This is a genomic window from Thermoflavimicrobium dichotomicum (assembly GCF_900114055.1).
Lineage (GTDB): Bacteria > Bacillota > Bacilli > Thermoactinomycetales > Thermoactinomycetaceae > Thermoflavimicrobium > Thermoflavimicrobium dichotomicum.
Genome location: NZ_FORR01000002.1, coordinates 1 through 115,343 on the forward strand (window position 1 = coordinate 1; position 115,343 = coordinate 115,343).

The following is a 115,343-nucleotide window of genomic DNA, read 5'->3' on the forward strand; positions in this document are numbered from 1 at the left end:
CAGGCGATCACTTCACCGACATTGGCCTGTACCCCACGGAACTGGTCGGTACCTGACGCCCGGATGGCTTTCAGCAACAGACCGATGATAAAGTCCAGCTTCACTGCCAGGCGGGTCATGCCGTGGAAGGTAAAACGGTTCAGGAAACCGCTGACCGGGAAGAAACCGTTGGCCTTGTCCAGATCGCGATAGATCAGGACGTTTTCCCAGGGGATCAAGGCTTTGTCAAAGATCAGTACCGTATCGTTTTCGTCAAAACGACTGCTCAAGGGGTAATCGAAGGGGCTGCCCATCACCGATGCATTGTACTCATAGGACGGTCGGCAGATCAGCTTCACTCCCGGCGTATCCATCGGTGCGATAAAGACCAGGGCAAACTCCTCTTTCTGCACCGGAGAAGGACCGTAATGAGCCACGAAGTTGTAGTGGCAGCAGGCCGACCCGGTGGCCACCATCTTCGCACCGCTCACGATAATTCCGGCATCGGTCTCCTTTTCCACATGAACGAAGACGTCGGATACTTCGTGCACCGGCCTGTTCCGGTCCACCGGCGGGTTGATGATGGCATGGTTGAAAAACCAGACCTTCTCCTGAGCTTCCTTGTACCAACGGCGGGCATTTTCATCAAATGGAGCATAGTACTCCGGATTGCCCCCCAGGGTACCCAGAAAGGAGGCCTTGTAATCCGGTGAGCGGCCCATCTGGCCGTAAGTGAGGCGGGCCCAGGTAGCGATCGCATCACGGGCTTCCAGCAGCTCTTGAGCACTTTTGCTGGCACGGAAAAATTTGTGGGTGTAGCTGCCGGAACCGGTATCCGTCTCCGTCGTCAGAACATCCTTGTATTTGGGATCGTGCAGGGAGTCATACAGGCGAGCGATGGAGCGTGCCGAGTTGCGAAAGGCCGGATGTTCGACGGGATTCTTCACTTTCTCCCCGTACAGCCAGAGCTCGCGGCCGTCTTTAATACTCTCCAAAAATTCCTCTCCCGTTAGTGGTTTTCTGGTTAGTTTCTCCTGTTTGGTCGTCATATGAAACCTCCTTTAAATGAAATGGTTACTCTACTAAAAACCCAAGTACATGAAATTTGTTTGAGGTCTATCACCCCCTCAAATGGATGAAGTAGTCTAAAATTCGATCCAGTATTCAACCCTAATCATCGTAATTAACCGAATATTATAAATTGTAACCGTTTACAAAAAAGGCTTTTGGCCTAACAGGTTGAGTGTAAAGTATATCTGTACAGCCAATTGGAATTTAAACAAAATAGCACTATCTTTCAAATCAATCCCACATAACTCCTCTATTCTGTTCAACCGGTATCGCAATCCGGAGATGGAAAGATGCAGTTTTTGTGCTGTTTTATACAGGTTGCCGTTCAGGTCCAGGTACGTTTTCAACGTAAGAAGAAAGTTGGCTTGTTGTTCCTGATCGTATTCGATCAATTTGCCGATGGTTTTTTTACAGAAAAAGATCAGTTCTTCCTGGTCGGTACACTTCAGAAAAAGCGTAATCGGTTCAAGCTGTTCAAAAGTCGCCACAGCACTGTAACTGGGATAGGCCAGTTGCAAAAACCTTGTAATCTGAAGGGCATCCTGGTAACTTTTCCCCAGTTCAGTCAAGGATTGAACCGCTCTCCCGGAGCTAATATATACTTTGAGAGTTTTGAATTTTTCTTCGATCAATCCCTTTAAATCAACCAGGAATTCATATACACTCGGTTCATCTTTTTCTACTTCATACAGGATCAGCACAATGGAATCTCTTTTTAAAAAGGCGTTGATATGGGGATATTTTAAAACAATAAAGCTCAAAACGTTCTCCAGTTCCTCTTTTAGCGACACCTGAATAACCGATATCCTGGAATGCCCGCCAATGCGAATATCGAGGTCATGGGCTCGTCTTCTCAGGAGATCTTCGTTGTATGTTCCTTCCAGTATATCCTCCAAAAAGTCCTCTTTCTTCTTCCAGATGGACTGTGCAATGGCTCGCTGATGAAACAACTGGATAATACATACATTGATCGCTCGCTCGATAATCATATGTTGATGTTTTTCCAGTTTATCGTTGCCGATGACGACCATTTTGCCCAGCAAAAAACCATTGGCCATCAGTTCAAAGGTATCCAAATTCACATCCCGGCGTATTGATTTTGACAATTTCCACTTTTTATAATATTTTTCGTGAGTATCATCTTTGAAGCAGGCCTCCAGAATTTCCCCCAGGCTACCTTTTTCGATGACCACGCTCCGGTCAAGGACATCGGCGAGGAAACCCAAGATGAAAGACAGGCTTTTTCCTTCCAGCATAAAGTTGGTTAATTTTTTGTCGATCTCTTCAGCATGAAGAATCATTTGATTCAACTTTTCGATCTCGTTATACACCCGATCCAGCTCAGAGACCAGGTTCTCTGCCTGGTAATACCGGATGTCTTCCCGCTCCTCTTCCTTCCACTGATCGATCGTCTTGGCCACATAATAGCAGTAGTCATCTTTTTTTCCTGCACAATGCTTTTCCCTTACCAGCACTTGCTTCCCGAATACCTTGGTCAGAAAGCCACTGGCGTAACCTACAAGGGTCCAACACACTGGGGTATTGCATGTACCAAAATGGCGAATATGTTCCTCAACTTCATAGGAATTCAACCAATAACCTGTAAAATACAATTTTTCATCGTCAAATTCCAATATATCCGGTTCAACTGTAACGATTCCCTCTAACGTGTGTAGAAATGGACCCGAAAATAACAATTCTTTTTTCGAATCCCAGTCAAACATCTTCTGGATCGCTTCCCCGTCATGATAGCCGCATGCCCAACCGTACCGCATCAAAAATCCTTTAGCCCGTTCCATACCGAGGGTGCTGACCAGGTCCCTACGCAAGATTCCCATAGCTTCCGTTGACACGAGTGCCATCCTTAAGGAATGCAACTTGATGATCCCTGTGCGCGGATTAATGTCAATCACGTTTTGAAATAACAGTTGATGCGCTTTCACGGTCTCCTCACAGCTCCTATCTGGGATTCGATCCTATTCAGATGTTGACTTGAGGCTCGGTACTGTGAAGAATTTACCTTTGTAAAACCCTAGGGCATCCCCTTCCACATACCAATAGTTCTTCACTTCACCTAAATACAGGACATGATCACCTCCGTCATAGGCTCTCCATGGTACACATTCGATGGTGGCAAGGGAATTGGCAAGATACGGCGCGAACTCTCCTTCCTCCCACTGAAGATCAAGTTGCTCTTGGGGCCGTCCGGCAAAATGGAGAGCCACCTTTTCCTGATCACCGCGCAATATATTTACCGCAAACGAATTGTCCTTCATGTAGCTGCAGGCTTTTATTTTCCGGTCTACCGATACCAGGATCAGAGGTGGGTCCAACGAAACAGAAGTGAAGGAATTTGCGGTAAACCCACGTGTTCCAATATCTGTTTTACAGGTGACCACCGTTACACCCGTTGCAAAAGAACCAAGGCAATTCCGGAAATCACGTGTATCCATTGATATCTCCCTCCATGTTTTTATACTAACAAATTTACATAAGTTTATTAACCGCAAAAATATACAGTATATACATACTATATCTAATATTATTGTTTAGTAGCAACATATTTTTTTGTGGTAACTTGATTGAATCCCAAAAAATAGCCCGTATCACAATCAAAGTGGTACGGGATCGTCATTTTTATGCTCATCTTCTGGTCAAAGTGGAGCTAGTATGGTGATTGGAAATTTTGTAGAGTGCTTTCGTAAGACCCCTGAAAAATCTGCAAAAAGGCTCACCTACATCCACTTCCAACTATTACTACTTAATAGACTCGCAATTTATGTTATCCTCTAATAGAGTAGAGCTCATCGAAATGATTGAGCCAAACTACAATAGGAGGTTTTTTCTATGAAAAATCGTCGCTTTTTAACTTCATTGGCAATTGCGGGAGCGCTGATGGTCACAAGCCCGCTTAGCATATTTGCTGCAGGTAAGCAGGATCTAGGTACGGAAAATCAATCAGACTCGACAGTCCGTATTCATTATATACAGTCAACTCTGAATAATTTTGATATTGAGGAAATTTTGAGACAAATTGGCTTCATTGGCTGCCAAATGCCAACCCAACAACAGCCCGATCAATCGAAACCGGCACCTGCAAAAGAACAGGCACAACAATCCCAGTCCAAAAAAGAGCAAGCACCAAACCAAACCGCGAAGCCAGCACCTTCCCAGTCGGATGCTTCCGAACAACAACAAACCAGCTACACGCTCAGTGAATTTGAAAAACAAGTGGTGGACCTTACCAATCAAGAGCGGGCCAAATATGGATTGCCTGCCCTTAAAGTAGACCCGAAACTGAGCCAAATGGCGCGTGACAAAGCAAAGGATATGCATGATAATAACTATTTCGACCACATCAGCCCAACCTACGGTTCCCCATTTGACATGATGAAACAGTATGGCATCCAGTTCAATGCTGCAGGTGAAAATATTGCGATGGGACAACTCACCCCGCAAGAAGTGGTGAATGGCTGGATGAACAGTGAAGGACACCGTAAAAATATCCTGAATAAAGATTTCAATTATATCGGTGTGGGTTATGTCAAAGACGGAAACTACTGGGTACAGGAATTTATCGGGAAATAAGGCCCCTGTCGATTTGAATCAAAAAGGATCGTTACCCCTGAATTTTTCAGGGGTAACGATCTATATCCGTTAAACGTTTGTCGAAGATGGGACGGACATAGGATCATGCCGTTTACTGTTCCAATTTCTCAATGCGACCAAATCTATGTATATTTTCTTCCGAGATCTTGGAGAGTTGGTCGAGAAAAGCAATCTGAAAGCTTCCCGGCCCTTTATGCACTGTATCTTTCGCAGCCATTTCTGCTGCAATGCCATAGATAGTCACGCCGGAGACAGATGCAAGCAAGTGATTTTCTTCTACCGCCACGAAGGCTCCTAGCACAGAAGACAACAAACAGCCAGTCCCGGTCACTTTGGTCAGGATCGGATGACCATTATGGATTACATAGGTATCTGTTCCATCTGTCACTACATCATCTTTACCAGTCATAACCACAATGGTTTGAAATTGATTGGCTACGGACTTGGCCAGTAACATATCATCTTCTGCTTTGGAAGCTACGGAATCCACTCCCTTGGTCATTCCTTTTTTCCCACCAAGACTGGCAATCTCACCCGCATTTCCCCTAATAACGGATACCTTGATTTCGCTTAGAATCCGCTCAGCCATTTCCAATCGGTATGATGTGCTCCCTACCCCAACCGGGTCAAAAATAACTGGAACTCCATGTTTATTGGCCGATTTTCCAGCTATAATCATGGCATCTACCACATCTGTGGTCAATGTTCCAATATTTAAAACCAGAGCCCCAGCCAGTTTGACCATCATGGCTACTTCTTCGGGTGCATACGCCATGACGGGAGAAGCACCCAGGGCAAGCAATCCATTTGCTGTGAAATTCGTGACGACTGCATTGGTAATGTTATGGACAAGCGGATTTTCAGTACGAACCCGATTTAACACTGTGGCGATTTCTTGCTTCATTTTCCTCTGTCCTTTCCTTCTCTATGAATACCTGTATATCTTACATAGTAAATTATATTAGCTTGTTGACAAAGTATCCGTTATATGCCAGTTTTCCTTTACCGTTTCACTCCCGCTCTATAAAAATGAGCAATAAGTCGTTCAACTGGAAAAGGAAAACCGGGTTTGTAACGACCCAAGAATCGCACGGCTTCAGCCGTGTAGAATGTCAAACATTTCCAATCGATTTCTGAATCGTTTGGATCACTGATCTTAAATCCTCAATGGGAATTTGCCCTGGAGCAGAGCTTTTCTCTCCAATAGCAAATGTGATATTGGAACCAAAAACCCAACCAAACATGCGAGTAATGGCTCCCAATCTTCCCATCGACATGGTCACCATAGGAATCTTCAATCGTTTTTGGGCTTCCTGAGTCGCTTTTAATAAAACCAGGACATCTTCTTGAGAAGTGGGCATCACCGCAATTTTGGCAATATCGGCACCATAAGATTCCGCTTGCAGCAATTTTTCAACCAACGACGAATCATCTGGAGTGGAATAAAAATTATGGTATGACAGAATCAGGGAAACTCCATATTCTCTTGATACCTGGCGAAGAACATGGATATTTTCCGGTTCATTGTCCATTTCATAGTCGATAAGGTCGACCTGGTTGCTTTTACACACATCCGAAATCAATCGAATTTTGTCCTTCTCCTCTAAAGCGATGGGTTGTCCTCCTTCTTTTTGCGAGCGAATCGTAAAAAGAATCGGAATCTGGCCAACAAGCTCCCGGATTTTGGATGCAGTTTCAATCACCTTCTGAGAATCATCAAGATCGCTAAAAAAATCAGCGCGCCATTCAATGATGTCAGGTTCTTTTCGGCGTATTTTCTCCAGCTCCGCCATAATTTGATCGACATCGCTGCCAACCAGTGGGGTACAAATCAGGGGCTGATTGCCTCCAATCACCTTTCCTCTGACTAAAACAACCTTTTTTGATGAATCCATGAATAGCCTCCTTATTGATATCTCGAAAATTTCATCACAATCATTTTCGTTTCTGTCATATCCTCAATGGCATAGCGTGGACCTTCACGCCCGATTCCACTCTGTTTTACTCCACCATAAGGCCAATGATCCAGTCGGAAGTTAGAGGTTCCATTGATCAAGACCCCACCCACTTCAAGTTTGTGAGCGACTTTGTATGCCAGGTCCATTCGATTGGTAAATCCTTTATCCAGGGATACAGATGTAGGCTGTATGGTCAAGAGCAAGACGCTAGCATCATTCAGCCTTTTTGCTTCTTCTCCCGACCCTGAGTAAGGATTTACAATGGGGACAACTTCCCGGTCTGAACTAACCCATTTTCTATCAATATACAATTCTGCTCTTAAATTCATTGATCTTCACCTACTTCTCAATATGGCGCATGGAAGATCCATTGTATTGAACCAGATCTTCTCTATTGGGACATGGTCCTTTGATCCGAACGCCATTCATGAACTCCCAAATGCATGCGCTACGATTCCCGATATCCCAGTTTTTGCGAAATTTCCATTGCATTTACTTTTACCAATTCCTTCAATTGATTGATAATTTCAGGTGTGAAGCGATTGGTTGGGCCTGAAACTGATAAGGAAGCGGTTACTTCATGATTGATATTAAAAACGGGTGCGGCAACAGCTGCGGATCCAACCTCCCGTTCATCGATACTTGAAGCACATTGTTGCAATCGAATCTCAGGCAGTTCCTTTTGCAAGGTTTCCAGTCTTTCTTTGGAAGGAACCTGTTTAAAAATCTGCTGTTGAAACGCTTCAGATTGGTATGCTAAAAGCACTTTTCCACCTGCACCTGCCCACAGTGGCAATTTTTCTCCAATTTTCACCAAGTGTCGAATGGATTGCAAACCTTCACACTGTTCGATACAAACCCGCGATTCCTTGTCCAAAATATACAGGTTAACGGTTTCACGAGTTTCATCCCGTAAACGTTCCATAATCGGCTTTGCGATCTCCCTGATTTTAATGGACTTTCCTGCAATGTATCCCAGATAGTACAATCCTTGACCAAGCCGATATTTCAATGTATTGGGATCCTTCAGAATGAAATCATTCTGCTCTAGCGTTGCAAGTAACCGAGTGGTTGTTGATTTAGCCAGATTGATTTTATTTGCGATTTCTGTAAGGGTAAGTTCCTGTTCTTCCACCGTAAAACAGTAAAGGATGTCCAAAGCCCGTTGTACGGTTCGTAATCCTGATTCTGTTTTTTCATTGGGTTTGATCGGATTTGACATTGAATACCACTTCCCAGAAGTTCTTTTCTATTCCAATGTACGGAATTCAATTACACTCATCGGAACTTTTGATTTCATTTTACATTGGTAATTTTCTTTTTTCAAGTGCATTTCGACATTTAATAAGATTTTTTCTGTATCGACATCGGTCGCACTACTTTCTTCCATCTCTTTGGCACTGGTATTGATCTCTTGCAGTTTAGCAACGGTAATGTACAGCCCATATAATGTATCGGTCTCTCTTCTTTCCAATGAAATCAAGATGAATCCCTTATCGTATAACAGGAATATAGGCTTTGCATTGTGTTACATGTCTCCAGGCATTCTCACTGCGTATTTGATATCCATATTCTCGTAGCCTTTGCTATGTATGATTAAGCTTGATATTATAAATCTAAAACAGTTTTTTGCATATGTTTTTTAAGAAGAGAGTGGATGCAAAAAATGATGAATCATACAGAAATCCCCATCCGGGAGAAAAATATCGTATTGATTGGATTTATGGGAGTAGGTAAAACCACCATTGGCAGACTCGTTGCCAAGAAACTTTATCGGGATTTTATTGATATTGATGAGGAAATAGAAAAAACATACAACATGCCAGTAACGCAAATTTTCAAGGAATTGGGCGAGAAAAAGTTTCGCCAAATGGAAAGAGAGATCATCACAAAAATCTGTTCCAATACCCGCTTAAAGATTATCGCTTTGGGAGGAGGAGCTTACTTACAGGAGGAAGTTAGAAAGGTTTGTTTGTCCAAATGTATTGTCTATTTCCTTGATTTGTCCTGGGATTCCTGGAAGGAACGGCTTCCATTAATCATTAATAGTCGCCCTGTTCTTCAAAATAAAACGTTGGATGAGATTGAGGCGTTGTTTTTTAAGAGAAGGGCTGCCTATTCACTCCATAATTCAAAAGTTTCCACCAATGACCTAGACCCTGAGACTGCAGCCAATTATATTGTTGACTCTCTGATAACAGCCTGGGATCTTTATCAACCACTTAGTATAGTAAATAACGAATAACTCCATTAGAAATCATTTCAGCTTGTTGACAAAGTATCTTTTATATGCCGGTTTACCTTTTCCGTTTCACTCCCGTTGCTTAATTACGAGCAAGAAGTCGTTCAACTGGAAAAGGTAAACCGGGGTTGTCAACGGTCTCGAATAACTTCATTAGAAATCATTTCAAAAGTTCCTGGAGTTACAAGTTGATTTAACACTCCGCTCCTTTTTTCCAACTATTCCGACAGTTCCTCTTAGGGCCTACAATCTTTCAATTCTATCTGCCCTCCTATCCAGAAGTTGTATCCATAAAAGCACCTCGTTTTCCATCTAACGAGGTGCTTGATCAAATCCAAGGTTAGGATAGCGACTCAATCATTTTTAACTTGATGTTGAAAAAATTTCTGCAAATCATGTTGCAATACCTAAAACGAAGTATTATAATGAAAGAACGATTATTTATCGAAATTAAATTCACATGCTATCACGGGCGATACTTGTAACGTGTAGCTCGTGATAACATGTGAATTTTTTTTTCGATAATGATCTATTACATATTTTGGAGGTATTTAGACATGAGCAAGGTTACAGGTACAGTCAAGTGGTTTAATGCAGAGAAAGGGTTCGGGTTTATCGAAGTTCCAGGCAGTGATGATGTATTCGTACATTTTTCCGCAATTACCGGGGATGGATTTAAATCGCTGGATGAAGGTCAACGTGTAAGTTTTGAGGTCGTCCGAGGTAACCGTGGGATTCAGGCTGCAAACGTTACGAAATTATAAGTTCAGAAAAAAACAAGCTGTCGGCAATAAGCTGACAGCTTTTTTGCTGTTTGTTTTCAGAAACACTCATGCAGGCTCTCAAAGAACTGGTCAAAGCCAAAATCCATAATAAGGAAATCATATATTTGTCTCCCGGCTTACAATATGTTATACTTGCGCAAAGAGTATTAATTTCATTTATTTTCTTGAAGAAAAGGGGAAATTATGTTAACAAACGATTTGGATTTTCGTTTAGAACCACGTCTGAAAGAATTGTACGAACAACATAAAGAGCGAGCCAAAAAGATCGACTGGAGCTATCACGAGTTTTTGCCCTGGGACAAGGGGATGGATTTCAAACGTGTTCCGTGGGACGAAAGCCAGGTTACGTTGCCTTCCGGCATTATCACGGCTGTGGAAACTGCACTGTTGACCGAAGTCAATTTACCCTGGTTTACCACTTACCTTTCTGAAACGTTTAAGGGATCTCTCTCTGTAATCACGGATTTTATTCATACATGGACATCAGAAGAGGATCAACACTCCAATTTATTGGAAACCTATCTTTTACTGACTCGCAATGTAGACCCTCATCGATTGCACGAATTAAGAAAACAGGTAGTCGAAGGCGGGTTTGAACCTGATTTCCATACACCGATCGAAGCAATGGCGTATACGACTTTGCAGGAGCTCGCAACCATGGTTTTTTACAACAATGTTGCCAAAATAGCGGGCAATCACGATCGGGAGCTTGCTACTTTATTGCGTCGCCTCGCCAAAGATGAGATACTTCATTACGCCTTTTACAGAGACGTCATTCGTGCACATCTTGAACTGGAACCGAATTATTGCTACCACATCGCCAATGTCATCATCAATTTTAAAATGCCAGGTGCTGTCATGCCCGATTTCAAAAGCCGGATGGGGATTATTGCAAGGGAAGCCAATTATGGGCCGCTTCAATATTTTGACCAGGTTCTCGATGTGGTTGTTGATTACTGGGGACTGCGTGATTTGCGTCCGACTGCACCACAGGCCGAAAAGGCAAGAATACAGATTCTGGAATACCACGCAAAGCTGAAAAGAGTCCGTAACCGTTATGTAAGGTAAATAACAAGCCCCAACCATCATGGCTGGGGCTTGTCCTGTTTTTTGTGAAGGTAATCCGCTTTGCACGTTACGGTCTCAAACTCCTGAATAAGCCATGAATCCCCCATCTACCGGAATGGTGACACCTGTGATGAAACCAGACATGTTTTCATCGATTAACCACAACAATGTCCCTAAAAGATCTTCAGGTTTACCAAATCTGCGCATCGGCGTATGTTCAATGATTTTATGCGCCCTGTCCGTCCAAGTCCCATCCTCATGGGTTAGCAGCCTGCGGTTTTGCTCTGTCAAGAAAAATCCCGGCGCGATGGCATTGACACGAATACCCGCTTCCGCCAGATGGACAGCCAACCACTGGGTGAAGTTATTGACGGCTGCTTTGGCGGCGCTATAGGCAGGCACTTTGGTCATTGGGCATGCTGCGCTCATGGATGAAATGTTAATGACGGTCGCCCCTTTTCTGTTGACCATGTACCTGGTAAACACTTGCGTTGGGATGAATGTTCCCAGAAAATTCAGGTCCAGCACTGATTCAAACCCTGCTTTGCTCAGGTCAAAAAAGCTGGTTACGGCTTCATTCTCCACATCTTCCAGTTTGAACGTTTCATGGGTTGTGGTTCCGCTGGGGTGGTTTCCACCTGCCCCATTGATCAGAATGTCGCAAATGCCCAGCTCTTTTCTCACCAATTCTTCTGCCCGCTTCACGCTTTCCACATCCAGCACATCGCACGAAATGGCAATAGCGACACCGCCCGCTTCGGTGATGGCATCAGCCACTTTTTCCGCTTTCTCCAGCGTCCGGTTCAAAATAGCGACTTTAACCCCGTGTCTGGCGAGCTCTTTTGCCATAGCACTGCACAGGACACCGCCGCCGCCTGTAATGACCGCTACTCTCCCCTTAATGTTTTCATTGATCACGATCATTTCCGTTTCGCCTCTTTCCCCTTTCCAGTGAGTCCCATATTCCCCATAAGTACATGATTCCAAGGGCCCGGTCGTACAGCCCGTATCCTGGCCGGCTCACTTCTCCCCAGATATGCCTGCCATGATCTGGGCGGCAGTATCCGGTAAAACCATTCTCATGAAATGCTTTTACCACATCGCATATATCGACAGATCCATCTTGCGCCCGATGAGAGGTTTCAATAAAATCACCATTTTCATAAACGCGGACGTTTCTGATATGGGCAAACGGAATCCTGTTGGCAAATTCTCTCACCATCGCGGCTACATCGTTCTCTGGATTGGCACCCAGCGAGCCGCTGCACAGCGTTATACAATTATTGGGATGATCAACCAGATTCAAAAATCGGCGAATATTTTCCTGATTGGTTATGATCCTTGGCAATCCGAAAACAGACCATGGTGGATCATCGGGATGGATTGCCATCTTGATACCATTTGCTTCTGCAACTGGAATCACTTGTTCCAAAAAGTATTTCAGATTGTCCCACAGCTGCTCTTCTGTGACATCTTTATACGCCTCTAACATCGTGGACAGATATTGCAGACGCTCCGGTTCCCATCCTGGAAGGGTCAGTTCAGGATTTTCATTCATCCGCCTGACCAGTTCCGCCGGATTCATGTTGGCGATTTTTGCATGTTCATAAAACATGGCGGTTGAGCCATCTTCCAGCTCTTTAAACAAATCGGTGCGAATCCAATCGAAGACGGGCATGAAGTTGTAGCAGATGACTTTCACTCCCACTTTACCCAGTTTTTCGATGGTTCTCTTGTAATTTTCTATATATTTGTCTCTTCCAGGACGGCCCAGCTTAATCTCTTCATGCACATTGACACTTTCCACTACATCAATGTTCAGACCATGTCGATCAGCCAGCTCTTTTACCTCTAGAATTCGTTCCATCGGCCACTCTTCGCCTGCTGGCAGATCATGAAGCGCCCACACAATTCCCTCGACTCCAGGGATTTGTTTGATCTGTTCAAGGGTTACTGTGTCATTTCCTTCACCAAACCATCGAAACACCATTCTCATCCTGTTGTTCCCTCCAAACTTGATTCATTTCTCATATGTTCATGAACGTGCCTGGTAGGTTAACACGATTTTCACCACTTTATCGGGATGATTTTTTGCCTTTTTCAATGCACTCTCTATGTGTTGAAACGGCATTACTTCAGTTATAAAGGACTCGGCCAATTCCCTGTTTTGACTGAGAAAGCGAAGGACTTCCGGGAATTGGTTCACACTGTGCCTTGTGCCAAATAACTCGATATTTTTTTTGGTTAGAAGTTGCCCTGGGAAGGTTACATCTTTTCCGGTTAAGCCGACGATTACGATCCGTCCACCCGGACTGACCAGATGAATCGTCTGCTCAATCGTCAAGGGCAATCCTGCCGCTTCGATGACAATGTTAGAACCTTCGCCACCAGTCAGGCGATCCATTTCCGCAAGGAGGTTCACATCCTTGGCATTGATCAGGACATCCGCCCCCAAACGGCGGGATATCTCCAGCCTTTCCGGTACGACATCGACCGCAAACACATTTACATCATGTTCCTGTTTGAGCTGGGCCAAAATGGTCAATCCAATCGGCCCCATCCCCAGAATCGTAACCGTCTGCCCCGGCTGAATATCTGCCCGCTGGATCGCCTGTCTGCCGATGGTAAATGGTTCGCACAAAGCCCCGATTTCAAAGCTCATCTCATCCGGCATCACATGCACATGCGCTTCCGGAACCAGGAGAAATTCGGCAAATCCCCCGGGCCTCACAGAGCCGATCATGTCAATATTTCCACACGCATTGGGCTTGCCCACCCGACAAGGATAACACCTGCCGCAAGGGATGGCTGGTTCAACCACCACCCGTTCCCCCACTTTCCTCTCTTTCACTTGTGAACCCACTTCTTCAATGATTCCCGACAATTCATGACCAAAAATCTGCGGATAATTGGCATATGGATTGGAACCATCATAGAAATGAACATCACTCCCGCAAATGCCAGCCGCCTTTATTCGTACCAATACATCATGCGGCCCCACCTGCGGACGGGCAACCTCTTTAAAGTGAATACTGAAAGGCTTTTCCATGACAGCGGCTAACATACTCTCTCCCCTTTTTTCAGCGTTTATAAAATTCATGTGTGCTTCACCCTGTTCCCATCAAGTAGAGGAATTTGCTCGCACTTTGGAGTCCATCGACGGTTTAAGCGGTTTCACAAACAATACCACAGCGATCGAAGCAACGATTCCCAACGCACCTGCCAGCATGAATGCACCTGTGAACTGTCCGGTGATCTTTACCATGTATCCGGTGATAAATGGCGCGATAATACCAGAGATATTCGCAAGCAAATGAACGAATCCACTAACGCCGCCGACGCTTTTGCTGTTCACATTATCCTGAATAATTGCCCAATAGGTTGAACCTGTCAGATACAGGAAGCAGATCCCCAGGGACATCAAAACGACTGCACTTACAGCTGTTTGGGCCATGCCAGTCAAACCGACAGTCACTGCTGCTCCCAGCAAACCACCTACCAGGACCAATTTACGTGAAAATAGCAACTTGCCTGTTTTTTTATAGATGAAGTCTGTCAACCATCCGCCACTAACCAATCCAACAGAACCAATAAACCATGGAATGATGGTTGCGACACTCATTTCGGAAATACTCAAATTTTTGGCTGTAGTGAGATAACTCGGGAACCAGGTCAAGAAAAAGTAGAGAATATAGTTATATGCGAAAAATGAAAGTGCTGTAAACAGGACAGTCGGTTGCAACAGATAATACCCCAACGGGCGAGCCTCAGACTGGTCTTTTAAATCCGTTTGATCTCCTTCGATCAGCGCCACTTCTTCTTTGGACACCTTCGGATGCTGATGCGGATGGTCTCGCACGACTTTTAACCAAAAAGCGATCCAGACAAATCCGATGACCGTGAGCACAATAAATGCGATTCTCCAGCCAAATTGCAGTGCAACAAACCCTACGATCGGACTGGCTATTGCTCCGCCCAAAGGAGTTCCCGCAAACGAAATCCCCACTGCGCGTGCTCTCTCTTTTGTCGGGAACCAGTTATTGATCGTTTTGTTTACGCCAGAACCGATGGGTCCCTCTCCGACGCCAAACAGGATCCGCGTGACCAGGAGCGATGCAAAGTTCCATGCGAGTGCAGTCGCTCCGCAGAAAACAGACCAAAATCCCATGGCATAAGCGAAAACTTTTCTCGGCCCATACAAATCTGCCAGATATCCGCCTATAAAATTGAACAAAGCATAACCAACGAAGAAGATACTGAAAATAATGCCCATTTCCGCTGCATCCAGCTGAAATTCCTTGCTGATTATCGGAGCCGCAACAGATAGTGCCGCACGGTCCATATAATTGATCACGCCTGCCAAAAACAGCATCAACACAATATTTTTTCTGTAATTTTTCATGATCCGCCCTTCCCCCTTTATTGCACCAGATTTACGGTTACGATTTATCCCCTCAGTGTCCCATGAGCCAGAGATCCCAACCAAACAATGGTCTTTTCAGCAAGTAACCGCTTTCAAACCAGCCTCTCATTTGTATTGATAATCGCTACAATGAATGCGCTTTCATTTTTTCGAAAAATCCTCTTCATACCAATGAATGTCCCAGCTTTTCCGCCTGAACATCCCACCTTTCCAGTCTGCAGCCTCTTATTTGAAATAATTGGGATACATCTGCTTCAATTTTTCTTTTTCAAAAATGGCCAATGTCAAATGTTCTTGCATCACTTTCTCAGCCACTTCCGGCTGCTTGTCCCTGATCGCCTCCATCATTTTAACGTGTTGCGTATAGATTACATCCCAGTTCAGATCGGTGGCCAAACGCAACAGCCGGCTTCTCTTGAAATGCAGATTTAACGGCTGCATTGCCTCCCATATACCGCTTTTGTTGCAACCGGCAAAAATCGTTTCATGAAATGTTTCATCCAAGTGAAACAGCTTTTCATAATCTTTCTCTTCCATACAGATCGCCTGCATCTTGAGATTGTTTTCCAAATCCAACAATTTCTCGCGAGGAAAGTCTTTGCAAGCCTCCCTCACAACCGCCTTCTCCAAATGTTCACGCATAAATCTCGCTTCTTCCATCAGAGCCAAATCAATGAGAGAAACCACGGTTCCTTTCTGCGGATAGATATCCAACAGCCCTTCTTGTGACAAACGTAAAAACGCTTCCCTCACTGGCGTACGACTCACATTGAACTGATCGGAGATTTCTTTCTCGGAAATACTTTGCCCCGGTACAAGACGAAAACTCATAATCTCATCTTTTAACGATTCATAAATATAATCTCTCGTTGACATCAGGTTTCGTTTACTTTTCATCACTGATCCTCCTCATCCACCATTCTACCATACTACCATACTTGTATGGTAGTCTTTTTTTTCAGAATCTACTACTTATATTGTTGGACGGGATGAATGAATGCGGCGAATCGAAAGAACCACATAAAAAACCCCTGCCATCTTTTCAAACTACCGGCAGGGCACACGTGCACACTATATTTTCAACTCGCCCATTCTCACCAGCTCCACCACTGCTTGCGATCTTCCCTTGACGTTCAGCTTCTGGATCACATTGGAAATATGATTACGGACCGTTTTTTCACTAATAAACAGCTGTTTGGCTATTTCCTTCGTGGTTTTGTCCTGAACCAACAACTCAAAAACTTCCCTCTCCCGATTCGTCAACAAAGGCTTTCCCTTCTGATTACTCAAAATACTGCCACCCTTCCTTGCTTGAGCACTTAGAACATGGTGGGTCAGGGATTCAGTCAACTTATTGTATGAAACATCGCGTCATCGGGTGAAACATTCAAAACAATTTAGGCTCTCATGTTCTAGGTCGATTCCATATCCATTTTATGTTCTTGCGTTGGTTTGGGTTCCGCTATTTTTATTCGTTGGGATAGAAAATTGCTTGGATTCTACATGAGAAGCCCTTGAAACAAACCGGGCTATATTCCCATCATTATCCTGTTTCTATAAGCCTTGAAATGAATAGGTAAGTCGACGAGGGAGAATTAATTCTTTCGCAAGTTCGTTATTATTCATTGTCAAAAAATTAACATAACATTACAATAAACTTGTTACTCAGGATTCATTAAAAAATTTTCAGCCAGAGGAGAACATCATAATGATTACCTATCGATCTTTAAGTGACTGCACCTGGAAAGAGGCTGTTCACATTTGGAACCTATGCTTTGAAGGGTATATTGTAAATGTCCATTTTGATGAAAAAAGGTTTATCGCTCGTTTGGCCAAAGAAGAATTATCTCCTGAATATTCATTGGTTGCCTTTTATGGGGAACAACCTGTCGGCATTGTGTTGAATGGGTTCCGTCAGATTGAAGGAAAAAAGGTAGCGTGGAATGGTGGAACTGGGGTTGCAAAAGCATTCCGTGGCCAAGGGATCGGTAAAATGCTGATCGAAAAATGTTTGGAAATATATCGAGAACAGCAAGTGGATATCGCTACATTGGAAGCCATTGAAACCAATCAGGCAGCGATCGCCCTTTATCAAAAGATGGGTTATGTGATTAAAGATACCCTTCATTTTTATTCGCTTTCACAAACCCATCTGAACCATTATGCTCCTGTGGATCTTCCTTACCGGATTCAAAAGGGACTGGGTAAAGAGATCGCTCGACTTCCATTGTGGAACAAATGGACACCATGGCAAACACAATTAGACAGTCTGCCTGAAGCGGAGTCTGTCATTGTTTGGAATGGGCAAAATCAACCGATCGGGTATGCACTGTTTAAAGAAGTTACAGATGAGAATGGAAAGAGGGTCCGAACGATTCTCTACCAATGTGAGATTGCCCCAGATGTACCTGATAAAAAGCAACTCATCAGGTATTTATTGTCTCAGGTATTTAACTTCCATATATATAGTCAATATCCACTAAAGCCTTTCTCCTGCTCAACCTTTAATCTGACCACAGATGCCGATGTACTGGAAGTTCTTCAAGAATGGGGATTCCAAAGAGAAATGGGGCAGGTTTGGATGGAGCGTTTATTGTAGTGGGAGGTTTTTAAAACCAGTCACATGATTGCTTATCCAGCATATTAAAAAGAAATGCATTTTTTTTGCCTAACTGTGCAAATTAAATTTATCATTCTACTGAGAAGAAGGTGAAATCCCTATTATATACTCCATTCCGCCGCAACTGTATCATTGGTTCATTCGTCCCAAACGTTTGACCAAAAAATATATTCATGATCATTTGAACCATCACTTTCATTTTGATGGACGACGTATTCTCGATTTTGGTTCAGGAACAGGAGCCAACTGTTCGATTTTTTCTCCTGAAAACTATATTGGGGTCGATCCTGATGCCAGGCGGATTCGTTATGCCAAAAGGTTGTATCCGGGATACAACTTTCTCCCTCTGGAAGGGCATCAGTTACCTGTCGAGAACCAGAGCATTGATTACATTTTGATCATTGCCGTTTTACACCATATTTCTTCTGAAGAATTGACTGATTACTTCCGCGAGTTTGAGCGCGTTCTAAAGCCAACTGGAACCATTATTGTGATGGAACCTTATTTAGAAGCGGCTCGTCCCTTCAGCAATCGTTTCATGCAATGGTTTGATAAAGGCAATTACATTCGCGCAGAAAACCATTATCTCTCTCTCTTCCAAGAGCAAAATTATGATTGTAATATACTCAAAAAGTTTCGCAAATGCTTTTTGTACAATGAACTCTTTTTTTGTGCCTGTCCAAAAAAAGCGGTCCGTATCCAGTAATTTTGGTACGGACCCTCTTTATTCTTCCATCTTCTCTACAGTTTTTAACCAGCCACTTTTCATTCGTGGCAAAGTTTCCACTATATGCCCGGTTTTGTCTCCTTATGCATTTTGAAAAATTCGATACCCAAAAAGACGATCCGTACCGGATACTGTACGGATCTCATTCAATGTATTCGTTATATGACGGTTTTCCTTTTCCGTTTCACTCCTGGATCATGATAAACGTGTTTATTAAACTTCAATCTTTCCTCTCTTTTCATGAACAGGTAACACAAAAGCAAACAGGGGATACAGATCAAAGCCATTCCCAGGAATGGAAGACGGATCGAATACTGGGACAACCAGCCGCCAACTGCACCCAACATGCCCACACTCAGGCTCATGACAAGGGCCGAATAACTGCCAAAAGCAGATGGAATATACTCATTCGGAACCTGTTCATGGTAAACCTGACAAAAGCATAGTGCGTGAGGGCAAACGTAATGGCATGTAACAGCTGTGTGAAGATGAAAATAAATAGATCCTGAAAGAAAAACACGAACGACCATCGGACAATGGAAAAAATAATGGAAATCCCCAACATTTTGTAAACAGGCATCCGACCGAGTAGTCGATCAGAGATATAAAAGAACAAAATTTCAACCGGGATTTGCAAGGCCAACAGGAGAGAAATCCATGTATCGCCGATTCCCAAGTCCTTCAAATAGAGAACGCCATAGTTATAGTAGGCGGCATGAGCTCCTTGCGTAAGAAAACAAATGAAAAAACATAAAGCAAATCCTGGCAGTTTGAACAAGGACAGCAAAGACAAGCGAACAGAGTCATTCCTGACTTTTGCCTCTTCGGGAATGCCAATAAAGGTGCCGAGAAGCAGTAACAGGCAGCCTACGACCATGACATCAATCACAGCTTGATCACCGATCCTGGAGATGGCCCATCCGATGATTAGGACGGCAACAACGTAACCAATGGATCCCCAGGATCTGCTTTTTCCGTAATCAAGCTTTCCTTTTTTCATGAATGCATTGGCAAACGATTCATTCAATGCCAGATGAATGGGGTAAATGAGATTAAATAAGATCATAAAAATCAACGCGATATAAAACTCTTCAAAAGGAATAATAAAAAAACTGGCAAATATCACGGACAAACAGGCGATCCATTTGGCCAAATCTGGTAATAACAAATGCTTACATAATCTTGGGAATATAAACATCGTCGAAAAAGCACGCGCAACCAAGCCGATGGAAAAGAGCATGCTGGCATCGGCAATAGAAAAACCTCGACTTGTAAGCCAAGGCACCCAATAAGGAATATATATGCCCCATGTAAAGAAAAAAGCAAAAAACTGCATGGACATCCACGTCTGCGGCTTAAATGAGAAGCCTTTGCTTAGCTTGTGTATATATGGTTTGCCCAATCCATTCCCTCCTCTATGTGATTTCCAAGCTCTACTCATTTTCATTTCAATATATAAGAAAAAGGCAGGGATTTGTCCGGAAAGCCCTACCTACTCACATTGAAACATTATAAGCTTGTTTATAATTCTTTGACAAATTACAAATCCAAGCGAATGATCTCTTCTGAAGCAAATGTAATCGCTTCCAGGCCGTTTTTCGTCACAAGATAAGTGTTTTCGATCCCGACCACTCCACGCTGAGGGAAAGTGAACTTCGGTTCGATCGCAATCACCATTCCTTCTTCCAATGGTTGATCAAATCCTTTCGCCAAAACAGGCAGTTCATCCAGCTCCAGGCCCACTCCATGTCCCAAGAAACGTGCCTGATCAGCGCAATATCCCATGAAATGCTTTTCCAACCCCTCTTCTTTCACCATCTCACAGGCACGTAAGTAGAGATCCTGCCATGCAACGCCTGGTTTTCCCATTTGCTCAACCTCTTTCAGGATCTGACGGGCCACTTGATAGGCCTGTTCCAGATCTTTTTCCAAGTCACCAATAACAACCAGTCTTGTTTGGTCAACGATATACCCTTCCCATACCGAACTGATATCGACAAGAATCGGCTCACCCACTGCAAGAATCTTCCGGCTCGCTCCCTGGGGATGCGCTGTGGACAGACCCAGTCCCCCAGCTGGTCCATCAAAATAGGTAGGCGTTGCCGCTGCCGCCCCTGAGGCAACCATTCCCAACACCAATTCCTGATTATAAGCTCGCATTCGATAAAGCCCATAATTCCCCATCTTGCGAAGTTGGTATTCGATGTTGGCTGCCAGTTCCAATTCACTCACACCTGGACGAATCATTTTCGGCAAAGATTCAATGACCTGGTGGACCATCTTCGCTGCTTCTTTTAACTGCTCGATTTCATAGGAAGATTTCACAGCTCGTTGCTGACGCAAGGAAAAGGAAATATCTACAGGTTCCGCTTCTGGGAAGAAACGAAGATAACGCATGGCCAAACCATAAGGCAATACATCCATTTCGATCCCCAAACGCTTTCCATTCCTGAAACGTGCCTTTAATTTCTCACCCAATTCTTTGAAACGTCCCATTTCTTCAACAGCAACAGATGCTTCAAATTTGGCCCGTTCTACGCTCTTTTTTACATAAAGACAAGGTTCTCCACTACTCGGAACAAATAATACACCATTTTGCATCGTGCCTGTTAAATAATAAAGATCGATATTTTGTGTAATCAATGCTCCGTCAATACCTGCCTGTTGCAAAAAATCCTGAAAACGGCCAAGCCGTGATTCTATTTCTTCTTTGGGTATTTTGGGCAATGGATGCATTCCCCTGTCATTCCTTTCTCCATTTGTTATCAATCTATCAATACTTTCTCTTTCAAAAAGGATAAATCCTTTCATGTGCATAAAAGAAGCCGACTCGTGTTAGCCTAGATAAAAACGCAATGAGGTCTTGATCATGTACAACATTTTGTTTTTCCTTATCTGGATCATTGTATTGGGAAGTACCATTCTCTATCATTTAAACAAAAGAAAATACGCACAACTTCCAACCATTCCTCCACTGAAACCACAGCATCGTCCAATCATCATGATTATTATCGACTCACTCATGGATCAACCACTGCAAAAGGCGATTCGTTCAGGCCAAGCTCCAGCCCTTCAATTTTTGCTGGAAAACGGACATTATTCTCCCAAAATGGTTACCTCTTTTCCAACGATGTCCGTCTGTATTGACTCTACCTTGTTAACAGGCGCCTTTCCCAATCAGCATCAAATCTTTGGTTTATCTTATTTTCACCAAAAAAGAAAGCGCATGGTCAATTTTGGTACAGGTCCGCGCGAATCGTTTGCTTTTGGTCTGAAACGTGTATTCAAGGATAGTTTGGAACATTTAAACCAGCACTTTCTAAGCAAAGAGGTCAAAACCATTCATGAAGAGTTGGACGAACCCACTGCTTCGATCAATGGTTTGATCTATCGGGGAAAAACAAAACACATCTTGAGACCGCCTTTATTGGCGACTCTGTCTGGAATCTTGCCATTCAAGATTCCAACACAAGGCCCAGCTATCTTTTCCTATGGCTCTCTGGCCAAAATCGATCCAGATTCCTACTATGATCAGCTGATTTTACGCTGTGGATTCAATAGCCGATTTGCCCGAATGGAATTGGTATCCCTGATCAAAAACCAGCGGTTACCTGTTTTTACTTTTGCTTATTTGTCCGATAATGACGAAATTGTGCATCGCAAAGGCCCCTCTACCACGAAAGGCATTCGTAAGGTAGACAAAGAACTGGCTAAAATTCTGGATGCTTTTCCTTCCTGGGAAGAAGCGTTGAAACAAGTCACCTGGATTATCATCGGTGACAGTGGACAAACAGCGATGACATCGGATCGCAGTCAAATGTATGTCGATCTTCGTCAACTTCTCCAGCGTTATACCATCATGCCACTGAAAAGATCTCAACCTTTACCCGAAGACCAATTGGTCTTGTGTGTAAATGAGCGCATGGCTTATGTGTATATCATGGATCGACAGATCACCAAACAAGAACTCGTTCATACCCTCAAACAGGAAAAACGACTGGATATCATTGCCTGGAAAGAGGATAGCTGGATCCACGTCGAAAGCGGACAGCAGAATGGGCGTTTATCCTACCGAGCCGGAGGAGACCATGAGGATATTTATCAACAAAGTTGGACCCTTCGAGGTGATCCAGCACTGCTGGACATCCGTGTTTCTGGCCAAAAACGGATTGAGTATGGAGATTATCCAGATGTCCTCGCTCGTTTAAACGGCGTAATGGAAGCAGCTGATGATGTCATTGTATTGACGGTTTTACCCGGTTACGAAATGATTGCCGAAAGCTCTCCCAAACACAAAGGAGCATGCCATGGTTCTCTTCATGCTGCCGATTCCCTGGTACCCATGATTGTTTGTGGCCCTAAGGAAAAACCGGAATGTCTTCGTCAGATTGACTTGAAAGAATGGATCTTGCAACAGATCAAACAGGCGTAGTTATATGTTGAGCAATACCCTGAAAATATGGATACATTTCTCCCGCGCTCCAGGATGGGTTCCTTCCTCCGTGACAACTTCTGTATCATCACAGTCACTCCGTAAGGAACCCATCCCTCCGCTTTTTAGAAAACAGAACACCTTTTTCATCCCTCTTATGTTTTGCTCGTAAACATCTTCACAGATATAGTTATATGCCTGTTTTTTTCTGTCATGGGCCAAGCATATAAATTCATACCTTCTAAATGATTACCCCTTTATATACAGAAATGAGGAGAGACCATGAAACCAATTCAGCCTATTTATCCACGTGATCATCTCAAGAAAAAGTTGAATTCCTTGACTTTTTGGAAAATCTGGCCCTATTTATCTCCTGAAACCCTTGCCTTTCTTGAATTGGAACAGGATGAATTTTATTCTTTTATCCCTCCGGAACAAATTTTTAAGTTTATTCAAGAAGCGATAGAGTATGGAAAAGAAGTGGCGAGTAAATATCCTCCTTATCACGAATTAAAGGAACTGTGCAATCTTTTGCTGCAAGAGGGGGTGCGCGTTCGCTTTCTGGATAAGCACCCCTCCAGCGAATGGATTCGTGCCCAATATCACCAACAGTCATCGACCATTGAAGTGTATCGCTCATCCATTAATCAACTGCAACAATTTTTTCACCAACGGTGTAAAGAATCCATTGGTGTCGAAGAACTGATTGCTTTGCATTTATATCACGAATGGTTTCATTATTTAGAGGAGAAAAAATACGGACGAACGGATCTCCATTTGCCCAAAATAAAAATAAAGCAATGGGGACCTATTTCATTGAAAAGATCGATTTATCGCACACGGGAAATTGCGGCCCATACTTTCACACAAGTTTCGATGGAATTGCCCTGGTCTCCACTCTTATTGGACCATCTGCTACTTTCGCTTCATCAAGGCTTGGGACGCGGGCAAATTCGCGAAAACTTCCAACGAATTCGCAAACGATTTGAAGCGCTGAAGTCCATCGCAAACCATGAACCTCTGAATTCTGATCATGAAGAAAAAACCTAGGAGTATTCCCAGGTTAAGGATATCCTGAAAATATGGATACATTTCTCCCGCGCTTCGGGATGGGTTCCTTACGGAGTGACTATGATGATACAGAAGTTGTCACGGAGGAAGGAACCCATCCCTCCGCTTTTAGAAAACAGATCACCTTTTTCTCAAAATCCCTATCCAGATCCCATAGCTGCTATGGATCATGATTTGGCTGGCGCGTGCCGTGGCTTGGGTGCCGGCTTAGGCTCAGGCTTTGGCCAGTGGCGCAATAATATCGTTTCCATCTCTTCCTTTTGAAAGGAAGGGTAATACATTTGCGAAATCAGAGGAGTTACTTTTTCGATTGTTTGCATCGTGACTGGAGCAAACAATGGTTGTTGCTCAGCCTGCTCACGCAATTGCATCGCTAGCAAAATTCCACTTAAATATTCCAGGGAGGGATTCGGTTCCAAACCGATCCAGGCACTGACAGCCCAATCTGCTCCCCGATAGGTCTCAGGACGTGGAATAAACTGCATCATTTCTACAAGATCCCACCAGTGCTGGTGCCAATCCTGGTCTTCCTGACTGTAAAAATCACGTTCAAAGGTTGCCACCGCCAAGTGATAACGCAGTTTCATCAAATGGGCGAACTGGGCCTGTTTTAACAATGCCTCATCGGTTACTGGTTCCAAATCCTCATCTGAAACCTGAGCCACTTCCTTGAGCCAATGCCGTTGATAGACAAGTTGTTCCAGGCAAATGCCCCATGCATGATGAATGGGTAAATCCCTTATTTTACCCATCAGCGACAATGGTTGCAGTTGTGCATATACATAATTGCGCCCGATATCATAAAGGAGGCGTCCCAATGATTCAGGGGTTGACTCCTTCTGCCCCAACACGACACATTCTTCAGCTCCTGAAATCCTCTGCTCGAAAGGATGGAAATGAACCATTTTTTCTTTTGTACCTGTCAGCCGAAAGTGCTGGATCGTTTTCTGAAGCAAGGGAATGATATGATCTTCCTGCAAAAAGCGATATAAGGAATGATCCACATAAGTGGGAGGGGCTGAGTAACCCAGCAGGTCATCCAAGTGCCAAAAGCGAATACCTTCTGGCCGAAGATCAAACTGTTTCCCCAATTGTTTGTCCAGTTCACTTTTCAAGTTGGAATAGTGCGGATCGGTTACCTGTTTCAATTGTTGCAAATATAATGCGACTTCTTCCTCTTTCAATCCCAGATAAGCTAAACTCCATGCAGAATAGTGGTCAAAACCTTGCCTGGCTACGGTCTGATTTCTTAATGCCTTCAAACGAAGTAAAATCGGAGCAATGGCCTCCCCTGCTTCCTTGCTTTCCTTCCACCATGCCTTTCGCTGATATGTATTGGTTTCACCCATTAATTGCTGCCTGATTGTTTGATTTTTCTCTTGAGCTGCCAGATACATGCGAAGGAGCTGAGCCTCCAAATTCAAGAGCTCTTCCAGTTCTTCTGAATTTATCTGAAAACAGGCCATTCGAATATATAAAGCCCGAAGCTCCTCAGAATCACTCTCAGCCAGCTGGGCAAACCGTTTCGAATCCGCTAACCAGCGATAGAACTGCCTGGTTTTTTCCATCCACTCTTTTTCTTTTTTAATATTTCTGGCTGACAGATAAGCGTCATATGCAGTTGACCATTCGTGATAAAGCGAAACGTATTCGGTTAGATATAAAGTTGTGGCTTCCACATTGCAGCCTCCTCTTGTTCTTTCTGGATGATTAGTTTTCTTCTCTATTTTTAGACAAATTCCTGTTTAAAATTATCGTATACATGTTTGAAATAAGGAACAGGTTATCTTAAGAGGAGTAACTTTCAATGAGGAGGTATGGTCCAGTGGATCTTTCTGTTCCCTATCTATGTCCGGCATGCGGAACCAACCGCAGTCGCTTCAATCTGATCAAGCAAGTGGTACAAGCAGTCAAAAAAGATCCCCATACAGGTGAAATTATGGAATATATAAATGAAAACGATCCTCTTCAATACACCTATCGTGGCGAAAACTATCGGGTACAGTGTGGGGTTTGTGGAATGATTGAAGCCGAGGAGCTATTTATTCGAAATGCACAAAGACAGCAACATGGATGAAAAGGAACCCCTTTGCCAAACACATTCTCCAGTTGTCAAACCAATGTATCATACTGCTTGTTGACATAGTTCCCATTATATACCGGTTTTCCTTTTCCGTTTCACTTTCGCTCAACTGGAAAAGGAAAACCGGATTCATCTAGATGATTTAGCAGATTTGTCCCCCAGTGATTTGGATATCTTCTTCTCTCTCCATACAAGTCTGAATAGCAATCTGCAGTCCTTTCGCAATCGTTTCCAGACTCATGCTCGGTTGATCAGGACGATGTGCAACTTGTTCAGGCAAATAAGGAATATGGATAAATCCACCCCGAACATACGGATATTCGGTTGCGATCAGATGGGCCAAACCATAGAAAAGATGATTACAGACAAACGTACCAGCTGTATGGGAAACACTGGCCGGAATCCCAGCTGATCGAATATTTTCCACCATCGCTTTGATGGGTAGCGTTGACCAATAAGCCACTGGCCCATCCGGAACGATGGGGACATCAATGGGTTGATTTCCTTCATTATCAGGTATGCGGGCATCATCAATATTAATCGCAACCCGCTCTACTGAAATGCCCGTTCTGCCTCCTGCCTGTCCCACACAAACAACAATATCTGGTTTGATCTCTTCCATTTTTTCTGCCAGTACTTCGATGGATCGACGAAATACGGTCGGAATTTGCTCGACATAGACATTGGCATCTTCAATCGAGATGTACTGAAACTGTTTGACAACTTCCCAGGATGGATTGATCTTTTCTCCTCCAAATGGGTCAAATCCGGTCAATAATACTTTTTTCATTACAAATCCTTCCTTTTTCGCTTGATCCATTTAAAAAACCAGGAAGTACATTAAAAACACGTTTACGATTAACAACAAAATGGCAGTGGGAGCCTGTGCTTTGATCACGGCATGTTGATCCTGCAAATCAAGCAGGGCCGCAGGAACGATATTGAAGTTGGCTGCCATGGGAGTCAATAATGTACCACAATAGCCTGAAAACATGCCAATCGCTGCCATGATGGCTGGATCTCCACCATGTTTGATCACAATGAGCGGCAAACCAATGCCTGCAGTCAATACAGGGAACGCAGCAAATGCATTGCCCATAATCATGGTAAAGAGAGCCATTCCCACGGCATAAACAAGGACCACCACAAAGCGATTATCAACGGGAATGACAGAGCTCAACAGTTTCGCAATTACACCACCTACACCTGCTACCGCAAATAATCCACCCAAAGTTGCCAGCATTTGGGGCAACACAGCCGCCCAGCTAATCGCATCAAACAACCGGCGGGATTCCTTGAATGGCTGTGTCCATTTATCTTTTAACATGACCACAGACAAAATCAGGGCAATGACGCAAGCGATACCCAAACTGACCAATGTTGCATTCTTTTCATCCAATAGCACTTGACCATTTATTTTCATATCTTTTATAAATAGCACAAAAATAACGGTGACAAGCGGAATACTGATCGCCGGAATGAATATTTTATTGCCCAACCGTTTGAGGCGACTCTCCCGTTCCTCTATACTGCTTTCCTGATGTTTTCCAGCACGCACACCACCCAAACCTGCGATAAGGGACATTAATATAACCATGATTCCTGCATACATCGGAGGAATGACATCACCCAATAAATATATGAGCGCAAATAATCCCCAAAAGGCTCCTGTCAGCCACCTTTTTGGATTGGATCGATCACGAAAAGAAAGAAACGTCACATATGCCATCAATAGCCCAAACAGGATGTAAATATATTGCACCTTTATCATCGATCATCATTCCTTCCCCGTCACTTCATTTTCTGGAGCCGATTTATTTTCCATCTCGCGCTGGATTTGCCGATCCAATACAAAAAGACGTGTCGCATGAATGATAAATGCGGCAATTGCTGTGGGAATTCCCCATATCGCAATATGTAGTGGTTCTATCTGCATCCCATGCTGTGCAAAAAATCCTACCATTAAGAGAACCGCACCAAAGGCAATGAAAATATCTTCTCCAAAAAACAGTCCCACATTATCTGTCGCTGCTGAATATGATTTAATCTTGTCCCGCAATGATTGTGGCAATTTTCCATATTTATTTTGTGACGCCCCTTCCGCCATGGGAGCTACCAGAGGCCGGACGGTTTGAGCATGCCCAAACATTGAAGTCAAACCGAGCGCCGCTGTCAGTTCACGAATAAACAAATAAATGACAAGGAGACGGCCTGTTGTTGCTGTTTTGATTTTACTGATGAGTTTTTGGGCTTGTTCTTTCAGGCCATGACGTTCCAAAATGCCAATAATCGGGAGTGTCAAAAACACAATCGACAAGGTGCGGTTTTTGACAAACGCTTCTCCGAATGTTGTCAGGATTTTTTCCACAGATAATCCTGCCGCAATGCCAGTGACCACTCCAGCTACAGTTACAACGAGGAGAGGATTAAATCGCAAAGCAAATCCGATAATGACGATCAGAATTCCAATTAAAGTAAACATCTTATCCCCCAATTCATCTGTGATTTTTATCTCATCGATTGGACAGAAATTCCTTCTTCCTTTAAACGCTGGTAAATTTGTTGAGCCATTTCGAGCGCTTTTGGGCCATCACCATGAATGCAAATCGTATCCGCCTGAAGTGGAATATCCTTTCCTGTTACAGCACGAACTTTTCCTTCTTTCACCATGCGAATCACTTGTTGTGCCGCCTGTTCTGCATCGTGGATCAACGCCTTGGAAGAACGACGGGGCGTTAATGTACCATCCTCCTGATAAGTGCGATCTGCAAAGACCTCACTTGCCGTTTGAAGTCCCACTTTTTTCCCGGCTTTAATCAATTCACTGCCGGATAAGCCAAACAGGATTAAAGTAGAATCCACATCGTAAACGGCCTGTGCAATCGCTTCAGCCAAACCAGCATCAGATGCCGCCATGTTATATAAAGCACCATGCGGCTTGACATGTTGCATTTGGCCTCCTTCGGCTTTGACGAAGGCCATTAACGCTCCCACTTGGTAGACCACCAGGTCATATGCTTCCTGAGGGGTAATGGCCATATGACGGCGTCCAAATCCGACCAAATCTGGCAATCCCGGATGGGCTCCTATCGCTGTGTTTTTTTCCATCGCTAAACGCACGGTCCTGCGCATCGTCGTGGGGTCTCCGGCATGAAAACCACAAGCAATATTGGCAGAGGTAACAATCTCCAATATCGCTTCATCGTTTCCCATCCGATAAGCACCAAAGCTTTCCCCCAAATCACTATTCAAGTCAACCGCATACATCTATATCCCTCCCTGGCTCCAATACAGTTGGATTCGAGCTTGCAATAAACGGATATTGGATTCTTGCTCCAAATAAAGCCTTTCTGCTTCAGATATAGTCACTTGAGAAAAGGTGATTTTTTCACCTGGCTTGACTTGAGCGAGAACGGGTAAATCAACGGTAATAACCTGTGCCAATTTCGGATACCCCCCTGTCGTTTGACGATCTGCCATCAAGACAATGGGCTTGCCATCCGCTGGAACCTGAACGGTTCCAAACGTAACCGCTTCCGAAATCATTTCGACTGACTGTTTTAGCGATAAGACAGGTCCTTCCAAACGATAGCCCATGCGATCAGACTGAGGGGTCACCTGGAAAAATGAACGCTCAAATATCTCATGGGCTTCTGGCGTAAATAAATCATATTCTTTGCCAGGAAGAAAACGAATGACCGGATCTTTTTGATAACGTGGAAGAATGTCAGGGCTTACAAAAAAATCGGCCAAAACAAAAGGCTGATCTTTTTTGATCGAAAAACGTTTCACCCGATTACAAATCGGTTGTGACTTCAGTGGCAAGACATCATCCCGTTTCAGCGCTCGCCCATGAAATCCGCCAAACTGTCCACGTAAATAAGTACTGTAACTTCCCAATACAGGAGTAACGTCAATGCCGCCAGCTACTGCCAGGTAAGCCCGACAGCCAGACACACAAGGTCCAAAGCGTAGAATACTTCCTTTTTTCACATAAATGGGACGCCAATTGGGAATGGGTTGATGATTGATACTGGGAGATAAATCTCCACCACAGATCGCAATCACAACGTCTTCCTGAAAGGCTAGTGTTGGCCCCATCAAGGTGATTTCCAAAGCCGCTTCAGTTTCCCTGTTTCCTACCAACAGATTGGCGATTCGATAGGCGAATGAATCCATCGCTCCCCCAACTACCACACCAAACTTTTGAAATCCAAACCGTCCGCCATCTTGAATGGTCGTCAAGAGTCCAGGTTGAATAACATGAATTCCCATTATACTCCTTCTCTCCAAGAATAAAATTCTTCTTCACCCATCGCTCGGAAACGTACCCGATCTCCTGCCTGCAGTAAGCTGGGAGGGTTTCGATCGACATGGAATAACAAAAGCGGAGTGCGACCGATAATTTGCCACCCTCCCGGAGTTGAAATCGGATACACACCGGTTTGTGAACCAGCAATCCCCACTGAACCTGCCGGAATGGAAAGACGTGGTGAGGAACGACGTGGAGTGGCAATTTTAGGAGACATCCCGCCCAGGTAAGGAAAACCAGGTGCAAATCCAATCATGTAAACCAAATAGTCTGTTTCTGTATGAATGCGAATCACTTCTTCGGGTGTCAAACCATGGAATTTGGCCACTTCTTCCAAATCAGGCCCAAACTCTCCACCATAACAAACCGGAATTTCTACCAGGCGTGATGTGGATGAGGCCGAATCGTCGAGATGCTGTATGGCTTGTTCCAGGTATGAACAGACCTGTTGATAAGGAGATTCCTTTTTCTCTTCCCATACTTTCAGCGGGTCATAATAGACCGTTAGAGTCGTAAAAGCAAGGGTCATTTCCTTCATGCCGGGAAAAGGATGTTTTTCCAGTTCATCATGCAATTTTTTCACACGCAGATGAACTTCTTCATTGATCTGCTGTCCTAACTCAATGGTTACAGCACGATCTCCCAAAGGAAAAAGCTTATGGGAAAAAGGACTGTTTTTTTGAACCAGCATTTTTTCTTCTCCCTCCTTTCGCCTATTTTATCCTTTATTATACAGAATGTTATATATTAGGAAAGGAGTTAGAAATAAAATTATACAAATTACAGGGTAAAGAACCGGAATTCCCTAAAAAATTAACTTTATATAGAATTATTTTGAGACTGTTGACAAACCCGGTTTTCCTTTTCCAGTTGAACGACTTCTTGCTCGTATTAAAGCAACGGGAGTGAAACGGAAAAGGAAAACCGGCATATAACGGATACTTTATCAACAAGCTGTATTTTCTTTTCATTTTTAAAATAGGGCAATAAATGGAAAAAGAACCAGCTTGCCTAAATAAATAATCAAATGAGGAAAAATGGCTACACAAAAGACTGGCATGGAAAAATCCAACAATCACAGTCATTGATCGTCAAATCCTGAATGGGAATGGGAAGAATATGATTGTACCGGAAAGCATGATAAACACTCATCGGATCAAAAACAGGAACCACTTCTTGGGCCAACTTCCTGCCATACTCTATTATTCTATCCTTTTCACTTTTTTTAGTATAATAATATGAAGTGAGAGCATTTAAGTAGAAGAGGAGAGCCAAATATGAAAGCTTTTAAAGAATCCATGCTGAAATTGATCACTGAAACATCGACCAATCTGCCACCAGATGTACGGCAAGCGATTCGTGAAGCCAAAGAAAAAGAAGATGCCGGTACACGAGCAAGCCTGGCACTATCGACCATAACCGATAACATTCGCATGGCTGAAGAAAATGTTTCCCCGATTTGCCAAGATACAGGCATGCCTACTTTTATCATCTATACCCCTGTTGGCGCCAACCAAATCGAAATGACCAAACAAATTCGCGAAGCCATCAGAGAGGCAACCAAACAGGGAAAACTGCGTCCCAACTCAGTTGATTCCCTGACTGGAGAAAATAGTGGGGATAACCTGGGCCCTGGTCTCCCTGTCATTCATTATCACCAATGGGAAAAGGATTACATCGAAGTACGCCTCATCCTAAAAGGGGGCGGCTGCGAAAACAAAAACATTCAATATAGCCTCCCCTGTGAGTTGGAAGGATTAGGCCGGGCAGGTCGAGATCTTGATGGAATCCGTAAATGCATCCTGCATGCGGTATACCAGGCACAAGGTCAAGGCTGCAGTGCTGGATTTATCGGTGTCGGTATTGGTGGGGATCGTACCACTGGATACGAATTGGCTAAAATGCAGTTATTCCGCCCAGTATGGGATACCAATCCCAATCCGCAACTGGCCAAATTGGAAGAATACATCATGGAAGCAGCCAATCAGCTAAGCATTGGAACCATGGGCTTTGGTGGAAATGTCACCTTGCTTGGCTGCAAAATCGGTGCCATCAACCGGATTCCCGCCAGCTTCTTTGTCTCTGTAGCTTATAACTGCTGGGCGTTCCGCCGGCAAGGTGTCCATATTGATGCAAACAGTGGGGAAATTATCGATTGGCTATATAAAGAGGTTCCAGAAAAGGAAGAGAACAAAAAAGCGAAATCGCCTGCTGCCGTTGAAGTGAAAAAAGAAGGAGCCCGTGAAATTGTACTCAATACCCCGATTACAGAAGAGCAAATCCGTCAGCTAAAAGTGGGCGACGTTGTGATCTTGAACGGGCTCATCTATACCGGTCGGGATGCTTTGCACAAATATCTGATCGATCATGATGCACCTGTTGATTTGACCAATGGTGTCATTTATCACTGTGGTCCTGTCATGCTCAAGGATCAAGATGGCAACTGGCATGTAAAAGCAGCGGGTCCTACGACCAGTATTCGGGAAGAACCTTACCAGGCTGATATTATCAAGAAGTTTGGCATTCGGGCAGTGATCGGTAAAGGTGGAATGGGAGCCAAAACACTCCAGGCATTAAAAGAACATGGAGCGGTTTATCTCAATGCCATCGGAGGAGCAGCCCAATACTATGCTGATTGTATTACCAAAGTAGAAGGCGTCGACTTCCTCGAGTTCGGTATACCGGAAGCCATGTGGCACCTTCGGGTGAAAGGGTTTGCCGCCATTGTTACCATGGATGCTCACGGCAACAGTTTGCATGCTGATGTGGATAAAACTTCACTGGAGAAATTGGCCCAGTTCAAGGAACCCGTATTCAAGTAATGGAAAAAACGGATTCCCAGCCAAAAGCGCTTGTCTGGCATAAAGCCGGAAGTGCTTTTGGCTTTTTTATAAATGCAAAACGATCCGTCCAGTAATTAGTACCAGGTTCCATCTTTCTACCTATTCACAGAAATTAGTAGAAAAGATACAATGAAAAAGGGGTATATACTGTGATAGGATTTGGTTGTTGCTCTTTTCCATGCGGGTGATGGTGAATACTTCCAGAATACAATGAACGATTCGCCATATGGATCTTCGGGCAACAACCATATAACTTTCACGAACTCAATCCAAGGGGGTTTCATCATGAAACAATGGAAAAAGCTGAGCATGATCGCACTCTCGCTGATCATGGCTCTTGCGTTTCTGCTTCCTGGCTCTGCTTTTGCAGATCAAGCCGAAACTGTTGTGACACTGGGTAAAGATCTGACACAACAACAAAGAGATGCGATCCTGAAAGAAATGAACGTAGATCCCAGCAAAGTACAGGTCATTGACGTAACCAATCAGGAAGAACATCAATATCTCGGCAAATACTTAGATAAACAGACGATTGGGACAAAGGCCATTTCTTCCGCCAAAATCTCTCTTAACAAAAAAGAGGAAGGGATTTTGGTTGAAACCAAAAACATCACCACTGTAACTGAAAGTATGTATGCCAATGCTGCGATTACAGCTGGCATCAAGGATGCGGATATCTACGTCACAGCACCTTTCCCTGTATCGGGAACAGCAGGGCTCACTGGGATCATCAAAGCCTTCGAGCAAGCAACCGGACAAAAGATTGATGAAAATAAAAAGCAGGTAGCCAGTGAAGAAATCGTACGTACGGCGGATCTGGCCAAGGAAATCGGTGACGGTAATAAAGCCGCCCAATTTATCAAGCGCCTGAAAGAGGAAATCGCCAAACAACAGCCACAGACAGCAGAAGAATTCAAGAACATCATTATTAACATCTCTAACGAGTTCAACATTAACCTGAACAATGAAACGATCAACCAGTTAGTCGTTTATGCCCAAAACTTTGCGAACTTAAATATCGACTTTGATCAGCTTTCCGACCAATTATCCAAGCTGCGTGGAGAGATCAGTAATGTCCTTCAATCCAAGGAAGCTCAAGGCATTATTGACTCCATCATTCAGTGGTTCGAAGATCTTTTCAACTCCATCGGGGATTTCTTCTCCAGTAAATAAGTACACAAAACTCTTAAAGAAGAGGTTACTAGGGATCACCTGTTGACCCAGTCTCCTTTTTGGTTCCGGGGCTCTTTTTCCGTTTCTCAACTGAAAAAGGAGCCCCTTTGTTTGTGGTGCTCATTCGATAAAACCACCTTGGAATGGGATCACATTTCCCCGATGGTTAATTTCATGAGGTAAAGCGCTGCTCCCCAAATGATGAGAGCAGAAACCTTGTTGATCAGACGGGAAACTTTCCCCGATTGGTTGATCTTCCCCACGATCCTCCCTGCAAAGGCCAGTCCAAAGAACCATAACCATGATACGAGAATGGTAGCGCAAGTAAACACCGTCTTTTCCATTCCTTGATAATGAAGCGCACTTGTACCAATGACACCGATGGTATCCATGATCGCATGAGGATTCAAGAGGGATACCGAAGCAGCAAACACCATTTGCTTTTTAGGTGAAAAAATCTCCCCTTTCTCATGGTTCCCGTTTACAGGATCGGCTGTCCATGTACTCCAACCCATATAAAGTAAAAAAATAATGCCTATCACCAATAAACCGGTTTTTAGCCAAATGGAAGTGAAAACCATGGCAGATACGCCAAAAACGGCGAACAAAATCAGAATCGTATCACAAAGAGATGCCGTAATAACCGCTGGAAGAACATAGCGAAATTGTTTTTGCAATACCCCTTGATTAAAAATAAATACATTTTGAACTCCTAAAGGTAAAATCAATCCAAAAGCTAATAAAAATCCATGGATAAAAGAATGCATTGGGTTCCTCCCTTTTTTTATCTATCATCTTAATCGGGAAACCCATAAAAGTCTCCAACCAAATGGTTGGAAAACCAACCAACCAAAATTAACATGCTTTTCTGATCAAAATAGCCAGGCGACGTAATCCTGTGATCAATTCCGTTAAGGAGGCGTAACCATACGATATACGCAAAGTGTTACTCTCAAAAGGATCGTAAAGATAACCAGGATTGAGAAGAATGTTCTGCCGCAATGCCTCCTCAAACAATTTCTTCATTGAGATATCGGAAAATAAACGCAACCAAATATAAAATCCTCCCTTCGGTTGATTCCAGATTCCCAAATCAGAAAATTCCTTCTCCAATATTTCCAATGCGATCTCCCTTCTCTTCCTTAATTCGGACCGTACTTCTTCGGTATAGGGTATATGTTCACCGCTTTCCAGCCACTTCGCCACCACCCACTGAGACAGTGAACTTGAGCCATAGTCTACCTGCATCTTGATATCTGCCAAACGTTCAATCACAGCTTCAGGCCCGACGACCCAACCAATACGCAATCCAGGGCTTAATATTTTGGACATGCTACCCAAATAAAGAACCAATCCATTCTTATCATTCGCTTTGATGGGTGGGGGTGCCGACTCATCTAACCACAGCTCACGATAAACGTCATCTTCAACCAGCGGAAGTTGAATCTTTTCACACACTTCGAGTAAATCTCGCCGCCGTTCAGATGACATCAGGATCCCGGTTGGATTGTGAAAGGAAGGAATGGTATATAAGAGAGTCGCATGGTCGTTTCGCTTTAGCTCAGGTAATCCTTTCACGATCACGCCTTCTTCATCCATTGGCAAGCTTCGCAATTTCATCTGAAGCGATTGAAATAGATGAAGAGAATGGAGATAAGAGGGCCTTTCGACTAAAAGAGTGGATCCATGTTTTAACAAGCCCAGGGAAATTAACTGTAAAGCCTGTAAAGCACCGGAAACTATCAATATCGAATGGGGAGAAGCAACAATGCCAAAGGAGCGGAGATATTGGCTAATTTGCTCGCGTAAAAACAGTAACCCTTTTGGTTCTTCGTAACCCCAAGAATCCATCCTTCTCATGAGTTGCTGGAGTATCCGTTCCATCCTTCGCTTTGGAAAGAGTTCAGGTGTCAGTTCACCTGTCCCTAATCGAATGATCTCCCTTTGAAATTCCAGCCGGTTGATCTGTTGGATTGTCCATTGATTGGGGCGATATAAACCGGCTTGTACATAGGAATGCCAATTCGGAGGACGTCTAGAGGAAAGTAAAGACCAGGAATTATTAATGACAAAGGTTCCTTTTCTTCCCTTTCCTTCTAGCAATCCTTCGGCTACCAGCTCATCAATCGCCGTAACAACCGTACTTCGATTCACTCCAAATGCCTTCGCCAATTCACGCTGTGTTGGAATACGACTGCCTACCGTCCACTCTCCATGTTCAATTTTTCGACGAATATACTCTTTGATTTGCATATATACGGGTATGGATGAACGCTTATTGGGTTTCCAATCGGATTGAAACATGGTCGGAATCACCCTTCATCATTTCGATAGATAAAAAGCCTCTCTGTCCGCAGACAGAAAGGCTTTTTAACGGATTAGAACGAAAGCCATTTTTTAAACATATACTTCGTTGCTTCACGGTTCATATTGGCAATCGCAGTAGTCAGCGGAATGCCTTTCGGACAAGCTTGTACACAGTTTTGAGAGTTTCCGCACTCTTGCAGGCCACCATCACTAATCAATGCTTCCAAACGCTCTTCCTTGTTCATTGCACCTGTTGGATGCGTGTTGAACAAATTGACTTGCCCAACGACAAATGGTCCCATAAAGTTCGATTTGTCGTTTACATTTGGACATGCTTCCAGGCAAACCCCACAAGTCATGCACTTGGATAATTCATAACGCCATTGCCGTTCGTTTTCTGGCATGCGTGGCCCAGGCCCCAGGTCGTGTGTTCCATCGATTGGAATCCAAGCTTTTACTTTTTTCAAGGCATCGAACATCCGGCCACGATCCACAGCCAAATCGCGAATCACCGGGAACGTCTTCATCGGTTCCACGCGGATTGGCTGTTCCAATTTATCGATCAAAGCCGTACAAGCCTGGCGTGGACGGCCATTGATGACCATGGAGCAAGCACCGCAAACCTCTTCCAAACAGTTCGATTCCCAAACCACAGGTGCCACTTTTTGGCCTTGTGCATTGACAGGATTGCGCTGAATCTCCATCAATGCCGAGATAATATTCATATTGGGGCGATAAGGGATTTTAAACTCTTCTTGATAGGGTTGACTATCGGGACCGTCCTGGCGAGTAATAATCAGATGAATCGTTTGTTGTTCGCTCATTTTTTCTCACCCGCTTCCTGAATTGCTGTACCCTTCTCCTGCTTATCCTTCTTGACTTCGTCTTTTTTCACATCATAACGACGTGGGCGAGGTTTGATTAAGGAAACATCAACCGGTTCATACTCGAAAGCGGGTCCATCTGGAGTAAATTTCGCTTTCGTTGTTTTCAGCCACTCTTCGTCATTCCGTTCTGGGAATTCTGGTTTGTAGTGTGCACCACGGCTTTCATTCCGGTGATAAGCTCCCAACGTAATCACACGAGCCAGTTGCAACATGTTCCAGAGCTGACGAGTGAATGAAGCAGCCTGGTTACTCCATTTGCTGGTGTCAACCATACTGATCCGTTTATAACGCTCCATCAACTCTTGAATCTTCTCATCGGTTTTAAGCAGACGATCATTATAACGAACCACGGTAACGTTATCCGTCATCCATTCTCCAAGCTCTTTATGCAGGAGATAAGCATTCTCGTCTCCATCCATTTTGAGGATGTTTTCATATTTCTCTTCTTCTTTTTTGCGTTGTGCTTCAAAAATCGTGCTGCTGAGATCATCCGCCGATTTTTCCAGACCACGGACATAACGAATCGCGTTCGGTCCTGCAATCATTCCACCATAAATACAGGACAAGAGCGAGTTTGCACCCAGACGGTTTGCACCATGATATTGATATTCACATTCTCCTGCTGCAAACAATCCAGGAATGTTGGTCATTTGATCATAGTCAACCCAGAGGCCACCCATCGAATAGTGAACAGCCGGGAAAATTTTCATTGGTACTTTACGTGGGTCTTCACCCATGAATTTCTCATAAATCTCGATAATTCCACCTAATTTAATGTCGAGCTCTTTTGGATCTTTATGGGACAAATCAAGATAAACCATGTTTTCCCCATTGATACCGAGCTTCATGTCCACACAGACTTTGAAGATCGCCCGGGTAGCGATATCCCTTGGCACCAGGTTTCCATATGCTGGATACCATTCCTCAAGGAAATACCATGGTTTTCCGTCTTTATATGTCCAAACCCGTCCACCTTCACCCCGAGCAGACTCAGACATCAAACGCAATTTATCGTCTCCAGGAATCGCTGTGGGGTGAACCTGGATAAACTCACCATTGGCATAATAGGCTCCTTGCTGATAGACGGCACTGGCAGCTGTACCAGTATTGATCATGGAGTTGGTGGATTTACCAAAGATAATGCCAGGGCCACCTGTAGCCAGGATCACTGCATCCGCTGGGAATGCTTCAATTTTACCGCTGCGAAGATCCTGGGCCACGATCCCTCGACAGCGTCCTTCATCATCCTGTACGATCGAGAGAAATTCCCAATGCTCAAACTTCGTTACTTTTCCTTCTACCTCATAACGACGAACCTGTTCATCCAACGCATATAGCAATTGCTGACCAGTGGTGGCTCCAGCAAATGCAGTCCGGTGATGTTGCGTTCCACCAAAACGACGGAAATCAATCAATCCTTCTGGTGTCCGGTTAAATGGTACTCCCATCCGATCCAACAAATAAATAATTCCTGGTGCTGCTTCACACATCGCCTTTACTGGTGGTTGGTTTGCCAAAAAGTCTCCCCCGTAGACAGTATCATCAAAATGCTCCCACGGAGAGTCTCCCTCACCTTTGGTGTTAACTGCACCATTAATCCCACCTTGTGCGCAGACAGAGTGTGAGCGCTTCACAGGAACGATTGAAAACAGCTGAATATTTGCACCTGCTTCTGCAGCTTTAATGGTAGCCATCAATCCTGCAAGACCGCCACCAACAATGATTATTTTCTCGTTCATATTGGCAAAAGCTCCCTTCTAATGCTGTGCCAAAGATTTCTATTTTGTCTTCATATACCTTTGAATGCGAGTAACGCACGAATACCTACGTATGAAATCAGAACAAAAGCCCCCATCCAAACATAGGTGGAAACTCTTTGTGCACGCGGTCCAACTGTAATACCCCAGCTCACCAGGAAAGACCACATACCATTACAGAAATGGAAGATAGCTGAAATAATTCCAATGATATAAATGGCTACAAAGAAGTTATTCTGGAAAAGCTGTATGGTTTGATCCGCAAGCTGTGCAGCGGATGCGTCTTGGAACAAGGCAATTTGAATCCGTGTTTGCCATACATGCCAGATAACGAAAATCAATGTAATAACACCGGTAACCCGTTGCAAAACGAACATGTAGTTGCGGAATGTACTGAACTGATTGACATTGTGTTTTGCTTGGAAAGCGATATACAGGCCGTAAACACCATGGTAAAGTAAAGGCAAAAAGATAAAAAAGATTTCCAGGAATGGTAAAAAAGGCAGACTCCAAATCCAATTGACCTGTTCAACAAATGCTTCCTTGCCATACGTCATTTTGTAGTTGCTGATCAAATGCTCGAGCAAAAAAAATCCCACCGGTATAACGCCTAACAAGGAGTGTACCCGACGGTTAAAAAAACTCCGCTGACTACTCATCATGTGCCTCCATTCTATCTATGTTTAAAATGGGAAATTAGCCCTCTTTCCAACAGATAAAGGATGGAAAGAGTTTATAAATATCAATGCCTATTTTACTCCCAATGACTTTCAAGCGTCAAGAAATCGACAACTTTTATTTGAATTTCCTTTTCATACAATGAAATTTTGGTTATATCTTGCATTTTTCACCAATAAAAGCATTTTCATCAGCTTGTTGACAAAATATCTGTTATATGCTGATTTTCCTTTTGCAGATGAAAAAACGAATACCGCAAGGCATGATGACACCTTGCGGTAATAGCCATTAGATCGTTACTGCCTGCTCTTTTTTTACATCCAGCCCAAACGCTGTATGTAATTGTCTGACAGCTTCAAATGCATATTCTTTTTCCACTACACAAGAGATTTTAATTTCGGATGTACTTACCAGTTTAATATGAATTCCTGCTTCACTTAGAGTCTGAAACATTTTGGCAGCGACACCCGGTTGTTTCATCATTCCTACACCAACAGCTGAAACCTTGGCCAAACCTGTTTCACATGAAATGCTTTCATATCCCAGCGTGGATTTGGCTTCCTCCAAAATTTGCAATGCCAATGGACTATCGGCCTCATCGACACTGAAAACCAGATCCAAAGCAGATTCATCTCTTTCACTTTGTACAATCATATCCACATTGATCTGGGCTTTTGCCAATGCCTGAAACAATTGGGGCATGGATTGGTTGTATTTAGGAAGCCCATTTACCTTGATACAGGCAACTTCCAAATCATGAGCGACTCCTCTGACATCCAGTGTTGTTTCCATTCGATTAGCCTCCTTTACCCAAGTACCAGGTTCATCTACAAAACTGGACCGAACAACAAGTGGCATTCTGTGCGCCATTGCACATTCGACGGAACGTGGGTGTAATACACCTGCACCCAAACGTGCCAGCTCGACCATTTCTTCATACGAAATTTCTTCCAATTTTTGCGCTTGTGAGACCACACGAGGATCGGCGGTAAATACTCCCGTTACATCTGTATAAATTTCACAGCAGTCAGCTGACAAGGCAGCTGCCAAAACAACGGCTGAAGTATCCGAGCCACCTCTACCAAGTGTCGTAATCTCTCCTTGTTCAGAAATTCCCTGAAAACCTGCAACGACGACAATTTCACCTTGATCCAGATACTTTTTAATAATGGAAGTATCTACATGCTGAACCAAAGCTTTCCCATGCACAGCATTGGTTTGAATGCCTGCCTGCCAACCCGTCATCGAACGGGCCGCAAGCCCCTGTTCTTGCAGTGCCATCGTCAACAAGGCGATGGAAACCTGCTCTCCTGTAGAAAGAAGCATATCCATTTCCCTAGGCGATGGATGGTCACTGATTTGCTGCGCCAATGAAACCAATTCATCGGTTGTATGTCCCATCGCTGATACCACAACCACACATTGATGCCCGGCTCTTGCCGTTTTCGCTACCTTTTCAGCCACCTTTTTAATTCTCTCGACACTTCCAACCGATGTCCCACCATATTTTTGCACAACCAATCCCATTTATGTTCCCTCCTTGCTGGTCTCGCACGCCGCTACATATAAAAAAAGCAACAGCAGAGAAGCCTGCTGTCGCCGTGTGTACACGACCGTCATGCTCTCCCACTGTAAAGATAGTGCTCCACAAAAGCTAGCGGCTTCTGTGACAGTGCTGCCCCTATTCGAGTACAGCCCCAGCTCTCCCAAGTGATGGGCCTTAGAGAGAACTTCGGCGATCTTTCCCTTTCCCTGCTTTTCATCGACCCCTCATCTCCAAACAAGTACTCTTGAAAGTCGCGCCTCTACTTCACATTGCGAGCAATTATCCATGGATATTGAATTATTTTCAATATAATAACATAATTTATTTGGAAATGGCAAACACCTTTTTTACTTTTTCACCAAGAAATCAGAGATTTTTCTACGAACTGGAACCACCACACCCAGCCCCTCCACAACCAGAACCTCCACAACCGGAACTACTGCAGCCGGAACTGCTGCAACTGGAGCCACCTCCACCAAAGTAGCCCCATCTCTTTTTCTTCCTCTTTTTTCTGGAACCACCTGTACATGCCAAACCGACAATCGCAATCATCACCGTCAAAATCACAAATACAACAATGATGTTCATTCACAAGGTTCCTTTCCATTTCTTTTCTATTATTCTAGCATGCATCAGGCGATTTTTATCTTAAATCTGTATAAATTTTCTCTTAATTATATAGAAAAACTCGCAAAAAATGACTTCCAAGAATATCACCCAATCATCTGATTAAAAGTATTCTGATCCAATTTTTTTACAACTGCTGTCAATAAAGTTGCCGCTTGCTCAAAGTCCTGACGAGACATAATCGTATTGTGGCTATGGGCATACCGGGTCGGAATTGCCAGAAAAATCGTTGGACAACCAATTCCATGAACATGAAATTTCCCGCCATCCGTTCCACCATAAGTAATGGAATCAAACTGTAAGGGAATACCCAGCTCCTTGGCCGTATCTACAATCAGATCACGCAATCCCCTATGCCCAATCATGGTTACATCTTTCATCACCAAAACAGGTCCGTCACCTATGCGACATTTCCCGTCATATCCCCTGAAATTGGGTGTATCGTAGGCATCAATTATATCGACGACCAATGCAATATCCGGATCAACCAGATGAGCGAGAGTAGCAGCTCCACGCAAACCGACTTCTTCCTGGACAGTAGCCCCACTCCATACCACGTTGGGATGCTCTTCTTTCTGCAACCGCCGCAGTGTTTCGATCGCCAACGCACATCCTACCCGATTATCCATGGCCTTTCCGCCCCATATCTCTCCATTTTGCATGGTAAAAAAATCAGAGAGAGGCACTACAGGATCTCCCAAACGAATGCCCATTTCTTTTACTCTCTCTTTACTATTTGCCCCCACATCTATATACATATCCTTGATTTCCATTAACTGATTTGATTTTTTGGATACAGCATAAGTCAACGAATTCCCGCCAATAATCCCCAGATAATCCCCGTGAGTTGATTTCACCTTTACACGTTGATGAAGCAGGTTATGTGTCCACCAAAATCCAATGGGTTGAAACTTTAAAAATCCGTCATCTGTAATATGAGTGACCATAAAACCAATTTCATCCATATGTCCAGCAATCAGGACACGGGGACCATCGGGATGTCCTGTTTTCTTGGCAACAATACTCCCTAAACGATCTTTTACAATTTCTTCGGAATATGGAATCATATATTCTTCCATTTTTTTGGCAACATCTCTTTCAAATCCAGATGTCCCATCTGATTCTATCAAATCTTTCATTAATTTTTCTAAAGAATCCATCAAATCCCTGCTTTCATTTTAAATTAGCATATAACTTATATATTATTCCCTCTATTATTTGTATATAAAACATTCATTTTTCTCTGACTTAACCAATGTAAAGCCAGTGTCCAGCTTTTTTTGCTTCTAGTCGATTTTCAAAACGTCCTCCAAATCCCACCAATGCTCCAAAATCCAACACACTTCTTCAAAAAACCGTTGCGGATTCACACTTCGGTCTTCAATATCGGCTGTAAACCACTTAGGCGACTCTTGACACCATAGTAAACGGAAAGCACGGGCAAGCTGATGTGTAGTCAGTTCCCGGTATTGGCGATATCCTTCTACAAATGCAGTCACTTTTTCCATATTCATGCCACTGCTAGATGAAAATGCCCCAGATAGAAGGACACGGGCAATATCCAAATCTGGATATCCATAGTTCAAGCGATCAAAATCCAGAATGCCAGAAATCAGGTTTCCCTGAAACAGGATATTGTCCATCCATAAATCTTGGTGTGCCCAACCTGTTGGACATTTTTTAAACTCCTGCATATCTATGGACTCAATGATTTCCTTTTGTCTTTTCAAGAGAAAACGCACACGAAGCGATCGTTCCTCTGAACAAGCCCGCTCCCACTCTCCTCTCCATTTTTGCAGTAAATGTAAACGTGTGGGAGCCCAACACAGCTGCCCAGATGGAAAACGGCTTAATATTTGATGCATATATCCCGTTACACGTCCGAGATCATACATTTGCAGCCAATTTGCCTGACCAGGTGAAATGACAGTTCCATCACATACCTCCATGAGACAAAAAGCAAATCCCGAAGGTGTTCTTAAGAGATATTCCTGATCATTTCCATAAAGTTTGGGACAGACAACTCCCTCTTCATATAGCTGCTGTTGCATTTTGAGTGCGATTTGAACCCATCGCAATTTTTCGGGTGGATATCGAACTGGAGAATAACTTTTAATAAACAGTTTCTCTCCCTGATCTGTTACGGCAATCCATTTTTTATTCTGATATCCTTGATCCAATGGTTCCAATTCTTCTATTTGAAACGAAAAGACTGAAAAAATTCGCTCTACTATCTCATTGATCACTACATCGCCTCTCATCTCTCCACCCCTTCCTGAAACTCTCTCACCAACTTGTCCATTACTTAATACCCGACTTGATCCAAACCAAACAATACTGGTAAAAAGTCCAAAAAGAAAGAGCTCTGAACAAAAACAGAGCCCTTCACCCATTTTAGCGATAGGTGATTTGATCAACCGTTTCCCGATTAAGCCGCTTGATTACTTCTGTTAACAAGGTAGCAGCCTGTTCAAAATCACGCCGTGACATGATTGCGTTATGGCTATGTATATACCGAGTGGCAAACCCGATCACAACAGTAGGACATCCGGTTCCACTAATGTGGAATTTTCCTCCATCAGTTCCACCACCCATGAGAACTTCAAGCTGAACCGGAATTTCTTTTTCTTCTGCTACATCCATGACAAGACGGCGCAGTTCGGGATGCCCAATCATCGATGCATCCGCCAATGTGATGACAGGTCCTTCTCCCATATAATTGGGTGATTGATCTTGATCCGAACCTGGTGTATCATTGGCAATTCCTACATCCAATGCAAAAGCAATATCAGGTTGTACCAGGTTCGCTAACGTTTGAGCACCACGCAGGCCAACTTCTTCCTGGACAGTGGCTCCGGCATATACCACATTTGGGTGCTCCTCATTTTGCAGACGATTCAACACTTCGATGGCCAAAGCACAACCAGCCCGATTATCAATGGCTTTTCCTACCCAAAGTTCGTCATTACGCATCGTAAAAAACTCTGAAACCGGAACAATGGGATCGCCCAATCGAATCCCCATTTCTTCAGCATCTTCCCGGCTTTTTGCTCCAACATCAATAAATAAATCTTTCAGTTCCAATACCTTTTTCCGTTCCTCCGCTTTTAACACATGTGGCGGCTTCGAACCAACCAATCCTATGTAATCACCTTTTTTCGTTTTTACCTTTACCCTCTGGGACAAAAGAGTGTGTGTCCACCAGCCACCCAATTGTTGAAAACGCAAATATCCTTTATCCGTAATGTGGGTGACAATAAAGCCAATCTCATCCAAATGGCCCGCCAGCAAGATTCGTGGTCCATCTGGATTTCCCGCTTTCTTTCCAACCACTCCACCTAATTGATCTCTTAGCAACTCATCGGAGAGAGGGGAAAGATACTCCTCCATCACCTTTCTGACTTCATGTTCATAACCGGGAATTCCCTCGGCTTCGGTTAATACTTTCATCATTTGTGTTAATCGATCCATACATTTTCCTCCTCATCTGATTGACTACTCTTAATATGTTTGAATCGATGTCAATTCATCCCAAAGGTGGAGAGTCTATGTTTAAAGTAGCACTATTTTTTTAAAAAATCCATGTTATTTCGGAAACCGTAAAATCGATCGATGGATATTATATATCAAAAAAAGAAACTTAACAGCATCTTAACATGCTTACTCAATTTAAAAGCTAGCCTTCTGCTGCCATTCAAGATATAATAGGTTTTAGGTCACAAGAGGATTCTTGCACAAATAGGATTAGGACGTGATTTTTATGTTTGGGAGCATCGGAGTTTTTGAACTCATTCTCATCCTCGTCATTGTCATCTTGTTATTTGGAGCAAAAAAGCTGCCTGAGCTCGGAAAAGCAACGGGACAGACTTTACGTTTATTCCGTCAGGCCGTTTCGGGTAAAGATAGTGAAGAAAATAAAGAGAAAAAGAAAGAAGAATGAGATAGATTCAGTAGTGATTCATCAAAAAAGGTCGATCAGGCTGGTCCTTCTGATCGACCTTTTTTATTGCCATGATGGCTTTCTATCAGATCCAATCATTTATTTCGAAACCATTTTGTAAAATTGTTACAAAAATGTTCACAACATCAAACGTGCGTTTGGACTATAATTTATAAAAAAATAGAAAACATTACAAAAGAAAAGGAGAAGGATTGTGCAAACTTTTTCATCAATTTTTAAAAGACATGGATTCAAGTTATGGTCGGGTCACTTACTCGGTGGGATATTAGCTGGAATTGTCTTCATTGTTCTGCTCCTTTTTCCCTTATTTTTAAGCGGCTTTTTTGCTGGACTAACTGCTGCTGCTAATAGCGAGCTCGGACTAAAGCAGCAAATGGAGCAAATTTATGCCGGTGTTGGGGTTGGAATCGTCTTCCTAATTGTACTCATTTATGTAAGCATTCCTCTTATTTCAGCTTTTTATCATGCAGGCAGCATCGGCATGGCAGTAGAAGCTGTTTCCACTGACCGTCCGCGTATTGGTCATTTCTTTAATTATGGCTTTCGATACCTGTTTAAAATATTCGCTTACTATTTATTGGTGGGCTTGATGTTTATCGCTTTAGGGATTGTTTTTCTCATTTTCCTTGCTGTGACAGGCGTCATCGATGATACAGCATCCGGGTTCATGATTTTTCTATCCATTCTTTTAGCTATCATCGTTTTCGGTTTCGCGGCCCTGGGCGTATCATATGGTCCCATAATCATGATTACTGAGCAGGCCAAAATTATCCAATCCCTAAAACTCTCGATCCAACTGGCCCGCAAATCGTTTGGCAAGGTCTTTAAAACAGCAATCCTGTTACTTCTCAGCATCATTGCTTATGTGATTTTTCAAGTATTAGCCACTGTATTACCTGCTATGGCTTTGAAAGATACATCTGAAGTTTTAGCTGTACTCTATTTCTTGCTCTTTGGCTATATCATTTTTCCACCATTATATCAAGCCCATTTATCATTGCTCATGGTTTATCGTTACCATAAATATCTGCGTCACCAGATTCGCCCAAATTATTCAGGTGGAGGCCAGGACCGAAATCCATATGTTCATCTCAACCACCAACCCTATCCGAATGTCCAACAACCACCATTTTCTTTTCAACCCAATCAGCCCTTTAACCAGCAGCCCAATGGATTTCCGCCTCCTTCCAATCAGCCGACTTTTGGGCCGAATCCATATCCACCTCAACAACCATTCCCACCTCAGCAACCATTTTCACGCAGATAACAATAAGAAAGCCGTAACCACTAAAGCTTGCATGGATTACGGCTTTCTTTTCATTTAATTTGACTTCTTCTTTTCCCTCTTTAATGCTTCGATAATCGTTCTCGCCAATTGATTGCCAATTCCAGCCTGGCGAAAATCCTCAATCGTTGCTCTTTGCATATTTTCAATGGATCCAAAGTGTCGATACAGGAGTTGTTTCCGTTTTGGGCCCACGCCAGGAATTTGATCCAATACCGATTGAATCATGGTTTTTCCGCGGGTTTGCCGATGGAACTGAATCGCAAATCGGTGCACTTCTTCCTGGATCCGCTGTACCAGATAAAATCCTTGACTCCCCCGAGGTAAAGGAATTTCTGTTGGCGGTTCTCCTGCCAGCAGTTTGGCTGTACGATGCTTTTCGTCTTTAACCATCCCTCCGACAGGAATATAAAGCCCCAGTTCATTTTCCAACACATCAAGTGCAGCGGCTATTTGTCCTTTCCCACCGTCCACCAGGATCAGATCGGGTAATGGCAGCTTTTCCTTCAGTACCCGGGTATATCGTCGGCGAATCACTTCACGCATCGTATCATAATCATCCGGTTTATCGACGGAACGAATTTTATACTTGCGATATTCTTTTTTGGCGGGCTTTCCATCGAGGAAGACCACCATGGCTGAAACCGGATCAGTCCCTTGAATATTGGAATTGTCAAAAGCCTCAATGCGTCTGGGAATCCCCATTCCCAAAGCTTCTCCCAGATCCCGTAATGCCTGCATCGCTTTCTCTTCATCTTTTTCAATCAAGGCAAAGCGCTCCTCTAAAGCAATGCGAGCATTTTTTTCTGCCATCTCCACCAGTTTCCGCTTTACTCCCCGCTGAGGAACATGAACATGTGCATGAGGCACCAACTGCCTGATCATCTCCTGATCGACTCCTTGCGGTAGAATAATCTCTTTCGGCAAAGCAGGTGTGTCATAATAAAATTGAGCCACAAAAGATAATAAATCCTCTTCTGCTTCATGATAATGTGGGAAAATCGACACTTCCCGTTCAATCAGTTTTCCTTGCCGAACAAAAAAAACCTGTACACACATCCAACCTTTATCCGTAACAAATCCAAAGATATCCCGGTCTACCTGATCACTGAAGACAATATGTTGTTTCTCCATCACCGCATCAATGTCCTGAATCAGATCCCTCAGTTCTTTGGCCCGCTCAAACTCCAGTGCCTCGGCTGCTTCCTCCATTTTTTTCTTCAATTCCTGCTGAATTTCCGGGTATCCGCCATTTAAAAAACGGACGATTTTCCGAGTCATTTCCTCATATTGTTCAGGTTGAACTGGGTATTCACAGGGAGCGACACACTGTCCCAAATGATAATAAAGACAGACACGTTTCGGCAATTGACGGCATTTGCGGAGCGGAAACAGACGGTCCAGCAATTTTTTCGTTTGGTTAGCCGCTCCTGCATGCGGATAAGGGCCGAAGTACTTCGAACCATCCTTGATCAGCTTTCTCGTTACTTCCAGGCGCGGATGCCTTTCTTTCGTTAAGCGAATATATGGATAGGACTTGTCATCCTTTAGCATGATGTTATAACGGGGACGATATTTTTTAATTAAATTGCACTCCAGGATCAGCGCCTCCAAGGGGCTGCTGGTTACGATATATTCAAAATCGGCAATATCCATTACCAGCCGTTCCGTTTTCCCATCATGCGCTCCCGTAAAGTATGAGCGAACACGATGACGCAAACTCTTTGCCTTACCTACATAAATCACTTCTTGTTCCTGGTTTTTCATCAAATAACAACCGGGTTGATCAGGCAGGAGAGAGAGCTTTTCTTTTATGAGGTTCATGATTTCACTCTCCTAGAAAAGGCATTTTTATTACAAAACAGGAAATAAGTTCATCCTGCTATACAAAAATGATATAGTATCTTGTAGAAAAAGAGTATACTTTAGGAAGAGGGATGGTAGTGCAAAGTTTTTCTTCCATTTTTACCAAGCATGGTTTCAAGCTATGGCTAGGTAACTTACTTGGTATCATTATCACAAGTATTCTTTCCATCATTGCCTTCTTCATTTTAACCATCATGGCTACCATTTTTGTTGCAACTACCGTTTTGGGTTCTGGTTTACATAATGCCATGCTGGGTTCTGAAGCATTAGAACAGCAAATGATGGAAGCTTTTTCTGATGCCGGGTTTGGGCTGATCATTCTCTGTATCATTGCTGTACTCACATTCTCTCTTATTTTCTCATTCCCAATCGCCGGCAGCATTGGCATGACAGTGGAATCCGTTGAGAGCAATCGTTCACGTGTAAGCAGCTATTTCAAGTATGGATTCAAATTCTTGTTCAAAATGTTTGGATATAGCCTGTTAACTTCATTCATTTTCATCGCAATCGAAATTATATTTATCATGGTTCTTGCAATGATGGGGATTAATGACGCAAGTTCCGGCTCCATGATTCTATCTGTTATCATATTTCTCATTATCTTCTTTTTATTTTCCATATCGATTATGCATGCACCTGTTATCATGATGACAGAAAGAACAGGCGTTTTTAAGTCGATAAGACTTTCCATCAGCCTGTTAAGCCAAGCGTTTGGCAAAGTCTTGGGAACAGCTCTTCTCATGATCCCGGCGGTTATCATCTATTACATCTGTTACGCATTTTTCATGCTTCCTGATGACACAGCTATTGATCCAGTTACCAAAATGCCTGACTTCAATGTTTCGGGAATGCTGTTGATGATTTTCATTATCACACCATTATTTATGACGATTACGATGCTGATCATCGTTTATCGTTACTTTAAACATTTGCGATCGTTTATTCGTCCGATTTATCCGGGTGGGGGTCAAGGTGGAAACCCATATATGCCTAACCTTCAACAACCTTATCCGAACCCACAACAACCACCTTTTACCTTTAATCCAAACCCGATGGGTTCAATTCAACCACCAAATTATCAGCAACCGAACCCATTTCAATCTCCACCAAATTATCAACAGCCAAATCAAAAGCCTTTTCCGTCTAACCCGTTTCCACCTCAGCAACCGCACTAAAGACATGAATCCCAATCCAAAGGAGACGCTCTGTTTTATGCTTCTCCTTTGAATTTTCATGATCATGATCTACACTTCATCAAATGATCGCACGTTGTGCATCGCATGTTTCAGGAGGAATTCCTCATGGATTCTTTTTTTTCTCTTTTAAAACGTCATTTTCTCAAGCTTTGGCTTGTTCATCTATTAGGGATGACATTATTAACCTTGGCAAAAAGTATCTTGACCTTCACAAACTTTTTAGTTGGAGAATACCTTTTTAGCCTGGCGTCTGTTCACAAACTTCAGGCCTTTGATGTATTCCTTTATTTTTTCCATTTGCCCGAAACGAGTGTAGGAAGCATCTTATGCGGAACGGTAAGCGCATCGTTTCTCTGTTTCATCCTTTCTTTCAATATCAGCTCTTCCTATGGGATCTGTATTGATGTAGTTACAGAAAATCGTGCTTCTCTTTATAGCTATTTTTATTATGGTCTCGACTTTATACACAAACTCCCGTTCCCCGTTCGACCGGAGATCCAATCATGAATATTGATACATCTTAAACTGACTGAACGCATAAAGCTGTTTCCCAAATGAGAATGGAAACAGCTTTTATTAGCCAATCAAACTCAAAACAAAAAACTCACTTTGCCATCATCAACAGCAAAGTGAGTAACCAATCAAAGTCTCGCTGGATTCATTTTGTTTACTTAGCTTCATTAATCCATTGAAGCAAAGCTTCTTTCGGCTGATATCCTGTTACTTTGCTAACCATTTTTCCATTCTTGAACAAAATGAGTGTAGGAATTCCCATGACTCCAAAGCGCCCTGGAGTTTCTGGATTTTGGTCTACATTTACTTTTACTATTTTTATCTGATCGCCCAATTCTTGAGCCACTTCATCCAAAACTGGAGCAATCATACGACAAGGTCCGCACCATGGCGCCCAGAAATCGACTACTACTGTACCTGCATCGCTTGCCTCAACTTCTTGGGCAAAGGTTTGATCAGTAATTTCCAAAACGGCCATAAATAAATCCTCCTTATCATTCGCTAAAAAGTCAGACCTGACAGAGGCATCGTTTTCAGTGCTAGTATATCACTAGATGAAAAAAGTTCCAAGTATTTCGGGTGGCAAAAGATCTGTTGAGAAAGTGAGACTGGATCAAACGATAAAACGAGGAGCCTATTTCCAGATGCTAATTATTATTCTGGAAAATAGCTCCTTGTTCTCTTGGGCTTCCTCTTCCGCACCGAGAAAATGAACCTGACTATATTATTTCCCCAATACCTTTTTAAATTCTTCTGTTAACAATGGAACCACTTCAAAAAGGTCACCCACGATTCCATAATCAGCTACTTGGAAAATGTTTGCTTCCGGATCTTTGTTAATCGCAACAATGACTTTGGAGTTTGACATCCCTGCCAAGTGCTGGATTGCTCCAGAAATTCCACAAGCAATGTACAGGTCAGGTGTTACTACTTTACCCGTCTGGCCAATTTGCAGTGCATAGTCACAATATCCAGCATCGCACGCTCCACGAGAAGCACCAACGGCTCCACCCAATAAATCAGCCAGTTCCTGTAATGGTTTAAATCCTTCAGCGCTTTTTACACCCCGACCGCCGGCAACAATCACACGTGCCTCAGACAGATCAACACCTTCAGCTGTTTTTCTTACGACCTCTTTTACAATGGTGCGCAGCAGGTCTTGAGCGAAGGTTACTTGCAGCTCTTCCGTTTCTGCTTTCCGACCTGGATCTGCGTTCATTGCTTCAATATTGTTTGGACGAATTGTCGCAAAAACAGTGCCTTCTTTCACTACCTTTTTTACAAAAGCCTTACCAGCATAAATCGGACGAGTGAACACAATCTGTCCATCTTGAACTTCAACATTTGTGCAGTCGGAAATGAGTCCCAAGCCTAGGCGAGCGGCAATGCGTGGGCTTACATCGCGACCTACAGCCGTATGTCCGGTGAAAATGGCATCCGGTTGCACTTTTTCAATTACTTGTTTAAAAGCCTGGAAATAAGCATCGGTCGTATACTGATCCAATTCCGGATTCAATACGGTAATCACCCGGTCTGCACCGTGATGAGCCAAGGGATCGACGAAATCTTTCGCAAAGCTGCCAAATACAGCAGCCGTAACAACCCCGCCATCTGCCACTTTCCGTGCCACAGCCAAACATTCCAAAGCCACGTTACGCAACTTTTTGTCCCGAACATCTGCGAATACCAATACATTTTTGCTCATCCTACAGTTCCCCCTCAAGTCCCAATTAAATCACTTTTGCTTCATTTCTTAGTAGATGGACCAATTCTTTAGCCTGATCGACAAGCTCCCCTTGCAGAATTTTTCCTGCTTGTTTTTTAGGCGGCAAGAAGACTTCGATGGTTTCTGTTTTTGCGACAATTTCCTCTTCATCCAGATCGAGGTCATCGAGTTCGAGGCGAGTAAGCGGTTTCTTCTTCGCTTTCATGATCCCAGGCAAAGATGGGTAACGTGGCTCGTTGAGACCCTGTTGTGCTGTAACCAGAATGGGCAGGGTAGATTCAATCACTTCGACGTCGCCTTCCACATCTTTGTCGACAGTGACTTTATTGCCATCAATGGTAAGTTTGGTAATGGTCGAAATGTGCGGGATTTCCAACAGCTCAGCCAGACGTGGACCAACTTGTGCGGATCCATCATCAATCGCCATATAACCACAAAGGATGATATCAAATGCCAAATCCTCTTCCTTGATGGTAGCGGCCAATACCTGTGCAATCGTATGTTCATCGACGTTATCTCCCAAATCTTCGATATCCACGATCACACCTTTATCTGCTCCCATCGCCATGGCTGTACGCAAAGCTTGTTCAGCCCGCTCAGGACCAATGGTGATGACAGTGACTTCTCCTCCAAATTGTTCTTTTAATTTAATTGCTTCTTCGACAGCATATTCATCATAAGGATTAATAACAAATTCTACACCTTCTTCATTAATGCGACCATTTTCAAGGGTGATTTTTTCTTCGGTGTCAAATGTTTGTTTTAGACATACCAAAATGTTCATGTAGTTGATCCCCTTTCATTTCGCTTCCGATGATGTTCATTTCCCAATTCCCTGCACAAATAAACGATGAAGTTGCTCTGTTTGTTCCACCAGACTGTATTTATAATCATTCATAATCCAGGATGTAACGGTTTCATCAAGCGTGCCAAAGATCATGCGGCGTACAATTCGAACATCCAAGTCAGGCCGGAAAACCCCTTGTTCGATTCCTGATTCAACAATTCTGTCAATCACATCGGTATATCTCTTCAATATTTTCCCAATGCCTTTACGGACCTCAGGGTTGGATTGACGAAGTTCGATCTGCATTACGATGGCCAGCTGCTTATTTTGGTCAAATTTGTTTAAATGAAGGCGGATCAAATGATACAACTGCTCTACAGGCGAGGATACTTTTTCCAATTCCTGTTCTACTTCTGTAATAAAAGCTCCCATTTTCTCCCGAAAAACCGAGATCAGTACATCGTCTTTATTTTTGAAGTATAAATAAATGGTGCCATCTGCCACTTTCGCCTCACGAGCAATTTTGGAAACCTGGGCGTTATGATAGCCATATTCAGCAATTACACGTACCGCAGCATTGATAATTGCTTCGTATTTGTCACCGGTCCGTTTCACCATGAATCATGTTCCTCTCTGTGAATCTAGACAAAAATGAATGAACAATCATTCATTTTAAGTCTATTACGCCCAAGTCCATTTGTCAACCATTTTCAGCAAGAAACTGTAAGCGTATACAATAAAAATATTTAAAATAGACATATACAATGCCGGTTGATCCTCATTAATTCGCTTTTTTCTTCTTAAACTCTCGTACTGCTTCTTCCCGTAAAACTCGCCGCAAGATCTTTCCAACATTGGATTTCGGCAATTCCTTTCTAAACTCTACAATCCGTGGTATTTTGTAAGCCGCCAATTTCTCCCGACAGTACTTTTCCACTTCTTTTTCTGTCAATTTCTGTCCTTCTTTTAAGACAATATATGCTTTTACGGTTTCACCGCGATATTCGTGAGGCACTCCTACCACGACAGCTTCCTGGATCGCTGGATGTTCATATAAAACCTCTTCAACCTCACGCGGGTAAATATTATATCCACCAGCGATAATCACATCTTTTTTCCGATCTAAAATATAGAAATAACCGTCTTCATCCATTTTGCCAATATCCCCTGTATTTAACCATCCATCTTTTAACACCGCTTTTGTTTCTTCTGGACGCTTCCAATATCCCTTCATCACTTGTGGACCACGTATTTGCAATTCACCGGCTTCACCAACAGAGACCTCTTCTCCAGTATCCGGATTGACGATCCGGCATTCCGTGTCTGGTAGAGGTAAACCAATCGTAGAATGTTTCACCCGATCATAAATCAGGTTTGCATGTGTTACAGGTGAGGTTTCTGTCAAACCATAACCTTCAATTAACTTTCCACCAGACAATTTTTCAAATGCCTCTTGGACTTCTACGGGAAGCGGTGCAGATCCACTCAGACATGCCTCAATCGAAGACAAATCATATCGACCAATATCCGGATGATTGATCAAACCAATATACATGGTGGGTGCACCCGGAAAATACGTGGGTCGATGCTTTTCAATTTCTTTCAGAATCATGGTGGCATCAAAACGCGGAACCAGAATCATCGTTGAAGCAAGATGAATGGCAAAATGCATTAACGTCGTTAAACCATAAACATGGAAAAATGGCAATACTCCCAACACCTTCTCCTGTCCACGCTTTGCTTTATACGTCCAGGCGGTGATTTGATACGTATTACTGATCAAATTGCGATGGGTTAACATCGCTCCCTTGGATAATCCTGTCGTTCCACCCGTGTATTGCAGCAAAGCTACATCATCTTTGGAATGGTATACAGGTTTCAAGGGTGTTGGCACTTCTTCTGCAATCAATTGCTTCATGGAGTAAAATTCGGGTCCTGTCGGAATTTCCACTTTCATGCCATCTTTCATTAATTTGAGCTTATATAACCAATTCTTTGGAAATGGCAATACATCGGCAATTCCCGTTACAATGACTCGTTGTAATTTTGTTTTTTCTTTCACATTCAATACTTTGGGTAAAACCAAATCCAGACATATGATTGTTTCGGCATCCGAATCATTTAACTGGTGCTCCAACTCACGTTCCATGTATAACGGATTCGTTTGGACAACAATTGCTCCAATCATCAAGGACGCATAATAAGCAACAACTGCTTGTGGACAGTTCGGCAACATAATCGATACACGTTCACCTGGCTTTACTCCCAATCTTTTTAAAGCATTCGCAAACGAATACACTTGATCAAGCAATTGCTGAAATGTTAATCGTTTTCCCATGAAAATAATCGCTTCATGATTGGGAAAGTCTTTAGCTGTATCAATTAACAGTTGAGCAATCGAAATATCAGGATACTCAATTGACTCAGGGATTTGTTTGGGATAGTGTTTCAGCCATGGCTTATTCTCCGCTCCCATACCCATCCTCCTATCTCCCGGTTCAAAATGAATGACCGCTCATTCAAATCGACTCAAAGATGAACAAAATATGACAATTATATTTTATCTAATTTAATTCATTTTTTGAATCTCTATTTATGCATTTTACATAATTTATTTTAGGTTTTTTATAAAATAAAAGAGAATATTCATATGAATATTCTTATTTTTTATACATGCTCCCAAGTCATGCAAGCGGCTCAACATTTCTCCGAATGTGCACTTCTATGAAAATGAGGTAAAATAAAAGGGAAAATACTTACCTGCCTAGAAGGTGAAAAGCCATGGCTCGATTGAAAAAGATCATGCTCACCATCGTTATCATTCTCTTGTGTTTACTGCTAATTGGTGTGATCCTTGCGATCTACCTGATTGATCAATTATGGGATTTGGTACAGCAAATAGACCTGTGGGATTTATTGCAACAATTTTTATAAAAAGGAGCTGGAACAAACCAGCTCTGAAGCCGCTTCAAACCCGGTTTTCCTTTTCAAGTTGAACGACTTTTGCTCGGCGGGAGTGAAACGGAAAAAGAAAGCCGGCATATAACAGAATCATTGTCACCAAGCAGAGAGCTGGAAGAGGAAACCGGCTCTTTTTATCTCTTCTTTATTCTTTTCATGGGTAGCTACAGCTACTTACAGTTTCCACCCACTTTTCATCCCATCCACTCTCAACTAAAATAATGAAAGTCTGGTGAACATACCCTTAAAGGTGATTATAAAGGAGTCAATCATATGAACTACGATGTCATCGTGATCGGAGGAGGTCCAGCCGGGCTCATGGCGAGCGCTTCGGCCGGCATGCATGGGGCAAAAGTCCTGCTGTTGGACAAAGGCGACAAGCTGGGCAAAAAGCTCGCCATTTCTGGCGGTGGCCGATGCAATGTCACAAATAACAAGGAAATTGACGAACTGATTAAGCATATTCCCGGAAATGGTCGCTTTCTCTATAGCGTGTTCTCCATTTTTAACAATCGTGATCTGATCCGTTTTTTTGAAGATTTGGGTGTCCCTCTAAAAGAAGAAGATCATGGGCGAATGTTTCCTGTTTCGGACAGTGCCAAATCAGTCGTCCAAGCATTGATAAAAAAAGTAAAAATGGTTGGAACCGATATTCGCGTCCATACACCTGTCAAACGTGTTCTATATGAAAACGGCAAAGTCAAAGGGGTTGAATGTAAAACAGGGGAAGTTTTTTATGCACCTGCTGTGATCGTGGCAGCAGGAGGAAAAGCGGCTTCGCATACTGGATCCAGCGGTGATGGATATGTATGGGCGAAAGAAGCAGGTCATACCATTACCGAATTATTTCCAACAGAAGTCCCTCTTACCTCGCCTGAACCTTTTATCAGGTCCAGAGAATTGCAAGGTTTGTCTTTACGTGATGTGACTCTGTCTGTCTACAACCCCAAAGGAAAAAAACTGGTCACTCATCGTGGGGATATGCTCTTTACCCATTTTGGCCTCTCTGGTCCAGCAGCTTTAAGATGCAGCCAGTTTGTGATTAAAACGCAAAAAAAGTTTGCGGTAGAGACAGTCCCCATTCATATCGACTTATTTCCTGACCAATCGCTGGATACATTATTTCAGCAAACCAGGCAGATAGTGGAACAACATGCAAAGAAAACAGTAAAAAATACGCTCAAGCTTTCCATTCCTGATCGGCTGGTCCCCATTATCCTACAGCGACTGGATCTATCTGAAGAGCTGACCTGTGCCCATTTATCCAAAGAACAGCTATTGGACATCTGCAGGCATATAAAAGCATTCATTGTACAAGTGAATGGAACGCTCCCGATGGAAAAAGCTTTTGTAACAGGCGGTGGTGTTCATGTCAAGGAGATACATCCCAAAACCATGGAATCAAAACTCATGGAAGGGCTATATTTCTGTGGAGAAGTCTTGGATATTCATGGTTATACCGGTGGTTATAACATCACGGCAGCATCTTGTACTGGATATGTAGCTGGAAAAAGTGCGGCTCTAAAAGTTCAATCCCAACTTTCCCACTGAATGATTTTCTTTAAACGGTGGTAGGAGATCCCTGTTCAAACTTCGGTGAAAAAAATAGCAGATATTTGATTCAACTTGAAAGAACAAGTGAAAGGAAGAGGTGAATGAATTCACTCCCCCAAGCATTCCTGGAACAGATGCAAACGCTATTAAAAGATGAATACCCATCCTTTATCCAAACCTATGAAGAACCTCCCGTTCGCTCTTTGCGCGTAAATACACTAAAAATCACAGCGGAAGATCTTCAGCAAAAGGTTCCTTTTCATTTGGAACCCATTCCCTGGTGTAAAGAAGCTTATTATTACCAGCATGAGCTAGATCGTCCCGGAAAGCATGTTTATCATGCCGCTGGACTTTATTACATTCAGGATGCAAGTGCAATGGCTCCTGCCGAAGCACTGGATCCCCAACCTGGTGAAAAAATACTGGACTTATGTGCAGCTCCAGGAGGAAAAACCACACAAATTGCCGCCAAAATGAAAAACCAGGGTATACTGGTCGCCAATGAAATCGACAATAAACGCATTAAAGCTTTGGTCGAAAATCTGGAGCGCTGTGGCGTCACCAATGCCGTGGTTCTTAACGAACATCCAGAGCATCTGTCCAGTCGATTCGTGAACTTTTTTGACCGAATCCTGATTGATGCGCCTTGCTCAGGCGAAGGAATGTTTCGGAAAGATCCAGACAGCTGTGAACGTTGGAGTCCACGTGCGGTAGAAAAGTGCGCTCAGCTACAGATCGAAATCCTGACAGCTGCTGCCCCTATGTTACGTGCAGGAGGACGCCTTGTTTATTCCACCTGCACTTTCAATCCGATTGAAAATGAAGGGGTAATCGCTCACTTTTTGGAAAAACATCCCGAATTTGAACTGTTACCTGTACCACAGCATGTCCATTACCAGCCAGGCCATCCTGACTGGGCTACTCCTTTTCATCCTGAACTATCGCATACTGCCAGACTGTGGCCCCATCATTTACGAGGGGAAGGCCACTTTGTTGCAGTCCTGCAAAAGAGGGATGGTATAGAGGGGCACAAAAAAAAAGCGGGAAAATATCCACCTGTACATCATGAAGCGATCAAGCTGTTTCAACAATTTATGCGGGAAACTTTTCACCAAAACATGATAGACGGAACCCTGACTTTATACGGTGAGCACCTCTATCTGGTTCCCGAAGAACTTCCCTCACTTAAAGGATTACGGGTAGAAAGACCTGGCCGATATTTGGGACAGGTAAAGAAAAAACACTTTATCCCTTCACATGCACTAGCCTTATCCATTCCACCTGACTCAGTCAAACAAGTGCATCATTTTAAAGTGGATCAATCGGAGTTGTATCTTTATCTCCAGGGCGAAACACTTCCGTTCTCCCAAGGCAAAGGCTGGGTCTTGGTAACGGTTGATGATTTCCCGCTTGGATGGGGCAAAGCATCAGGCGGTATGCTTAAAAATCACTATCCAAAGTGGTTGCGTTGGGATAAATATTAGGTCATTTCAAAGTCCCGAAGTTACAAATCGAATTGGGCACCCACTCCGTTTTTCCGATTCGTCATGACAATATTTTCCAAAACCATAGCAAAGGCAAAACCCGACTTCATCATTCAAAGTCGGGTTTTTTGATCATTTCACAAACTGTTTGACAAAATGCTCGGGGTTGAGTGGTTCACCTGTTGCCCGCTCAATCATTCCTTCCCATCCATAGCGATCCCCTGGTTTAAATACCTTCTCAATAAAGAATTTACCGACTTCCTGATTGAAAATGGATGGCGATATATGATTCCGTATATATTGATCGAATTGGGAAGCTGTCAATTCTCCCAGTAAATAGTTTTGATAATATACGGGAGCAATCGTAAAGTGGATTTTTGCTGCCCAGTGCGGATAATCCGTTTTTTCTGGTGGATGTACATATTGAATCTCGCTGACAAACTTCCACCACAAACGATTGAGATCCTGATCCGGGTTACGATACAGTTCTCTTTCAAAAAAGACGAATGTAATCACCCAACGTGCCGTTATGAGCATCTGTCTTTGTAGCATTTTCTCTACATTGGGCATGATTCGATCCAATGTTTGATCATCCAGTCCCAAAAAGGTATGGAGCCATTCCCGATTTTTAACCATCCGTCCAAAGAACATGGCTACTGCTTCTGTGGTAAAAATATGTGCGTGTGTTCGCAGGATAAAAGGCAGGCTTGGATCATTGTATTTATCATACACCGCATGGCCAAATTCGTGCAGCATCGTCTCCATCCAGTATTGGTTGTTTCGAATATTACAGAGTACCCGGACATCTCCTTCACGATCCATATCAATGCAAAAGGCATGTTGGTTTTTTCTTTCTCGCTCATATAAGTCGCTATTTGCCAACAAATCAGTAATATCCATACCTAATGCACGAAAAGTGTCTGCAGTTAACTGTTCAATGTTTTTATTTTGGAAGTAAGCACTTATATCCGTTCCTGGGATGGGAGGAGCTTCCTGGAAAAAGGGGTCCAGATAGTGCCAGGGTCGAAGTTCACTCACTTTGATGCCATATCGTTCTGCCAGCTCTTGATCGATTTCGCTTTTGATTTTTCGGAATGGCTCATCGGTTAATTCTTTGAGCCGCTGAAAAATGCCATAAATTTCATCACGATCTAACTCATTAAGCTCAAAAGCCATCTGATGATGATCCTCATACCCCAGCTTTCTGGCTGCTTCATTTCTTAACTGGATCAATTGAAGTAAACCGGGTGTCACTTTCTGGGCAATCTGTTTGCTTGCTTCCCATGCTTTCTTTCTCTTTTTTTGATCCACACTGTTTACAAGAATATCACGGATTTCATTTTCAGAAATCTTCCTTCCATCCATCTCTCCACGAAAGGTATTAAAAATATTGCTTAGTTCAGAAGAAAGTTGCACCATTTTCTCAAGCATGTCTTTGGGCAATTGATTGGCCAAGGCATCTTGATACAGGCGCTGATATTGACGATGTTCAAGCGAATTCGGTTCGGCTGTCTGCAATCCATGTTGAATCTGTTTGAAACGTTCAGGATTCGAACAGTAATGCCGGTACTCAGCTTCAGCTCTGGCTTCTTTTTCTTGCCACTCTTTCTCTCCCGTTGTATTTACCATCCAGCTTGCCTGCATCCATTCCCTGAATATACTTGCTATTTTTTCATTTTCTTGTCGCAAAAAGTCTTCCATCATTTAACTCCCTTCATTTGATGTCTTCTCTTTCTTTATAAAAAGACTCCACTGATTCTTTTTCCTTTTTGTATGTTGGTCAAACAAAGCTTTTTTAATAAGCAAATAACGCTGCATTTCATTGACAAAATGAAACAAAGCGGCTCGTACCTCGAATTCTTTTCGGTCTTGTGGCAGCGGAGAGGTTTTAAATTTCTGCCTCATTTTCTGGAGCTCATCCAAATAAATACTTACAGTGTTTCCAGGATGAATCGCATGGGCGAGATTCTCCAAAAAGTCGGCAATCATATAATTTTGTTCATAAGTTTCATCCAAAGAGCTCACCAATGGCATGATACGCTGAATGATCTCAAACTGTTTTTCGCGCATCTCAAAATAATGGAAATAGTGATTGTCATTATATCTCAAATTATTTTCGATATCCTTTAGCGCTAAATCCTTTGCTTCTTGCAACACTTTATGCACTTCGAGAATTTCTTTACCATCCCAATCGCTTTCTCCCTGACGTAAATAAATAACAAATTCCATAAAAATCTTTTTAAAATAAGCCTCCACTTGTTCCTGATATGCTTTTAATTGCTTCTCAGCACTCGGCATAATGATGTTCATCATCAATGCAAAAGTAATGCCCACTACAATAATCCCCAGTTCATTCAGAAGTGTCATCCCATCCACTTTATGAAGCATATAAAGATGCAAGATCACAACTGAACTCGTTGCCACACTGTCTTTCGCTTTTAATGCCACCAGGACCGGGATCACCATCAATAAAATGAGTGTAATCGTCCAAGGTGTAAAACCAAATAACTTGAATGAGACGGCTGCAAACAGTCCACCGATGATACAAGAAATCATCTTTTCAATTGCACTTTCGATGGAGCGTTTTCTCGTCTCTTTAAGACATAAAATTGTTAGGACCCCAGCAGAAGAATAAAATTTCAAACCAATCCAACTGGCTACAGCAATGGCCAAACCTGTCCCAATGGCCGTCTTGATCACACGAAATCCAATTTTCATATCGTATCACCTTTTATGAAATGTATGTATGATCTCATATTCCCTGACTCATTGTATATCAATCCAAATGGATCAGCCAGTTTCTGATCCCTCCTTCCCCTTCTTTCCAGATCATCAGCACAACTCAATAAACGCTCATGTCTTTTACATATAACTTTTTTTATTTATTATCGATTATTTTTTATTATTTTTTGAATGTACAAATATTTGCCAAAAAATTTAAAGGAAGATGACCTAGCTATCAGGAATATTAATTTCTATGGAATGGCAAGAGAACAGACAGAGGAGTTGATGTATTTGAAGTTATTTTTACCCCTTTTTTTCACTCTAACCCTATTTTTTTCAACCAGTTATGCTAGTGGTATAAATCCTGCCTCCGTAAAGAGTCACGAAATTATTGTAAAACTTAAGCACGAAGCTTCCCTCGCATCATTTGGGAAAGTCGTCTCTCAAAATCATGCATTGGGATATGCGGTGCTTCGTGTCACCACCTCTACTTCGATCAACGACACGATTCAACAGCTTGAACAATTACCCTTTGTGGATTATGCAGAAAAAAACATGGTTTTCCATACAACCAAAGCGCCCAATGATCCCAAGTTCAGCCAACAATATGGATTGAAAAAAGTTCGGGCAGAACAGGCCTGGACGGTCACCAAAGGAAATGCCAATACAATCATTGCCACCGTCGATACCGGAGTTGATTATAAACATCCTGATCTAAAAGAAAAAGTAATAAAAGGTAAAGATTTTGTTGACGATGATAGGGATCCGATGGATGAAAACGGCCATGGAACCCATTGTGCGGGAATTGCTGCCGCTATTACGAATAATGGGATAGGTATTGCCGGCATGGCTCCTAAAGTGAAAATACTGGCTGTTCGCTCGCTTGATGCAGATGGAGAAGGATATTTATCGGATATAGCTGATGGGATCACCTATGCAGTTGACCAAGGAGCAAAAGTAATCAATCTCAGTCTGGGTTCCACAGATGATAGTCGTATCATGAGAGAAGCGATTCAATACGCTGTCAATAAAGGTGTTGTTGTCGTCGCTGCTGCTGGAAATAATGATTCTTCCCTCCCTCTTTATCCTGCTTACTATCCCAATGTCATTGCTGTAGGGGCAACAGATGCGAATGATGAAAAGGCGGACTTCTCCAATTATGGCCAATGGGTGGATATCGTCGCTCCAGGTGTAGATATTTTATCGACCTGGTCTGATAAAACTTATCAACTCGAATCAGGAACATCGATGGCGGCTCCTTTTGTTACTGGAGTTGCCAGCCTTCTCGCTTCCCAAGGAAAAAATGGAAAGCAAATTCGAGAAACACTCGAAAGATCAGCAGATCCCATCCCCGGAACTGGACAATATTGGAAATACGGAAGGCTTAATGCGGAAAAAGCAGTAAAAGCGAAGAAGTAAAAGAAAAGAAACGTCCACCTCATTATAAGACAGGTGGACGTCAAGGCTATCCTGAATGTTTCTCCCGCGCTTCGGGATGGGTTCCTTCCTCCGTGACGACTTCTGTACCATCACAGTCACTCCGTAAGGAACCCATCCCTCCGCTTTATAGAAAACTCATCCCTCTGATGATGTTTCTCGGCAACATGAGAACCTGTTGACAATCCGGTTTTTCTTTTCCAGTAAGGAAAATCGGCATATAACCGATACTTTGTCAACAAACTGAACGTCCACCCCATTATAAGTCAGGTGGACGTTTTTTCATTTTCTTCATGTGTACTAAATTCTCTTCAAAATGAACTGGAAGGGAAAGGGATCAGGAATTCATGAACAACCAAATAATCCCCACAATAAAAAAGAGTACGCTGACAATGCCTAGAATTTTGGGCAGATATTTCATCACTTTCCCCCTCGATCCTACTTTAACTCCACAATGGTAACGCCTGCTCCACCTTCACCATGAGAGCCCAAGCGGAATGATTTCACACTCCGATGGTTGCGCAGAAAGTTTTGTACCCCTGTACGGAGAGCTCCTGTTCCTTTTCCATGAATGAGTGAAACGTATTTGAGTCCTGCCAGAACAGCGGCATCCAGATATTTGTCAATTTCCACAATCGCATCCTCAACCATTTTTCCACGCAGATCCAGTTCTGGTTTGACATCGACTGATTTCCGCTGCACCGAAGTCATCACTTTCGTTGTGACCGAAGAGCCTGCTGAAGCTTTTTTCTGCAATTCATTATGATGCAATTTCATTTTAAGAATACCCAGTTGCACGAGATACTCATCTTGTCCCAAGCTTTCGACAACGGTTCCTTTTTGATTGAAACGAGGGACAAAAACTTCATCACCCGGCTCCAATGGTTGATCCTGTTGTGGCTGGCTAATGATCTGCTCAGGATATTCCACATCCGGAACAGCTTCAGACAATCGTTTTTTCGCTTCAAACAATTGGTGTTCCTTGATTTCTTGCGGACGTTTTTTCGCCCATTCACGCAATTCTTTTAATACCTCTTCTGCTTCCCGTTCTGCTTTTCTTACAATCTCTTGTGCTTCCTGTCTCGCTTTTTCTTTTAAACGGGCTTTTTCTTCTTCCCAATGTTGCAATTTTTCCTTGAGCTCACGAACAAGCTGTTCCGCTTCCTTGCGCAAACGTTCTGCTTTACTTCTCTCTTCTTCAGATGTTTTACGTTCCTGAGTAAGTGCGGCAATCATTTCTTCCAATCGATTTTCATCCTGTGAGAGGTGCGACTTGGCGACTTGAATGATCGACTCAGGTAGCCCCAGGCGCTTGGAAATTGCAAATGCGTTACTTCGTCCAGGCACTCCAATCAGCAGTCGGTAAGTGGGCTTGAGTGTTTCAACATCAAACTCCACACTTGCATTGATCGCGCGCGGATGTGTGTGTGCAAATAATTTGAGCTCACTATAATGTGTGGTGGCCACAACCGAACAGCCCTTTTCAATCACATGCTCCAAAATGGCAGTCGCCAGTGCAGCCCCTTCCGTGGGATCTGTACCTGCTCCCAATTCGTCAAACAATACAAGACTTCGCTCATCCAATTGCTTTAAAATGCGAATGATATTGGTAAGATGACCGGAAAATGTACTCAGGTTTTGCTCAATGCTTTGCTCATCGCCAATATCTGCAAATACACCGCTATAAACAGGTATTACACTTCCTTCTTCTGCAGGAATGGGGAAACCGGATTGGGCCATCAATGCCAGCAATCCAATCGTTTTTAACGAAACCGTTTTTCCTCCAGTGTTCGGACCTGTAATAATAATGGCTTGATAACTCTCTCCCATCTCCACATCAATTGGAACAACCTGTTCGGGATGAATAAGTGGATGACGGGCCTGTTTCAACCTCAGCTTTCGCTCTGTAGACAAGACAGGTACGACCGCTTTCATAGCGTTTCCAAACCGTGCTTTAGCCAAGATAAAGTCCAACTCAGCCAGAATGGTTACATTTTGTTCCAAAGCATCTGCTGCTTCAGCCACCAGATTGGTCAATTCCTGCAAAATACGTTCAACTTCTTTTCTTTCCTTCAATTCACATTCTTTCAATTTGTTATTTAACTGAACTACTGCTTCAGGCTCTATGAACAGGGTGGCTCCCGATGAAGATTGGTCATGAACAATCCCACCAAATGCACCCCGATATTCTTGCTTAATGGGGATCACATAACGATCATAACGCTGTGTAATAATTTGTTCTTGCATCATTTTTTGGTAATGTGGATTACGAATGATTTGTTGCAGTGTATTGGTGATTTGCTGTTTTATGCGATCCATTTCGTGACGAATTTTGGCTAATACCGGGCTGGCATGATTGACGACCATTCCCTGTTCATCAATACAATAGAGAATTCTTTCTTCCAGGGTATCACAAGGAATGATTTTCTCTGTCAAACTGCGCAAAACAGGCAAAGCAGCTCGCTCTTCATCAATTTGTTTCAGGAGTGATTTGCTTTTACGCCCCGCTCGAATCGTACTGGCGACATCCAATAATTCCATTTCATAAAGCATGCCTCCCACACGTGCCCGACGTAAAGAGGCTCGTATATCCCGGATCCCACCAAGAGATACATCTCCCTTTAAACGAATCAAATCAAAGCCTTCCGCTGTAGCTTGCAATCGGTTCTGGACTTCTTGATAGTCAGCCGAAGGCGTGATTTGTTCGACTTTTTCTTTCCCCAAGGTAGATGATGTATATTGTTTTAACATCTCTTTTACCTGACTGTATTCCAATGGCTTTAATGTCCAGTTCTCCACGCCTCCATCTCCCCGTCTTTATTTTATTTTTAGCTCCACTTATTATAACACGACTTTCCATCCTCTATTTCTGACTAAACCGATTTCATTCGATACAAAATAACGATACATAAAGTTTGCTGACAAAAGCTTCATTTTTTAGCGTCGGGATTTCTGTTGCGCTACCGCCTGTACAACGTCGATAGCGCCAGATTCTTCGGCGTTATGGAATAGGCAGAACGACAGGCTTAATTTAAACAGGAGGTGAAAGAATGAACTTTTTCCGTCATGTTGTCCGTTTTGCTGTGTCTGCAATCGTGCTTCTCACGATCAGTACACTCGTTCCCGGCTTTTCGATTACCGGATTTTGGACCGCTCTTCTTGCATCCCTTGTCATTGCGGGATTGGGATGGGTGATCGAATCGGTTTTCGGCAAAGATATTTCTCCTTTTGCACGTGGCGTTGTCGGTTTTATTGTAAGTGCGGCAGTCATTTATGTAACCGCATGGCTTGTACCAGGCATCCGTATTACCTTTTTTGGCGCCTTGATTGCTTCTTTGATCATCGGCTTCATCGATTTGTTTGTGCCTGCACGTGCCCGTTTTTCCTAACACGAAAAATCGAGCCAGATGACTGGCTCGATTTTTCTTTTCAGGCAACGCTGTTATTTACAGAAAATATGCTTTCCAATTCGTTTAATCTGAGGACGGCTCCAAATCCATTTGGATGTTGCGCGAGCAGGATTGAAATAATATAGTGCTCCCCCAGAAGGATCCCAACCATTCAGGGCATCCATCACGGCTTTTTTCGCCGATTCATCGGGTTGCAACCATATTTGTCCATCTGCCACAGCTTCAAAAGCCAACGGTTGGAAGACAATCCCTGTGATGGTATTGGGAAACAGCTCACTTTCGAGTCGATTCAATATGACGGCCGCAACTGCCACTTGACCAACATATGGCTCACCACGGGCTTCGGCATGTACGGTTTTGGCTAACAACTCAATATCCTGTTGAGACAATCCATAGGAGTTTTTAACCGGTCGAGGTCGGTTCGTACCTTTCGCTGGTACCTTGGGAGCCGGTTTTTGTTGTTTCCAATTCTTTGTCGCTAAGTATAATTTGCGCTTCGTTTCTGCCCCTACCAGTCCATCCACCTTCAGGCCAAAACGATATTGGAATAAACGAACCGCATTTTCTGTCCGTTCGTCAAATACACCATGGACAGGCCCTGTATAAAACCCGAGAAACTTCAAGCGATTTTGCATTTCCCATACATAGCCGCCACGCGCCCAGCGCCTTAAAATAGGAGTGGAGACAGAAGTGATGCCTGGGCGCCAGTTTTTGGTCGCTTGCCACAGCTTTAATTTCGTTTTGGAACCCACAATCCCATCTGCCCGAAGACCAAATCTTCCTTGGAACCAACGAACCGACTTCAGTGTCTGATATCCAAAATACCCATCGATCTTGCCACGGTAATACCCGAGAAACTGTAGACGTCCTTGCAATTCCCTGACATCTCGCCCACGAGAACCTATTTTTAAAGTCCCTGGGCCAAAAGAAGAAACGAATGTGTTGGAAAAAGGGAAGGCTTCTACTTTTTGCACTACCATTTCTGTAGATAACAGCGCAAAAAACATGATGCCGATCAATAACCTTCGCCATATCATAGCAGGATTTCAACCCTTTCCAGGTTGGAATTCTGCTGTTATTATGCCTTTAATCGGTGGGGATATGCAGAGGCAGGAGAACACCTTTTTCATCATGAACGCAAGCTAGCTTTTTTTGAGCGCGTTTTTTAGTTGATGAAATGAATAGGTGTTAATCACATCCTGTTTCTCCAGCCATCCTCTACGTGCTGTCGCAATGCCAAAAATTACTTGTGAAAATCCTTCCGTCGCATGTGCATCAGTGTTGATCGTAAACTTGAGCCCGTACTCCTCTTTCGCTCTCTTTAACAACTCATCCGATAAATCCAGCCGGTACGGATTTGCATTCAGCTCAAAAATTGTTCCTGTTTCCCTGGCATGACGGAAAATCACATCCACATCCACTTCATAGGGATCTCGACGCAAAAGTAGCCGTCCTGTTGGATGAGCGATGATATGAACATATGGATTTTCCATGGCCTTCACAATACGGCGAGTCATCGTTTTCTCATCCTGATGAAATTGACTGTGAACTGAGGCGATAACCAAATCCATCTCTTTTAGCAATTCATCTGGATAGTCCAATGTTCCATCAGGCAAAATGTCGACTTCCGTTCCTTTCAAGATTTCAATGCCAGGTAATTGCCGTTTGACCTGTTCGATTTCCTCCCATTGTTCATAAACTTCATCGATCGATAATCCACCGGCCACTTTTAAAGAGCGAGAATGATCCGTAATCGCAATATATTCATACCCGCGTTCCTGAGCCGCTTTCGCCATGGAATAAATCGTGTCGGTTCCATCGCTGTATAGGGTATGCAGATGCAAATCCCCCCGATAATCTTCCAAACGAATCAATGTGGGGAGCCTTCCCGCTTCGGCTTCTTCCATTTCACCCCGATCTTCCCGCAGTTCAGGCGGAATCCATGGTAACCCCAATTGAGCAAAAAATTGGGCTTCCTGAGCAAATTTCATCGTTTGATGGGTCTCAGGATCATAAATGCCATACTCACTGACTTTCCAACCAAGTTGTTTGGCACGCTGGCGAATCCGCACATTGTGCTCTTTTGATCCCGTGAAATGATGAAGTGCGCTTCCAAATTGATCCGGACGAACCAGCCGTATATCCACTCCCATCACGATTCCTTCCACTTCCACCACGATACTCACCTTGGTTTCTCCTTGTCCCACCACTTGCCTTACTTCCGGGATGGCTATTATTTTTTCCGCAACCACGATGGGATCACGAGTTGCTACCACAAAATCAATATCTTTAATCGTTTCCTTCCATCTGCGAATACTCCCTGCCAATTCAAAACGCTCAATTTCTTCCATTTCGCTTAAATATGCCTGTACTTTCTCCGCTACTCTTCGTGCTTCATGCAAATGATATCGCTCCGGTCTTTTGGAAAACTGCTCAATCGCCTCCAGGATTTTTTGCTCCTTTTTAGGGCCAAATCCCGGAAGAGAGCGAATTTCCTGTTTTTCTGCAGCCGCTTTCAACTCATTCAGATTGGTAATTTGAAGCTGTTTATAAAGAGTAGCGATTGTCTTGGGGCCAATACCTGGCAAATGGAGCAGATCAGGGAGATCAGGGGGCAATTGTTCCTTCAATTCTTCCAATTGTTTACAATGGCCTATCGAAATGATCTCACGAATGACTGCTGCTGTTCCCTTTCCAATACCCGATAGCTCTTCCAAACGGTCTTCGATCTCCGCAATCGCCACACGGCTGTTTTCGACGGTTCGGGCTGCTTTGCGATAGGCTTGCACTTTAAAAGTGTTTTCTCCTTTAATTTCCAATAAATCAGCCAGTTGATGAAGAATATTCGCTATGTATTTGTTTTTCATACACTTTCTCCCCTTGAAAGAAACGAGAGTCGGCATAATACCGACTCCAGATGTATAACGCAAATCAGATTGTTAACCAACGTTGCAAATCAGCTTAAACATTTTGAACCCATATAAATAAAAGTTGATATTAATTATTTTTATACAAAAACAGGCTTTTTAATCCTTCAGTCAAGTCGGGAGTGATCTTTAAAATACCTTGAGAGATCCATGAAGCTTCTACCGCTCGTTGCCCTGTTTCCCAAGGGAAAAGATGCAGAATATGAACGAAGAGGATCAAGACGATCAGGTTTTTGATGAGAGCAATCAGCAAACCGCCGATTTGATTCGTCTGTCGCAAAACAGGCAGCTTGAATACTTGTCCGACGATTGGACCAAAGAGTCTAAGCAGGAACTTCATGCCCAAAAAGATAAGGAAAAAAGCAACAATCGACGACAAAAGCTTGTCCACTGCCAGTAAAGACAATCCGTTTCTCTCCGGTAAAATCAATGATCCGATGTCAGGAGCCAAATCGTCGTTAAACATATAAGCAAACCAGAGTGCAATAAACCAGGATAGCAAAGAATATAGCTGTAAAAACAAGCCTTGTTTATAACTCATTATACTTGAAAAGAATATATAGATGACCAGGAAGATATCCAACATATTCATCATTCAAATCCTTTAAGGTTGTTCATCTTCTACCAAATGTAAGATTTCATCATATTCCTGTTTCAAACGTAAATACTCATCGGCGATATTGACAGCAGACAGGACTGCTAGTCGTGTCATATCGAGCCGAGGATTCACATTCGCTATTTCTCTCATTTTTTCATCTACATGATTGGCTACCCGTCGTATATAACTTGGGCTGGCTTTGCCAACAATTTGGTACTGTTGACCATAAATTTCTACATTCAATCGGTTTTTGGTCATGAAAATAACCCCCTTCCCACTGTGAGACACCCGTATTCAAAAAGGAGGGATCATGTTGTTCACCACAACGAAATGATCCCTCTTGTCGTCTCCTTCTTTATCTCAACCTTGCTCCCACTGTTTTTTCCAGATGATTGATCACTTTGTCATGAACAGCCTGTACTTCATCATCTGTCAAGGTGCGATCCTTTGCCCGATACACAAGGGAGTAAGCTAAATTTTTCTTCCCTTTTCCAATTTGTTCACCTGTAAACACATCAAAAAGTCTTACAGACTCTAATAATTCACCAGCAGCTTCTTTAATTCCTGCTTCTACTTCCCTGGAAATCACATCTTCATTGACAACGACCGCCAAGTCACGTGTGACCGCGGGATAGCGAGGCAGCGACTGATACGTAATGGTTTCAGCTGCTGCCTGGCACAGACGGGCCAAATCGATCTGGCAAACCACTGTATCCCCTAAATCATGTTCTTTCGCCAGCTTTGGATGCAGCTGACCAAAAATAGCTACAATTTCTCCATTGATGAGTAACTCTGCCGAACGTCCTGGATGCATTCCTGTTGGGGATGCGGCTCTCACTTCATATTGGTCAATCCCCAGGCGGGCAAGCAAGTTTTCAACAATTCCCTTCATCACAAAGAAGTCTCCACCTGGTAGTGCTTTTAAATTCCAGGTAGCAGGCCGAAATGCTCCAGTGATTAGCATCGCTAACTCATAACGCTCTTCTGGCAACTTTGTGATCTTTGCATCTTGGGTTAGATAGGTCGATCCCATCTCAAAAATGGCTACATCCTGATTTCCATGATTGATATTATATACAGCTGTTTCAATTAAGTGGGGTACCAATGTCGTCCGAAGTACAGAGCGTTCCGAACTCATCGGCATGGCCAATGCGATCGGACGGGCTTCTGGATGGAAAGAAGCCACTTTTTGGTTGGTTTCAGGCGAAGTCAAACTGTAAGTAATCACTTCATTTAATCCCAGGCTGCGCAAGGTCTGCCGGATAATACGGCGGATCTTTTGTTCCTTGGTCAATTTGCCAGGCATGTTTTTACCTGACAACAATGTGGAAGGGATCCGATCATAGCCATAAATACGGGCAACTTCTTCAATCAGATCCACTTCAATGGTCACATCCTGGCGTCGTGTGGGAACCTGTACGATATACTCACCATCTTTGAACTTGGCCTCGAAGTTCAAACGCCGGAAAATATCAAGCACTTCCTGGCTCTCAATGGGTACACCCAACAGTCTGACCAAACGGTCATGGCGCAGGGAAACCACGACATCCTCTACATCACCGATCCGCTCCATGGTAACATTGGAGCCGACTGTTCCTCCAGCAATCTTTTGAATAAGCTGTACAGCCCGAGTCAATGCCGGAAGAATGCGATCTGGATCCACTCCTCTTTCAAACCGGTGACTTGCTTCAGAACGAAGTCCCAATTTCCGAACCGTTTTTCGGGTAATGACGGGATCAAAGAAAGCCGATTCAATCAGAATCGATGTGGTCTCAGGAGTCACTTCAGACGATTGACCTCCCATAATTCCCGCAATTCCCAGAGCCTCTTTGCCATCTGTAATCAACAAGGTTTCATCGTCACACGTACGGGTTACTCCATCCAAAGTTACCACCTTTTCTCCCGCACGCGCCCGGCGGACCACAATGTTGCCATTTGATATCTTGGAATAGTCATACGCATGTAAGGGTTGTCCCGTTTCAATCATTACATAGTTCGTAATGTCAACGATATTGTTAATCGGACGAATGCCTGCGGAGATCAAGCGATTTTGCATCCATTGCGGCGAGGGTCCCACTTTGACGTTATGGATCACTTGTCCTGCAAAGAACGGACAATCCTCTTCGGCTTCAATCTGAATCCGGACAGGCCATTCTTTTCCTTTCACTTTTTGCTCTTCTACATCAGGCAGTGTCAGTTTACGATCAAAAATAGCCGCGATTTCAAATGCCACTCCAATCATGCTGAGACAGTCTGACCGGTTCGGAGTCAGCTGCAATTCGATCACTTGATCATCCATGCCCAAGTACTTTTTCACATCTTGGCCAATGGGTGCATCTTTACCCAATACCAGAATACCTTCCTGCTGTTCTTTCATTAACATTTTATCGGGTATGCCCAGTTCTTTGGCTGAGCATATCATCCCTTGTGATTCCACTCCGCGCAGTTTTGCTTTTTTGATTTTGACACCACCTGGCAGCGTCGCGCCTACCAAGGCAACAGGTACATGTTGCCCTTCTGCTACATTGGAAGCCCCACATACAATTTGTAACATCTCATCTTTACCAACCAACACGGAACAAACTTTCAATCGGTCGGCTGCGGGATGAGGCTCTACTGCCAATACTTTTCCCACCACTACATTTTTCACACCATTATCTCGGGTGTAAATCACTTCTACTTCAATTCCCGTCCGGTTCAGTTCTTCTGCGATATCCTCTGGCGAAATTCCCTTGAGATCGACATATTGACTCAGCCATTCATATGAAACAAGCATCTTTGTTCCCTCCTATTCCGATTGGAATTGGCGCAAGAAGCGCAAATCATTGTTGTAGAAATGACGAATATCATCAATTCCATACTTGAGCATGGCAATCCGTTCAATGCCCGCACCAAATGCAAATCCTGTATAACGTTCCGGATTATACCCGGATTTCTCCAATACACGTGGATGAACCATGCCTGCTCCTAAAATTTCGAGCCATCCTTTTTTCGGATCATAAATGTCTACTTCTACACTGGGCTCTGTGAATGGAAAGAAACTGGGACGCAGGCGAACTTCAGTATCTTCTCCAAATATTTTCTTGATGAAAGTAAATAAAACGCCTTTCAATTCACTCATTGATATGTTTCGATCCACTACAAGTCCTTCGATTTGCATAAATTGATGCGAATGGGTCGCATCATCACTATCTCTTCGATACACCTTACCCGGACAGATGATCCGAACAGGCACTTCTCCCTTTTTGGCCAACATCGTCCTCGCCTGTACACTGGAAGTATGTGTTCGGAGCAGAATTTCCGGAGTGATATAAAAAGAGTCTTGCATATCACGCGCAGGGTGATCTTTCAAGAAATTAAGCATTTCAAAATTGAACTTATCTGTCTCAACCTCTGGACCTTCAGCGATTTCAAATCCCATTCCAATAAAAATGTCTTCCAATTCCTCAATCACAGCCTGCAATGGGTGGATGGCTCCCATCGGAAAAGAAACGCTAGGCAAAGTCACATCAATGGTTTCCTCTTTCAGCTTTTGCTCCAATTTCGCTTCTTCCAATTCGCCCTCTTTGGAGGAAATCAGTTCTTCCAATCTATTGCGAATTTCGTTGGCCAAAGCGCCTACTACCGGCCGTTCTTCAGGGGATAAACTTCCCATTCCCCTTAAAACACTGGTCAGTTCACCTTTTTTACCAAGAAATTTGATTTTCAGCTCTTTGAGCGTTTCGAGATCATGGGCTGATTTGATCTTGGCTTCTGCCATTTTTCTGAGTTCTTTCAATCGCTCTTGCATCCCGGATACTCCTTTCAAAAAACCTCTATAAAATAAAAAAATCCCACGTCCCAAGGGACGAGAGATTCGCGGTACCACCCTTATTGGAAAGTGAAAAAATGCCTCACTTTCCCACTTCCTTGTGATAACGGTTAACCCGGTACCCTCTACTAAGCACTTCAGCTGTTCAAGGGACTGCTCCAGAGTGAATTTCAACAGCCGCTTCCTTAGAGATGCTTCCAGTCGCTGGCATCTCCTCCCTGAAAGGGCGCACTGCCTACTTGTCTCTATCATCGCACCATTTCATATTAAAATTTTTACTACATTATATACAAAATATTTACACGGTGCAACCGACTGAATCACTTACCCACGAAGATATTGCTGGCGAATACGCTCATACAGCAGGATGGCGCTCGTAATCGCCACATTTAATGATTCTGTGCCTCCCGGCATCGGAATCATGACCTGTTCATCCACAAAAGAAAACAGGGCAGGATCCACTCCTCTTCCTTCGTTCCCCAGCAAAATAGCAACTTTGGATGGAAAGGTATATTCAAAATGCCATTTCCCTGCATGTGGAGAGGTGCCAATAATATGGATTCCCCGTTCTTTCAAGCGAGGCAAACATAAAGACAGGTCGACTTGCACCAGTGGAAGTCGAAAGATGGAACCCATAGCCGCACGCACCACTTTGGGATTGTAAGGATCAACGGTTCCTTTCCCGATAAAAACACCTGTTACTCCTGCTGCTTCTGCTGTCCGCAAAATGGTTCCAAGATTTCCCGGATCTTGAATGGCATCCAGTAACAGAAAAATGGATCGTGATGGTGCATGGGCCAATAGCTCCTCTTCTTTCCACTCTTTCATATGGATTTCTGCCGCAATCCCTTGAGGAGATTCTGTTTCCATCAATGAATGAAATAGAGAAGAGGAAAGCATATATATGGGTGCGGATGTATTCAGCTGTTTTACTTTCTCTTCCTGCTTCTCATCAACGATCAAGGAACGGATCGGCACCTGGGCTCGAATGGCCTCGGAGACCAAATGTTCACCCTCAACCAGCAGGGCCTGATATTTCATGCGCCCTTTTCGGGAATGCAACTTCTTCCAACGCTTCATTTGTTCATTGTGCGAAGAAGTAATCTGAATTACTTTCTTATTCATTGTCACTCACAGTCGCCTCTTCCAATTTTTGCAAATCATTATTGTGACCGATTACTACCAGATTATCCCCGGCATAAATCACATCCGTGGCTGATGGGTTAATATTGTAATTGCCTTCCCGCTTAATGGCCATTACATTACAGTTAAAGCGCTGGCGAATATTCAACTCCTGCAGTGTCTTTCCATTAAAATACTTTCCGGCTTTTACTTCAATAATACTGTAATCATTGGATAACTCTACATAGTCCAAAATATTCGGGGAAATAAGGTGGTGTACAACACGAACCCCCATATCCCGTTCAGGGTAGACGACTTTATCTGCCCCGATTTTTTCCAACACTTTCCCATGCAAATCATTTCTCGCTTTGACCACAATTTTTTTAACACCCATCTCTTTTAAAATAAGGGTGGTCATAATACTGGATTGAATATCTTCACCAATCGCAACCACGATCACATCAAAATTACGAATCCCTAGCGCCTTTAAAGCATTTTCATCCGTCGAATCCGCTTCAATGACGTGGGGAATGATTTGCGCCATATCCTGTACACGACTGGGATCGCGATCAACGGCCAATACTTCATATCCCATGGAATGCAATGTTTGCGCCACACTGCCACCAAAACGCCCCAAACCGATCACTGCAAATTGTTTGTTCACGTTTACACCCCCATTATGTATAACTTTATTATATCCAACTCAAATTTTGGATAAAGGGGAAGGAAATAGCCAAAGCTATGAACAAATTGACATGTTTGGAGGGAAAACGGTGAACTTTAATGTACGTGGTGCAGTCATTCATAATATCCGGAATTTGAGCACCCAGGAGCTGCAAGATCTTGTCCAGGACTCCATCCAGCAAGGAGAGGAGAAATTATTACCCGGACTGGGCGTCATTTTTGAAGTGATCTGGAAAAACAGTTCTCCTACGCAACAACAGCAAATGATCCAAACCCTTCATCAGCAATTGAGCAACCAGCCAGCTCCTTCTCCCATTGCCAAACTATGACAAAAACAAGCCCCAAATTCAGCAGATTCCGCTGTTTCGGGGCTTTTGTCATTTGCTATTAACAAAAAGGGCCAAAGCCACCATAGCCGCCATCAAGCCCCTCCTCCCAACCAGAACAGGCCAAAGAAGATTAACAAAAACACGATGATAGCAACAATTACCCACCATGAAAGCCCAAATCCAAAGCCTCCAAACAATCCCTTGGTTTTCGCTTTCGTCATGTGCATCTCCTTTCTATCCAACCATTCCCTATTAATGTATGTCACATCCAAAAAACGGGTTGGACAGTTATACAATATGAAGATGCCTAAACTTTCGAATATGGATACGTTTCCACAGCCTTCGCGATGGTTTCTGATGGTGTTGCTCAGCAAAATGAGGATCCACTCTCAAAAAAACCGGTTTTCCTTTTCCAGTCAAACGTTGCTCGTAATGATAGAACGTGAGTGAAACGGAAAAGGAAAACCGGCATTTAATGAAAAAATATGGAAAAATCTCTAATCTTTACTTGGCTTTATTTACAGAACGATTTGCCTTGAAACAAAGCCATAAGAACAAGGTGATGAGGATAAAGGCTACCAGTGCCAAAAAAGGAATCGTAATAAACCCAAACCAGTCGATATAGTCTTTCGAACAAGGAACCCCTACTCTACAAGGCTCCAATACAGCGAGTGCCGGTACTTTTTGTATCAAGTAATGATAAAGAGAGATGCTCCCGCCAATGATTGACAAAGGCAAAGCATATGGGATGATCCGTACATCGCTCCGATATGAAGCGATTCCTAGCAAAATCACGAAAGGATACATAAAAATCCGTTGATACCAGCATAATGTGCAAGGAACAAAACCGGCTACTTCACTAAAATAAAGGCTACCAAACGTCGCTACCATCGATACAATCCATGCAAAATATAGACCAAACCGCTGAAAAATCTGGCTCATTTTTTATTCAACGCTTCCTCAATCGCTTTTTTCAGTTCGTCATACTTCAAGGCAGAATCAAGTTTTTTGCCATTGACAAACACAGTAGGAACAGAGTCGACCTGATGGGTTTGCGCCAACAGGTTATCTGTATCGACGGAGCGTTTGTACGTATTGTTTTTCACATCTTGAACGACCTTGTTCGCATCAACGCCTGGAACATGCTTTTTCACCAATTCGGCAATGCGTTCAGGTGTAATCCACGCTTCACTCTCTGGACCTTGGTTGCTATAAACGGCGTCATAAAACTTCCAAAATGCTTCCGGATTTTGCTTGTAAATCGCTTCTCCAGCCATTGCACCTGTAATGGAGTCTGGCCCCAGAAAAGCCATATTGACAAAATGAAGTTGTACCTTACCTGTATCAATAAAATCTTTCTTCAACTGGGGATAAATCTCATCATGAAATCTTTTACAACTCGGACACTTAAAATCACCAAACTCGACCAATTTCACAGGTGCATCCGCTTTACCGATCGCAGGTTGATCTTTTGTTAACTCACTGACTTGTTCTTTGGCCTGTTTTTCCGATCCAGCCTCTGTTGAATTTTCCAAAAGGTTAGAAACAAGTGCATATAAGCCAAACCCTAATACAACGAGCAGCACTGTGACAACGGTCACCAGCTGCATATCTATTCCTTTTTTCTTTTGATTCGCCATCAAATACCTCCTTCAAAGAATCTGAGCACATCACATACACATATGAAATTATATCAGCTCCAGCCTATGATTTCATCGTCAATCTATTGTAACTTAGTGACTTTATTTCCCCCCTTCTTTATTCATCTCAGGTTTTATCTCCATGGCATCAGCTACTCTCACATTTCATTTGATATAATCAAAGAGAAATTGATATAAAATTGATAGAACCTATATTTAAAAACAAAAATTCCTTTTAATTTGAAGTGAAAAAGGAACCGCTACGTATGGAAACGTTTCTCCTGCGCTTCAGGATGGGTTCCTTCCTCCGTGACACTTCTGTACCATCACAGTCACTCTTTAAGGAACCTACCCTTCCGCTTTATAGAAAATAGCATCCCTCTGATGGTGTTGCTCGGCAACTGAGTGTCTGTTGGCAAACCCGGCATATGAAGAAATCTTTGTCAACAAGATGTACTTTTATCAACGCATGATTTATTTCCAAAGGAGAGAACAAAAATGATGAACCATATACCACGTGCCCTGACCATTGCCGGCTCAGATAGTGGTGGAGGAGCTGGAATTCAAGCGGACATCAAAACCTTTCAGGAACTGGAAGTCTATGGGATGAGTGCCATTACAGCAATTACGGCTCAAAACACACTGGGAGTGACAGGGATTCAAGAAATCGATCCCGACATTGTCGCCAAACAGATCGACGCCGTCGTTTCCGATATCGGCGTGGATGCCGCCAAAACCGGTATGATTGCGAACATCGAAATTATGCAAATCATCGCTGAAAAAGTAAAACAATATCAGATCCTCAACCTCGTTGTTGATCCCGTAATGGTTTCCAAGAGCGGACATTCTCTGCTTGAGGAAGAAGCACGTTTAGCACTGAAAGAGCTTTTAATTCCGTTAGCCATGGTAGTGACTCCTAACCTTCCAGAAGCCGAAGTGTTAATCGGGAAACCACTTGATCGATTAGAAGCCCGTAAAGAAGCTGCACAAATGTTTATTGATTGGGGAGCCAAACATGTTGTGATTAAAGGGGGACATGACAAAAACAAGGAGAAAGCGGAAGATCTTTTTTATGATGGCAAAGAGTTTGTCACCTTATCTGCGGAACGCTTTGAAACAAAACATACTCACGGAACAGGCTGCACCTTTTCCGCTGCGATCACCGCTTACTTGGCGAAAGGTGTTTCACCACTGGAAGCCGTACATCAGGCGAAAACCTTTATTTCGCAGGCTATCAGTCATCCCTTACAGATCGGAAAAGGACATGGGCCAACGAATCATTGGGCCCATCGGATGCGGAGGGAATAGATATGCTTGATTTATCTATGTATTTGGTGATGGGAAGTCAAGATTGTCCGAACCATGACCCCATTACCATCCTCGAACAGGCAATTGAAGGAGGCATTACCTGCTTTCAATTTCGCGAAAAAAATTCAGGTCGCTCCTGGGCGGACATCATTGCACTTGGTAAACGCTTGCGGCAAATATGCGCGGACCATCAGATCCCCTTTATCGTCAATGACCGGGTTGATTTAGGAATGATCCTGGAAGCGGATGGCATTCATGTTGGGCAAGATGATTTGCCTGCTGCTGAGGTACGAAAATTGATCGGCTCCCATCGGATCCTCGGTGTTTCGGCCAAAACAACCGAACAGGCACATCAAGCGGTTCAAAACGGCGCTGACTATATTGGGGTAGGACCGATGTTTGAGACTGTGTCCAAACCAGATGCATCTGCTCCGATTGGCCCTGAAGCGATCAAGCATATTCGCAAGAATCTGCCACAATTCCCTATTGTTGGAATCGGTGGAATAACACCAGAACGCACAGCTCCAGTCATTTCTGCCGGGGCCGATGGTGTCGCTGTGATTTCAGCGATTACCCAAGCTGAATCCCCCTTAAAGGCGACGCAACGGTTTATTGAACAAATTGCTTTAGCTCGAAAATAAAACACCCCAGCAACAACCAGGGAACCATTTAATCACGATTGACAAGGATTATGAGCGTCTATCCAGAAAATATGGATACGTTTCTCCCATACTTCCGGATGGGTTCCTTCCTCCGTGACAATTACTGTACCATCACAGTCACTCCGTAAAGAACCCATCCCTTCTCTTTATAAAAACAGAAAACCTTTTTCTGATGGTGTTGCAAGGCGAGAGTCTTTGACAATCCTGATTTCCAGTTAAGCGACATTTCCTCGTTTTGAACAAAGAATCAGTTTCTCGCTATACTTATTGAATACAGGCGAGAAACTGATTTTTTTGAGCATATGAACAACCTTCTTCTTGGGATCAGGTGGGTTCCTCTAGCTTCTGCTCGTCCGCTAAAAGTCGCTCATCAGGAGAAAGAACCCCCTTTGTATTCCAACAATCTCACCCATTCTCCATGCTTATTTCACACTGATGGAAATGGAATAATACTTCGGTATGTTTTGTTCATATTGTGCAATCGCTTGTTCAGATTGCAAGGTAATTCCAATATCATCCAGTCCCTCTAATAAACAATAACGACGATATTCATCCAAATCAAAAGAAAAGCACAAACCATTGGCATCTGAAACCATTTTTCTCTCCAGGTCAATCGTTAATTGATAACCGTGACAAGAACGTGTACGTTGAAACAATTCTTCCACTTGTTCTTCCGTCAACTGTACAGGCAAAATGCCGTTCTTAAAGCAGTTGTTATAAAAAATATCCGCAAATGATGGGGCAATGATTGCACGAATACCAAAATCAAGCAAGGCCCACGGAGCGTGTTCACGCGATGAACCGCAGCCAAAATTGCTTCGTGCCAGTAAAATCGTTGCTTGATCATAGGGGGATTGGTTCAGGATAAAATCGGGATTCGGCTGCCCATCTGCCTGAAAACGCCAATCATAGAAAAGAAATTGTCCAAAACCAGAACGTTCAATGCGCTTGAGAAACTGCTTGGGAATAATCGCATCTGTATCAACATTGGCCCGATCCAAAGGAGCCACTATTCCCTGATGCTGCTTAAATGGTTGCATGTGATTTCGCCCCTTCCTCTTTGTATTCCCACTTGCGCACATCGACAAAATGACCTTTGATCGCGGCAGCCGCGGCCATCGCCGGACTGACCAGATGTGTACGTCCTCCCCGACCCTGGCGACCTTCAAAGTTCCGATTCGATGTCGATGCACAACGCTCTCCAGGTTGCAAGATGTCCGGATTCATCCCCAGGCACATACTGCATCCCGACTCACGCCATTCAAATCCAGCTTCCTTAAAAATCTGATCCAGTCCTTCTTCTTCTGCCTGTTTCTTTACTTGTTGGGAACCAGGTACGACCATTGCGCGAACATGCGGTGCCACTTGATAACCTTTCACAACACGAGCTGCTGCCCGTAAATCTTCAATTCGCGAATTGGTACATGAACCAATAAAGACACGATCCACTTTGATCTCGGTAATCGGTGTTCCTGGTTGCAAGCCCATATACTCCAAGGCAAGGCGAGCCGCATTCCGCTCTGTTTCCGTGGGAAAAGAATCAGGATCTGGCACCACTTGCGTAATATCTGTTCCCATTCCCGGACTTGTTCCCCAAGTGACTTGCGGAGCTACCTGATCCAAATCAATTTCTACCCGACAATCATAGACTGCTCCTTCATCGGTACGAAGTTTTTTCCATTCTTCAACTGCCTGTTCAAATTCTGCACCTTTTGGAGCATAAGGGCGACCTTTGAGATACTGGAACGTCGTTTCGTCTGGAGCAATCAATCCAGCACGGGCTCCTGCTTCGATCGACATATTGCAAATGGTCATTCGTTCTTCCATCGACATGTGTCGAATCGCTTCCCCTGTATACTCAATCACATGTCCAGTCGCTCCTGCCGTGCCAATCTTGGCAATCAAAGCGAGAATGGCATCTTTGGCGGTAACCCCTAGTTGCAAACGGCCTTTAAAATGAACTTCCATCGTTTTCGGTTTGATTTGTTGCAAACATTGCGTAGCCAATACATGTTCCACTTCGCTGGTACCAATGCCAAATGCTAGAGCGCCAAATGCCCCATGAGTCGAAGTGTGGCTGTCTCCACAGACAATCGTTTTTCCCGGGAGAGTCAGACCCAGTTCAGGTCCTACGACATGGACAATTCCTTGCTGAGGGCTATACAGATCAAACAATTGAATGCCAAAATCCTTGCAGTTTTGCGCCAGCGTGTCCATTTGCTTTTTGGCAATCGGATCTTGAATGGGCATGTTGCGATCAGTTGTTGGAACATTGTGATCCATGACGGCCAAGGTCAAGTCAGGGCGCCGCACTTTCCGATTGGCAAGACGTAGACCTTCAAATGCCTGAGGCGATGTAACTTCATGCACTAAATGTAAATCAATATACAAAATGGCTGGCTTCCCTTTCTCCTGCTTCACGACATGTGCATCCCAAATCTTTTCAAACAAGGTTCGTGGCTTCATCTCTGTTCACCCCTACTCATTTCTCTTTCTGCTTTTTCAATCTGCTCAGCAACCAAATCCCCAAATTCTTCGGTACTCACTGCCTTCTGCCCACTCGCAGCGAGATCGGGTGTACAATGCCCTGCCTTTATGACCGCTTTCACTGCTTTTTCGACCGCTTGTGCCGCTTCTTCATCATCAAATGAATACCGTAACAACATCGCCGCAGATAAAATCATGGCACTCGGATTTGCAATTTTTTGTCCGGCAATGTCGGGTGCCGAACCATGAATCGGTTCATATAAACCACTGTTTCCCTGTCCCAGGCTTGCCGATGGCAACATCCCGATCGAACCCGTAATCACTGCTGCTTCATCACTTAAAATATCTCCAAACATATTTTCCGTGACGATCACATCAAAATCGGCTGGACGCCGTACGATTTGCATGGCACAATTATCCACCAGCATGTGACTGACAGTCACCTCGGGATATTCTTCGGCAACCCTTTCCACTACGGATCGCCACAAACGCGAACTTTCCAATACATTGGCCTTGTCCACAGAAGTCAGCTTTTTTTTGCGTTTCATCGCCATTTCAAAACTGAGACGAACGATTCGTTCTATCTCATATTCGTGATAGATCAAAAGATCGCTGGCGATTTCCCCCTCTTCTGTTTTCGTTCGCTTTTTCTCACCAAAATAAATGCCACCTGTCAGCTCACGCACCACAATCAAATCCACACCAGCGATCACTTCAGGTCGTAACGTCGAACGATCTTCCATACCATCAAACAGGGTCACCGGACGTAAGTTTGCATAAAGACCCAATTCTTTCCGCAAACCCAGCAATGCTTTTTCCGGGCGCAGTTCCGGTGGATTGTGGTCCCACTTGGGTCCACCGACCGCTCCTAACAGAACGGCATCGGCACTTTTACATAGCGACAAGGTTTCTTCCGGTAGCGGAACGCCGACCTGATCGATCGCTCCACCACCAGCCATTGCAAACTGGAACTCAAAAGAGTAACCAAATTTCTGTTCAACCTGACGCAGCACTTTTACTGCTTCGTTCATAATTTCTGGTCCAATTCCATCTCCAGGTATTACCGCTATTTTCTTTACGCCTCTCATATGAATCCTCCCTTAATGAGTACAACTAACGGTTCTCCGTTCTTTTCTCTGCAACAAGCGATTGATTGCATCCAAATACGCTCGAGCACAAGCTTCCAGAATATCCGTGCTTACTCCACGACCACGTACGGTGAGCTTTTCTTGCTGTAGCTGAACAGAAACTTCCCCCAATGCATCTTTCCCTCTCGTAACGGAGTGGATCTGGAAATCAGTCAGCTCCACTTTTTCTTTGACAATCCGATCCACTGTATTAAAAATGGCATCCACCGAACCATTGCCGCAAGCAGCTTCTTCTAACACTTGGTTATTCTGATGGTTTTTGACCCGAATCGAAGCAGTTGGAAGTGAATGGCTTCCGTAAGAAATGTGAATTGACTCCAAGGTAAAAAATTCTTTCCCCTCACCGACTCTTTCTTCGACCAATGCGATCAAATCTTCATCAGTAATCTGCTTTTTCCGATCCGCCAACTCTTTAAAACGAGCAAACAAGATATTGACCTGTTCATCACTTTGCGGATATCCCAAATCTTCCAGTTTCTTTTTAAAGGCATGGCGTCCGGAATGTTTCCCCAGAATCAGCTGGCTTTCATCCAATCCCACTGTTTCTGGAGTCATAATTTCATAGGTTTCTTTATGTTTGAGCATACCGTCCTGGTGAATTCCCGACTCATGGGCAAAAGCATTATCGCCAACAATCGCTTTATTTCGTGGAACGAACATCCCTGTCAACTTACTGACCAATCGACTGGTTCGAGCGATCTCCTTATGGTTGATGGTGGTTCGCTTGTTAAAATAAGCCTCCCTCGTCTTGATCGCCATCACAATTTCTTCAATGGCAGCATTTCCTGCACGTTCACCAATTCCATTGATGGTGCCTTCGACTTGTCTCACTCCAGCCTGAATTGCCGCCAGACTGTTGGCTACAGCCATCCCCAAGTCATCATGACAATGGGCGCTCAGAATGACTTGATCGATGTTTGGAACGCGTTCCTGCAGCTGAATGAAAATGTCTGCATACTCATTCGGAGTCAAATAGCCGACCGTATCTGGAATATTTACTACATCTGCCCCAGCACGAATCGCTTGATCCACCACCTCACATAAAAAGTCGATTTCAGTCCTGGCAGCATCTTCAGCCGAAAACTGCACAATTGGGAACCGTTTCTTTCCATAGCGGACCATTTGATCCACTTGTTCCAGAATCTGTTCCTTGGTCATCCGTAATTTATACTCCCGATGAATCGGTGAAGTCGCAATAAATACATGCAATCTTGGTTCACTTGCTTCTTTCAAAGCCTCCCATGCCTGATCAATATCACTGGTCACAGCCCGTGCCAAACTACACACCGATACATCCTTGAGACGTCTGGCAATCTCTTGTACAGAATGGAAATCACCTGGGGAAGCGGCTGCAAAACCTGCTTCGATAATATTGACCCCTAAACGTTCCAATTGCATTGCGATCTCGATTTTTTCTTCTGTACTCAAGTTGACACCAGGAGATTGTTCGCCATCACGCAATGTGGTATCAAAAATTTGAATCACTTTCATGCTGAATATTCCCTCTTTTCTATTTAGTCTGTAAATAATAACTTGACTGATTCGACTGAACTTATTTACCCTTGTCAAAGAACGGCTACTGAATAGAAATATCTGGGTAATGTAAAAAAACCCTTTTCACCCCACAGAAAAAATATTTCTGTAACATTGGGGCGAAAAAGGTTCGCGGTACCACCCAACTTCGCCGAGTCTTCGCAGAACTCGACCTCAGTAAGTCTAAAGAATCACTCTTCAGACTTCGTTGATAACGGCAACGACCGGACGTGTTCTACTCAGTGGACATCCACTTTTCGACACTCGACTCCAAGGTGAGAAAGTAGCAAGCTGCGGTTCCGGTTGCACCAACCCCGGACTCTCTGAATCGCGCAGGCAAGCTACCGCTCCTCTTCATCATCTTCACTTTATCCACTTTATCATCAACGAAATATTATCCACAAAACGAAATCCAGATTGTACGAATGAAGATTCATCATTTTTCTTTTATTTAGCTGTTATTATAAACATCTCTTTTTACCATTGTCAATAGTATTTCATCATTTTTTATTGCTAATTTACTGATTTTATATATTTCACTGCCAGATGGTTGTATTTTGTCCCACAATATGATATATTTTATGCTAAAATTTAACTTAGTAAAATATTTAATATGGGAGGGTATCTGTTACTTTAAACATAGACACATAATCCGCTCCCATTCAGGCAACTAGCCATAAACATGGGCAACATGCGTGTGTCTGTGTTTTTAGTAGCGGAAGCATATGTCAGAGCGATTAACGATCTTCCTGGAACTGGAAAAAACATTCTTTCAAGTCTTCCGTGAGTTTAAAAAAGATATTAAACGCATTCTTCAAGATGATATTACTGGAGCTGAAGATACACTTCTTCACTGTTTGTCCGAAAAAAATCCACAAACCATTACGGAGTTATCACAAGATTTCCATGTATCTGTAAGCCATATCACTCATGTCGTTGATCAACTGGAGAAAAAAGGGCTGGTTGAACGCAAACGATCCGTGCAAGATAAACGTGTCGTCGAAGTTTACATTACACCACTAGGTATGAAAAAAATGGAGACAATTGATAGAAAGAAGCGAAAATATTTCCAGGAAAAGTTTAATAACTTGACGACGGAAGAGTTGGTAACATTGCTACGGATCTTCCGCAAGTTAAAGTAACCAATAAAAATGAGACCTGTCACATGTACTCGTGTACAGGTCTCATTTTTATTTGCTCATGTGTTCGTTTACTGTGCATTTTTCGCAATGTTAGCAAGTTCTGCGAACGCTTTTTCATCCGACACAGCCAGTTCAGCAAGCATTTTACGGTTGATATCTACGCCTGCCACTTTCAAACCGTGCATAAATTTGCTGTAAGAAAGACCATGCATACGTGCAGCAGCGTTGATCCGAGTAATCCACAATTTACGGAAATCACGTTTGCGTTGACGACGGTCACGATAAGCGTACATCAACGACTTCATCACTTGCTGTTTTGCTGTACGGAACAATCTATGTTTCGAACCAAAGTAACCACGTGCGAGCTTCAGAATTTTTTTACGACGGCGACGGGTTACTGTACCTCCTTTTACTCTTGCCACAGTCAATCCCTCCTGCTAAGAACCTACTTCAGTCATTTCTATTTATAAGCAATGAGTTGCTTAATGCGTTTAACATCACCTTTGTGCATGATTGCACTTTTACGTAACTTACGTTTACGTTTCATCGTTTTTCCTTCCAACAGATGGCTGTGGAAAGCGTGATTGCGTTTAATCTTGCCAGTGCCGGTTTTTTTGAAACGTTTCGCAGCGGCACGTTTGGTTTTCATTTTTGGCATCTGCGACTTCCTCCTTACGACTACTGCTGTTTGGGCGTTAGGATCATAATCATTTGACGTCCTTCCACTTTCGGGTGACGCTCGATTTCTGACAGATCTTTTACCTCATTTGCCATCCGATCCAATACTCTGCGACCAAGCTCCTGGTGTGTAATCTCCCGTCCACGGAAGCGAATGGTCAGTTTCACTTTATCGCCTTTTTGCAAGAACTTCTTCACGTTTTTCAGCTTTGTTTGCACATCATTCTCATCGATCGTCGGACTGAGCCGAACTTCCTTCACCTGAATGATTTTTTGCTTTTTACGTGCTTCTTTTTCCCGCTTGCTTTGTTCATAACGGAACTTACCATAATCCATGATCCGGCATACAGGTGGTTTCGCTTGAGGAGCTACATTCACAAGATCCAGATTCAATTCCTGCGCCAACTTCAACGCTTCTTTCAACGGCTTAATACCCAATTGATCACCATCGGGACCGATCAACCGAACCTCACGAGCGCGAATCGCCTCGTTGACTTGATGTTGTTCCTTGCTGATAACTTGCCACCTACCTCCAAAAAATTTTTCGGAAAACAAAAAAGTGTGGACACACATTGCGCCCACACGAATCCTCCTACCAACCACATCATGGATGTTCATCGGTAACCTAGCAACAGCCTGAAGCGTCGACTAGGTGAGAAGCGGGCGCTTCTTCTTGCACGGATGAGTATATCTTATCATGTTCAATCTTTCAACGTCAAGCTCTAATCCTCTCTATTTTACATGATATGCCAGATCCAATGGTTGGAAAAAGCTTTTTGTAGAGGCTGGAGACGATTTTTCCTTTTCAGGTAAACTTTGAAATAGCTTCTAGTTATTTCTTCTTTCCTGAATGGCTTGTACCATTTCTTCAATCACTTCTGCGACTGGTTTTGCCCCTTGGTCTCCTTCGGAACGTTTCCGGACCGCTACAGTACCCGCGTCGACTTCTTTTTCTCCGATGACCAGCATATATGGGATTTTTTGTACTTGTGCTTCCCGAATCTTGTACCCCACTTTTTCATCACGTTGGTCCAACTCCGCACGAATACCGGCTTCACGCAGTTGCTCCACCACTCGTTGACCGTATTCATTAAAGTTACGCGAAATCGGCAATACACGTGCTTGAACAGGTGCCAACCACAATGGGAAAGCTCCACCATAATGCTCCACTAAAATACCGATAAAGCGGTCAATCGATCCAAAAATGGCACGGTGAATAACTACAGGACGATGTTTTTCATTGTCTTCTCCCACATAAGTGAGATCAAATTTCTCAGGCATTTGGAAATCCAGCTGAATGGTTGCGCATTGATGGCTTCTCTTCAGTGCATCACGGATATGGAAATCAATCTTTGGTCCATAGAAGGCACCGTCTCCTTCATTAATACGATAATCCAATCCGGATTGATCCAGTACGTTTTTCAGTGCCGTTTCCGCCTTTTCCCATAATTCATCAGATCCCATCGAATCTTCAGGACGAGTGGACAGCTCAACAGAATAAGGGAAGCCAAAAACGGAGTAGATTTGATCCACTAGCCTGATCGCATTTTTAATTTCGTCTTCGATTTGATCCGGTCGCACAAAAATATGAGCATCATCTTGTGTAAACGTCCGAACCCTGAGCATTCCATTCAAAGCTCCAGACAGCTCATGGCGGTGACATTGTCCAAACTCTGCCAACCGTAGTGGCAAATCACGATATGAATGAAGCTCATTTTTATAAATCAGCATATGGCCAGGGCAATTCATCGGCTTAATGGCAAACATCGTATCGTCCACTTCAGTGAAATACATGTTTTCACGATAATGTTCCCAGTGACCGGATTGTTCCCACAAGCGCTGATTCATCACAAATGGTGTCCGAACTTCTTTATATCCTGCTTTTAACTGGAACTCACGGGACATTTTCTCGAGTTCATTGCGGATCGTCATGCCGTTTGGCAAATAAAAAGGCATACCGGGAGCTTCTTCGGAAAACATATACAGTTTGAACTCTTTTCCTAACTTGCGATGGTCTCTTTTCTTTGCTTCTTCCAGGAAGTGCAAATACTCATCCAGCTGCGATTTTTTGGGCCAAGCCGTTCCATAAATACGTTGCAGCATTTTGTTATTGGCATCACCACGCCAATAGGCTCCTGCTACATTTAACAATTGAAATGCCTTAATTTTACCGGTAGATGGCAAATGCGGGCCACGGCACAGATCAAAAAATTCCCCTTGCTCATAAATCGTAATCACTGCATCTTCTGGTAAATCACGAATGATTTCTAGCTTTAGCTCATCCCCGATTTCTTCATAAATCCGAATCGCTTCTTCACGGGATACAACTTTTCGGACAATCGGATGGTCTTCCTGCACAATTTTTTGCATTTCAGCTTCGATTTTAGGCAAGTCTTCCGGTGTCAAGCTGACCGGTAAATCAACATCATAATAAAAACCATCTTCGATTACAGGCCCAATCCCCAGTTTTACATCGGGATAGAGCCGCTTTAATGCCTGTGCCATCAAATGTGCCGTACTGTGACGATATACTTCCAAACCTTCCGGATCATCCAAGGTCAAAATTCTCACTTCTGCTCCACTGTCAACAGGGGTAGACAAATCCACCACTTTCCCATTGACCATCCCTGCAACAGCTTTCTTTTGCAGACCTTTGCTAATCGATGCTGCCACATCATAAACAGTTACTTGTTGTTCATACTCTCTGACTGAACCATCAGGTAATTTGACCGCTACACTCATCCTAAGTCCTCCTTTTTCACTTTTATGTCAAAATAAAAAAACACCCGTTCCGCAAGGGACGAGCGTTTTTGCCGTGGTTCCACCCTAATTCAACCTAAACCAGCCAATGAACAAGCCAGTCTAGATCCTCTATGCACACATAACGGTTTGCAACCGACAATGGTTACTATGGGTCAGCCCCGGTTCTCCATTGCAGCTCAGAGGTGGTAAATGTCTTTCCAGAGGGTGAAGGGGCTTCCAGCCAATGACCCCTACTCTCTTGCACCGTGGAAACACATTCATGCCCTCATCATCGCTGTTTCCCAAGTCCATCTGGTTTTATTATTGTATGTATATTATACCAAAAGGTTTCCATCGTCAAGCATCCCCTGGAAAATTGAAAGAGATTCCACACTCACTGCAACCACGACAAATGACAATACGCCCTTCAAAAATTTGCAACAAGGTACGAATGACATTTTCTTTCGGATGTTTTGTATGCAGAATCATACGCTCAGGTGCAATGGTTAAGAGCGTACTCACAATAAAATCTTCATAAGAAGAGGTTTGTTCGACGACTTCTTGCAAAACGCCATCCACTTCTCTTAATTTCAGCGGACTTCCATCTTCCTTTAACAACTGAAAACTCTTTTTTCCTTTATGAATCACATGAACAAAGTCAATCTTGGAAGTCTGCACCGAAACAAAATATTTGAGAAGCTGAATGAACTCCTTGTATTCTCGATCCAATAAGTACTCTTCAATCGCTTCTTTAATGCATGTGAGTAGCTCTTTTCGCCTCCATCCCAAACGAAATCGAGTAAATCCATCAATTGCCAACCGATTTCTTTCCTTCAAAAAACAGGTAATCTGTTTTGCCAATTGTTCTTTATAGTAAACTTGATTCTGCTTCGGGTTTTGTTGTTTTTTGCTAATCATCCGGCTTACATATTGCTCGATTTTTTTCATTTCCGGAGAATGAAACTGGAAATTTTGGTGAATGAGTTCACGGATCATTTCAGGCTCTTCAATATCGCAAATAAATTCAGCGATCAACTGACTCAATTCAGATCGAATCTCGTTGTGAGTCTTTTTGCCTTGATTCACTGTTTGCCATAAAAAAAGGTGACGGTCCTTCAAAATATCTTCATCATACCAGCAATAAATACCGATCTCCCGTAAAAATGCAATTAAACTGGATAAACGCCTACGCAGCTGTGTTATTTTTTCCGGATCTTGAAGGGAGATGGATAATTGATAATCCATCCTTCCACTCCTTTCGCCTTCACACCCAATATTTCTGATAGTATATGGCACCAACTCATTGGTTATACATGGTGATATCAAGATATTCAGCTCCTTTAACTGGCATGCGCCCATTATGGAAAAAAGATAAAAAAACCTAACACCCAAAAGGAAATTTGGATGTTAGGTGAGCTTAAAGTTTCCGTTATATGCTGATTTTCCTTTTCCGTTTCACTCCCGCCCAATAAATACAAGCAAAAGTCGTCCAACTGGAAAAGGAAAAACGGGTTTGTCAACATTCTCTATTCTCTTTATATGGTTAACGACCTTGAATGTAGGATCGCCTTCCCTAATTCTGCATCACAAAATCGCGTTCTGCCATTTCTCCATCTTTAAAGATACGTAAAATCTCATATTTGGTATTTCGCTGAGCAGGGATTTTTCCCGCTTCCCGAATGAGTTGAATGGCCAGGTTATTGTTTACTTTATGGGTCGTTCCAGCCGCTGAAACCACATTTTCTTCAATCATGGTACTTCCAAAGTCATTACAGCCATAATGCAATGACAATTTACCGATCTCAGGTCCCATCGTTACCCAGGAGGCTTGCAGATTCGGGATATTGTCCAGCATGATCCGTGAAATCGCCACTGCTTTCAAATATTCCTCTGGTGGCAATTTTTCCCGTTTAAGATTCGTATTATCCGGTTGAAAAGTCCAAACAATAAAAGCAAGGAAACCGCCTGTTTCATCTTGTGCTTCCCGAATGCGCAGCAAGTGCAGGACTCTTTCTTCAAGGGTCTCACCAAAACCGATGACCATGGTTGCAGTCGTATGCATACCCAAGCGATGAGCCGTTTGCATGACATTCATCCAGTCACGCCATGAGCCTTTTAGCCGGCTGATTTTCATGCGGATGCGATCATCCAGGATCTCTGCGCCACCACCTGGAATGGAATCCAACCCTGCATCCCGCAATTCGCGAATCACTTCCTCTAAGGTGAGGCCAGATACTTCAACCATTTTCATGATTTCAGCAGGAGAAAAAGAATGCATATGAATATTAGGGAAACGTTTTTTGATCTCACGCAATAAATCGGTATAATAGCTAAAAGGCAAGTCTGGATTGGTTCCTCCCTGCATGAGAATCTCTGTCCCGCCTACATCCACAGTCTCCTGTATTTTTTTGAAAATCTCCTCGTTAGACAGGACATAACCTTCTTGATGTCCAGGTCTACGATAAAAAGCACAGAAACGGCAATACGTATCACAAACATTGGTATAGTTGACATTACGACCAATCACAAAGGTTGCAATTGGTTCCGGATGTCTTCGCTCCATCAATTGATTGGCTACCTGACCGATTTTCTCAATCTCATCACTTTCCCACAGCGCAATCCCTTCTTCCAATCCCAACCGCTCACCATCGAGCGCTCTCTTTAGGATCGCATCAATGTTTGACATATATCTCACCACCATTATCTAACCATCAACCCATGGATTTAAAAAAGTCATCATGTTTATGTTATCACAAGTCCACAAAAAAACTCCATCTCTTTACCATAAGAGTGGAGTTGATTGCCTATGTGACGGTTTGTTCACTTTTTGTCGTTTTATGATGAATCCAGGTGGTTTTGGATTGATAGGGCGTTCGCTTGACCGGAATCGTTCGCTGATCTGGAAAACCGAGATAGATAAAGCCCAGAACTTCTTCATGTTCTTTTAATTGGAATATTTCTTTGGTGCGAGGGTGTGTCAAAGCATGACCGGTTCGCCAGATGGCTCCCAATCCCAATGCATGAGCGGCCAATAGCATGTTTTGAATGGCCGCACACCCTGCAGCGAATTCTTCCCTTGGTATCACATGTGGTTTCACAGAAGGAGATGAAATCACAATAATAATGGCAGGTGCACGAAAAGCCTTTTCCATTTGCTGATTCAGTTTCAGCTGGCTTTCCTCCTCTGCCGTGTTTTCCAACTGCTCTTTCAACAGTTCCACATAAACTTCGCCCAATAACTCACGACCTTCTCCCTGCAAAACGATAAACCGCCATGGTTCTGTCAAAAAGTGACAAGGCGCCCAAGTAGCTGCTTCCAATACCTTTTCGATTAAATCTTGGGGTACTGGATCCGGTTTCACTTTTCGAACACTTCTTCGTGTGCGAATCGCTTCAAACACATCCATATTTTGTCCACTGCTACCAGATGAATCATGCTCACATCTTTATGGATCAAAAATAGATTTGTGAACCTTTTTTCATCTGTCGCAGTGTTCCCCCTTTCTTCCTATATCATCTGCGTCTACTACATCTATTATTCGATAAAGATTATCATTTTCATTCTATTCCCAACAAAAAACCTTATCATCTGCTTGTGCTATCCACTTTTCATCGTATAACTTGTTTTAATTTTAACAAAAACAGATCTGACTGGCGAGAGGATAAAAACCCTTCCTTGTCCGATTCGCTTCACTCATGAAGGCTGTTACCTCGAATATCGGCCATCCAAGAACCAAAATAAAAAAACCTCATCGTTTATAAACGATGAGGGATCTGGTGCCTAGGGCCGGACTCGAACCGGCACGGTAGTCACCTACCGCAGGATTTTAAGTCCTGTGCGTCTGCCAATTCCGCCACCCAGGCAAGTTTGCAATTGGAGCGGAAGACGGGATTCGAACCCGCGACCCTCGCCTTGGCAAGGCGATGCTCTACCCCTGAGCCACTTCCGCACTGGTGGTTCGGGACGGAATCGAACCGCCGACACGAGGATTTTCAGTCCTCTGCTCTACCGACTGAGCTACCGAACCGGACAAAGAAGATTATATCATGATTATTTTTTATACGCAATAACTTTTTTAAAAAAAATTTTTGGGCCTAATTCGATAACGATTCACGGCGGTTAGGCCCATTTACCGCAAGCGGAATGACATAATGCCGTATACGTTCCATAATCCGTTTCGCTTTCATCCAGTCAGCATTCCCTTTGGAGGAATAGGCTAAGTGTTCTTCCAGTTGATCTAGCGACATGTTCGAAGTAAAAACGGTCGGTAATCGTTCTGCATAGCGGTAATGCAAAACGGCTCCAAGAATCTCATCCCGTTTCCAAGGTGTCAAATATTCGGCACCGATATCATCTAAAATCAAAACATCTACCTTTTTTAAAAAGTCCACCTTCTCACTTAAGTTGTTCTCATGGATCGAATCGCTGATATCACGCATAAAATCAGGAAGATAAACCATATAAGAGCTTTTTTTATACTGAATGATTTCATTCATGATCGCACCGGCGATCCGACTCTTGCCAACACCAAAAGGGCCATATAAATACAATCCCTTTTTGGGCTTCCCATTCGCAAACTGATTACAAAAATCAATAGCGGCATCAATGGCATGAATCCTTCCCATATCATAATCCAAGGTTTCGAATGAAGACTCCAATACATCTTTTGGAATATGATAACTACGGATCAGCGATTGAACCTTGAACATTTCCTGCTGGACTTTCCATTTTCGACAAGGTTGCATACGGAATTCCAAATAACCCAGTTCATCCACCAATTTTGTAAAATGGCCTTTCATCATATTGGGACAAGTATCCAAACCGGGACAACGCTGACAATTCTCTTTTTCAGTCAGCCATTGTTTGAGTGCATTCACGGAGTGTTTATAAACGGACAATGGAATTTCTGGATGCTCACGGATATAAGCCTGTAACAAAGGATGTTGCATGATCTGCTCAAATTCCTTTGCCAAAGCCATCCGCTTCCCTCGATTCAACCATGGTTTCACCACTTCACCAATTTGTTTCATGGTGTACGCTCCTCTTCCCGCCAGACTCGCTTCTGCTGCTCGCGCATCAGCGACAGTTTCGCTTTAATTTGTGCTTGCTTTTTTAACAAATCTTCATCCGACATCTGTACAACAGGCTCCATAGGCTGCAAGACTTTGCTTGGGCGCTCCAGTTGTTTGCTTTTGGCCAACGGAATCACACCTTGTCTTTCTTTCCTTTTCGTTTCCTGTTGCTGCCTTTTTCCATTTCGCATCTCTTTCCGTGCCTGTTCTCTCGCCTGTTCTACCGTTGAAATCCCCAACCGTTTCCAGTGACCCGCTATTTTTTGTACCAAAGAACGTGGCAATTTCCGATCATGTTTTTGCAAAACATAATCAAGTAAAACATTGACGACACCATGTGGCAGGCCATAGTCTCGAATAAGCGATTCTACCAAATCAACGTCACAATCAGGGATCTTGGCTCCATCATGGTAAAAAGACAACAACTCGAGCGGCGAAATGGTTGCGAGCTGCTGAAAGTAGCGGTCTTCTTCCGTCAATGGCTCCTGAATTGGGGAGTCATCCACGTTTGGTTTGGCACTTTCCAGTTGGCGTGGATGAATTCGTTTTGAAACCATTGGGGAATTGCCAAATCGAAACTGGTATTCACTCTTGACAAACGATCGCAGGCGATCCATATCGATCTTGCCTCGCCCTGTAATCGTTGGATCTTGCAATACTTTCAGCAAATCCCATGCATCCAGTTGGTAAAGAAAACAGATTTCCTTCAATTCGGCTTCCAGCTCTTTCGTCCAGATCCTCGGATCCAGCTGCGTACTTAAATGCAGCTTGATCACGGATAAATCATCATCACTCCACTCTGGAAATTTGCCTTCGGCCAAATGATCATCCATGTGTTCCCATGGTTCCAGATCCTTTTGTATTTCCGCAGCCTTTTGCATCTCTCGAGGGGACAGACTGCCAAACACTTCCCGGAAGGATTTGGTGATATTTTTGCTTGACTGAATGGATTCAACCGACTTGGGTTGAATAAACATTTTTTGTAATTCCATATAACGATCCTTGCCTAACAGGTTATACAATGTCAGGCTAAAGATTTCACTATGGAAAAACTTCACAGGTGACAGTGGGGGAATCAATTCAAATTCATAGTAGCAGCCATCTTTCAGATCTTTTTTCTCATAAGTGTTTAATAGACCCACTCCCTCGAGTAAATGCCTTGCCTCGATGATTTGCTTGGAAGAAAGAGATAGTAACTTAAGAAGATAGGACTGTGGATGGATTTCAGATACTCCCGCACGATGCAATGGTAATTGGTGATACAATGTGATATATAAACCAATCGCACACGTTCCCACAATCGGCTGATATAAATGAGTGAGCACGAGCAAATCCGTGCTATGTAATGGTCTATGTGTACGACAACGCCATCCATACCCCTGCCAAAACATCGCCATGAATAGGTCCTCCTCCAATAGGTCCAAGCATCGTTCGTTCATTGTACCACAGGGAACCCGGGAAGATACAAACGTTATTTTTAACCAATTAGACCTGAGAATCTATTCTTTTTTCGGTCTTATGCCTCCGTCGAGAACGGTTCAGCAAATCTTCCAGTTCTTTAACAAACACGTTAATATCTTTAAACTGCCGATAAACCGAAGCAAAACGAACATAAGCCACTTCATCAACATTGATTAAACGATCCAATACCATTTCGCCTATGTGATTTGTCGAAATTTCCAATTGATCCCGTTCACGCAATGTCCTTTCAATATCCATAACCAATGCTTCCAAGTGCTCGATCGGTACTGGGCGTTTCTCACACGCACGCAGCAATCCTCTAAGCAGCTTTTCACGATTAAACTCTTCACGACTTCCATCTTTTTTTATCACAATCACAGGCTTCTCTTCGATCATTTCAAATGTGGTAAAACGCTGTGCACAACTTTCACACTCTCTTCTTCGGCGAATGGCTTTTCCTTCATGAATCGGTCGTGAATCCAGCACACGAGATCCATTATTGCCACAGTAAGGACACCTCATCTTGAGTTCCCCCTCCCATTTTCCCTCCCTTATTCAAGAGAAGAGGGCTCATATATTTTAACATAATTTCATGCAAAATCCCTTATTGATACTTCAGTCCCTGATCACTAACCTAAAAGTAAAGAAATGTTATAGATAAATTTGCAATTCGTTTGTGATTTTCCTTCACTTAAAAAAATACCGAACAGCATAAAAAATATTCTATGACTATTTCTATGATAAATTGCTTGACAGTCCAATCTTTATCGTATACATTTATTTCAACAACAATTTGACCATTGGTCAAAAGATTGAGGTAGAACATGAAGTTCCAACGTGAGAAAGTGATTCAGGTAGCCCGCTCCCTGTTTGTTGAGGAAGGGTATCAGTACGTTACCATGCGGAAAATCGCCCATGTTTTAGGATATTCTCATGGAACATTGTACTACCATTTTAAAGACAAGGCATCACTGATTCACGAAATTTTACAGCAAGATTTTGCCCATATGAGAGAAAAGATGACACAAGCCACGCAAAAACAAGGAGAACCCATCAGCCAGTTGCGTACGGTGATTTATACATTTATCCGCTTTGGTATTGATCATCCTCATCATTATCGTCTGATGTTTGTCGAAAAGGATCCCGATTTCGCTATCTTCCAATTAAAAGAAGCAGATGTAACCTTTCAGATTTTACTGGATATGGTTCATCAGGCAGCTGCTGAATTGCAGGATTTGCCGCCTAATCAAATCGCCTGGATGATTTTTATGGCAGCACATGGCTTTATCTCTCAAAACATCGCCGATCAAACACCATGGGAAGCTCTTTCTTCCCTGGCTAAACATTATATTGACATGGTTATACAGGGATTAAAAAAACAATAATTTTTTTTAAACACATTTGACCAATGGTCAAAAATGAGATGACATCATGATGAAAAAAATTGCAACAGTACTGGGAGCAACAGGCGGTATGGGTTACTGGCTGGTCAAAGAATGTCTCCGTCATGGATATCACGTACGTGCTGTAGCTCGAAGCCAAACGTCCCTGGAACAGTTGTTTCCAAACCATCCAGAACTTTCATTCATCCATGGGGATGTGATGAATGAAGAAACCGTCCAACAAACGTGTAAAAATGCCAGCGTTGTTTATCATGCAGTGAATGTTCCTTATCGTGAATGGGAAAGCAAACAGATTCCGATGATGACATCTATTCTGAAAGGAACCATCGGCTTAGCAAAGCGCCTTGTTCTGATACATCCGGTATATTCATACGGTCGTTCACAAGCTGACACCGTTTCAGAGCAACACCCCACTGAACCACACACGAAAAAAGGAACCATCCGCAAACAAATGGAAGAAATGCTCATGCAAGCATATGAACAAGGGCAAATCGAAGGAGTAATCATTCGCTTGCCCGATTTCTACGGTCCCAACGCCAGAAATACTTTTCTTTATATGATTCTTTCATCCCTTCTCCAAAAGAAAACAGCCTATTGGTTGGGCTCAACCTCGCTGGAACGTGAGTATATCTATGTTCCTGATGCCGCTAAAGCCATTTTACAACTTGAAACACAACCTGTACTAAAGCATACGATCTGGAATATCTCAAGCGGCGAAACGATTACAGGAAAAGAGATCTTATCCATCGCTTCAAAATACCTGGGATACGAGGCCAAAGTACAGGAAATACCCTATTGGATGCTCAAACTCATGGGATGGTTTCATCGGGATATGAGGGAACTTACCGAAATGTTTTATCTTTATGACTCCCGTTTTATTTTGGATAGCCAAGCCTTTCGACGGACTTTTGACTATTTAACCTTTACCCCCATGGAAACAGGAATCAAAGAAACCCTATTATGGATGAACCAGCTTCACCTGCGCTAATGCTAGAAAGCAAGGTTTCTTGCGATGAGGAGTCCAGACCCTTCGTCATGTATAAGGGTTCTTTATAACCCCGAGTTAAAGATCAGAAGTCATCTTCGCTTTTAGAAACAGGGTTGTATTAATGATATTTTTATTGGCAATGGTTCTCCCGATGATCTGATATCCTTCTTCAATCAGTTTTTTTTCATCGACTGGACAATACAGTAGTTGCTTTAATCCTTCAACGGTTCGTATAGCTACGATTGCACCTGGGTTCGTACAGTGAATCTGTTTCAGTATTTCTTGCTTATTGGGTACTAAACTGGCAATAAACACAAGCGAATATCCGCTATAATCCACTTCTTCTCCAGCTATATTTTCCACTTCTATGTGCGATTGTTGCCCCAATTTTCCAATCAGGGTTCTAGAAATGTCACATGCTTCTGTATGCAAATCGATACAAGTGACAGGGGCACCTGTTTGCTGTTGAAAGAGAAACGAGCTTAGCGGAAGAGGACCTGCACCAACAAAAGCGATTTTGGATGTATTCCAGCCACAACGCTGAAGTTCTTGCAATTCAGTGCATGACAGTTCAACATAATTTTTCCAATAAATAAATTGCTTCAAATCATCCCATTTCAATGGATCCCTGTTTGCATAAGCGGCTCCATAATAAAATTCCATCTCTGTCTCTGCTTGTCCTAACAATTGATACAACTCTGATTGGATGGATTTGATCGCATGATGTTGAAGAATATAAATTATCTCTTCGCGACTATAAACATCAGCCACCTGATCCACGAACAATGTTAACAGTTGGTTCACTCGATTATTTCGTGGAGATAAATCCCTTTCTTCTTTCAAGCTTTGATGTACCTTGACAATCAAAGATATCAACTGTTTGCTCTTTTCACGTAATACCAATGTGTTTACCAAACCGAAAACTCCTTTACTTTTGCCAATTTAATTTAAGCCCTCATTTCCAGTCATCGGGGCAAATGATTCGCAAATTCACCCCACTATTCGTATTTATAACGATTTATTAAATCAATATGAACTGAAAATGTACGATGACACGCGATATAAATCATAATAATTACGATTTATATTGTATAATCTGTTCTTTTCTTTGTAAATACAATTTTCGATCAATTTTTAACAGACCAACAAAAAAAGCTACTTGGTTAACAAGTAGCTTTCAAGATAGCAAAGAATCAATTTCTTTGTGGTTCTACATATGCCCGCTTCACTTCTTCACAAGAAACCGATCCGCTTACGACCCGTTCACTCACCATTTAAACCGTAACAACTTCTTCTTTTTTAGACACCATTGGAGCTCCTACATGCTTGACCAAATCGACCACACGGCAGGAATAACCCCATTCATTGTCATACCATGCTAACACTTTTACCTGATTTTCACCAATGGACATGGTTGATAATGCATCAACAATGGAAGAATAAGAGCTACCATTAAAGTCAGAGGATACAAGCGGCTCTTCGCAATAATGCAGATAACCTTTCATGGTTGTCTCAGACGCTTCTTTCAACGCCTGGTTTACATCTTCAGCGGTTGCTTTTGATTTGAGGTCAACCACCAAATCGACAACTGAAACGTTTGGAGTAGGTACACGTAAAGCCATTCCGTTCAGTTTCCCTTTCAGCTCAGGAATCACAACTCCAATGGCCTTGGCGGCACCTGTTTTGGTTGGAATAATCGACTGTGCACAAGCACGAGCCCGACGCAGATCTTTATGTGGATTGTCCAGGTTTTTCTGATCATTGGTGTAAGCATGAACAGTGGTCATCAAGCCATGTTCGATCCCAAATTTTTCATGCAATACCTTGACAACCGGTGCCAAACAGTTGGTTGTACAGGAAGCATTGGAAATAATATGGTGCTCTTCAGCATTATAAATATCTTCATTAACTCCCATTACAATCGTGGCATCTTCATCTTTTCCTGGAGCTGTAATTACCACTTTTTTCGCTCCAGCTTTCAGATGCAGCCCGGCTCCCTCGCGGTCACGGAACTTGCCTGTTGCTTCTACAACAATATCTATATCCAACTCTTTCCATGGAAGTTGCTTGGGATCACGATTCGATACCAATTTCACAAAATGACCATTGACAATGATTCCATCTTCTACAGCTTTTACTTCTTCATTGAAAATCCCATGAATTGTATCGTACTTAATCAAATGGGCTAATGTTTCCGCTGGATAGCTAGCATTGATCGCCACAACTTCAATGGAAGGATCAACGATTGCTTTTCTGAATACCATTCTTCCGATACGTCCAAACCCATTAATCGCGATACGTAACTTCATGATAAAAGTTCTCCTTCCCAGTTATCATCCATACTATTCATCCACTAATATTATAATCAGTATGACACATTTTGCAATAAAATAAAGCAAAAAAACATTTCCAACGCGAAACAGGATAATTCAATTAACAATAAAAAAGACCATTTTTTAGACAAAATGGTCTTTTTTCATGGCTTATAGTTGTATTTTTCTGCCAAATCACTATAAATGGTTCGGTACTTGTCATAGTAGTAAGTAACCCGCTCGACATAATCACGCGTTTCCTTTACAGGGATTTGATGTGAATTTTTTCGGGTGCCATCCCAAATTCCTTTGTCCAACCATCCTTTTACTTTTGTAGGCCCACGGTTATAGGCAGCTGCCACGGCTACTTTATTTCCTTTAAACTTTTTCATCAGAAACGAAATATACCAACTACCCACCTGGATATTGGTCGCCGGATCATGGATATAACTTTTAAGAGAAGGGGAGAAATTGCCATACGATATCGCCCAATCCATCGTTTCCGGCATAATCTGCATCAGTCCCTGCGCTCCTACACGTGATCTGCCCTCTGGATCAAACTTGGTTTCTACCCGAATAATGGCCATGATAAAATATGGGTCTGTATTGTATTGTTTGGCACTGTTAAATATGTACTCTTCATACTCCAGAGGATAGATCCATCTATTTAATATCGGCGTCATGACAAACAGATAAATGAGCAAAATAATGAACAGAATCGTTAATTCCCTCTTGGACGGTAATGCATTTATGGCTGGCTTGATCCACTTCTTGATTTTAGATAATTCCATATCTGATCAACCTGTCTTTCCGTATTTTCCAACGTTCTGCTATTATCAATAAGAAAATCTGCATAACGCCTTTTTTCTTCAATGGATAATTGTGCGGCAATACGGTGATAAGCCTCCTCCTTTGAAAGTTGGTTTCGTTTCATCAATCGTTCTAACTGTATCGATTCAGGTATATATACAACAATAACTTTTTCAACAAATTTGGTCAAATTCTCTTCAATCAGCAAAGGTACATCCCAGATCACGATGGCTTGTGCATCCTGCTTATAAATAAGGTTTGTTCTCTTTTCCATCTCTTTCATGATAATGGGATGTAATATCTGGTTTAACTTGAACCTAAGCGAACGATCCTTGAATATCATCTCTCCCAGCACTGCCCGATTCAGCTGCCCATTGGAAAAAAATACGTGATCCCCAAATTGCTCCCGAACTTTTCGGGCCCCTTCGGTTCCGGGCTCTACGACTTCGCGAGCAATTTGGTCAGCATCGACGATATACGCCCCTCTGGCTCGAAACATCTGGGAGACTGTGCTTTTTCCTGTCGCAATACCACCTGTTAATCCAACTCGCATGACATGACTTCCTTTCTAGAGCAAACGAATAACCCCCATTAACATCAAAAAGATGCCTGGAACCCAAACAAGCCATCGATGCCATGAATCCTGAAAACAGCGGAAGCCCATCCACATACCGATCCGCAAGAATAACACACTCATCCCGGCGATTGTCCCTGCTACAGCCAGTGGTGGCAGTCCCATAAAAGCGGCTCCCATCCCGGCTCCAAAAGCATCCAAAGATAGAGCAGTTCCAAGCAAAAAGGCTTCTGCCGCAGAAATGACACCAGATTCATCCATATCTGCTGCCACCGGCGTCTTTAAAATTTGGATCATCAATCCCAGTGTCTCCAGTTTCAATGTCCAAACTTGCACCGAAGCCACTTGTGGTTTCCTGTTCGTCCTCTCACCTGTTGGAGAATATTGGTGATAGAGAGTCCAGGCTCCCAAAGATATAAGAATCATCGCTCCAATGGACTTAGACCATTCGGGCGAAAACCACAAAGCTACCCATCGTCCGACATTCATGGCCATGAAAATGACAACACCCGAACAAATGCCGATAATCACACTCGATACAAAAGGAATGCGGATTTTCCGCAAACCATAAGTAATACCTACGCCAAAACTGTCTACACTTACTGCAAAAGCTAACCAGATGATGGACAAGCTTTGCCACATGGCGGCCACTCCTTCATCAGACAGGGAATAATATCCTATCTTATGAAGGAATGAAAAATAAATGAGTTATTTTTGACAATGTCCGCAAATATGGGTTCCTCGACCAGCAACAACCAGGCGGGTGATGGGGTTGCCGCAACGAAGACAGGGTTCATTTTTTCGGCCATATACTTGAATCTGCAATTGAAACATGCCCATCTCCCCTTCGCCATTGAGATAAGAGCGAACGGAGGCACCTCCCGCTTCAATGCCTTTTGTCAATGTCTGACGAATGGCCACATACAATTTTTCAATTTCTTCCTCGGTCAAGGAAGACGCACTTCTCTCTGGATGAATACCAGCTATAAATAAAGACTCGTCCACATAAATATTGCCCAAACCAACAAGATATTCCTGATTTAATAATACGGCTTTGATCTTCGACTTTTTCTTCACCAGAGTTTCCTTGAACCACTGCAGATCAAACGCATCTGACAGAGGTTCCACTCCCAATTTATTCAGCGGAGCATGTTTTTCCTCTTCCCCCAATGGAAACAGATGCATGGTCCCAAATTGCCGAACATCTTTATAACGCAGTTCGGTTCCATCCGTAAAGTGAAAAATCACATGGGTGTGTTTTTCAAGCGGTTCTGACTGGGCGACGACTCGATATTTTCCTTCCATGCGTAAGTGGGATACCAACACCCATGGCTCACAGCAGATTTTCAAAAATTTTCCTCTCCGTTTGATATCCGTTACTGTTGTTCCGCGTAAAGAGGAACGAAAGCGTTCCACATCGTCTGGATGTTTGATGATTCGTGGTAAAGAAACAGTCACATCCCGAATTGTTTTTCCTACAACCAATTTCTGAAGTGTACGCTTAACTGTTTCAACTTCTGGTAACTCAGGCAATGATGTTTCCCCCTGCTTTCATTTTGTTTCATACCAATTCTTACCATAGTGAATATCCACTTTTAACGGTACAGATAAGGAAATGGTTCCTTCCATAATCTCCGGTACCAACTGCTTCATAAGATCCAGTTCATCTTCAGGCACTTCAAAAACCAGTTCATCATGCACTTGCAACAAAAGACGGCTTTTGAGTTCTTTTTCTTTCATTTCTTTGTCCAAATGAAGCATGGCAAATTTAATGATATCAGCAGCAGTACCCTGGATCGGTGTATTCATGGCCGTCCGTTCAGCAAAGCTGCGCACATTGTAATTGGAAGAGTGAATATCCGGTAAATAGCGGCGACGATTGAAGAGGGTAGTGACATAACCATCACGTCTTGCTTTCTCTACGGCCTCATCCATATACCTCTTCACACCTGGATACGTAGCAAAATAGCGATCAATAAATGTTTTTGCCTCTTTGCGTGGAATATTCAAATTTTGCGCCAGGCCAAAGTCGCTAATGCCATAAACAATCCCAAAATTAACTGCCTTGGCTTGTCTTCTCATCAGTGGAGTTACTTCTTCTTTACTCACACCAAATACATCCATGGCTGTTTGTGTATGAATATCCTGATCTTCCTGAAATGCTTTTTGCAACGCCGCATCTTCTGACAGATGTGCAAGCACTCGCAGCTCAATTTGCGAATAATCAGCAGCCAGCATATACCAACCTTCTTCGGAAGGGACAAAGATCTGCCGGATGCGTCGTCCTTCTTCCAGGCGAATCGGGATATTTTGCAAGTTAGGCTCTGCACTGCTCAACCGACCCGTTGCCGTAATTGTCTGATGAAATTGGGTATGAATTTTTCCGTCTGCCCCAATTTCTTTCTTCAATCCTTCGATGTAGGTAGAATATAGCTTGCCTACTTGACGATAATGCAGAATCTTTTCGACAATCTCATGTTGCGGTGCCAACTTTTCCAACACATCTGCACTGGTCGAATAGCCTGTTTTCGTTTTTTTCAAGACCGGCAGTCCCAACTTGTCAAACAGGATCTCTCCCAGCTGTTTGGGTGAATTCAGATTAAACTCTGTTCCAGCGATGTCATAAATCTCTTCTGTCAGCTGATCCAGTGTCTTCTTTAATTCCTCCCCCAATTCGTGGAGACGATCCTGATCCACCTTGACTCCTCGTTGCTCCATTTCCGCCAAAATAAGAGCGAGCGGCATTTCCAACTCATGCAAGAGCGAACGAAGTCCAGCGGATTCGATCTCCTGTTGCAAAACAGGACAAAGCTGATAAATAGCCTGAGCCTTTCTCGCCAGATGCTGGGCTAACGCTTCTCCTTCCAAGATCTGGCGTTTGGCTCCTTTGCCATATACTTCTTCATCACTCGGCAAGATGTGTCCCAGATATTTATCTGTTACATCACTCAGTTCCAGCTGGGTTTCGGATGGATCAAGCAAATAAGCAGCCAACAGGACATCAAACTGCATGCCATGGATATCCAGGCCCATATTTTCCAGTAAAATCTTTGATTTCTTACTATCATAAACGACTTTAGATCGATTTGGATCCGCTAACCACTCTTGAAATTCTGGCCAATGTAAGGCAAGTGATACGGGAATATACACACTTTCTTCCCCATTTGACAAGGCAAACGCAATTGCCTCTGCACGATGAGGATTCTCAGCCGTTGCTTCAACGAAGACAGCCAATCGTTCCAGTTGAAAGAAGGGAGCGAGCTGTTCCAGGTTATCCTCAGTAGCCATCATATATTTCACTTCTTTCACATCTATAACGGCTGCCTCGTCCGAGTCTTTGGCAAATCGCTCCAATAAGGATTTAAACTCAAGACGTTTAAAGATCTCCAAAACTTTTTCCAAATGATATCCCGTATAAATCAAATCATCGATGTTCATCTCCAAAGGAACATCGCAATAAATGGTCGCCAGCTTTTTGCTTAACAAAGCCTGCTCTTGATGTTCCCGTACTTTTTCCTGCAGCTTCTTGCCGGAAATCTGATCAATATGCGCAATAATCTCTTCTACACTTGAAAATTGATGTAACAGTTTGAGAGCCGTTTTTTCACCCACACCAGGAATGCCTGGAATATTGTCAGACGGATCTCCCATTAAACCTTTCAGATCGATGATCTGTTCAGGCGTTAAGCCATATCGATCATCCACCGCTTTTTTATCATAGCGAACGGTATCCGAAAGTCCTTTACGCGGAATCAGGACATGAACATGATCCCTTACCAACTGCAGCAGATCCTTGTCTCCACTGATGATCAATGTTTCTACCTGTTGTTTTTCCGCCAGATTGGCCAACGTTCCGATTATATCATCAGCCTCATAGTTTTCCATTTCAAAATGGCGAATCCCAAAGGCATCCAGTACCTCTTTGATCAAAGGCAACTGTTCAGACAGTTCTACTGGTGTTTTCTCTCTTTTCCCCTTGTACTCCTGGTAGTCTTTATGACGAAAAGTTGTCTTTCCCGCATCAAAAGCAACTAACAGATGGGTAGGCTTTTCTTCTTCCAATATTTTTAACAACATGGTTGTAAAACCGTAAACCGCATTGGTGTATACTCCACTGGAATTCGACAGAAGTGGCAAGGCAAAAAACGCACGATAGGCAATACTGTTTCCATCAATCAAAACCAATTTACTCACTGGATTCATCGCACCTTTACTCAAAATTAATTCCGTACCCGTTAAAAACAAGTTTATTGTAACATGTGTTCCCACTATTCTTCCAGTTATATACATGAGAATTTAACGAACAAACGTTTTCGGTATTAACATCCATGCACAAAGCAAAAAAACCGGTTTCCTAACTAAAGAGAAACCGGTTTTTCGCCTATGCTTTTTCGTTTTCAGGATACCATCTCTTCCTCCATCACTGAAGGCAGCGGATCTGGGAATCGGGTCCAATCATCCTCCATTTCCTCATCCGTTAGCAATAGTTTATCCAATTCTCGAACGATTCTCTCTCGATCCAGATCAATCCCGATAAACACCATTTCCGTCATCCGATCCCCCCACCTTTCATCCCAGCTTTCCTGAAGCTCAGGCTGTTCCTGAAGAATGGCTTCCTGCTCAGATTGTGGCAGATCGGCGACCCATTTTCCCATCAATCCAATCTGAATCGACGGTCCTGCCTGGCTAAGACTAAACGCATAACTCGGTCGTGTAGCCAGCCAAATCATCCCTTTCGCTCTTACAATCTCTTCCGGCCATTCATCAAACCATTTCATCAAACGCTCTGGGTGAAACGGACGACGTCTCCGATAAACAAAAGAAGAAATCCCATATTCCTCCGTTTCAGGTGTATGCTCATTTTGCAGCTCTTTGATCCATCCAGCCGATTGACTTGCTTTTTCAAAATCAAAGAGACCTGTGTTCAGGATATCCTTTGGATCGATTTTTCCATGCTCCGCACAAATGATTCTGGCTTCTGGCTGAAGTTTTCGCAAGACTGCTTCTAACTGTCTCAAATCTTCTTCCTTGACCAGATCACACTTATTAAGAATCAGTACATCACAAAACTCAATCTGGTCAATCAGCAAGCTCACAACATCGCGCGTATCTTCTTCACCTAGCGCCTGCTGCCGATCCAACAGCGTTTCTCCAGAAGAGAAATCATGCCAAAAACGATAGGCATCAACCACTGTCACCATGGTATCCAATCGGCAAAGAGATGAAAGATCAATTCCATTTTCCTCATCCATATAGGTAAATGTCTGTGCTACAGGAATCGGTTCACTGATGCCTGTGGACTCGATCAGAATATAATCAAACTTTCCTTCTTTCGCCAGCTTTTCCACTTCTTTTAACAGATCTTCACGCAATGTACAACAGATGCAGCCATTTGACATTTCCACCAACTTTTCTTCTGTACGCGATAACCTTGCTTCACGATCAATCAAATCGGCATCGATATTGATTTCACTCATATCATTCACAATCACAGCTACTTTAAGCCCTTGTCTATTATTTAACACATGATTCAAAATCGTCGTTTTTCCTGCTCCCAAATAACCGCTCAAGACTGTTACGGGTATTTTCTTCATATCTTTCTTCCTTTCTTCTACTGTCTATCTCTTTTATATCGTAATGATTACGATTTGTAAATAGGAATCATTACGATATAAAAGAGATATCTGGTTTTCATTGACTTCAAGCTATAGAAAGGATGATTAGCTATTATGTTTAAATCCATTATAGTGGCCACCGTAAATGCCCATCAAGCTAAGAAAAAGTACCCCCAAAACGAAAAAAATGGGCTATGTTGTAGAAAGGATGTATTTTTTTCGTTTTGGGGATGTAAAGAGATCTGTTATTAACTCCCCAATCCCAAAACAGATAACACAATAAAAACCCCTCTCTAGCCTGCATATACACGACCAAAAAAAAGGAAAAGCTTGGAAAGTAGCAATCACTCCATCTAACGCCCGAGCTAAACCCCCAGATACTCCCTAATAGACAAAAAAAGAGCTTTTTAAGGGTCATACACTCAGTCTGAAGATATCCAAGTGAAAGTTTCCTTCAAAAATCCCTTTACTCCTTCGCCCCCTGTCAAGTGTAACCAAACTGGACGATTGGCTTCTACACGTAATTCGAAATTTAAAAATGGACAACATAAACGTTCTAGTGAGATAAATTCAGCAAGCTTTATGATCATAGAGGACTCTGCTGGATAACAAACAGCATATCCGTTGGGAAGTTCGTATGTCTCCAACCGACATTTTGACATCTCTTCTATAAGTTGCTCATATTTTTCTCTTTGTTCTACGGTCATTGCCGAAGGTACACATGCAATAGGAATATGAGCGCTCATATGATCCTCTTTCATAGAAAATCCCTCCTAACCAAGATATAGTTGAGTATAATACTTAAAGTAAACTTTAAGTCAAAGAGGTAAAAATATGGTGGATCTCACGATTGGACAGATAGCGAGTAAAGCGAAAGTAAATCCTTCTACCATCCGGTATTATGAATCAATTAGATTACTTCCAGAGCCAAAAAGAGTGAATGGTCAGCGACGTTATTCTGATGACATCTTAAATCGAATCAAGTTCATAAGATCGCTCAACAAGCAGGATTTACCGTTCAAGAAATCAACTCTCTTTTAGAAGGATTTGAAAATAAGATCCCTCCTTCTGAACGTTGGCATACTATGGCAATAAAAAAATGTACAGAACTTAAGAAGAAAAAAAAACAAATCGACATGATGATAAAAATATTGGAAGAAGGATTAAGTGTCAGTGTCTTACTTGGACTGATTGTCTTCTGAATGTAAAACCAGATTACACACGCGAGTAAAAAATCCCTGGATTTTGCCAGTGATTTTCTTCTTAGCTATATGCATATGATTTAGCTTCTAGGTATCAGCATAACTATAACGCCAATTAGACAGATACTAGCTCCGATCCAGTCATATAAATCTGGAGTTTTTTTATCAATCCCCCATCCCCAGAGAACCGAAAGCACGATAAAAACGCCTCCATACGCCGCATAGACACGACCGAAAGAAGGAAACGATTGAAAGGTGGCGATAATCCCATAAAAAAAGAGAGATACGCCACCTAATGCTCCTAGATACCAAGGCTTTCCTTCTCGTAACCAAAGCCAGACTAGATATCCTCCACCGATTTCTGCTAATCCAGCAAGTAGGAACCATAATAATACCATGATAAACATCCCTCTTTCGTCTCATTTAGCTCCATTATATCTTTGACAATCATATAAGCATATGATTATATATTGATGAGGTGATGAATAGAATGGATTGGGAGCAATTAGCCGAATTTCACAAAGCCCTCTCAGATAAAACCCGCTTACGCATCCTTGCCTTGCTTAAAGTTGAGGAGTTATGTGTATGTGAATTGGTTGAAATTCTTCAAATGACTCAACCTGCAGTATCCCAGCATGTACGTAAACTCAAAAACGCCAAGTTGGTAAAGGAACGTCGAAACGGACAATGGGTGTTTTACTCCCTGGATGGCTCTATATACCCTTTCATCGAGTCCGTATTAGACACGCTTCCAGATATGAGGGATGAAGTTGAGGCATTGAAGAAAAAAGGGCTCAAGGTCAGTTGTGATTAACATTACCGTTTATCTGGAAAGGTTGTGTACGAATGAGTGGAGTGATGCGAAGACTTTCATTCTTGGATCGATATCTAACCTTGTGGATTTTTCTCGCCATGATCATTGGTATAGGTTCTGGTTATCTGTTTCCAGGAATGGTAAAAGCTCTTACCGGTTATCAGGTGGGAACCACTTCAATCCCCATTGCTATCGGTTTGATTTTAATGATGTATCCTCCTTTGGCCAAAGTCCGTTATGAAGAGCTTGGTCAAGTTTTTCGCAATGTCCGTATTCTGGGGTTGTCTCTAATTCAAAACTGGGTGATTGGCCCGATCTTGATGTTTGTGCTTGCCATTGTATTTTTGAAAAATGACCCGCCATACATGATTGGACTTATTCTCATTGGATTGGCTCGTTGTATTGCGATGGTCATTGTTTGGAATGATCTAGCAAAAAGGAAATCGTGAATACGCGGCGGGTCTCGTTGCTTTCAACTCCATCTTCCAAATTCTTTTCTATTCTGTTTACGCCTATCTGTTCGTCACACTTCTTCCAAAGTGGTTAGGGCTCAAAGGTGCTGTTGTAGATATCACCATGGGCCAAATCGCAGAAAGTGTTCTTATCTATCTAGGGATTCCTTTCTTTGCCGGGATGATCACGCGACTCATTTTGGTAAAAGCCAAAGGACGTGAATGGTACGAAAAAAGTTTCATTCCAGTAATCAGTCCCATTACCCTGATCGCCTTATTGTTTACCATCATTGTCATGTTTTCTCTGAAAGGGAATTTGGTCCTCCGTTTGCCATTCGATGTCATCCGAATCGCCATCCCTCTACTGATTTACTTTGTGGTGATGTTCCTTGTCTCTTTCTACATGGGGAAAAAAGTGGGCGCAGATTATTCCAAAACGGTTTCTCTTTCCTTTACTGCAGCAAGCAATAACTTTGAGTTAGCGATTGCCGTGGCGATTGGGGTGTTTGGTATCAACTCGGGTGCCGCTTTTGCAGCTGTAATCGGTCCGCTTGTAGAAGTTTCCAGTCTTGATTGGACTTGTCAACGTAGCGTTCTGGTTTCAACGTAAATATTTTCAGCAAAAACAGCTTTGTTGAACGATAGTAACTTTTTAGGAGGTTTCCTTATGAATAAAAAAATCGTTTACTTCCTTTGCACGGGTAACTCTTGCCGTAGCCAAATGGCTGAAGGGTTCGGAAAAAAATATCTGAGTGATCATTATGATGTATATAGTGCAGGAATTGAAGCACATGGCTTAAATCCAAAAGCAGTCAAAGTGATGGCGGAAAAAGGTATAGATATTTCCAAACAGACTTCAGATATCATTGATCCCGAATTGTTAAATAAAGCCGATTACGTGATCACTCTCTGCGGTGATGCCCATGATAAATGTCCCCTGACACCTCCTCATGTAAAACGGATGCATTGGGGATTCGATGATCCAGCCAAAGCACAGGGAACGGAAGAAGAGGTATGGGAAGTATTTCGTCGAGTCAGAGATCAAATCGAAGCTCGTATTATCCAGTTTGCTAAAGAAGGAAAATAACAGCTTGGGCTGAACCAGCAGGATTAAAAGCAGCCATTTATTTGGTACGTGCCAACATGCATTCACTCGTTATCGAAGGCCCTGAACCGGGAGAGTAGTCTATCCATTTTCCATCTAAATTTCCGTGTTTTTCATAAACTCCTACTTGGAGTACCGCCAGCATTTTGCAAAAAACCTACGCTAAGTGTTTAACTGATCCAATAAGTCGATTTTTTGCAACGCTAAGAAACCGGTCTTATATATGAACCATTTATTTCTTTATCCAGCACAACAAGATAGCCTGTTTACATCTTTGTCAAACGCAAGAGCCGCTAATTTTAATCCTTCAGCCATCGTCAAATAAGGCGCAAGCGTCTCCCGTAAATCCTTGACAGTCAAACCGAATTTGACAGCCAAAGTAGCTGCATAAATCACTTCTCCTGCGTTTTCCGCTACCATATGAACTCCCAGTATTCTTTGCGTTTTTGCATCAGCCACCAATTTAATTACACCAGTTGTTTCGTAATTCACTATAGCTCTTGGCACGGCATCCAATGGCAACACGGATGTTTTTACTTCATGTCCCTCTACTTTCGCTTGCTCTTCCGTCAGTCCCACAGTAGCAATAGCTGGATTTGTAAATGTTACCTTAGGGACGACACGAAGATCGATTTTTCGCTGATTCACACCTAACGCATTTTCTGCTGCAATTGCTCCCTCATAGGCTGCAACATAAACAAACTGTGGTCCCATCGTCACATCTCCCGCGGCGTAAATACGCGGATTGCTTGTACGTAAGTATTCATCAACGATGACTTCATTGTGGGAGCCAGCCTTCACTCCGGCGGCGTCGAGATTGAGGGATTCTGTATTGGGCTTTCGTCCTGTAGCAATGAGGAGATGTTCCGCTTCCACCACTCTTTTTTCGCCATTCACCGAGATATAAACGCGTTTGATCGTTCCTTCCATTTCTACTCGTTCAAATGTCACGTTAGTGAGCAGTTGGATTCCTTTTTCGCTTAATGCTTTCGTTGCCGCATCGGCAATTTCAGGGTCGGTCTTCGGCAAAATACGCGAACCTCGTTGCAGTAATGTGACTTCAGATCCTAAATGATGAAAAAGGTTGCTCAATTCCAATCCTACATACCCGGCTCCGATGACAGCAAGCCGTTTGGGAACTTCTTTTAACTCAAGAGCCGTGGTACTGGTCAGATAATCGACTTCCTGCAGGCCAGGAATGTCCGGAATCGCTGGAGAAGCGCCCGTTGCAATGAGAAAGCTTTTTGCTGTTATTTTTTGCCCATTCACTTCAACCGTTTGTCCATCAACGAACCGAGCTTCCCCTTGAATCAAGGTAAAACCGTAAACATCAATTAGATTTACATATTTTTGTTGTCGAAGCTGGTTGACCAGTTCATTCTTCTGCTCAACCAATTGTGCCAAGTCAACTGGACCGACGAAAGTATGAAGTCCCATGAAAGGATTTCTCAGAGCCAAATGGTTAATTTCACCGGCACGCAGCATGGTTTTTGAAGGAACACAACCAATATTGACACAAGTCCCGCCAATGGTGCCGCGTTCTACCATCGCAACCCTCACTCCATGTTTAGAAGCTTCAATGGCTGCGGAAAATGCGGCACTGCCCGATCCGATAATCAGTAAGCCATAATCTCCCTCTTTAGTCGATTCAGGAGTATCGACATAAACGATTTCAGGATCACCCGACTTGTATCCGATATTGTCAATCGCTTGTTTCACATTTTCAATTTCATTTTGTAGATCGATCTGAAAAGTCGCTTCTCCTTTACAAAAATCGGCTGTTACCTGTTTGGCACCAGCTTTTTCGCTTGCTTTTGTCACATGTTCTTCACAGCCCTTACATATCATTCCCTGAACCGGTATACGAATGTGAATGGTTGTCTTCGCCATTCGTTTTCCCTTCTTTCATTATCATTCCGGGAGCACATTAAAAAAGTTTGCCCGTTTTTCTTCAAGATCGTCCAGCAATTTTTCCATCGCCATGACGTCGACAAATTGCCCATCCAACTTTCCTTGATTCTTGAATATGCCAACCTCTCGAAACCCGGCTTTTCGATACAAACCCTGTCCTGGGTTAAATGGGAAGGTGAATAAGACGAGTTTATGAAAACCATTATCTTTAGCCTTTTTTTCTAAAGCTTGAAGCAATTTGGAACCGAGTCCTTTTCCTCGCCAATTGCGGTCAATATAGATCGAAATATCTGCAACGCCTGCATATGCACAACGATGGGAATAAGGATTTAGCGATGCCCATCCTTGGATATCTTGTCCGTCCGTAATGACTAAAACGGTATACCGCCCGGAACGTTCTTTAAGCCACTGAGACATTTCCTTCACTGTTTTGATCTGTACTTCCAGTGTTGCAATCCGATCTTCAATTCCCTGATTGTAAATATCCGTGATTCTAGGCAGATCCTGCTCTGTTGCTTTCCGAATCACCCAGTTTGGTTGCATCGTTTTCTGCCCCCCCGTTATATCGATGTTGGAGCTCTTCTTGAAACATTTTCAAAGTGAAATAGTTAATCATGTAGAAATTCCATTTTCCTACTTTGGTTTCATTCACTAATCCTGCATTTTTTAGTTCCCGCAAGTGATAAGAGACTTTTGATTGAGCCATCCCTAGCGCATCCTGAATATCACAAACACAGACTCCCCCAGTACAACAAGTCACTGGAGGAGAGCTGGACAGTTGATCATATCCTGCTTGAATGAGATCCAATATGCGGAGGCGAATGGGATCACTCAATGCTTTCGAAATGGCAGCGATTTGTTCTGTGGTAAGAGCCATCCGTTACAACTCCTTACATTCATCATGAGTTATTTAGAGCTTCCGCAGGATGAGGCATTTTCTTGTGACGATTTTGGGTCTTCAAGGCAACAGGAAGCAGGCTCATCATTTTGTTCCACATCTTCTAGAACGGTAAACATTTCCCATCGATGTCCATCTGGACTCGTTACCCAGATTTTATCTTGTCTGGCGTAGCAGCAATTTGTGTTCATCTCATCAAAGGTAGCGAGTCCTGCCTGTTGCAGTCGTTCTCTGACATGCAGGACATCCTGAGTAGAAGCGACTTGAATGCCCAGATGGTTGATTCCACCACTCACTTCTCCACCTTCATTGAGAGTAAAGTTGAGTGCTGGTTGTTCTAAATCAAATTTAGCATACCCTGGTTTCACTTTGACAGGCTGAACTCCAAAAAGATTCGTATAGAATTGGATGGATAGTTCCAAGTTTTTGACATTAATCGCCAGGTGAGGTTTTAAAATCATGCTGGCACTCTCCTTTTTATTGATCGGTTAGATTTTGTCCGAGCAACATAATTGCTCTTGTAAATATTCAGGATAGCGCTGATGAAGTAACTGTTTCACCTGCTGGATAAACGTAGTTAGCATACTCTTCTTTGAATGTTGAGGTCTATTACATAACTCTAGGCATATTTCTCGTTGACGGATTTTTGCCAGTTGCTCTACTTCATACCAACTTTGCATTGTCTATCACCTCATATCAACTTTTCTTGATATAATTATACATCAAAATATTTTGATCTGTAAATAGACAAATCAAAAAAAGTTGATATATTTATTTAAAAATCATTTCAATAACCTGCGGCCGCTTCGGAC

At 43.1% G+C, this 115,343-nt stretch carries 108 protein-coding genes, 3 tRNA genes, 4 pseudogenes, 1 riboswitch and 2 other annotated features; of the genes and pseudogenes, 30 read left to right on the forward strand and 85 right to left on the reverse strand.

Annotated features, from left to right (window positions below; all coding sequences use genetic code 11):
• From BMZ78_RS02430 to BMZ78_RS02440, 3 genes are all read right to left on the reverse strand, one after another.
• Positions 1 to 1,028, reverse strand: a 1,028-nt coding sequence (locus tag BMZ78_RS02430; RefSeq protein ID WP_093227735.1) for a 4-hydroxyphenylacetate 3-hydroxylase family protein, incomplete at its 3' end; no start/stop codon positions are given.
• Between the two features lie 162 nt (positions 1,029 to 1,190).
• Positions 1,191 to 2,993 (reverse strand): XylR N-terminal domain-containing protein, encoded by a 1,803-nt coding sequence (locus BMZ78_RS02435; RefSeq protein WP_093227737.1) that lies wholly within the window; start codon positions 2,991 to 2,993, stop codon positions 1,191 to 1,193.
• Positions 2,994 to 3,026: 33 nt separating this feature from the next.
• On the reverse strand, positions 3,027 to 3,503 hold the full coding sequence (locus tag BMZ78_RS02440; protein WP_093227739.1) for a flavin reductase family protein: 477 nt from the start codon (positions 3,501 to 3,503) through the stop codon (positions 3,027 to 3,029).
• Positions 3,504 to 3,897: 394 nt separating this feature from the next.
• Here BMZ78_RS02440 and BMZ78_RS02445 point away from each other — a divergent pair, with 394 nt between their 5' ends.
• Complete coding sequence (locus tag BMZ78_RS02445; RefSeq protein WP_093227740.1) at positions 3,898 to 4,638, forward strand: CAP domain-containing protein; 741 nt, start codon at positions 3,898 to 3,900, stop codon at positions 4,636 to 4,638.
• A gap of 112 nt (positions 4,639 to 4,750) precedes the next feature.
• On the opposite strand, the gene thiM is transcribed toward BMZ78_RS02445, so the two are convergent.
• The 5 genes and pseudogenes from thiM to BMZ78_RS02470 all read right to left on the reverse strand — a co-directional run bounded on the left by thiM (position 4,751) and on the right by BMZ78_RS02470 (position 8,100).
• Complete coding sequence (gene thiM, locus BMZ78_RS02450; protein ID WP_093227742.1) at positions 4,751 to 5,563, reverse strand: hydroxyethylthiazole kinase; 813 nt, start codon at positions 5,561 to 5,563, stop codon at positions 4,751 to 4,753.
• Positions 5,564 to 5,771: 208 nt separating this feature from the next.
• On the reverse strand, positions 5,772 to 6,554 hold the full coding sequence (aroD, locus tag BMZ78_RS02455) for a type I 3-dehydroquinate dehydratase (RefSeq protein ID WP_093227743.1): 783 nt from the start codon (positions 6,552 to 6,554) through the stop codon (positions 5,772 to 5,774).
• Positions 6,555 to 6,565: 11 nt separating this feature from the next.
• Positions 6,566 to 6,883, reverse strand: a pseudogene (locus BMZ78_RS02460) (aldehyde dehydrogenase family protein); the annotation flags it as partial.
• Between the two features lie 182 nt (positions 6,884 to 7,065).
• On the reverse strand, positions 7,066 to 7,839 hold the full coding sequence (locus BMZ78_RS02465) for an IclR family transcriptional regulator (protein WP_093227745.1): 774 nt from the start codon (positions 7,837 to 7,839) through the stop codon (positions 7,066 to 7,068).
• Between the two features lie 27 nt (positions 7,840 to 7,866).
• Positions 7,867 to 8,100 carry a hypothetical protein gene (locus BMZ78_RS02470; RefSeq protein ID WP_093227746.1) on the reverse strand — a complete coding sequence of 78 codons (234 nt, stop codon included), beginning with the start codon at positions 8,098 to 8,100 and terminating at the stop codon, positions 7,867 to 7,869.
• A gap of 183 nt (positions 8,101 to 8,283) precedes the next feature.
• On the opposite strand from BMZ78_RS02470, the gene BMZ78_RS02475 reads away from it, so the two are divergent.
• The 3 genes from BMZ78_RS02475 to BMZ78_RS02485 all read left to right on the forward strand — a co-directional run bounded on the left by BMZ78_RS02475 (position 8,284) and on the right by BMZ78_RS02485 (position 10,712).
• Complete coding sequence (locus BMZ78_RS02475) at positions 8,284 to 8,862, forward strand: shikimate kinase (RefSeq protein ID WP_093228284.1); 579 nt, start codon at positions 8,284 to 8,286, stop codon at positions 8,860 to 8,862.
• A 554-nt stretch (positions 8,863 to 9,416) separates the two neighbouring features.
• Positions 9,417 to 9,623, forward strand: coding sequence for a cold-shock protein (locus BMZ78_RS02480; protein WP_093227748.1), 207 nt, complete (start codon positions 9,417 to 9,419; stop codon positions 9,621 to 9,623).
• A gap of 204 nt (positions 9,624 to 9,827) precedes the next feature.
• The gene (locus tag BMZ78_RS02485; RefSeq protein WP_093227750.1) at positions 9,828 to 10,712 is read left to right on the forward strand and encodes an acyl-ACP desaturase; all 885 of its coding nucleotides are present in this window, start codon (positions 9,828 to 9,830) and stop codon (positions 10,710 to 10,712) included.
• A gap of 75 nt (positions 10,713 to 10,787) precedes the next feature.
• On the opposite strand, the gene BMZ78_RS02490 is transcribed toward BMZ78_RS02485, so the two are convergent.
• The 6 genes from BMZ78_RS02490 to BMZ78_RS02515 all read right to left on the reverse strand — a co-directional run bounded on the left by BMZ78_RS02490 (position 10,788) and on the right by BMZ78_RS02515 (position 16,425).
• Positions 10,788 to 11,636 carry an SDR family oxidoreductase gene (locus tag BMZ78_RS02490; protein ID WP_093227751.1) on the reverse strand — a complete coding sequence of 283 codons (849 nt, stop codon included), beginning with the start codon at positions 11,634 to 11,636 and terminating at the stop codon, positions 10,788 to 10,790.
• Complete coding sequence (uxuA, locus tag BMZ78_RS02495) at positions 11,620 to 12,708, reverse strand: mannonate dehydratase (RefSeq protein ID WP_093227753.1); 1,089 nt, start codon at positions 12,706 to 12,708, stop codon at positions 11,620 to 11,622. The genes BMZ78_RS02490 and uxuA overlap by 17 nt, the downstream gene beginning before the upstream one ends.
• 39 nt (positions 12,709 to 12,747) lie before the next feature.
• The gene (locus tag BMZ78_RS02500; protein WP_245739713.1) at positions 12,748 to 13,812 is read right to left on the reverse strand and encodes a zinc-binding alcohol dehydrogenase family protein; all 1,065 of its coding nucleotides are present in this window, start codon (positions 13,810 to 13,812) and stop codon (positions 12,748 to 12,750) included.
• A gap of 21 nt (positions 13,813 to 13,833) precedes the next feature.
• A complete protein-coding gene (locus tag BMZ78_RS02505) occupies positions 13,834 to 15,117 on the reverse strand; it encodes an MFS transporter (protein WP_425263907.1) in 1,284 nt (427 codons plus the stop codon).
• A 243-nt stretch (positions 15,118 to 15,360) separates the two neighbouring features.
• Positions 15,361 to 16,032, reverse strand: a complete 672-nt coding sequence (locus tag BMZ78_RS02510; RefSeq protein ID WP_093227756.1) for a GntR family transcriptional regulator — start codon at positions 16,030 to 16,032, stop codon at positions 15,361 to 15,363.
• A gap of 174 nt (positions 16,033 to 16,206) precedes the next feature.
• Complete coding sequence (locus BMZ78_RS02515) at positions 16,207 to 16,425, reverse strand: helix-turn-helix domain-containing protein (RefSeq protein ID WP_425263904.1); 219 nt, start codon at positions 16,423 to 16,425, stop codon at positions 16,207 to 16,209.
• Between the two features lie 418 nt (positions 16,426 to 16,843).
• On the opposite strand from BMZ78_RS02515, the gene BMZ78_RS02520 reads away from it, so the two are divergent.
• Both BMZ78_RS02520 and BMZ78_RS02525 read left to right on the forward strand, forming a co-directional pair.
• The gene (locus tag BMZ78_RS02520; protein ID WP_093227757.1) at positions 16,844 to 17,734 is read left to right on the forward strand and encodes a GNAT family N-acetyltransferase; all 891 of its coding nucleotides are present in this window, start codon (positions 16,844 to 16,846) and stop codon (positions 17,732 to 17,734) included.
• 202 nt (positions 17,735 to 17,936) lie between these two features.
• Entirely contained in the window at positions 17,937 to 18,461 is a 525-nt protein-coding gene (locus tag BMZ78_RS02525) for a class I SAM-dependent methyltransferase (protein ID WP_175482248.1), read from the forward strand.
• 382 nt (positions 18,462 to 18,843) lie between these two features.
• Here the strand turns inward: BMZ78_RS02525 and BMZ78_RS02530 are convergent, their stop codons facing one another.
• Both BMZ78_RS02530 and BMZ78_RS02535 read right to left on the reverse strand, forming a co-directional pair.
• On the reverse strand, positions 18,844 to 19,884 hold the full coding sequence (locus BMZ78_RS02530) for an MFS transporter (RefSeq protein ID WP_175482249.1): 1,041 nt from the start codon (positions 19,882 to 19,884) through the stop codon (positions 18,844 to 18,846).
• Positions 19,885 to 20,021: 137 nt separating this feature from the next.
• A complete protein-coding gene (locus BMZ78_RS02535; RefSeq protein ID WP_093227762.1) occupies positions 20,022 to 21,218 on the reverse strand; it encodes a M24 family metallopeptidase in 1,197 nt (398 codons plus the stop codon).
• Positions 21,219 to 21,351: 133 nt separating this feature from the next.
• On the opposite strand from BMZ78_RS02535, the gene BMZ78_RS02540 reads away from it, so the two are divergent.
• Both BMZ78_RS02540 and BMZ78_RS02550 read left to right on the forward strand, forming a co-directional pair.
• Positions 21,352 to 22,914 (forward strand): alkaline phosphatase family protein, encoded by a 1,563-nt coding sequence (locus BMZ78_RS02540; RefSeq protein ID WP_093227763.1) that lies wholly within the window; start codon positions 21,352 to 21,354, stop codon positions 22,912 to 22,914.
• Between the two features lie 282 nt (positions 22,915 to 23,196).
• Complete coding sequence (locus tag BMZ78_RS02550; protein ID WP_093227766.1) at positions 23,197 to 23,964, forward strand: hypothetical protein; 768 nt, start codon at positions 23,197 to 23,199, stop codon at positions 23,962 to 23,964.
• A 188-nt stretch (positions 23,965 to 24,152) separates the two neighbouring features.
• Here BMZ78_RS02550 and BMZ78_RS02555 read toward each other — a convergent pair whose 3' ends face one another.
• Positions 24,153 to 25,664: a hypothetical protein gene (locus BMZ78_RS02555; protein WP_093227768.1), complete on the reverse strand. Its 1,512-nt coding sequence runs from the start codon at positions 25,662 to 25,664 to the stop codon at positions 24,153 to 24,155.
• A gap of 128 nt (positions 25,665 to 25,792) precedes the next feature.
• Here BMZ78_RS02555 and BMZ78_RS02560 point away from each other — a divergent pair, with 128 nt between their 5' ends.
• The gene (locus BMZ78_RS02560; RefSeq protein WP_093227769.1) at positions 25,793 to 26,062 is read left to right on the forward strand and encodes a DNA alkylation repair protein; all 270 of its coding nucleotides are present in this window, start codon (positions 25,793 to 25,795) and stop codon (positions 26,060 to 26,062) included.
• Positions 26,063 to 26,210: 148 nt separating this feature from the next.
• Here the strand turns inward: BMZ78_RS02560 and pcp are convergent, their stop codons facing one another.
• The 6 genes from pcp to pxpB are packed head-to-tail and all read right to left on the reverse strand — an operon-like array spanning position 26,211 to position 31,071.
• Entirely contained in the window at positions 26,211 to 26,858 is a 648-nt protein-coding gene (gene pcp / locus BMZ78_RS02565; protein ID WP_093228289.1) for a pyroglutamyl-peptidase I, read from the reverse strand.
• A 30-nt stretch (positions 26,859 to 26,888) separates the two neighbouring features.
• Complete coding sequence (locus BMZ78_RS02570; RefSeq protein WP_093227771.1) at positions 26,889 to 27,839, reverse strand: DUF979 domain-containing protein; 951 nt, start codon at positions 27,837 to 27,839, stop codon at positions 26,889 to 26,891.
• Between the two features lie 6 nt (positions 27,840 to 27,845).
• On the reverse strand, positions 27,846 to 28,550 hold the full coding sequence (locus tag BMZ78_RS02575; protein ID WP_093227772.1) for a DUF969 domain-containing protein: 705 nt from the start codon (positions 28,548 to 28,550) through the stop codon (positions 27,846 to 27,848).
• Positions 28,551 to 28,576: 26 nt separating this feature from the next.
• A complete protein-coding gene (locus BMZ78_RS02580; protein WP_093227773.1) occupies positions 28,577 to 29,335 on the reverse strand; it encodes a LamB/YcsF family protein in 759 nt (252 codons plus the stop codon).
• Positions 29,336 to 30,343, reverse strand: a complete 1,008-nt coding sequence (locus BMZ78_RS02585) for a 5-oxoprolinase subunit C family protein (RefSeq protein WP_093227775.1) — start codon at positions 30,341 to 30,343, stop codon at positions 29,336 to 29,338.
• Complete coding sequence (gene pxpB, locus BMZ78_RS02590; RefSeq protein WP_093227776.1) at positions 30,343 to 31,071, reverse strand: 5-oxoprolinase subunit PxpB; 729 nt, start codon at positions 31,069 to 31,071, stop codon at positions 30,343 to 30,345. The genes BMZ78_RS02585 and pxpB overlap by 1 nt, the downstream gene beginning before the upstream one ends.
• 586 nt (positions 31,072 to 31,657) lie before the next feature.
• On the opposite strand from pxpB, the gene BMZ78_RS02595 reads away from it, so the two are divergent.
• Both BMZ78_RS02595 and BMZ78_RS02600 read left to right on the forward strand, forming a co-directional pair.
• A complete protein-coding gene (locus BMZ78_RS02595) occupies positions 31,658 to 33,202 on the forward strand; it encodes a fumarate hydratase (protein WP_093227778.1) in 1,545 nt (514 codons plus the stop codon).
• A 306-nt stretch (positions 33,203 to 33,508) separates the two neighbouring features.
• Positions 33,509 to 34,396: a DUF1002 domain-containing protein gene (locus BMZ78_RS02600; RefSeq protein ID WP_093227779.1), complete on the forward strand. Its 888-nt coding sequence runs from the start codon at positions 33,509 to 33,511 to the stop codon at positions 34,394 to 34,396.
• Positions 34,397 to 34,545: 149 nt separating this feature from the next.
• On the opposite strand, the gene BMZ78_RS02605 is transcribed toward BMZ78_RS02600, so the two are convergent.
• The 10 genes from BMZ78_RS02605 to BMZ78_RS02650 form a co-directional block, all read right to left on the reverse strand.
• Entirely contained in the window at positions 34,546 to 35,163 is a 618-nt protein-coding gene (locus tag BMZ78_RS02605; protein WP_093227781.1) for a LysE/ArgO family amino acid transporter, read from the reverse strand.
• Positions 35,164 to 35,251: 88 nt separating this feature from the next.
• The gene (locus tag BMZ78_RS02610) at positions 35,252 to 36,700 is read right to left on the reverse strand and encodes an aminotransferase-like domain-containing protein (RefSeq protein WP_093227782.1); all 1,449 of its coding nucleotides are present in this window, start codon (positions 36,698 to 36,700) and stop codon (positions 35,252 to 35,254) included.
• 74 nt (positions 36,701 to 36,774) lie between these two features.
• Complete coding sequence (sdhB, locus tag BMZ78_RS02615) at positions 36,775 to 37,527, reverse strand: succinate dehydrogenase iron-sulfur subunit (protein ID WP_093227784.1); 753 nt, start codon at positions 37,525 to 37,527, stop codon at positions 36,775 to 36,777.
• Positions 37,524 to 39,329 (reverse strand): succinate dehydrogenase flavoprotein subunit, encoded by a 1,806-nt coding sequence (gene sdhA / locus BMZ78_RS02620; RefSeq protein ID WP_093227785.1) that lies wholly within the window; start codon positions 39,327 to 39,329, stop codon positions 37,524 to 37,526. The genes sdhB and sdhA overlap by 4 nt, the downstream gene beginning before the upstream one ends.
• Positions 39,330 to 39,379: 50 nt before the next feature.
• Positions 39,380 to 40,006, reverse strand: a complete 627-nt coding sequence (locus BMZ78_RS02625; protein ID WP_093227787.1) for a succinate dehydrogenase cytochrome b558 subunit — start codon at positions 40,004 to 40,006, stop codon at positions 39,380 to 39,382.
• A 307-nt stretch (positions 40,007 to 40,313) separates the two neighbouring features.
• Complete coding sequence (locus tag BMZ78_RS02630; protein WP_093227789.1) at positions 40,314 to 41,552, reverse strand: aspartate kinase; 1,239 nt, start codon at positions 41,550 to 41,552, stop codon at positions 40,314 to 40,316.
• 103 nt (positions 41,553 to 41,655) lie between these two features.
• Positions 41,656 to 41,841: riboswitch (Lysine riboswitch) on the reverse strand.
• 77 nt (positions 41,842 to 41,918) lie between these two features.
• On the reverse strand, positions 41,919 to 42,113 hold the full coding sequence (locus BMZ78_RS02635) for a hypothetical protein (protein ID WP_093227790.1): 195 nt from the start codon (positions 42,111 to 42,113) through the stop codon (positions 41,919 to 41,921).
• Between the two features lie 171 nt (positions 42,114 to 42,284).
• Positions 42,285 to 43,358 carry a M42 family metallopeptidase gene (locus BMZ78_RS02640; RefSeq protein ID WP_093227792.1) on the reverse strand — a complete coding sequence of 358 codons (1,074 nt, stop codon included), beginning with the start codon at positions 43,356 to 43,358 and terminating at the stop codon, positions 42,285 to 42,287.
• A 126-nt stretch (positions 43,359 to 43,484) separates the two neighbouring features.
• On the reverse strand, positions 43,485 to 44,459 hold the full coding sequence (locus BMZ78_RS02645; RefSeq protein ID WP_175482250.1) for a phosphotransferase enzyme family protein: 975 nt from the start codon (positions 44,457 to 44,459) through the stop codon (positions 43,485 to 43,487).
• Positions 44,460 to 44,592: 133 nt separating this feature from the next.
• A complete protein-coding gene (locus BMZ78_RS02650) occupies positions 44,593 to 45,669 on the reverse strand; it encodes a M42 family metallopeptidase (RefSeq protein WP_093227795.1) in 1,077 nt (358 codons plus the stop codon).
• 289 nt (positions 45,670 to 45,958) lie between these two features.
• Here BMZ78_RS02650 and tatA point away from each other — a divergent pair, with 289 nt between their 5' ends.
• Positions 45,959 to 46,138, forward strand: a complete 180-nt coding sequence (gene tatA / locus BMZ78_RS02655) for a twin-arginine translocase TatA/TatE family subunit (protein ID WP_093227796.1) — start codon at positions 45,959 to 45,961, stop codon at positions 46,136 to 46,138.
• 214 nt (positions 46,139 to 46,352) lie between these two features.
• A complete protein-coding gene (locus BMZ78_RS02660; RefSeq protein WP_093227798.1) occupies positions 46,353 to 47,426 on the forward strand; it encodes a hypothetical protein in 1,074 nt (357 codons plus the stop codon).
• Positions 47,427 to 47,480: 54 nt separating this feature from the next.
• Here the strand turns inward: BMZ78_RS02660 and uvrC are convergent, their stop codons facing one another.
• A complete protein-coding gene (gene uvrC, locus BMZ78_RS02665) occupies positions 47,481 to 49,268 on the reverse strand; it encodes an excinuclease ABC subunit UvrC (RefSeq protein WP_281244524.1) in 1,788 nt (595 codons plus the stop codon).
• Between the two features lie 119 nt (positions 49,269 to 49,387).
• Here uvrC and BMZ78_RS02670 point away from each other — a divergent pair, with 119 nt between their 5' ends.
• Positions 49,388 to 50,485, forward strand: coding sequence for a hypothetical protein (locus BMZ78_RS02670; protein WP_093227801.1), 1,098 nt, complete (start codon positions 49,388 to 49,390; stop codon positions 50,483 to 50,485).
• Positions 50,486 to 51,173: 688 nt separating this feature from the next.
• Here the strand turns inward: BMZ78_RS02670 and trxA are convergent.
• The 5 genes from trxA to BMZ78_RS02700 form a co-directional block, all read right to left on the reverse strand.
• A complete protein-coding gene (trxA, locus tag BMZ78_RS02680; protein ID WP_093227805.1) occupies positions 51,174 to 51,497 on the reverse strand; it encodes a thioredoxin in 324 nt (107 codons plus the stop codon).
• 246 nt (positions 51,498 to 51,743) lie between these two features.
• A complete protein-coding gene (locus BMZ78_RS02685) occupies positions 51,744 to 52,724 on the reverse strand; it encodes an electron transfer flavoprotein subunit alpha/FixB family protein (protein WP_093227807.1) in 981 nt (326 codons plus the stop codon).
• Positions 52,725 to 52,749: 25 nt separating this feature from the next.
• Positions 52,750 to 53,529 carry an electron transfer flavoprotein subunit beta/FixA family protein gene (locus tag BMZ78_RS02690; protein WP_093227809.1) on the reverse strand — a complete coding sequence of 260 codons (780 nt, stop codon included), beginning with the start codon at positions 53,527 to 53,529 and terminating at the stop codon, positions 52,750 to 52,752.
• A gap of 36 nt (positions 53,530 to 53,565) precedes the next feature.
• Positions 53,566 to 54,150: a TetR/AcrR family transcriptional regulator gene (locus BMZ78_RS02695; protein WP_093227811.1), complete on the reverse strand. Its 585-nt coding sequence runs from the start codon at positions 54,148 to 54,150 to the stop codon at positions 53,566 to 53,568.
• A 163-nt stretch (positions 54,151 to 54,313) separates the two neighbouring features.
• Complete coding sequence (locus BMZ78_RS02700; RefSeq protein WP_093227813.1) at positions 54,314 to 56,008, reverse strand: long-chain-fatty-acid--CoA ligase; 1,695 nt, start codon at positions 56,006 to 56,008, stop codon at positions 54,314 to 54,316.
• 305 nt (positions 56,009 to 56,313) lie between these two features.
• Here BMZ78_RS02700 and BMZ78_RS18675 point away from each other — a divergent pair, with 305 nt between their 5' ends.
• From BMZ78_RS18675 to BMZ78_RS02710, 3 genes and pseudogenes are all read left to right on the forward strand, one after another.
• Positions 56,314 to 56,466: a hypothetical protein gene (locus BMZ78_RS18675; RefSeq protein ID WP_175482251.1), complete on the forward strand. Its 153-nt coding sequence runs from the start codon at positions 56,314 to 56,316 to the stop codon at positions 56,464 to 56,466.
• A 270-nt stretch (positions 56,467 to 56,736) separates the two neighbouring features.
• Positions 56,737 to 58,044, forward strand: a pseudogene (locus BMZ78_RS02705) (BaiN/RdsA family NAD(P)/FAD-dependent oxidoreductase); the annotation flags it as partial.
• Between the two features lie 104 nt (positions 58,045 to 58,148).
• Positions 58,149 to 59,531, forward strand: coding sequence for an RsmF rRNA methyltransferase first C-terminal domain-containing protein (locus BMZ78_RS02710; RefSeq protein ID WP_093227817.1), 1,383 nt, complete (start codon positions 58,149 to 58,151; stop codon positions 59,529 to 59,531).
• Positions 59,532 to 59,663: 132 nt separating this feature from the next.
• On the opposite strand, the gene BMZ78_RS02715 is transcribed toward BMZ78_RS02710, so the two are convergent.
• Positions 59,664 to 61,232: a M2 family metallopeptidase gene (locus BMZ78_RS02715; protein ID WP_245739715.1), complete on the reverse strand. Its 1,569-nt coding sequence runs from the start codon at positions 61,230 to 61,232 to the stop codon at positions 59,664 to 59,666.
• Positions 61,233 to 61,235: 3 nt separating this feature from the next.
• On the reverse strand, positions 61,236 to 62,249 hold the full coding sequence (locus BMZ78_RS02720; protein WP_093227820.1) for an aromatic acid exporter family protein: 1,014 nt from the start codon (positions 62,247 to 62,249) through the stop codon (positions 61,236 to 61,238).
• 291 nt (positions 62,250 to 62,540) lie between these two features.
• Between BMZ78_RS02720 and BMZ78_RS02725 the strand changes: the two genes are divergently transcribed.
• Complete coding sequence (locus BMZ78_RS02725) at positions 62,541 to 63,674, forward strand: S8 family peptidase (protein ID WP_425263905.1); 1,134 nt, start codon at positions 62,541 to 62,543, stop codon at positions 63,672 to 63,674.
• Between the two features lie 456 nt (positions 63,675 to 64,130).
• Here the strand turns inward: BMZ78_RS02725 and BMZ78_RS02730 are convergent, their stop codons facing one another.
• On the reverse strand, positions 64,131 to 66,491 hold the full coding sequence (locus BMZ78_RS02730; RefSeq protein ID WP_093227824.1) for an endonuclease MutS2: 2,361 nt from the start codon (positions 66,489 to 66,491) through the stop codon (positions 64,131 to 64,133).
• Between the two features lie 251 nt (positions 66,492 to 66,742).
• Here BMZ78_RS02730 and BMZ78_RS02735 point away from each other — a divergent pair, with 251 nt between their 5' ends.
• Complete coding sequence (locus tag BMZ78_RS02735; protein WP_093227825.1) at positions 66,743 to 67,081, forward strand: phage holin family protein; 339 nt, start codon at positions 66,743 to 66,745, stop codon at positions 67,079 to 67,081.
• A 53-nt stretch (positions 67,082 to 67,134) separates the two neighbouring features.
• Here the strand turns inward: BMZ78_RS02735 and sleB are convergent, their stop codons facing one another.
• From sleB to BMZ78_RS02775, 9 genes and pseudogenes are all read right to left on the reverse strand, one after another.
• Positions 67,135 to 67,830, reverse strand: coding sequence for a spore cortex-lytic enzyme (sleB, locus tag BMZ78_RS02740; protein WP_425263908.1), 696 nt, complete (start codon positions 67,828 to 67,830; stop codon positions 67,135 to 67,137).
• A gap of 18 nt (positions 67,831 to 67,848) precedes the next feature.
• Positions 67,849 to 68,139, reverse strand: a pseudogene (locus BMZ78_RS19455) (peptidoglycan-binding domain-containing protein); the annotation flags it as partial.
• A 105-nt stretch (positions 68,140 to 68,244) separates the two neighbouring features.
• Positions 68,245 to 69,969, reverse strand: a complete 1,725-nt coding sequence (gene polX / locus BMZ78_RS02745) for a DNA polymerase/3'-5' exonuclease PolX (protein WP_175482253.1) — start codon at positions 69,967 to 69,969, stop codon at positions 68,245 to 68,247.
• A gap of 130 nt (positions 69,970 to 70,099) precedes the next feature.
• Positions 70,100 to 70,621 carry a CvpA family protein gene (locus BMZ78_RS02750; RefSeq protein ID WP_175482254.1) on the reverse strand — a complete coding sequence of 174 codons (522 nt, stop codon included), beginning with the start codon at positions 70,619 to 70,621 and terminating at the stop codon, positions 70,100 to 70,102.
• Between the two features lie 12 nt (positions 70,622 to 70,633).
• Entirely contained in the window at positions 70,634 to 70,885 is a 252-nt protein-coding gene (gene zapA, locus BMZ78_RS02755) for a cell division protein ZapA (RefSeq protein ID WP_093227830.1), read from the reverse strand.
• Between the two features lie 97 nt (positions 70,886 to 70,982).
• Complete coding sequence (pheT, locus tag BMZ78_RS02760) at positions 70,983 to 73,403, reverse strand: phenylalanine--tRNA ligase subunit beta (RefSeq protein WP_093227831.1); 2,421 nt, start codon at positions 73,401 to 73,403, stop codon at positions 70,983 to 70,985.
• 12 nt (positions 73,404 to 73,415) lie between these two features.
• The gene (pheS, locus tag BMZ78_RS02765) at positions 73,416 to 74,417 is read right to left on the reverse strand and encodes a phenylalanine--tRNA ligase subunit alpha (RefSeq protein ID WP_093228292.1); all 1,002 of its coding nucleotides are present in this window, start codon (positions 74,415 to 74,417) and stop codon (positions 73,416 to 73,418) included.
• A gap of 50 nt (positions 74,418 to 74,467) precedes the next feature.
• Positions 74,468 to 74,699 (reverse strand) — a binding site (T-box leader).
• A 63-nt stretch (positions 74,700 to 74,762) separates the two neighbouring features.
• A complete protein-coding gene (locus BMZ78_RS02770) occupies positions 74,763 to 75,563 on the reverse strand; it encodes a TrmH family RNA methyltransferase (RefSeq protein WP_245739729.1) in 801 nt (266 codons plus the stop codon).
• Positions 75,556 to 76,224 carry a potassium channel family protein gene (locus tag BMZ78_RS02775; protein WP_175482255.1) on the reverse strand — a complete coding sequence of 223 codons (669 nt, stop codon included), beginning with the start codon at positions 76,222 to 76,224 and terminating at the stop codon, positions 75,556 to 75,558. Before BMZ78_RS02775 ends, BMZ78_RS02770 begins: the two co-directional genes overlap by 8 nt.
• A gap of 109 nt (positions 76,225 to 76,333) precedes the next feature.
• Here BMZ78_RS02775 and sspI point away from each other — a divergent pair, with 109 nt between their 5' ends.
• Complete coding sequence (gene sspI / locus BMZ78_RS02780) at positions 76,334 to 76,573, forward strand: small acid-soluble spore protein SspI (protein WP_093227835.1); 240 nt, start codon at positions 76,334 to 76,336, stop codon at positions 76,571 to 76,573.
• A 92-nt stretch (positions 76,574 to 76,665) separates the two neighbouring features.
• Here the strand turns inward: sspI and BMZ78_RS19320 are convergent, their stop codons facing one another.
• The 3 genes from BMZ78_RS19320 to BMZ78_RS02790 form a co-directional block, all read right to left on the reverse strand.
• A complete protein-coding gene (locus BMZ78_RS19320) occupies positions 76,666 to 76,794 on the reverse strand; it encodes a hypothetical protein (RefSeq protein ID WP_281244526.1) in 129 nt (42 codons plus the stop codon).
• Between the two features lie 283 nt (positions 76,795 to 77,077).
• Entirely contained in the window at positions 77,078 to 77,515 is a 438-nt protein-coding gene (locus BMZ78_RS02785) for a disulfide oxidoreductase (protein ID WP_093227836.1), read from the reverse strand.
• On the reverse strand, positions 77,512 to 78,213 hold the full coding sequence (locus BMZ78_RS02790; protein WP_093227838.1) for a DsbA family protein: 702 nt from the start codon (positions 78,211 to 78,213) through the stop codon (positions 77,512 to 77,514). The genes BMZ78_RS02785 and BMZ78_RS02790 overlap by 4 nt, the downstream gene beginning before the upstream one ends.
• Before the next feature lie 501 nt (positions 78,214 to 78,714).
• Here BMZ78_RS02790 and thiD point away from each other — a divergent pair.
• Both thiD and thiE read left to right on the forward strand, forming a co-directional pair.
• On the forward strand, positions 78,715 to 79,521 hold the full coding sequence (gene thiD, locus BMZ78_RS02795; protein ID WP_425263909.1) for a bifunctional hydroxymethylpyrimidine kinase/phosphomethylpyrimidine kinase: 807 nt from the start codon (positions 78,715 to 78,717) through the stop codon (positions 79,519 to 79,521).
• 2 nt (positions 79,522 to 79,523) lie between these two features.
• Positions 79,524 to 80,162, forward strand: coding sequence for a thiamine phosphate synthase (gene thiE / locus BMZ78_RS02800; RefSeq protein ID WP_093227841.1), 639 nt, complete (start codon positions 79,524 to 79,526; stop codon positions 80,160 to 80,162).
• Positions 80,163 to 80,605: 443 nt separating this feature from the next.
• Here the strand turns inward: thiE and leuD are convergent, their stop codons facing one another.
• The 4 genes from leuD to BMZ78_RS02820 are packed head-to-tail and all read right to left on the reverse strand — an operon-like array spanning position 80,606 to position 85,309.
• Positions 80,606 to 81,223, reverse strand: a complete 618-nt coding sequence (gene leuD, locus BMZ78_RS02805; RefSeq protein WP_093227842.1) for a 3-isopropylmalate dehydratase small subunit — start codon at positions 81,221 to 81,223, stop codon at positions 80,606 to 80,608.
• Complete coding sequence (gene leuC, locus BMZ78_RS02810; protein WP_093227844.1) at positions 81,210 to 82,649, reverse strand: 3-isopropylmalate dehydratase large subunit; 1,440 nt, start codon at positions 82,647 to 82,649, stop codon at positions 81,210 to 81,212. The genes leuD and leuC overlap by 14 nt, the downstream gene beginning before the upstream one ends.
• A complete protein-coding gene (leuB, locus tag BMZ78_RS02815; protein ID WP_093227845.1) occupies positions 82,646 to 83,758 on the reverse strand; it encodes a 3-isopropylmalate dehydrogenase in 1,113 nt (370 codons plus the stop codon). Before leuB ends, leuC begins: the two co-directional genes overlap by 4 nt.
• Before the next feature lie 12 nt (positions 83,759 to 83,770).
• Positions 83,771 to 85,309 carry a 2-isopropylmalate synthase gene (locus BMZ78_RS02820; protein ID WP_093227847.1) on the reverse strand — a complete coding sequence of 513 codons (1,539 nt, stop codon included), beginning with the start codon at positions 85,307 to 85,309 and terminating at the stop codon, positions 83,771 to 83,773.
• 767 nt (positions 85,310 to 86,076) lie between these two features.
• On the opposite strand from BMZ78_RS02820, the gene BMZ78_RS02825 reads away from it, so the two are divergent.
• On the forward strand, positions 86,077 to 86,493 hold the full coding sequence (locus BMZ78_RS02825; RefSeq protein WP_093227848.1) for a MarR family winged helix-turn-helix transcriptional regulator: 417 nt from the start codon (positions 86,077 to 86,079) through the stop codon (positions 86,491 to 86,493).
• Between the two features lie 68 nt (positions 86,494 to 86,561).
• Here the strand turns inward: BMZ78_RS02825 and rplT are convergent, their stop codons facing one another.
• The 13 genes from rplT to nrdR all read right to left on the reverse strand — a co-directional run bounded on the left by rplT (position 86,562) and on the right by nrdR (position 96,969).
• Positions 86,562 to 86,915 (reverse strand): 50S ribosomal protein L20, encoded by a 354-nt coding sequence (gene rplT / locus BMZ78_RS02830; protein ID WP_093227850.1) that lies wholly within the window; start codon positions 86,913 to 86,915, stop codon positions 86,562 to 86,564.
• Between the two features lie 38 nt (positions 86,916 to 86,953).
• The gene (gene rpmI, locus BMZ78_RS02835) at positions 86,954 to 87,151 is read right to left on the reverse strand and encodes a 50S ribosomal protein L35 (protein ID WP_093227851.1); all 198 of its coding nucleotides are present in this window, start codon (positions 87,149 to 87,151) and stop codon (positions 86,954 to 86,956) included.
• A 20-nt stretch (positions 87,152 to 87,171) separates the two neighbouring features.
• On the reverse strand, positions 87,172 to 87,744 hold the full coding sequence (infC, locus tag BMZ78_RS02840; protein ID WP_093228293.1) for a translation initiation factor IF-3: 573 nt from the start codon (positions 87,742 to 87,744) through the stop codon (positions 87,172 to 87,174).
• Positions 87,719 to 87,852, reverse strand: a sequence feature (ribosomal protein L20 leader region). It overlaps the preceding gene by 26 nt.
• 147 nt (positions 87,853 to 87,999) lie before the next feature.
• Positions 88,000 to 89,913 (reverse strand): threonine--tRNA ligase, encoded by a 1,914-nt coding sequence (gene thrS, locus BMZ78_RS02845; protein ID WP_093227853.1) that lies wholly within the window; start codon positions 89,911 to 89,913, stop codon positions 88,000 to 88,002.
• A 357-nt stretch (positions 89,914 to 90,270) separates the two neighbouring features.
• Positions 90,271 to 91,158, reverse strand: coding sequence for a putative sporulation protein YtxC (ytxC, locus tag BMZ78_RS02850; RefSeq protein WP_175482257.1), 888 nt, complete (start codon positions 91,156 to 91,158; stop codon positions 90,271 to 90,273).
• A gap of 328 nt (positions 91,159 to 91,486) precedes the next feature.
• Complete coding sequence (mqnC, locus tag BMZ78_RS02855; RefSeq protein WP_093227856.1) at positions 91,487 to 92,599, reverse strand: cyclic dehypoxanthinyl futalosine synthase; 1,113 nt, start codon at positions 92,597 to 92,599, stop codon at positions 91,487 to 91,489.
• 118 nt (positions 92,600 to 92,717) lie between these two features.
• Entirely contained in the window at positions 92,718 to 93,320 is a 603-nt protein-coding gene (locus BMZ78_RS02860; RefSeq protein ID WP_093227857.1) for a nitroreductase family protein, read from the reverse strand.
• 368 nt (positions 93,321 to 93,688) lie between these two features.
• Positions 93,689 to 93,777: transfer RNA gene (locus BMZ78_RS02865), tRNA-Leu, on the reverse strand.
• 11 nt (positions 93,778 to 93,788) lie between these two features.
• Positions 93,789 to 93,863: transfer RNA gene (locus BMZ78_RS02870), tRNA-Gly, on the reverse strand.
• A gap of 2 nt (positions 93,864 to 93,865) precedes the next feature.
• Positions 93,866 to 93,941: transfer RNA gene (locus tag BMZ78_RS02875), tRNA-Phe, on the reverse strand.
• A 67-nt stretch (positions 93,942 to 94,008) separates the two neighbouring features.
• Positions 94,009 to 94,944: a primosomal protein DnaI gene (gene dnaI / locus BMZ78_RS02880; RefSeq protein ID WP_093227859.1), complete on the reverse strand. Its 936-nt coding sequence runs from the start codon at positions 94,942 to 94,944 to the stop codon at positions 94,009 to 94,011.
• Positions 94,941 to 96,383: a DnaD domain protein gene (locus BMZ78_RS02885; protein ID WP_175482258.1), complete on the reverse strand. Its 1,443-nt coding sequence runs from the start codon at positions 96,381 to 96,383 to the stop codon at positions 94,941 to 94,943. The genes dnaI and BMZ78_RS02885 overlap by 4 nt, the downstream gene beginning before the upstream one ends.
• Before the next feature lie 88 nt (positions 96,384 to 96,471).
• Positions 96,472 to 96,969, reverse strand: a complete 498-nt coding sequence (gene nrdR, locus BMZ78_RS02890) for a transcriptional regulator NrdR (protein ID WP_093227862.1) — start codon at positions 96,967 to 96,969, stop codon at positions 96,472 to 96,474.
• Positions 96,970 to 97,271: 302 nt separating this feature from the next.
• Here nrdR and BMZ78_RS02895 point away from each other — a divergent pair, with 302 nt between their 5' ends.
• Together BMZ78_RS02895 and BMZ78_RS02900 are read left to right on the forward strand one after the other, a co-directional pair.
• Positions 97,272 to 97,832, forward strand: a complete 561-nt coding sequence (locus BMZ78_RS02895) for a TetR/AcrR family transcriptional regulator (RefSeq protein WP_093227863.1) — start codon at positions 97,272 to 97,274, stop codon at positions 97,830 to 97,832.
• Positions 97,833 to 97,878: 46 nt separating this feature from the next.
• Positions 97,879 to 98,838 (forward strand): SDR family NAD(P)-dependent oxidoreductase, encoded by a 960-nt coding sequence (locus BMZ78_RS02900; protein ID WP_093227865.1) that lies wholly within the window; start codon positions 97,879 to 97,881, stop codon positions 98,836 to 98,838.
• Positions 98,839 to 98,913: 75 nt separating this feature from the next.
• Here BMZ78_RS02900 and BMZ78_RS02905 read toward each other — a convergent pair whose 3' ends face one another.
• The 9 genes from BMZ78_RS02905 to BMZ78_RS02945 all read right to left on the reverse strand — a co-directional run bounded on the left by BMZ78_RS02905 (position 98,914) and on the right by BMZ78_RS02945 (position 108,910).
• Positions 98,914 to 99,753, reverse strand: coding sequence for a nicotianamine synthase family protein (locus BMZ78_RS02905; protein ID WP_175482259.1), 840 nt, complete (start codon positions 99,751 to 99,753; stop codon positions 98,914 to 98,916).
• A 359-nt stretch (positions 99,754 to 100,112) separates the two neighbouring features.
• Positions 100,113 to 101,147, reverse strand: coding sequence for a glyceraldehyde-3-phosphate dehydrogenase (locus BMZ78_RS02910; RefSeq protein WP_093227868.1), 1,035 nt, complete (start codon positions 101,145 to 101,147; stop codon positions 100,113 to 100,115).
• Between the two features lie 167 nt (positions 101,148 to 101,314).
• Positions 101,315 to 101,941 (reverse strand): lytic transglycosylase domain-containing protein, encoded by a 627-nt coding sequence (locus BMZ78_RS02915; RefSeq protein ID WP_093227869.1) that lies wholly within the window; start codon positions 101,939 to 101,941, stop codon positions 101,315 to 101,317.
• On the reverse strand, positions 101,899 to 102,513 hold the full coding sequence (coaE, locus tag BMZ78_RS02920) for a dephospho-CoA kinase (protein WP_093227871.1): 615 nt from the start codon (positions 102,511 to 102,513) through the stop codon (positions 101,899 to 101,901). Before coaE ends, BMZ78_RS02915 begins: the two co-directional genes overlap by 43 nt.
• A 15-nt stretch (positions 102,514 to 102,528) precedes the next feature.
• On the reverse strand, positions 102,529 to 103,176 hold the full coding sequence (ytaF, locus tag BMZ78_RS02925) for a sporulation membrane protein YtaF (protein WP_093227872.1): 648 nt from the start codon (positions 103,174 to 103,176) through the stop codon (positions 102,529 to 102,531).
• A 66-nt stretch (positions 103,177 to 103,242) separates the two neighbouring features.
• Positions 103,243 to 104,067 (reverse strand): DNA-formamidopyrimidine glycosylase, encoded by an 825-nt coding sequence (gene mutM, locus BMZ78_RS02930; protein WP_093227873.1) that lies wholly within the window; start codon positions 104,065 to 104,067, stop codon positions 103,243 to 103,245.
• Between the two features lie 18 nt (positions 104,068 to 104,085).
• Positions 104,086 to 106,728, reverse strand: a complete 2,643-nt coding sequence (gene polA, locus BMZ78_RS02935) for a DNA polymerase I (RefSeq protein WP_093228295.1) — start codon at positions 106,726 to 106,728, stop codon at positions 104,086 to 104,088.
• Positions 106,729 to 106,931: 203 nt separating this feature from the next.
• Positions 106,932 to 108,128: a GTP-binding protein gene (locus tag BMZ78_RS02940; protein ID WP_093227874.1), complete on the reverse strand. Its 1,197-nt coding sequence runs from the start codon at positions 108,126 to 108,128 to the stop codon at positions 106,932 to 106,934.
• A gap of 443 nt (positions 108,129 to 108,571) precedes the next feature.
• Entirely contained in the window at positions 108,572 to 108,910 is a 339-nt protein-coding gene (locus BMZ78_RS02945) for a hypothetical protein (protein WP_093227875.1), read from the reverse strand.
• Between the two features lie 73 nt (positions 108,911 to 108,983).
• On the opposite strand from BMZ78_RS02945, the gene BMZ78_RS19040 reads away from it, so the two are divergent.
• Complete coding sequence (locus BMZ78_RS19040; protein WP_245739716.1) at positions 108,984 to 109,190, forward strand: MerR family transcriptional regulator; 207 nt, start codon at positions 108,984 to 108,986, stop codon at positions 109,188 to 109,190.
• Complete coding sequence (locus BMZ78_RS19045) at positions 109,175 to 109,351, forward strand: hypothetical protein (RefSeq protein ID WP_245739730.1); 177 nt, start codon at positions 109,175 to 109,177, stop codon at positions 109,349 to 109,351. The genes BMZ78_RS19040 and BMZ78_RS19045 overlap by 16 nt, the downstream gene beginning before the upstream one ends.
• A gap of 80 nt (positions 109,352 to 109,431) precedes the next feature.
• Here the strand turns inward: BMZ78_RS19045 and BMZ78_RS02955 are convergent, their stop codons facing one another.
• Positions 109,432 to 109,758, reverse strand: a complete 327-nt coding sequence (locus BMZ78_RS02955) for a YnfA family protein (RefSeq protein ID WP_093227876.1) — start codon at positions 109,756 to 109,758, stop codon at positions 109,432 to 109,434.
• 83 nt (positions 109,759 to 109,841) lie between these two features.
• On the opposite strand from BMZ78_RS02955, the gene BMZ78_RS02960 reads away from it, so the two are divergent.
• The 3 genes and pseudogenes from BMZ78_RS02960 to arsC all read left to right on the forward strand — a co-directional run bounded on the left by BMZ78_RS02960 (position 109,842) and on the right by arsC (position 111,704).
• Positions 109,842 to 110,165 carry an ArsR/SmtB family transcription factor gene (locus BMZ78_RS02960; protein ID WP_093227878.1) on the forward strand — a complete coding sequence of 108 codons (324 nt, stop codon included), beginning with the start codon at positions 109,842 to 109,844 and terminating at the stop codon, positions 110,163 to 110,165.
• Between the two features lie 44 nt (positions 110,166 to 110,209).
• Positions 110,210 to 111,255, forward strand: a pseudogene (gene arsB / locus BMZ78_RS02965) (ACR3 family arsenite efflux transporter).
• Between the two features lie 29 nt (positions 111,256 to 111,284).
• A complete protein-coding gene (gene arsC, locus BMZ78_RS02970; protein WP_093227879.1) occupies positions 111,285 to 111,704 on the forward strand; it encodes an arsenate reductase (thioredoxin) in 420 nt (139 codons plus the stop codon).
• Between the two features lie 258 nt (positions 111,705 to 111,962).
• Here the strand turns inward: arsC and merA are convergent, their stop codons facing one another.
• Genes merA through BMZ78_RS02990 form a run of 4 tightly spaced genes read right to left on the reverse strand, consistent with a single transcriptional unit; the run spans position 111,963 to position 114,992 of the window.
• Complete coding sequence (merA, locus tag BMZ78_RS02975) at positions 111,963 to 113,612, reverse strand: mercury(II) reductase (RefSeq protein ID WP_093227881.1); 1,650 nt, start codon at positions 113,610 to 113,612, stop codon at positions 111,963 to 111,965.
• A 21-nt stretch (positions 113,613 to 113,633) separates the two neighbouring features.
• Positions 113,634 to 114,176 carry an arsinothricin resistance N-acetyltransferase ArsN1 family A gene (locus BMZ78_RS02980; RefSeq protein ID WP_093227883.1) on the reverse strand — a complete coding sequence of 181 codons (543 nt, stop codon included), beginning with the start codon at positions 114,174 to 114,176 and terminating at the stop codon, positions 113,634 to 113,636.
• Positions 114,127 to 114,510, reverse strand: coding sequence for an ArsR/SmtB family transcription factor (locus BMZ78_RS02985; RefSeq protein ID WP_093227884.1), 384 nt, complete (start codon positions 114,508 to 114,510; stop codon positions 114,127 to 114,129). Before BMZ78_RS02985 ends, BMZ78_RS02980 begins: the two co-directional genes overlap by 50 nt.
• 29 nt (positions 114,511 to 114,539) lie before the next feature.
• Positions 114,540 to 114,992 (reverse strand): ArsI/CadI family heavy metal resistance metalloenzyme, encoded by a 453-nt coding sequence (locus BMZ78_RS02990; protein ID WP_093227886.1) that lies wholly within the window; start codon positions 114,990 to 114,992, stop codon positions 114,540 to 114,542.
• Positions 114,993 to 115,343 lie beyond the last annotated feature (351 nt).

Bases quoted from the DNA above. Each gene is read 5' to 3' on its own strand.
- BMZ78_RS02440 (WP_093227739.1), bottom strand. From the start codon at position 3,503: ATGGATACACGTGATTTCCGGAATTGCCTTGGTTCTTTTGCAACGGGT.
- BMZ78_RS02445 (WP_093227740.1), top strand. From the start codon at position 3,898: ATGAAAAATCGTCGCTTTTTAACTTCATTGGCAATTGCGGGAGCGCTG.
- thiM (WP_093227742.1), bottom strand. From the start codon at position 5,563: ATGAAGCAAGAAATCGCCACAGTGTTAAATCGGGTTCGTACTGAAAAT.
- aroD (WP_093227743.1), bottom strand. From the start codon at position 6,554: ATGGATTCATCAAAAAAGGTTGTTTTAGTCAGAGGAAAGGTGATTGGA.
- BMZ78_RS02465 (WP_093227745.1), bottom strand. From the start codon at position 7,839: ATGTCAAATCCGATCAAACCCAATGAAAAAACAGAATCAGGATTACGA.
- BMZ78_RS02475 (WP_093228284.1), top strand. From the start codon at position 8,284: ATGATGAATCATACAGAAATCCCCATCCGGGAGAAAAATATCGTATTG.
- BMZ78_RS02480 (WP_093227748.1), top strand. From the start codon at position 9,417: ATGAGCAAGGTTACAGGTACAGTCAAGTGGTTTAATGCAGAGAAAGGG.
- BMZ78_RS02485 (WP_093227750.1), top strand. From the start codon at position 9,828: ATGTTAACAAACGATTTGGATTTTCGTTTAGAACCACGTCTGAAAGAA.
- BMZ78_RS02490 (WP_093227751.1), bottom strand. From the start codon at position 11,636: ATGATCGTGATCAATGAAAACATTAAGGGGAGAGTAGCGGTCATTACA.
- uxuA (WP_093227753.1), bottom strand. From the start codon at position 12,708: ATGAGAATGGTGTTTCGATGGTTTGGTGAAGGAAATGACACAGTAACC.
- BMZ78_RS02500 (WP_245739713.1), bottom strand. From the start codon at position 13,812: ATGAATTTTATAAACGCTGAAAAAAGGGGAGAGAGTATGTTAGCCGCT.
- BMZ78_RS02510 (WP_093227756.1), bottom strand. From the start codon at position 16,032: ATGAAAAGTAAACGAAACCTGATGTCAACGAGAGATTATATTTATGAA.
- BMZ78_RS02520 (WP_093227757.1), top strand. From the start codon at position 16,844: ATGATTACCTATCGATCTTTAAGTGACTGCACCTGGAAAGAGGCTGTT.
- BMZ78_RS02535 (WP_093227762.1), bottom strand. From the start codon at position 21,218: ATGCATCCATTGCCCAAAATACCCAAAGAAGAAATAGAATCACGGCTT.
- BMZ78_RS02540 (WP_093227763.1), top strand. From the start codon at position 21,352: ATGTACAACATTTTGTTTTTCCTTATCTGGATCATTGTATTGGGAAGT.
- BMZ78_RS02550 (WP_093227766.1), top strand. From the start codon at position 23,197: ATGAAACCAATTCAGCCTATTTATCCACGTGATCATCTCAAGAAAAAG.
- BMZ78_RS02560 (WP_093227769.1), top strand. From the start codon at position 25,793: ATGAGGAGGTATGGTCCAGTGGATCTTTCTGTTCCCTATCTATGTCCG.
- pcp (WP_093228289.1), bottom strand. From the start codon at position 26,858: ATGAAAAAAGTATTATTGACCGGATTTGACCCATTTGGAGGAGAAAAG.
- BMZ78_RS02570 (WP_093227771.1), bottom strand. From the start codon at position 27,839: ATGATAAAGGTGCAATATATTTACATCCTGTTTGGGCTATTGATGGCA.
- BMZ78_RS02575 (WP_093227772.1), bottom strand. From the start codon at position 28,550: ATGTTTACTTTAATTGGAATTCTGATCGTCATTATCGGATTTGCTTTG.
- BMZ78_RS02580 (WP_093227773.1), bottom strand. From the start codon at position 29,335: ATGTATGCGGTTGACTTGAATAGTGATTTGGGGGAAAGCTTTGGTGCT.
- BMZ78_RS02585 (WP_093227775.1), bottom strand. From the start codon at position 30,343: ATGGGAATTCATGTTATTCAACCTGGACTCTTGACGACCATTCAAGAT.
- pxpB (WP_093227776.1), bottom strand. From the start codon at position 31,071: ATGCTGGTTCAAAAAAACAGTCCTTTTTCCCATAAGCTTTTTCCTTTG.
- BMZ78_RS02595 (WP_093227778.1), top strand. From the start codon at position 31,658: ATGAAAGCTTTTAAAGAATCCATGCTGAAATTGATCACTGAAACATCG.
- BMZ78_RS02600 (WP_093227779.1), top strand. From the start codon at position 33,509: ATGAAACAATGGAAAAAGCTGAGCATGATCGCACTCTCGCTGATCATG.
- BMZ78_RS02605 (WP_093227781.1), bottom strand. From the start codon at position 35,163: ATGCATTCTTTTATCCATGGATTTTTATTAGCTTTTGGATTGATTTTA.
- BMZ78_RS02610 (WP_093227782.1), bottom strand. From the start codon at position 36,700: ATGTTTCAATCCGATTGGAAACCCAATAAGCGTTCATCCATACCCGTA.
- sdhB (WP_093227784.1), bottom strand. From the start codon at position 37,527: ATGAGCGAACAACAAACGATTCATCTGATTATTACTCGCCAGGACGGT.
- sdhA (WP_093227785.1), bottom strand. From the start codon at position 39,329: ATGAACGAGAAAATAATCATTGTTGGTGGCGGTCTTGCAGGATTGATG.
- BMZ78_RS02625 (WP_093227787.1), bottom strand. From the start codon at position 40,006: ATGAGTAGTCAGCGGAGTTTTTTTAACCGTCGGGTACACTCCTTGTTA.
- BMZ78_RS02630 (WP_093227789.1), bottom strand. From the start codon at position 41,552: ATGGGATTGGTTGTGCAAAAATATGGTGGGACATCGGTTGGAAGTGTC.
- BMZ78_RS02640 (WP_093227792.1), bottom strand. From the start codon at position 43,358: ATGGATTCTTTAGAAAAATTAATGAAAGATTTGATAGAATCAGATGGG.
- BMZ78_RS02645 (WP_175482250.1), bottom strand. From the start codon at position 44,459: ATGAGAGGCGATGTAGTGATCAATGAGATAGTAGAGCGAATTTTTTCA.
- BMZ78_RS02650 (WP_093227795.1), bottom strand. From the start codon at position 45,669: ATGGATCGATTAACACAAATGATGAAAGTATTAACCGAAGCCGAGGGA.
- tatA (WP_093227796.1), top strand. From the start codon at position 45,959: ATGTTTGGGAGCATCGGAGTTTTTGAACTCATTCTCATCCTCGTCATT.
- uvrC (WP_281244524.1), bottom strand. From the start codon at position 49,268: ATGAACCTCATAAAAGAAAAGCTCTCTCTCCTGCCTGATCAACCCGGT.
- trxA (WP_093227805.1), bottom strand. From the start codon at position 51,497: ATGGCCGTTTTGGAAATTACTGATCAAACCTTTGCCCAAGAAGTTGAG.
- BMZ78_RS02685 (WP_093227807.1), bottom strand. From the start codon at position 52,724: ATGAGCAAAAATGTATTGGTATTCGCAGATGTTCGGGACAAAAAGTTG.
- BMZ78_RS02690 (WP_093227809.1), bottom strand. From the start codon at position 53,529: ATGAACATTTTGGTATGTCTAAAACAAACATTTGACACCGAAGAAAAA.
- BMZ78_RS02695 (WP_093227811.1), bottom strand. From the start codon at position 54,150: ATGGTGAAACGGACCGGTGACAAATACGAAGCAATTATCAATGCTGCG.
- BMZ78_RS02700 (WP_093227813.1), bottom strand. From the start codon at position 56,008: ATGGGAGCGGAGAATAAGCCATGGCTGAAACACTATCCCAAACAAATC.
- BMZ78_RS18675 (WP_175482251.1), top strand. From the start codon at position 56,314: ATGGCTCGATTGAAAAAGATCATGCTCACCATCGTTATCATTCTCTTG.
- BMZ78_RS02710 (WP_093227817.1), top strand. From the start codon at position 58,149: ATGAATTCACTCCCCCAAGCATTCCTGGAACAGATGCAAACGCTATTA.
- BMZ78_RS02715 (WP_245739715.1), bottom strand. From the start codon at position 61,232: ATGGAAGACTTTTTGCGACAAGAAAATGAAAAAATAGCAAGTATATTC.
- BMZ78_RS02720 (WP_093227820.1), bottom strand. From the start codon at position 62,249: ATGAAAATTGGATTTCGTGTGATCAAGACGGCCATTGGGACAGGTTTG.
- BMZ78_RS02725 (WP_425263905.1), top strand. From the start codon at position 62,541: ATGTATTTGAAGTTATTTTTACCCCTTTTTTTCACTCTAACCCTATTT.
- BMZ78_RS02735 (WP_093227825.1), top strand. From the start codon at position 66,743: ATGAACTTTTTCCGTCATGTTGTCCGTTTTGCTGTGTCTGCAATCGTG.
- polX (WP_175482253.1), bottom strand. From the start codon at position 69,969: ATGAAAAACAAATACATAGCGAATATTCTTCATCAACTGGCTGATTTA.
- BMZ78_RS02750 (WP_175482254.1), bottom strand. From the start codon at position 70,621: ATGAATATGTTGGATATCTTCCTGGTCATCTATATATTCTTTTCAAGT.
- zapA (WP_093227830.1), bottom strand. From the start codon at position 70,885: ATGACCAAAAACCGATTGAATGTAGAAATTTATGGTCAACAGTACCAA.
- pheT (WP_093227831.1), bottom strand. From the start codon at position 73,403: ATGCTTGTTTCATATGAATGGCTGAGTCAATATGTCGATCTCAAGGGA.
- pheS (WP_093228292.1), bottom strand. From the start codon at position 74,417: ATGCAAGAGCGATTGAAAGAACTCAGAAAAATGGCAGAAGCCAAGATC.
- BMZ78_RS02770 (WP_245739729.1), bottom strand. From the start codon at position 75,563: ATGAATAAGAAAGTAATTCAGATTACTTCTTCGCACAATGAACAAATG.
- BMZ78_RS19320 (WP_281244526.1), bottom strand. From the start codon at position 76,794: ATGACGAAAGCGAAAACCAAGGGATTGTTTGGAGGCTTTGGATTTGGG.
- BMZ78_RS02785 (WP_093227836.1), bottom strand. From the start codon at position 77,515: ATGAGCCAGATTTTTCAGCGGTTTGGTCTATATTTTGCATGGATTGTA.
- BMZ78_RS02790 (WP_093227838.1), bottom strand. From the start codon at position 78,213: ATGGCGAATCAAAAGAAAAAAGGAATAGATATGCAGCTGGTGACCGTT.
- thiD (WP_425263909.1), top strand. From the start codon at position 78,715: ATGAACCATATACCACGTGCCCTGACCATTGCCGGCTCAGATAGTGGT.
- thiE (WP_093227841.1), top strand. From the start codon at position 79,524: ATGCTTGATTTATCTATGTATTTGGTGATGGGAAGTCAAGATTGTCCG.
- leuD (WP_093227842.1), bottom strand. From the start codon at position 81,223: ATGCAACCATTTAAGCAGCATCAGGGAATAGTGGCTCCTTTGGATCGG.
- leuC (WP_093227844.1), bottom strand. From the start codon at position 82,649: ATGAAGCCACGAACCTTGTTTGAAAAGATTTGGGATGCACATGTCGTG.
- leuB (WP_093227845.1), bottom strand. From the start codon at position 83,758: ATGAGAGGCGTAAAGAAAATAGCGGTAATACCTGGAGATGGAATTGGA.
- BMZ78_RS02820 (WP_093227847.1), bottom strand. From the start codon at position 85,309: ATGAAAGTGATTCAAATTTTTGATACCACATTGCGTGATGGCGAACAA.
- BMZ78_RS02825 (WP_093227848.1), top strand. From the start codon at position 86,077: ATGTCAGAGCGATTAACGATCTTCCTGGAACTGGAAAAAACATTCTTT.
- rpmI (WP_093227851.1), bottom strand. From the start codon at position 87,151: ATGCCAAAAATGAAAACCAAACGTGCCGCTGCGAAACGTTTCAAAAAA.
- infC (WP_093228293.1), bottom strand. From the start codon at position 87,744: ATGTGTGTCCACACTTTTTTGTTTTCCGAAAAATTTTTTGGAGGTAGG.
- thrS (WP_093227853.1), bottom strand. From the start codon at position 89,913: ATGAGTGTAGCGGTCAAATTACCTGATGGTTCAGTCAGAGAGTATGAA.
- ytxC (WP_175482257.1), bottom strand. From the start codon at position 91,158: ATGGATTATCAATTATCCATCTCCCTTCAAGATCCGGAAAAAATAACA.
- mqnC (WP_093227856.1), bottom strand. From the start codon at position 92,599: ATGTCAAACATTGATGCGATCCTAAAGAGAGCGCTCGATGGTGAGCGG.
- BMZ78_RS02860 (WP_093227857.1), bottom strand. From the start codon at position 93,320: ATGGATGTGTTTGAAGCGATTCGCACACGAAGAAGTGTTCGAAAAGTG.
- dnaI (WP_093227859.1), bottom strand. From the start codon at position 94,944: ATGAAACAAATTGGTGAAGTGGTGAAACCATGGTTGAATCGAGGGAAG.
- BMZ78_RS02885 (WP_175482258.1), bottom strand. From the start codon at position 96,383: ATGGCGATGTTTTGGCAGGGGTATGGATGGCGTTGTCGTACACATAGA.
- nrdR (WP_093227862.1), bottom strand. From the start codon at position 96,969: ATGAGGTGTCCTTACTGTGGCAATAATGGATCTCGTGTGCTGGATTCA.
- BMZ78_RS02895 (WP_093227863.1), top strand. From the start codon at position 97,272: ATGAAGTTCCAACGTGAGAAAGTGATTCAGGTAGCCCGCTCCCTGTTT.
- BMZ78_RS02900 (WP_093227865.1), top strand. From the start codon at position 97,879: ATGATGAAAAAAATTGCAACAGTACTGGGAGCAACAGGCGGTATGGGT.
- BMZ78_RS02910 (WP_093227868.1), bottom strand. From the start codon at position 101,147: ATGAAGTTACGTATCGCGATTAATGGGTTTGGACGTATCGGAAGAATG.
- BMZ78_RS02915 (WP_093227869.1), bottom strand. From the start codon at position 101,941: ATGGAATTATCTAAAATCAAGAAGTGGATCAAGCCAGCCATAAATGCA.
- coaE (WP_093227871.1), bottom strand. From the start codon at position 102,513: ATGCGAGTTGGATTAACAGGTGGTATTGCGACAGGAAAAAGCACAGTC.
- ytaF (WP_093227872.1), bottom strand. From the start codon at position 103,176: ATGTGGCAAAGCTTGTCCATCATCTGGTTAGCTTTTGCAGTAAGTGTA.
- BMZ78_RS02940 (WP_093227874.1), bottom strand. From the start codon at position 108,128: ATGAAGAAAATACCCGTAACAGTCTTGAGCGGTTATTTGGGAGCAGGA.
- BMZ78_RS02945 (WP_093227875.1), bottom strand. From the start codon at position 108,910: ATGAAAGAGGATCATATGAGCGCTCATATTCCTATTGCATGTGTACCT.
- BMZ78_RS19040 (WP_245739716.1), top strand. From the start codon at position 108,984: ATGGTGGATCTCACGATTGGACAGATAGCGAGTAAAGCGAAAGTAAAT.
- BMZ78_RS02955 (WP_093227876.1), bottom strand. From the start codon at position 109,758: ATGTTTATCATGGTATTATTATGGTTCCTACTTGCTGGATTAGCAGAA.
- BMZ78_RS02960 (WP_093227878.1), top strand. From the start codon at position 109,842: ATGGATTGGGAGCAATTAGCCGAATTTCACAAAGCCCTCTCAGATAAA.
- arsC (WP_093227879.1), top strand. From the start codon at position 111,285: ATGAATAAAAAAATCGTTTACTTCCTTTGCACGGGTAACTCTTGCCGT.
- merA (WP_093227881.1), bottom strand. From the start codon at position 113,612: ATGGCGAAGACAACCATTCACATTCGTATACCGGTTCAGGGAATGATA.
- BMZ78_RS02980 (WP_093227883.1), bottom strand. From the start codon at position 114,176: ATGCAACCAAACTGGGTGATTCGGAAAGCAACAGAGCAGGATCTGCCT.
- BMZ78_RS02985 (WP_093227884.1), bottom strand. From the start codon at position 114,510: ATGGCTCTTACCACAGAACAAATCGCTGCCATTTCGAAAGCATTGAGT.
- BMZ78_RS02990 (WP_093227886.1), bottom strand. From the start codon at position 114,992: ATGATTTTAAAACCTCACCTGGCGATTAATGTCAAAAACTTGGAACTA.